We start from the raw sequence: 115343 nt of genomic DNA, 5'->3' as shown, positions 1-115343 counted from the left end.
ATTATTTTCTGAATAGCCTCTATACGGAGTTTGATCATAATCTCTGGAATAACCCGTTTCGGTTGATAAAAGCTTAGTATCAGGATACATTGTACTCCACGTACCCCATGTCGTTTCTGTCAGACTTATAACTTCTAATTTTTCATCTCTCAATTCTCCATTAATGGAAGATGCGGTCATTTGAGACCATAAACTTTCCGTGACTCTATCGTAGGCTATTAAATTGCTATTATATAATAAACCACTGACCCCAAAACTTTTATCGCCTTTCCAACCTATTGCTGTTCCTGTTAGCGGACAGAACGTAATCGTGATGTCTGTATCTTCAACTTTTTGGTTTAACACCTCATGCCAATTCAAAATATTATGGGGATAAGCAAAAGGCTCTCCTTCTTCAATCAATCCAATAACTAGATCATCATTGGCCGGTATTTTTGCTTGGTCGATATTTGGGCCATCATTATTAATTAAATTAAACTTTGGGTTATCAATTGCAGGGATGGCGCCAAAGCCTGTACCTACAAACAAATTAGTAGTAGGAATTGACCATTCTGGATTAGATTTTAAATTCAAACTCACTTCTTGAGCTCCTCTATTATGTAACTCAATACCTGGATAGAAAGCAGCTATTGCAAACCAATAAGATTGGTAGGATAATATTGGTAACAGATATTCTCCTTGGCGTTCACCTTCTACAATTAGACCAAAAACATCATAAAAATTACCTTCTCTATCTTCCATTACTATGGGCAGTCTCCCATTAACAACCTCTAAATCTGGAATATCGCCTGAAGAAAGTTTCTGCTCAAATGACACTATGAAATTTGCAGATGGATTCCCGACAACCACAATATCTTTCCCTCCAATATTATCAAAGATCAATTTACTTGTTACATTCGCAGCAGGTCGTTCCTCTTCAATACTAACCTCTTCTTTACACGATAACACAACCATCAAAAAAACTATGGTCAACAAATAGATATGTAGATTTTTATTCATAATCTCATTTTTAAAAATTAAATCTTCTCTCTCTAGGCTCTTCCTTAGCTCCAATAAACATATTGATTCCAAATCTAAACCGAGCTGAGGTAGTCAATTGGCTGCCATTTAGTTTTCTGAAAACTGGATTTTCATAGGCTAGCATAAATGTTAGGTTATTAGGTAAAAGGATATTTAGACCCAACATATTATATACCCAAATGCCTCCGCTACTTTCAACCAATGCATCGTTAATCCTGTCTTTATTGGTATATTTAATCCTAAACCCAGCCTGTGGAGCCAATAATATGTTATTATTCAAATATATATTATATCCTAAACCCTGATAAAACTGATATTCTGATCCTTGTTGAAAAAATTGTGCTGTTCCCGGTTTTTGATTGTTCAATAAATACTGATAGACCAATAATCCAAAGTAATTTAAATTATCCATGATAATCCTACCATTTTGGTATTGAGCCATCAAGACCCCTCCCCAACCCCCATAACCGGGTTGCAAATCCCATGGCAATAAAATATCAAAATTTTCATCGCGATTTGCATTGTTCCCGGTAGGAAGGACTAATCCTGCACCTATTTGAACATTATGTTTTCCCTGCTGCCAAATGTTGTAATTTGAAGTCAATATTAAATCACCTATTCCTCTGCTTTTGGTTTCCCTGTCAGCATTTATAGTTTTCCTATTTAAATAATGAGTGGAATGATTCAGCATCATTCCAAAAGTTAAATCATTATTTAAAGCCCATGAAACTTGTAGGAAAACCGATGAGTTATAACGGTTATAAGATTCATCATCTAGCACCTCGCTTCCGGAAACGAAATCATTCATTAAATTTCTGTCATAAACCATCTGAACAGATAAACCTGAATCTAAATTTGATAAATTAAGATTATTGGCTAAAGGAGAGCCTCCGGTACAACAATTTTGCCCAATTACGGGGAGGGCTGATAGTAAGAACAAAATAAAAATTAAAGCCTTCATATTGTAATACTAACAATATTCAGGCAAATCGAATGTCAATTTCCTTACATAAGATTGAATTAAAGATGAGAATTCGTTAAGACTTTAAGTATTTTTTGCATTAAACATACCTTAGCATATAGAAAATCAATTCAATTCCTCCTCTGTTTCAGGATTTACAAAAATAAAGCCTCGAGCATCATTTCCTTCGTGAAACCTAACTTCCATTCCAATTATATACATCACATGGCTTTTATCAATATAAACTGGAATGCCCTCTATCTCAAAAATTTTATCTGATTCTTTGGGTTTATCAAAACCCAGCATATAATTCATGCCTGCAGCACTGCAACCTCCTCCGCCTCGAACTCCTACACGCAGTCCATATCCTTCAGGGATATTTTTATTCTGCATGATATTCTTAACTTCATTAACTGCCTCTTCTGAGATTTTAACAGGAACCATAAATATTATTTTTAATTCAAGAACGAATGACATAAAACAAAAGTTTGCTCAATCCCCGTGCTTTTATTTGCTACGAAATTAACTAAATTTGACCATCAACTTCAAAAAACAACTCTATGGAGCCAATTTGGGACTTAATTAAAATCGTTATTCCGGCTGGAATTGTATTATATGCCATGTTTTTGACCATTAAAACGATGCTGCAGAAACAAAATGAAGCAAAAATCATTGAAATAAAAGCCAAAAACAAGGAAATTGTTTTGCCTATCAGGTTACAAGCTTATGAAAGAATGAGCCTTTTCTTAGAAAGAATTTCTCCAGATCAAATCATCAAGCGAGTTCACAAAAATGACATGAATGTAGCAGAGCTTCAATATATGCTACTAAATGAAATTAGAGAAGAATTTAATCACAATTTGTCTCAACAGGTCTACATGAGTGATGAAGCTTGGAAAATAATTAAAAATGCCAAAGAGGAGTTGATTATGGTAGTGAACCAAACTGCTAAAGAATTAGAACCTGAAGCCAAAAGTATCGAATTGGTCAAAAAAATCTATGAAGAATCACTTGAGAAAAAGATTGATAGTATAGAATACGGTCTTAGTTTCCTGAAAAATGAAATTCAACAGGAATTTTGATTTATTGGCTTAAACTCTAATGTTATTATTTTTTCTTAATATCTAATCTTCATTAGTTAACTCCAAGAAAGCATCTATTTTATTATTATCAATGGTTACTGATAAATCGTATAGGGCTATTTTCCAGCCTTCTGGTTTTAAAACCAACACAGCTGTCCCTTTGCATACCCCCATCCAAGTATCCAGTTTTTCATTTATCCAAGCTGTTTTACCATTTTCAGAAAAATAAATATCTCTTTCTGAAGCTGTGAAAGACCAGGCAGATTCTTTTTGAAAATGCTCATCTGCCCATTCAGCCATTTCCTCTCTCGTCCACTTTTCAGTTTTGTCGGTACCTAAATAAATACCATCTTCCGTCATGCTTCCAAAAAACACATCTTCATCGGCTGTAGCCGCAGCTTTGTGCCAATTATCCATAAATTGATTGATGGTTGCAGTGGGAGTCTGAGCTTTTACAGTAAATGGTAGTAAAAGAATGGTTAGAGCAAGGAGCTTCTTCATATACATAGTTGTTGTTAAATTTTATAGACTTATAACTTCACTGTAGCAGCAAAAAAAGGAATCCCAAATGGAATAACATCCGCTATTTCCTGATTATAAAAAAAACCTAAATCATAACTGGCAGTTTCCGTCAGATACCTACCTCCGTAAAAAACAAAGCTTAAGTTATCATCAAATTCAGTAGGAATATAAAAGCCTTCCGATACCACCATCAATTTTTTAGAGATCCTTGCCATACCAGCCAAAGAATAAAATGGATTTAATCTTTCCGCATCACTTATAGCTCCAAAATATACAGTGCCTGTCAAATTCAAATCAGGATCGCCAACGGTAATTCCAGTATTTACAATTGCCCCACCTGCTCCTTCACCGGCTTCCAATGACGTGCCTGCAAATGCATCCAATCCAAATTTGTAATGGACAGATTTGCCCAATTTACTGGTAAACTGAGGATTTACGTATATCACAGGGACTCTTAGAACCAATGCCCAAAGACTTGTACCTACTCCAACTGAAAAATTGTCGGTAATTCCCCTATGGTAGGTCATAGGGTTATTCCGAATATAATTGCCCCCCTTTTCATAATTGAAGGCACTGGTTCCCAGCATATATCGAACAGGATTGATCTGTTGAAGTCGTTCGTCTTTTAGTTCTTCCCCGGACTTGCTTTCATCCAAAGTTTCTACCTTCTTAATTCTTTCAGTTGGTATCCTTACTGTACCAACGCTTTCTGTTTCTATTTCTAGAAAATCTTTATTTTGACTAATGAAAAAGCCTTTATAAATCTCTCCAGTTTTTGTATAAACGACTATTTTAGTTCTAGGATTATTCTGAGCTTTTTCAATTCTCGGATCTTCTATTTGTGCAAGAGAAACAACATTTGTTAAAAATAGTAGTAAAATGGTAAAGGATAGTTTTTCCATAGGAAACAGCAAAAATGGTTCAAATTATTATAAATTTACCTAACGTTTAAATTGTTAAAAGTATTATGAATAATCCACACAAAAGTAGTCAAATAAAAGCAAACAACATTCGTTTATGGGTTGGTATTATTAGTTTAATAGTTGCATGGGGGCTATTTATTTACAAAGGTCTATTGCAAGATTTATATTTGGTATTATTAGGCGCATTCTCGTTATATACACTATTTGTTTACATCTGGAAGCCGGTTAAACAAAACCGGAAATTAAGGGAAGCTGACGATGAGTAAAAGATTAAACCATAAAAATGCTTTTAGAAGAGCCACCCGTGTTTTAGCAGATAAAAGACTGAGCAATAAGCTGCTCATGGAAGTAAAACAGACTTTAACGAGTCGGGCCAAAGCTTCTGAAAAGATTGGACAATTAAGAAATAAAATCTCAACACTTATTCGATTAGTAAAAGCCTATACTAAAGGGAGTTATAAAAACATTTCTTTCAAAAGCATGATTTATACCGTTGGGGTTTTAATCTATTTCATTACCCCCATGGACATTGTGCCTGACTTCATTCCCGTTTCTGGTTTTATTGATGATGCATCATTAATTCTTTGGCTTTACAATCATTTAGGTTACGAATTGCAACAATTCAAGGCTTGGGAGAGTAAGCAAGAAGAAAAGTAAAATTATATGCCTGAAATTAGTACCTCCAAAAAAGTAGAAGCTTTTAAAAAAGCAATTGATTACGCATCTTACAGAAATCTAATAAAATCCCTGCTAGCAGAGAATCAGACAACAGGCGATAATCATTCAGAAGCGATGATAAACTATACTTTTATGAATGATAGGCGTATGGATAGATGGGATAAGAAAATAGATTTGGACGCGGATTTAGTCAACATTATGAAGGGTTTACCTCCTATGAAATGGATGGTCATCACAGAAGCTTGGTGTGGAGATGCTGCACAAAACATTCCCTTTTTGGCTAAATTAGCAAAGGAGAATCAAAATATCGATTTACGATTTATCATGAGAGATGCAAATCTTGAAATCATGGATCAGTATCTTACAAATGGGGCCAGATCAATTCCAATCTTAATTGTAATGGATCAAGATTTTAATGACCTAGCTACATGGGGACCAAGACCAACTCCTGTTCAAAACATGGTAATAGATGCCAAGAAAAAAACAGATTTAGATCAGACGGCATTTATTGAAAGTATCCATAAATGGTATGCAGTAAATAAAAATCAAACTATAGCTGAAGAGTTTAAGGAAATAATTAAAAAAATTCACTAATGGCAAAAACAGCATTAATTGCAGGCGCAACAGGACTTGTCGGTGGGCACTTGCTAGATTTACTTTTAGAAGATGAAAATTATACTGAAGTAAAGGTATTAAGTCGAAGAAGTTTGGGCGGAGATGATGGAAAACTGAAAGAAATCATCATTGAAGATTTCGCTAATCTTGAAAAGGAAGCAAAGCAGTTAAAAGCAGATGATTATTTCTGCTGCTTAGGCACCACTATTAAGAAAGCGGGTAGCAAATCAGCTTTCAAAAAGGTTGATTTTGAATACCCTGTGAGCATAGCAGCAATTGCCAGAGAAAGTAATGCTGACTCTTTTCACCTGATATCTGCAATGGGAGCAGATGCGAAATCGATCATATTTTACAATCAAGTAAAAGGCGAAGTAGAAGAGGCCGTAAAAGCCTTAAAATTAAATAGAGCCTATATTTATAGACCTTCTTTTATAGCTGGAGAAAGAGCAGAAAAAAGAGCAGGTGAAAAAGCGGCCTTATGGTTTGCCGACAAATTTGATTTTATTTTCTCAGGTCCTTTGCAAAAATATGCGGCCGTTCACGCTAAAACAATTGCTAATGCAATGCTAATAACAGCAAAAAACGATACTGATAGCTTTAAAATTATTCCATCTGATCAAATTGAAAAAATAGGTAAGTGATTGCAGTTCTTCAACGTGTTACGGAAGCCTCAGTTAAGATTGGGGAAGAAATTAAAGGTAAAATCAAAGATGGACTAATGATTTTGCTTGGTATTGAAGAGGCCGATAGCGAAGAGGATATTGAATGGCTTAGTCGCAAAATAATAAACATGCGCATTTTCAATGATGAAAATGGTGTGATGAATAGAAGTCTACTCGATGTACATGGAGAAATATTGTTAATTAGTCAGTTTACTTTGCATGCCAGCACTAAAAAAGGAAATAGACCTTCCTACATAAAAGCAGCTAAACCAGATATTGCTATTCCATTGTATGAAAAAATGCTTAGCACTTTAGATATGGAAATTCCAATAAAGATTCAGAGTGGTGAATTTGGTGCTGACATGAAAGTGAGTTTAGTGAATGACGGGCCTGTTACTATCATTTTGGATAGTAAGGATAAAAAGTAAAGTCAGGGGCGATTAAGCCCCAAATTTGTTAATCACCTGGATTGAGTGATTCTTTGCAAGAAACACAACATATTGAAGACCCCTCTGGCCAAGGACAAACCAAAAAATCCATTGGATAATCACCAATCCTCATGATCGTTCCAGCAGCTGCACATCTACTAATTTGCGCACATGGATTTTCTGCTTGTGCATTGACAATTTGATTACCATCAAAGAATAACATCCCACTAAAAAGGGCTGCTACCGTAATTTTAAATAATCTGTTCATAATTTATCTATTTTACCAATTAAAAAAACTTCATTATCAAATTCATATTTAGATTTTGATAAATGAAACAAAATTTCGTCTTTTTCTAAGATTGCAGCAGGAGAAACTAACATATCTGGCAAAATAATGTCCTGATAAAGTTTCCTTCCATCTTCAATTATATGCATGCAATGTTGATAATTTTCTGTAATATATTCTTGTAGGTAAAGTCGATCTCTGTAAAGATTAGGATCATTTTCAAATTCTGTATTATCAATTTCTTTTGTATAATTGATAAAAATTCGATCTTGGAAACAGTTTAAAGATTCTATTTGAGAATCAAAAAGTGTCTTTGTATTATCAAAATCATCTCCATAATTAAAGTTTGACTTTATACTGTAGTGATCGAAATCAAAACTATAACTTTTCTCAAATTGCAGTTCGCTATCATTATCCAAAGAATAATAATATAACTTTTCATCATTTCTATAAGCAGTTATTAGCTGATTATCATTTTTCAAATAATCAAAATAAGACAAGTAGGGCGTATAAAGTTTGGATTCAGTTCTATAATTACTTGTTTGATGAAAACCAATATCTAGTTTATATGAAGAGTCTTGAATATTAATAATAGTCAATAATTTAACAAGATTGTAATGCTCTTTCATTTCAATATTATGACCTGTGGGCGCTGTTAATAATTGAGTGATGATATAATCAGTTTCATTATTCTTAAGCTCAAGTAATTTATTATTTGGATTATATCTCGTATATATCCCTCTTTCAGGGTTAGGAATATGATGATTTTTAGTCCATGTGCTATCAAAATAATAAACGCCACCTTCGGAAATGATAATATATCCATTTTCAGCTTCATTAAAGCCAACTGCATTTATTTTACCACTAACCGAATTTTCCCCTGCAATACGATTATCGAAAGTGCTTTTAATATCTCCATTCCTATCAAATATTAAAATCACTTCTTTATTTCTAGCATAGTCTACGGCAATGAAAAGCTCTACTTTTCTATGAAAATCTGCAATTTTTAGATTTCCTTGATAATCAACTTCGAGTGTATCTGTAATATTAACAGTAGCTTTGGGCAATTCACCATAATCCTTTGATTCCTGTTTAGAATCGCAACCGAAAAATAAAGTGGTGAGTACTAATAAAATCGTATATCGCATAAATACTTAGTTGAAAGCCCAATAATAATAATAATAGGGGTAAAATAATTGAGGGAAAAATTTCAATTTATTTTCTCAACAACAAAGGCAACAAAATCAAGTCCGTAAGCAAAGCAAAAAGCATAGCCAAAGAAAGAAATAATCCCAAATAAAAGGTGGTGGCAAATGATGAAAGTGTAAACAATACAAATCCGCCAATAATTAGTACCGAAGTAATTAGGATAGCCAAACCTGCAGATTTGAAAGTTTTGATGATTCTCCAGATCGGACTTTTTGCTTTTTGCTTTTTATATGCACCCAGAAAATGAATAGTATCGTCAACTGCTATTCCAAATGCAACAACAAAAATAATGGCGGTTGTCAGTTTTAAAGGAACGCCCATAAAACCCATAATTCCTGCAGTGAACAGCAGTGGAATAAAATTAGGAATTAGACTAATCAATAGCATCTTAAATGATTTGAAATAAACTGCCAGCACCATAGCAATCATCAAAACGGCTACTATTAATCCTTTCATTAACTCAATCGAAAGATTTTCATTGCTCTTGTCTATCAAATAAGTTGTGCCGGTTATTCTAGCACTCAATATATTTTCGTCAACTTCTTTATGTATAAAAGCCTTTAAAGCGTGGTTGCGTTTTTGGGTATCATTTGATCCCCATTCCGGAATAAATCCTGCAAACCGAGCATACTGCCTACTCGAATCCACCAATCCTTCGGCAACTCCTCTACTCAAAAGCTGTCTCCTGATCCCTTTTTGCTTTTCAAACGCTTCTTTTTGTGGGACCTTATAAAACTGATTAGCTCCTCCTTTATCAATCTGATTGGCATATTTTACAAGATCTAAGGGCGAGAGTACTTTCTCAATACCAAAAGAATCTCTTAAGTAATGATCAATTTTTATTGCCTCTTTTAAAAAAGCATAATTAAAAACACTAGTATGTTCATCAGCAGGAACAATGGCCATCTCCCAAGGTTTTGATCCTCCAAAAGCCGAATCCAGGTATTGAAAATCATTCCGAACTTGAGAATCTTCAGGCAAATCTTTGAGCAAATACGCATCTGTTTTCAGTTGAAAAAAGCCGTAAACTGAAATTGATATTAGAACAGCATACACTGTGATCACAGTCTTTCTTGCCCTAATAAGCTTTACAGCCCATTTTTTATAGGGCAATCTTATACTTTTTCCTTTGTAATTTCTTCGAATTAAAAGTGGCCCAAATAGAAAGTTGACACCAAAGGCTATCAAAACTCCAATTCCAGCAAAAACGCCTAACTCCTGAATGGGCTGTGTTGGCAATATCAATAAACTAAAAAAACCTAAAGCAGTCGTAATAGAGGTCAATAAAGTTGGAGAAAAAACTTTCTTAATGGAGGATTTTAGTCTTTTAATAAAATCACTTTCTTCATTCTGTCTATAAGCATTAACTAAATGAATGGCATCGGAGGTAGATACAAAGAGGATAATGGGTGGAATCAAAACACTGAGGATACTTAATTCTATTCGTAGCATTGCCATGAAACCAAGCAAGTAAACCAGAGAAGAGACACTCATCAATAAGGGTAATAGCATTATATTGAATGAGCGGTAAATCAGCAAAAGGAGGATAATGGTTACAGCGATTCCTAATCCCAGGAAAATAGTGAAGTCGGACCGTATGTGATCAATAAAGCTCTGCTGAGCCACTAATTTACCCACCATACGATAATTTTCTATATTGGATTGTGCTAGAGATGTTTTTAAAGTTTCAAAGAAAACTAGCTCGTTATTTGGGGTTTTAAAATGCTCGTGATTAATCTGAAAAATCAATGCTCTAGCATCATTGGAGACAAAATTACTGTAAAGTGGATGACTCATAATCCTTGCGCTATCTCGCTTTAGTCTTTTAGCATCTTCACTATGTACTAGTGGGACTGCAGTGATTCCATAAGGCGATTTGATCAAGTGTTTCAATTGAAATATTGACTGTGTTTCCGTTATCCCCTTTATAGAATCCAATTCACTTTGCCAGGCTTGCACTTTCTGTAAGAACTTACTTTCAAATACAGAGGGGCCATTCTCGATTGCTAACAGTAAGTAATCATTATCATAGCCAAATTTATTGACATGATACTCAAAAAATACCTTATCCTCATTATCATCGGCAAAGAACTTCTCAAACTCAAAAGCTACGGATAGTTTTGGGAATTGCGAGACAAAAAACGCTATGCTAATCAACCAAACGGCATATAGCATAAAGCGAAATTCTCGGTCTTTAAAATTGCTGTAAAACTTTTTGGCTAGTTCTTTCAAGGACAAAATAGACTTCTAAAATATAAAGGTAAATAAACGTAGAAAAAGACAACTTTGGATTGCAAGAATTTTACGGTTTTCTATTTTCGACAGTATGTGTAGCTAAAATTCTTCTTGCTTCTAACTTCACTAATGGCTCCTTCCGCATATCCCATATCACTTTTCTAGCCTTTTTTCCAGCATCTTCTAAATCAATTATTGGACTTGGATAATCTTTTCCTAACTCAAAATTCAATTCCTTCTGCTCAATAAAATTCAATTTCCATGGTTCATGAATGAAAGCTATTGGAATGTTTTTTAACTCTGGCACCCACATTTTTATAAAATCACCGTTGGGATCATGCTCTATTGATTGCTTGACAGGATTATACATTCGGATGGTATTAATTCCGGTTACACCAGCTTGCATTTGAAATTGAGGGTAATGGATTCCGGGTTCAAAGTCTAAAAACTGCCTACCTAAATGTAGGGAACCTCTCTTCCAAGGTTGCCATAAATGATAAACTAGAAATGACACCAGCATAGCTCGCATTCTGAAATTGAGATAGCCCGTTTCGGTTACACACCTCATGCAAGCATCTACCAAAGGAAAACCCGTCTCTCCTTTCTCCCATGCTTCATATAAGATGTCATTTTCATTCTGACGAATGCTGTCATATCCTCTATTAATATTTTCACTCTCATATCTCATTTCCATTTCAAATTTCTGTATAAAATGGCAATGCCAGCGTAGTCGAGAGGCGAAATTATTTAAAGCGCTTTTATTTCCCTTTTCCTTTGCACTTCTCATAGATTGATAGACAGATCGCATACTGATATTTCCATAAGCCAAGTAAGGAGACAAGCGACTGCAGGATTTACGAGCTTCAGTGGGCTTACTTATGCTTTTATTGTAAGTTTTATGCCTTTCTTTTAAGAAGCTACTTAAATATTGATATGCTTTAGAACTTCCCCCTGTTTGCACGATCTCTTTTTCCCGGTGAATCCCTAATTCACTTACCTTTTCAATAACTTTTATTCCTCCAAACTCTTGGCTTTCAACTGGTTTTAAAGCCGATAGATCGACTTCCAGAATAGCTTGAGACATAAATTCATACCAAGACTTTGACCAATCTGTCCGATTCTTTCGACCTCTCTGCAAGCCAAACTGCTGAAATTCTAACCATTCTATATTCTTGCTTTTACAAAATGAATTAACAGCCTTATCTCTTTCATAAGTGATTTGAAGTCCAGTTTCTTCATGGGATAATAAATACTTGATTTCATATTTTTCTTGAATAGATTTCAATAAATCAATCACTTCAGAATGTGCTTGAAGCAAGTGTAAACTATATTTCACTAGTTCATTCTGAATTTCTGCTAAGGATTCACTAATGAAATTCCAATGGCGATTACTATAATTGGGAGCAGACAATAAACTGGGTTCCCAGGCATAAAAAATTAGAGTAGGCAAACCGATTTCAGCAGCTTTCTGCAATGGAGCGTGGTCCTCCAACCTTAAATCTCTTTTTAGCCAGACTAGGGTAATCGGTTTTTTCATTTCAAACAGGATTGTAATCAGTTGAACAGAAAACCTGTATAAAGTCCCATTGTTTGAAATGAATTTTTAGCTATAAAAAAAACCGATTCGATGAATTCTCCATCAAATCGGTTTTACTTAAATCTATTTAATTAAAACTATATCACTTTCGTAAAAAGTCTCTTAAGACATACTGTAGAATACCTTTATTCTTATAATATTCTACTTCAATTTTAGAATCTAATCTAGCCAACACCTCAAATTTCACTTCTTTTCCGTCAGACTTTTCTGCTACTGCAGAAAGCTTTTTAGAAGGTGATAAGCCTTTGCTAATTCCGGAAACTGAAATTTTCTCTGAACCATCTAATCCTAAAGACTCGGCAGATTCTCCATCTGAATACTGTAAAGGCAAAACACCCATACCCACTAAATTACTTCGGTGAATACGCTCATAGCTTTCTGCAATGACTGCTTTTATACCCAAGAGATAAGTACCTTTTGCTGCCCAGTCTCTGGAAGATCCACTACCATATTCTTTTCCACCTAAAACCACTAATGGGATATTATCTTCTTTGTATTTCTCAGCGGCATCGAATACTGTCATTTCTTCACCGCTTGGGATATGCTTAGTATAACCCCCTTCTTTTTCTGCCAACTGATTTTTAATTCGGACATTAGCAAAAGTTCCACGAGTCATGATTTCATCATTACCTCTACGAGAACCATAGGAGTTAAAATCTTTCTTTTCTACCCCTCTCCCCTTCAAATATTTACCAGCCGGACTATCTTCTGCAAAAGCACCAGCTGGAGAAATATGGTCTGTGGTTATAGAATCGCCCAATTTTAATAAGACATGCGCCTTTTTAATATCTTCGAAATCTTCAGCCTCTTCGCTGATATCTTTAAAGAATGGTGCTTCCTTAATGTACGTAGACTTATCATCCCATTCATAATCTTCAGATTCGGGCGCTTTCATGCTTCTCCACTGTTCGTTGCCGTCAAAAATCTCACCATAGTTCTTTTTATAAGAATCCGGTGACAGCACTTTTCTCATCACTTCAAATATTTCATCTTGGGATGGCCATAAATCTTTCAAGTACACTGGCTCACCATTAGCATCGTAGCTCAGTGCATCATTGTTTAAGTCAATGTCTACCCTACCTGCGATGGCATAAGCCACTACCAGCATTGGGGACATTAAGAAATTCATTTTCACGTCAGGGTGTACTCTGGCTTCAAAATTTCTATTCCCTGAAAGTACCGAGGAAACCACTAAATCATTTTCTTTTACAGCTTTGGCAATATGCGGTGGTAAAGGACCTGAATTACCAATACAAGAAGTACATCCATATCCCACAACGTGGAATTTCAGTGCTTCTAAGTCATCTAATAATTCGGCTGCTCTTAAATAATCGGTTACCACTTTCGAACCTGGAGCTAAACTGGTTTTGACCCAAGGCTTAACATCAACACCTCTTTGAATAGCTTTTTGTGCTACTAAACCTGCACCTAACATCACGCTTGGATTCGAAGTATTAGTGCAACTTGTAATAGCGGCAATTACAATTGAACCATCACTTAAGCTAAATTCATCATTGTGCGTTTTAATCTTTACCGTTTTCAAGCCGTTGCTATCGCCTTCCTCTATGGCTACGTCATCACCGACCTCAGCAGTTTGTTGTACAGGTTGAGAGCCTCCTTCAGCATACCACCTGCTTACAGGACGTTCGTACATGCCTAGGTATTCTCTTCCGTGTTCTTCCTTCAGCAAGTCTTTGAATTTGTCTTCAAACTCTCGAACCAAAATCTTATCCTGCGGTCTTTTTGGACCAGAAACTGTAGGCTCAACTGTGCTTAAATCCAATTCTAGTACTGTGGAGTAATTAATTTTATCTTCGTTTTCTCTCCAAAGCATATTGGATTTCGCATATTTCTCTACCAAATCAATTTGCTCTTCCGAACGATTGGTTTTCTCCATGTAGGATAAGGTTTGATCATCGATTGGGAAATAGGTAACCGTACAACCAAACTCAGGAGACATATTGGAAATAGTGGCTCTATCCGGAATCGTTAGATTATCCAAGCCAGGACCAAAGACCTCCACAAATTTACCCACTACACCATGATTTCTTAATAAATGGGTGATAGTCAGTACCAAATCTGTTGCAGTGGTCCCTAAAGGCATATCTCCATTCAACCTTAATCCTATTACCTCAGGCATAATAAAGTTAATAGGCTGTCCAAGAATAGCAGCTTCAGCCTCAATTCCGCCAACTCCCCAACCTACAACTCCGATGCCGTTCACCATAGGTGTGTGTGAGTCAGTACCTACCAAAGTATCAGGAAAAACATACCCATCTCTTTCAATGGCACCTTTTGCTAAATATTCTAAATTCACCTGATGGCATATCCCCATGCCGGGAGGCACAACAGAGAAATTATCAAAGGCATTTTGTGCCCACTTCAAGAATTGGTATCGCTCCCCATTTCTCTCATATTCCTTATCCACATTCTTTGCATAGGAATAATTAGTACCGAAATAATCGACCTGGACGGAGTGGTCAATTACCAAATCAACAGGGATTAAAGGATTAATTTTTTTCGGATCTTTTCCTTTTCTTACGGCCTCAGCCCTCAATGAAGCAATATCCACCACTGCAGGCACACCCGTAAAATCTTGCATTAATACTCTAGCTGGTTTGTAAGGAATATCTTTATCAGAAGCCTCAGGCTTCCAATTGAGAAGCGTCTCTACATTCTCCTTTGTTATCGCAAAATCATCAAAATTTCGAACTGCATTTTCCAATAAAATTCTGATTGAAAAAGGCAATTTATCAACATCATGGCCCTGTTTCTGTAATTCTTCCAGACTATAATATTTCAGTTTTCCTTTTTTGCTATCTAGCTCTTTTACAATTTTGTACGGATCTTTATGCATGGTGAAAAGTTTTAGTTTCAGTTAGTTCGTTAAAATAAAAAAAGGAGACCATTTTTATCAATGACCTCCTATATTATACCTCATTTATTCAAAATTGTTACTCTAAGCTGATAACCAGATCATCCTGCTGCACCATATCACCTGCTTTTAAATGAACCTCTTTCACTACTCCTGCTCTCGGTGGCGTAATTGAAGACTCCATTTTCATGGCCTCGATTACGAACAAAGCAGTGTTTTCTGTCACCTCATCACCCGGCTTCACTTTGATGGAGGCCAATTTTCCTTGCAATGGTGCACCTACTTCATTTTCGCTTGAAATTTTTCGATTGGTAACTTTATCTACTTTGGCATTATTATCCTTAATTTTCACCCTTCTAGTTTGCCCGTTCAATTCAAAAGCAACCGTTCTTAATGCCTCCTCATTAGGCTCAGAGATGTAAAGTAATTTGATGATGATCGTTTTACCTTCAGAAATTTCCACCAAGATTTCTTCTCCGTTTTTCATCCCGTAGAAGAACGCTAAAGTTGGGATATATCCCACCTCACCAAATTGCTGCTGATGCTTGTAGAAATCTTCATATACTTTCGGATAAAGCAAATAAGCTAACAAATCTGATTCATCGTCATGACCGTCAAATTTCTTTTTAAAAGCTTCCATTTCCTTACTGAAATCTATCGGTTCCAAATGTTTATTCGGCTTGTCAGTAAATGCCTTTTCCCCTTTTAAAATAATCTTGCTTAATTCTTGAGGAAATCCTCCCACTGGCTGACCTAATTCACCACGGAATAAATCCACAACAGAATCAGGAAAAGAAAGTGTATGACCTTTTTCAAAAATATCATTTGGCGTTAAATTATTGGAGGTCATAAATAGCGCCATATCTCCCACAACTTTAGAAGAAGGCGTTACTTTTACCAAATCTCCAAACATCTTATTGACCAAGGCATAGTTCTTTTTAACGGTCTCAAACTTATCTCCTAAGCCCAATGCATTTGCCTGTGGACGTAAGTTTGAATACTGTCCGCCTGGGATCTCATTATCATAAATCTCAGCAGTTCCTGCTTTCAATCCAGATTCAAAAGGATAATAGAATTCTCTCACATATTCCCAGTAAGTAGAATAATCGTTTAAAGAATTGATATTTAATTTCTGCTCCCGTTCATGACCTTGCATATAGCTGGCTACTGAATTGAAATTGGGTTGTGATGTCAATCCCGACATACTTCCCATCGCCACATCCACCACGTCTACGCCAGCTTCTATTGCTTTCAAGTAAGTAGCAGACTGAACTGATGAAGTATCATGCGTATGTAAATGAATCGGCAAATTGATCTCTGATTTCAATGCTCCGATTAATTCTGCTGCAGCATAAGGTTTTAATAAGCCTGCCATATCTTTTATAGCAATAATATGAGCTCCTTCGCTCTCTAATTGTTTTGCAAAATCTACGTAATAGTCAAGCGTATACTTCTTTTGCTCAGGATCAAGAATATCCCCCGTATAGCAGATGGCTGCCTCAGCGATTGAATTTGTTCTTTCTCTCACGGTCTTGATGCTGACTTTCATCGCTTCTAGCCAGTTCAAAGAATCGAATATTCTAAAAACATCTATTCCTGTTTCTGCGGATTTCTCAATGAATTTCTCAATTAGATTATCGGGATAAGCTTTATAACCAACTGCATTTGACCCTCGAAGCAACATTTGCAAAAGGATATTAGGCATCGCTCTTCTGAACTTTGCTAATCTTTCCCACGGATTCTCATGTAAAAAGCGCATGCAAACATCAAAAGTAGCACCGCCCCAAACTTCCATAGAAAATATCTCAGGATTGTTTTTAGCATAGCCCTCTGCTACTTTCATCATATCAATTCCTCGCATTCTGGTGGCCAATAATGATTGGTGTGCATCTCTGAAAGTGGTATCTGTATAGTGAATCGCTTTTTCATTTTTCAGCCATTCAGCAAACTTCTCTGGGCCCAGTTCAGTCAGGATGTTTTTTGTTCCTTTAGGATAGGTTCCATACTTATCATAATCAGGGACAACTGGATGCCGGAAAGTTTTGTTCTCTTCCTTCACCTTCACATCTGGATGTCCATTAACGCTTACATCCGCTAAAAAACGTAGTGTTTTGGTACCCCTATCAAATTTTTGAGTGATTTTGAATAAGTCAGGATGCTCATCTATAAATTTAACCGTACATTCTCCATTGTAGAAAGTAGGGTGCGAAATCACGTTTTCTAAGAAACCAATATTAGTTTTAACCCCTCTAATCCTAAATTCTCTTAATGCTCTATGCAATCTTTGTGCAGCACCCCTTAAGGTTCTACCATGAGAGGAAACTTTAACCAACATAGAATCAAAGAATGGCGATATATTTACTCCGGCATAAGAACTACCTTCATCTATTCTAATTCCAAATCCACCTGCATTTCGATAAGCTATAATGGTACCATAGTCGGGTTTAAAACCATTTTCTGGATCTTCAGTCGTAATTCTGCACTGAATAGCAAAACCATTGGCTTTTACATCTTCTTGACTTTTGATAAAAATTCTCGGATCGTCTAAAGCATGTCCCTTCGCAATTAATATCTGCGAACGCACTATATCTACTCCTGTAATTTCTTCCGTAATGGTGTGTTCTACCTGAATTCTTGGGTTCACTTCAATAAAGTAGATATTCTCCTCTTTGTCCACCAAAAACTCAACAGTCCCCACATTATTATAATTAACTTGTCGGGTGATGGCTAAAGCATATTCATAAAGTTTATTCCGAGTTTCTTCAGATAAGTTTGCGGAAGGCGCAACTTCCACTACCTTCTGGAATCTTCTCTGAACAGAACAATCACGCTCGAATAAATGGACAATATTTCCATAGTTATCACCCATGATTTGCACCTCAATGTGCTTTGGGTGGTCTATGTATTTCTCAAGAAAAATGGTATCATCTCCGAAGGCATTGCCCGCTTCACTTTTGGAATCGACAAAGGCAGACTTTAGCTGATCTTCATTTTGAACAACTCGCATTCCACGACCACCTCCACCTGCAGCCGCTTTAACCATGATTGGATAACCAATTCTTTTAGCCTCACCAACAGCCGTAGCTGTGTCAACCAAATCGATTTTACTATCCTCTATAATAGGCACATTGGCTTTTACCGCAATATCTTTGGCTCTAACTTTATCACCTAAAGCATTCATGACTTCTGGCTCAGGCCCAACGAAAATGATGCCTTCCTCCTTACATCTTCTAGCTAAGTTCACATTTTCAGAAAGGAACCCATATCCTGGATGAATAGCATCTACTCCCTTGTGTTTCGCCAGACTAATAATTTCTTCTATATCCAAATAAGGTTTTAAAGGATCATCCTCTTTCCCAATTTGATAGGCCTCATCTGATTTATATCTATGCAAAGAATATCGGTCTTCATAGGTGTAAACCGCTACCGTCCGAATTCGAAGTTCCGAAGCAGCACGGAGCACCCGAATAGCAATTTCACCTCTATTCGCTACTAATAATTTATTGATTTCAAAAAGTTTCGTTGTCATATTGATATCTTGTATAGTCTGTAGTTTAGCTTTTTTATTAAGGATGCTGAATTTAAAAAGGGATTCTGAGAAAGGGAAGGAAAACCAGGAGAAATTGGATTTTTAAGTTGAAATAGAAGTTATTTCAGATAAAATATAATTACAATCAGCACGAAGACTTCTGCATTTTCGTATTAGAATAAAAATATTTTAAAAGCTACAAATCTTAGTCCTAAGAAACACATTCAATGCAGAGTTTCCTCCATACTTTCCTATATTTGCCACAAATTACGAACAATGCAAAAATTGAATAATAGATATACCATAACCGCGGCATTACCTTATGCCAATGGACCTTTACATATTGGACATATAGCAGGCGCCTATTTGCCTGCGGATATTTTCGTACGCTATCTTAGGTTGCGTAAAAAAGAAGTGGCCTTCATGTGTGGAAGTGATGAGCACGGTGCTGCTATCACTATTCGCGCTAAAAAAGAAGGCGTCACGCCTAACGCCATTATTGATAAATATCATGAGCTGAATAAAAGCACTTTCGAAAAATTCGGAATTGCTTTTGATATGTATCACCGTACCTCAGATCCTTCTCACCATGAGCTTTCACAGGAATTCTTTATGAACTTATACGAAAAAGGTGAGTTCGTAGAGCGTGAAAGTGAGCAATACTATGATGAAGAATTTAATCAATTTCTGGCTGATCGATACATCACTGGAAAATGCCCTAAATGTGGTAATGAAGGAGCTTACGGTGACCAATGTGAAAAATGCGGAAGTTCTTTAAACCCAACTGATTTGATTAACCCCGTTTCAACCTTGAGCGGAAAAACACCTGTTTTAAGGAAAACTACTCACTGGTTTCTGCCATTAGATAAATATCAGGAATGGATGGAAAAATGGTTGGTTGAAGGCAAAAAGGGCAAGTGGAAATCAAATGTTTATGGTCAATGCAGTTCATGGCTCAACCAAGGATTACAAGCTAGAGCGATGACCCGAGATTTAGACTGGGGCGTTGACGTGCCGCTAAAAGGCGCTGAAGGAAAGAAACTATATGTATGGCTAGATGCCCCAATTGGTTATATTTCTGCTACCAAACAGTGGGCAAAAGATACCGGAAATGATTGGGAGAAATTTTGGAAAAAACAAGCTGATCCAAAAGATGATAGCACATTAATCCATTTTATAGGCAAAGACAATATTGTATTTCATTGTATTATTTTTCCAGTGATTTTGCATGCGCACGGTGATTATATTTTGCCAGAAAATGTGCCCGCAAATGAGTTTTTGAATCTTGAGGGAGATAAATTATCGACCAGCAGGAACTGGGCCGTTTGGTTGCATGAGTACCTCAAAGATTTCCCTGGACAGGAAGATGTATTACGATATGCATTAGCTGCTACTCTCCCTGAAACAAAAGACAGTGAATTCACCTGGAAGGATTTTCAAACTCGCAATAACAGTGAGTTAGTCGCTATTTTCGGTAATTTCATTAACAGAGCCGTTGTGCTGACACATAAGTATTATGATGGAAAAGTGCCAGCAAGAGGAGAATGGTTTGATTATGATCAAGAAATTCTGGATGAATTGAAGGGTTATCCTGAGCTCATAGAAGAAAAGATTGTCAACTATAGATTCCGTGAAGCTTTAGCTGCTATGATGGAGTTTGCGCGCTTAGGAAACAAATATCTGGCAGAAACAGAACCTTGGAAACTACAGAAAGAGAATCCTGAAAGAGTGAAAACCATTATGAATTTGGCTTTACAGATTGCAGCTAATTTAAGCATTGTTTGTGAGCCGTTCTTACCATTCACTGCTACCAAGCTTAGAAATATGCTCAATATTGAGGCTTATGAATGGGATTTGGCAGGAAGTGCAGATTTGTTAGAAGCCGGTCATCAGATCAACAAAGCAGAGTTATTATTTGAAAAAATAGAAGATAAAACAGTGGAAGAACAAGTCAATAAATTAGAAGAAGCCAAGAAAGCAAATGCTGGCGGAAGCCCTGATGTGGAACCTATGAAGGAGGAAATCAAGTTCGATGATTTCTTGAAAATGGATATGCGCGTTGGAACCGTTTTGACTGCTGAAAAAGTTAAAAAATCGAACAAACTTTTAAAACTTACTATCGATACTGGTTTGGACAAACGCACTATTTTGAGTGGCATTGCAAAACACTTCAAAGCAGAAGAAGTGGTAGGAAAGCAAGTAACCGTATTGGTGAACCTAGCGCCTCGACCTATGATGGGTGAAGTATCAGAAGGTATGGTTTTGATGGCAGAAGATTCGGAGGGAAATTTGCAGTTTGTGCAGCCGGGGGATAAAGTGAATCCAGGGAGTACAATTTCGTAAACTCAATAATAAAATATGGTATTAAAGGAATTAGAGAAAAGGATCAAAGCTTATCAGGAAGAGGGTAAAAAATATTTTACCACCTCTTCCTTTCAATCACATAGTTTAGTGCTTCTACATATGCTGAGTAAGATTGATTCTAGTATTCCTGTATACTTTATCAATACTGGTTATCATTTTCCAGACACAGTGGCTTTTCGAGATAAAATCATGAGTGACTTTGGCTTGACTAATTTAGTCGACTTAAAACCTCTCACACCTAAAAACATGCAACGTGATGCTAGTGGAAAAATGTTCTTTACCTCTGATCCTGATTATTGCTGCTATCTCAATAAAACTCAGCCCATGGATGCAGTATTGATGCAAAATGACATTTGGATCAATGGGGTTCGTGCAGATCAAAGCAAAACTCGTTCCGCCATGAAAGTAGAACAAGCAGCTCCACATGGTTCAACGCGACTCCACCCCATGCTAGAATGGAATTCTAAAATGATTCATGATTACCGCAAGGAACATCAATTGCCAGACCACCCTTTAGAAGCACAAGGTTACTTTAGTATCGGCTGTGAGCCTTGCACTCGAAAATTTGATTTGGATATGCAAGAAAGAGAAAGCCGTTGGTACGGGATGAATAAAACTGAATGCGGATTGCATACTGATTTAGCATAACTCCCACTTTTAATGTTGCAACATATAAATATTACAGACGTGATATTTGTTATGTATGCATACTATTTTACTCATTTTCCAATACTATATTTAGCAAACTGTATAGAATTTTTACTTCCTAGTAAAAAGAAAATCGAGTGGAGCTTCTATATGATTTTTCTTATTTTTTGCTTCGTCCAATAAAACTGACTGTTGGTTTAAATTTTTTAATACTTCATAGAATTTGAAAAAGATAGTAGTTTAAAGTTTAATCAAAACATTCCAACTATTTTTAGATTTTAGATGAATCGCTATTCATATATGTTTCTTGTACTTTTTAAAGTAAAAAGCAAATACATATCTTTGGAGCAAGTATTAATTTTGCATTATTATTACTTAAACCTCCAGTTAGGAGTGCTAATACTATGTGGAAACGGAAACTCATCTTTTTAATCACTACTATTTTTGCCATGCAATACCCTATGCTTGGTCAAAAAGCTTTATTTGATTTGAGGGATAAAGATTTAAATTCAGAAATAGTATTACTTCAAGACGAATGGCAATTTGAATACGGTAAATTGCTTAGCGCTGAGGAAATGCAAGGATCAACATCCCCCTTCTATTCAGAAATTCCTCATACTTGGACAGGAATGGAGTTTAAGGATGAAACCCTTCCATCAACAGGTTATGCCACCTATTACGCTCGAATTATTGTAGATGAAAAATTGAACGACTTAGCAATAAATTGTAAAGTAGTAAGTACAAACTATAAGCTATTTATCAACGGTCAAGAGATGGTCGAAGTGGGTAAAGTGGGGGCCTCAGAAGAAACGGCCGATCCCAATTACCGCAGCACCATTATTTCTCTCCCTGAAGATCAGGATACGATAGATCTCGTATTTCACATTTCAAATTTCCATTATCGGAAGGGGGGTATGTCAAGACCAGCAGAAATTGCTAGCAAAAATTTACTTCTCGAAAATAGAGGACAAAATATATCATTATCATTTTTCCTGATCGGATCAATTTTCTTTATGGGTCTTTATCACTTAGGTTCCAACCTATTTCGAACAAGAAACAAAATGAACACCTACTTCGCTTTAGTATGTCTATTCACGATTTTAAGAACCTTAAGTGTTAATGAATATTTACTAATTGAATATTTGAATTTCCCTTGGTGGTTAAGCGTAAGGATTGAATTAACAAGTTTCTATCTGATTCTCGCTTTTACAGTACGCTTCATCTATCACCTATTTCCTGAATACATTCCAAAATTCTTCGCACATATCCCCTATTATATAGGGATATCAGCTGCCATTATCACCCTTTTCACTCCTATTTTATTCAATTCCAATTTAGTCCCTATAATGCAGTTGGTGACGGTTATCACCGGAGTAGGAATACTGTACTTTCTCTTCAAAGCAAGTATAAAAAGAAACCGTGAAGTGCTTGTTGCCTTAGTGGGCTTTATTTTACTTTTCGCAGTGACGGTTCTTGATATATTAATACATCGCTCTCATATTGTCGGTGAAATGATATTTGCACTAGGAATCTTCTTTTATTTATTCAGTCATGTCGTCATATTAGCAAATCGACAAAATCAAACCTATATCAAAAATCAGGATTTGAGTTTGGCCCTCCAACAGTCAAATCAGCGCTTAGAAAAAACGGTTGAAGCAAGAACCAAAGAATTAAATGAACGAAACAAAGAGCTGGAGAAAAATAACCTAGAATTAAAACAAACCCATGATGAAAGAAACGGCTTAATACACGTTTTAGCGCATGACCTAAAATCACCGCTGAACAATAATAAGGGACTAATTCAGTTAATCAAAATGCCTGACAACCTGAATGATCAGCAAAAAGACTATTTAAAAAAGCTAGAGAAATCAAACGAACAAGGTGTTCAATTGATTGAAGATTTATTGCATCTGTATAGGATTGAATCAAAACAATTACCGGAAGTTGAAGCCATCAATATTCAAAATTATTTTAATGATATCATTCAAAAGCATGAAGATACTGCCAGCCTGAAAAAAATTAAAATTGAAAAAGAGATCAGAACAAATCAAACTTACTTCAATACCGATACAGACAAATTGCAGCGCATTATGGATAATCTCATCTCTAATGCTTTAAAATTCTCCTATGAAGATTGTTCGATCTATATTAAAGTTGAAAAAGAAGGGAGCCAACTCAAAATTGAAGTAAGGGATGAAGGAATGGGGATAATGGAGGAAGAACAGGATAAAATCTTCCAGAAATTCCAGAAAATGAGCAATAAACCCACTGCTGGGGAAAGTTCTTCTGGTTTGGGCTTATCCATAGTAAAAACCTTAGTAGAGCAATTAAAAGGTACTATAGAGTTTGAAAGTAAGCCAGGAAAAGGAACTAGTTTTAGGGTGATGCTACCAGTGCTGACACTAAAGTAATTTCTTAGATTTCTTGATTTCTGGAAAAATCTAGAGTAGAAAGTCAGGTTATTGGTAACCATTATATTTTCTTGAAAAAGAAACTATTAAAGTTTAAGTCCCCTTCATTTTTACAACTACCAAGAAAAGCTTAATTTCACCTTCTTGACGTAGGATACCCCATGAAGAAAATATTGATTACTGGAGGAGCCGGCTATATTGGTTCAGCATTGATTGAAAAACTTTTGCCTTTGCAAGAAGTAGAGCAGATCCTGATTTATGATAATTTATCTCGAAATAATTATCACTTCTTTTTAGGAAACAAACTCCCCAATCAAGAAAAAATCAATTTTATTCAAGGCGAATTATTAGACACAAGAAAGCTTAAAAAAGCTTTAAAGGGAATTGATACCGTTATACACTTGGCAGCAAAGGTAACTACACCATTTGCTGATGCCGATCCGCACTATTTTGAGCAGAGCAATCATTGGGGTACAGCAGAATTGGTTTATGCGGTAGAAGATTCGAATGTTGAACATTTTGTATTTGCCAGTAGTGTTTCGGTTTTCGGATCATCAAAGGAAATAATCAATGAAGAACATCAACCCAATCCCAGAACTATTTATGGGATCTCAAAACTTAGAGGAGAAGAGCATGTAGCACGTTTACTAGACAAGCTTAATACACAAATTTTAAGATTGGGTAATGTTTATGGCTATGCCAATGCGGTTCGGTTTGATGCCGTCATTAACCGTTTTATGTTCGATGCTAATTTCAATAAACGTATCGCCATCCATGGAGATGGGAAACAGCACCGCCCGTTTATCCCTATTCAAAAAGTATCAGAGATTTTAAAGCAGGTTGCTATCAAAAATGATATCCCTTCAGGCTTTTACAATCTGGTAGATAAAAATTTAGAAGTGTTGGATATAGTAGATGCACTTAAAGCTATTTATCCAGACCTGGAGTTTACTTTTATCAACCAGCATTTGAAACTGAGAGAACTATTAGTCAATCCTGAGACTACTCTCCAAAAATACATTGATTTTCCTAAGGGCAATTCCAGCTTAAAAGATGATTTATTGCTTTTTAAGGAGCATTTGAGGTTTTGATGGAAGTTAGAAGTCGGAAGCTCGAAGCAACTTCCATTGTCCATCTTCCTTCTATAAATCATTTATTAGTAAATCAAAATATTTGTTAAAGACCTAATCTCCCCTTCGGAGGCTAGGGGGCTTTAATCCTTTGTATCCCGAATAATCGTTTTCAATTTATCCCCAGAGACTTCCTCCACAGTTTCCCATTCTCCATTTTCGTTCAGACGTTGGATCACATATTTTTTAACTCCTTCTTCCCAGCCTTTAAAGGCATTCCACCTCAATTCGTATTTTCTAAACTGAACATCTTTTTGTAAAAGTACCGTATTGCTTTCCTCACTGCTCTCCGTATCAATCGAACAATCATTTATGACTTTAACTTGATAGGTATAAGTATGATTCTCGGTATCACTTTCTTCATCAATATAAAATTGCTCATGTGGTTCTACAGTATCAAAATATTCAAAATCCTCTCCATTCTCACTTCGGTAAATTTCAAATGAAGTAATCCTGCCTCTCCCCTCTTCTGGAATGCTCCATTCGGTGAAAACCTCACCTGTTTCCATCACCGTAGTATTTTTAATTTCGGCCACTTGATTTACGTATATCTCATCGGTGACTTCAAATTCAACATAATTACTAATCGAACGCAAACTGTTCTGCTCAAAAGCTCCAACCCTATATTCATAAAAACCTGGACATAAATCTTCTTGATCCAGAAAACGAAGAGCATTAACTTCTAAAACTGCAATTTCATGCCATTGCTCTTCTCCTTTTAGCTTTCTAAATATTCGCTGATTATCTACTTGAAATCCCTTTGATGAATTCCATTCAATATATCGTTGATTGTTTTCTTGACTTTCACTATGTAAAAACATGGTATTGAAAACAGTTAGATGCTCTTTTTCTAAAGTATCTGCGCAGAAAGAAACCGCTTGAAAAATATATTCATGAGACATTTCTTGCGGTCTGCAACTTTTGTCATCATACATAATTCTTTGATTTACACTTCCCGATAAATCAATTTTTTGCAATAAATGGAAACCAGTTGGACTGTCCCGATACACATTATAATGAGAAATATTATTGAAGCTAAAAGGCTTTAACTCAAATTTGACATTATTATTCTCCACTAAAATTTGATTTAAGTCAGCTTCAATGTGCCTTACGGTGTCTCGTACTAAAATCTGATTTGCATGTGTATAACTTACTGGGCAACCCTTATCATTTTTTACTGTTAAAGTCACATTAAATGTTCCTGTCTTTTCAATTAACACAGTTGGGTCTTTTTCAGTAGAGCTCTGTCCGTCACCGAACTCCCAAAAGTATGATGCTTTTAATAGGTTACTACTTTTGTTAGTCAATCGGACTTCAACAGGATAACATTCCCCTGAAATTTCCATATCAAAATCTACTTTTGGGGTTGGTAGAACTTTTATTCCTTTCATCCTAAAAGTCTGTTCGCATCCTTCTACATTTTCAGCAACTAGTGTAACATCATAAACACCAGCTTTCTCATAGAAATGCTGAGGATTTTGTTCATGTGAAGTATTTCCATCTCCGAAAATCCATGTCCACTTAACAGCACTGCTGGAAACATCAGTGAAATTTGCTGTATTAGGGAGGCAAACTGTCTTTTCTTCAATTTCAAAGGCTGTTTGCGGTCCACTTACATTCACAAATTGTTCTTTTGTTAAGGTGTCCTGACACCCCAACTTATTGGTAATCACTAAACTTACATCAAAGTTTCCAACTGAATTATATAAATGTATAGGATTTGCTACTCTGGAGGTTTGACCATCCCCGAAATCCCAGAAGTAACTTTCTGCTCCATCAGATAAATCCTGAAAGCTTACTTGAACAGGTACACAATTTGACTCTATGGATTCAGCTAATTTAAAATCTGCTTTGTATGGCGTTACTTCAATGTATTGTTGCATCAAGACTGTATCAGCACAGCCACTATTATTTTCAGCAATTAATTGAACATCAAATATTCCAGCACTTTGAAATTGATGCTGGGGATTTCTTTCAGTACTGGAGTTTCCATCTCCAAAATCCCAAAACCAACTCACTGCATCATCACTTTTGGCTGAGAATTCAACGATATCGTCCTGGCAAATCTGCTTCTTGTCTACTTCAAAATTAGCACTGAAAATAAAGTTCATCGGCTTCTTAATGCTAAGCTTACATCCATTTTCATTTGCAACTATTAATTTAACGCTACTTTTAGGTGCTTCAAAATAGATATGGGTAGGGTTTTGATCAGTGGAAGTATTTCCATCACCAAAATCCCATTGCCATGAAGTAGCATTTACACTTTGATCTTGAAAGGATACTGTTACAGGCAAACAGCTTTGATCATATTCAAAACTAAAATCACTAGTCAAGTCATCAATTTGAATAAATTCAGCTTCAGTACTTGTCTTACTGCACTCACCATTTGTGGAAGTAAGCGTCACTGTGTACGAGCCGGGGATGTAGGTGACTTTTGGATTTTCTTCCGTACTTGTTTCACCATTTCCAAAGTCCCAGAACCATTCTACAGCATCTTGCGATTTATTTTGAAACTGTATGGTGGTCTCGCCACAACCACTCCTTTTATTCGCTGTAAATTCTGCAATAGGATTTTTGACAATAATCTGTTGCGGTAAATCAAAAATTGACTCACAGCCTTCGTAATCTGTAGCAATAGCTTTAACCTGATACTCACCTCTTGCATCAAAAACGTAAGGGATATTGAAATTATCAATTAAAACTCCATTTCCCATATCCCATTTTATAGATTTAAAGCCAATAAGCGTATGCTCTATAGTGAATCCGTCTCCTAAGCATAAAGAATTTGGAAAGCTAAATCGATTTTCTTGATTACCTATATATACATTTTTTATTTTAGTAGTTGCGCAGCTGTTCTGACCGCTTGCTGACAGACTTATTGAATACAGCCCTTCCTTTTCTACCCAATATCTGCCGCCATCAGATAATTCTATTGGGAGATTATTCATTTTCCATCTATAATTCTCAAATTCAGTGTTTTCTGGATTTAAGATGATCTCATAACCTTCACAATATTTTTGAAGCTCGTAATCAAAGTCAATTTCTGATTGTTGAATATTGATTGTAATATAATCTTCCACAAACACAAAACTATCTCTTTCAATTTTAGCCCAATATCCTATGGTATATTCACCTATTTCATGGAAAGATTGCTTAAAATCTTGCTTAGAATGAGTTGTTCCATCTTTAAACCTCCACTCAAATTTATCTGCCTCCGGAATGGGATTTACTAAATCTATGGAATATGGAACGTTACAACTTGAAAAGTTAAATTTGCCAATGGGACTATCACTTTCTTGTTGGTCTAAATCACCCTCCAATTCCGGATTCTCACAATTAGTCCAGGGATTCGGAACCATTATCGCTTTTGATTTGGTACATTCTCCTTCGCTTCCTACACTTAAGGTTATCCCTACGTCTCCCAATGAAATAAAGGAAGCATGCAACTCAGACTCAGTACCAATCAGGCTTTCATTATAATACCATCTAGCGGATTGCCAGTCTTCCAAATTGGCGACAACAAGAACGCTAAAAAACCCACATTCTTCCCCTTCAGTAACTTCCATATTTGTCTCTACTTCCAAATCAGGGATTTCAATTATATTGTAATTCTCTATTGTAGTTCTGCAGCCATTCTTATTGTTTGTAGTCAAAGAAACTTTGTAATTTCCTGCTGCACTATAACTATGTATTGGATAACGTTCAATTGACTTTTTTCCATCTCCAAAATCCCACTCCCAAAAATCATATCCCATGTCTCCGCTGAAATGGACTTCAGTGTAAGTGCAAGATTCAATAACTTCAGGTTCTGCTAAATCAATATCATTATCAAAAACAATTAATGGCGTTTCAAATTCATAATCGACCTTACAACCCTTGGCATTTGTATATGAAACGATCGGAAAATAGACTCCAGGATTTTTAAATTCATAATTTACATTTTTACCATCCAATTGTTTTTCTCCAATAGTCCACTTGATATCTGTAGCATTTTCATTCAGTAAGGCTATTTCAGGAGTAAATGGAGCACAGCCTTGCCACTCATTGACCTTTATATTTGTTTCCCTTTTAAATACTTGAACCATGTCTACAAGTTCTGTTTCGATTTGACAACCGCTTTCGTAATGCGTAACAGCTACAATATTATAATCACCAGCTTGGTCAAAAGTGTAATTCAATTCGACACCGTTAATAGTTTCTCCATTTACTTTCCAAGCATAGGCCACAGCACCAGGAGTTCTGTTTGTAGCCACAAAATCAAAAGGCTCACAGCCCATCGTTTGATCGTAGTCAATCTCTACAGCTTCAACCTCCTGAACATTTAAAAGTGCTTCGTCAAAAATAGACACTGAGCATCCAAAATCATTAAAATAAGTTAATTTAACTGCAATGTCGCCAATTTCAGAAAAACCTAAGCTCACTTTTTTGCCTTCATATTGCTTTCCATTAATCTCCCATTCAAATCCAGTATTTGAAGGATGAAGGGCTTTAAGTGTGACCTCTTCACCTAGACAGATAGAGCTCTCGCTCACTTCCATTTTGGGTGACTCAATTTCACCAACATTGATTAAGGAATCCAAACTTATCGTTACGGAACATCCAAATTCATTTATATAAGAAACTTCAACCTTATATGCTCCTACAGTACTATATGAATATTCAACATAGGAGCCATTTTTGACAGTACCATCACCAAAATCCCAACTCACGTGACTAACTTCTTCATCAAACGAAAAAATGATGGGTTCCTTGTCTGAGAGACATTGTACGTAGCTGCTAGCTGAAAATGAATTTTTGTTTACTTCATGGATTTCGATGACATTTTCCATTACTTTGATTTCCTGACATTCACCATCTATTTTTGCGGTTAGAGAAACTGTATACTTTCCAGATGCTTGGTATTGATGACTAGGATTTTCTTCTGTTGATTGATTTCCATCACCAAAAGACCATAAGTAAGAATCAGCATTTGTGGTTAAATTATTAAATAAGATTTCCTCACCTATACAACTCACATGGTTTTCTATGGAAAAGTCCACTAAAGGTCTTTCATTAACAGTGATAAGATTTTGATAATGAACGGTATCGATTATACCTGTATTTAAGGCGAGAACTGCATAAACACCCCATTCCCCTGCTTTTTCAAAAATAAATGTAGGTTTTTTTGCTGTCGAAGACTGTCCATCTTCTGTTTGCCATTCTACTGATTCAACATCATAATTCTCAATTTCGAAAATCACCACTAATGGCAAACATCCAGCATTTTTATCTGCTTTAATCTGACCAAAAGATCGAGAGGTAAAAATAAGCGTGCTGAAAAAAAACAGCAATCCAAGTTTAAAAAATATAGTTTTCATTATGACGATGATTATTTAATGAGAATTACTTTTCCAGACCTATCAACTCCTTGTCCTTCATTACCCCTAGCATAAACTTGATACACATATCCACCAGAAGGTGCTTCATTACCCTTTACTGTTCCATTCCATTTTGTGTTGATATCTGAAGTACTAAAAACAACATCCCCAAATCTATTGTAGATAATCATTTTATATTCCTTTACACCTTTAGCTACGGCTCCAAAACTATCATTCAATCCATCGCCATTGGGTGTAAATGCAGTTGGAAGTTCAATCGAAAATGGCTGAAATAACGTTATCACGTTTGATGCGCTCATAACAGAATCATTAGAGGCGCTTACAGCTAATATACGAAATTTAGTGGGTTTTTTATCTGGATCAACATTACCAAAAGAAGCATTGGCTGCTAAAATAACTGTCGCGATAAGGATAAGAAATGATTTCATGATGAATTCTGATTAAATGATATATCAAAATTCGACATATTAAAGCTCCCATAAATCAGAGGAATTCTAATTTAAAAGAATAAGGGAAGCACCAATCAAATTAAGGATAAGTACTATAAAATATTAGGTATTTTACTTAATTGGGTACGGATTGAGTACTGTTTAAAGTTTTGGTAAAATATCAAAACGTGGGGAGAAGATTTCATCATTCCTTACTTCTACTTCCTTTCTACAACAACTTTCTGCAGAAAAAAATATTAGATAAAATAATTAGAATTTATAACTAATTAAATTCAACATAAAAACCTACTGTATTTCTAACTGGGACACCTTAGTTAATGCAAGTATTGAATAAGTTAAATAAAGATTAAAAATTCATTATTAGAGCCTCAAACAAGGATAAAATATGTTTGAATTAATTGTTAATTTTATTCGAGGCTAACACCCCCACTTTAGCATAAAGCGAAAAAGCGGGTTGGAGGGTAAAATGGCGGGCAGGCGATGGCCATTGTGGGAAGTAGCATCATTTTACCTAAATTTTTTGCATACTTTTTCATCAATGGAAAAAGTATGAAAGTGAAAGGTAGCATTTAAGAAAAGAAGTCTACTCTTTTTTGCTAAAATCAATACACTGGGACATCCAAAAATACAGAAAAAATACCATATGAAATTATAATTTAGAATTTACAACTAATAAAATTCAACAAAAAAACCTTTCTTAAAGTAGTAGACTCTAAAAAAGGTTTCATGCAATCAGTATATTATTCAATAATAAATACTTTATTTCTTTTTCTTATCATATAGTTTCTTGGCACCAAAAGCCGCACCAGCTGCAATTAAATACTCAATACCTGTGATAGGTACAGGATTATCATCTGGCGGATCTGGAGGTCCAGGTTGTGCGCTCAGACCATTGATGCTCAATATAAGTAAAATACCAAAGGTTAATAATTTTAATATATTTTTCATTTCCTTACCCCTATTCATATTCAGCAATGTTGCTTATTGCTTTACAATTCTTTTCGTAACTACTCCTTTATCCGATTCAATTTGTATCAAATAAGTTCCTTTAGAAAATTTAGCCATATCAATTTCAGAATGACTTGCGTTTAAGACGAAACTATCGATAAACTTTCCTGTAATTGTAAAAATAGTAATATCTACAGAATTAATATTATTTAAATCGATAAACATTTTATCTATTACCGGATTTGGATATAATTTCAATGCATTTTCCAATGCTTTATTGGCATTTAAAACTTCCTCATTGAAAGTAAAGGACTCACTTATATTACTGCAATCACCTTTTGAGACTTCAACTTTGTAGTCACCTGATGCATTAGCAACTAGTACTTTTCCAGTTTCGCTATCCATCTGATTTCCGTCCAAATACCACTGATAGCTATCTCCTTCTATTGAACTTTCTAATACATTTCCAGAAACCAATATCCCGGGAACAGTCAAATCAGTAACTTCAATAGTAAAATTGATATCGTTAATCTTGCATCCATTTGCAGGAACTCCTGTAAGCTTATAGGTTGTCGATTCTTTGGGTTCTAAATTAATAATGTTACTTTGTGTCTCACTTATCAACTCATTACCTATATATACCAGATATTTATCAATTTTTACATTTGCCGACATTTCAATTGTAGCACTGCCATTTAAGCAAATATTTTGATTTTCAATACTTTCAATCACAGCATCTTCATACAGCTCAAATTCAACTATTTGCTCTGCATTGATTGACTGACAATACTCCCCTTCAATTAATATATTGTATTGATTGATACCCATTTTTAATTTGGACGAGTCCAAAGTAAATGAAAGTTGACCATCTGTATTTGCTGTGGCACTATGAGCAATTTCTCCATCTCTTACAAGTGAATATTTTTTAGCCTTTTGTGCATTTTCTATTATCACATTTACATTCTGCAGCCCACACACATTTTCTGTAACTATATCCAAATTTGACTGAATACTTTCTTCTACAGTCAAGCTAATCTTTTCAGCAAATTCATATTCAGAACAACTACCAAGATAAGCCATGACAGAGTATTCATTGTTACCAACCTCAACAAATTCTGATGGAATTGTAAAGGATTGGTTGCTTCCATCCCCTATCAACGTATTCACAATTTCATCATTTTTATAGAATTTGTATTCTACATTAGCTTGACTCTTAAAATTAATGCTAGCTTCATTGCTGTTGCATATATCACTAGTTTCAAAAGTCACTGTCCTGTCAATAGATAAATTCTCAACTACTATTTCTAAGACCTGTTCTAAAGTTCCGCTCTGGCAACCGTCTTTATCAGCTGTAATTACAAACTCATTTAATCCATCATTCAAATTCTCTGCTGCTATATATCCATCATATTGACTTCCATTTCCTTGGAAAGTCTGGACAGTTTCTTGGCCATCCATAATATAATAAGTAGCTCCTACTTGGGTATTTACGCTAAATGCGGCTTGTGTTTCTACTTTACAGACAGAAGACCCAACAACTTCATTATCCAGACTCAAGACTTCCTTTATTCTTATTTGTGCACTTCCAACGCGTAGGGTATCACAACCCCCAATAAATGATTTGATTGTGAATTCATTCAATCCATCGGAGAGCTGCTCGCTTTCTATTTCAAAATTTAAATCACCACCATTACCTTCCGCACTGCTGATAACTTCATTATTTTTATACAGCAAATAGTTAGCAAAATCCTCAGTTGACTTTAGCAGAATTTCTCCACTTTGGTTGGGACATATATCTTCAGCTACCGTTTCTACACTTTTCGGTACTTTGGTCTCAAAACTTAATTCAAAACGTTCAGAGCCTTTAGAAGCGATATCTGCAGTAATCTCAAAATCGTAAACACTGCCTTCGTTTATTTCAATAACTTCATCACTAAAATTATCTATTAAATAAATAGATTCGCTCATTTTAATGCTATTCAATTCTTCAAATTTCAAGCTAAACTGACCAGTGGTATTTGACCTCACAAATAAAGGAATTGATTTCCCACATTTATTTTCCTCATTTAAATTAGCCATATGATTTACTTTCAAATCTTCAGCATCAGTGGTTAAAGAAGAAATATTATGCTGATCGTTTCTCAAATTTGAAAAATCAAACCTGGGATCATAAGCATCAGTTGCCTCATTATTAAAAATGATATAACTATCATCCTTACGTTCATTACCCTCAAAAATAATCTTAATTTTCTCTTTGGGATTTTCCTTGAAAAATTCAGGAGTTCCACCTGTATATTTGACACTTTCTTGTGCTGTAACTGTACCTGAAGAAGTAGCTCTTACCCAAAAAGCTTGGCCCATAGCAATATACTGATCCATTCCGGCAGTGCTTCCACCACCACTAGTATAGTATTGATTTCCATCGATTGGATCATACACATAAAATCCGTTTTCAATATTTGCTTTATTCCATCCTGCTGCATCAAAATCGATAGCGGAAGGGAATTGATTGGAGATGAGATTCCATCCATCATCAACACCGCCTTGATCAGTAACATTCCAAGTGGCTTGACCAGTATGAAATTCACCGATAGTATTGGCCGTAACTGTTTCTTGTGCGCTTCTTAAAGAAACAGCATATCCAACACCTAACTGAACTGGCGCAGAATTATTTGTTGTGGGATAGGCGACATATCTGTCATTTATTCCTCCACCTAAGCTTTCATTATAAATATATATAGACGGAGTGCTAGAATTAATCCCAGGACCAGTACTTGCCCCCGTGAAATTACCAGTCACATAAAATTCATTTTGCCAATCTGATATGGTGGTTGCAATTGGTGATCCAATGTAGTGGTAGCTTGAAGCACCTGTACCCCCAGTGATATAACGTTCCACAACAGCATTTCCTTGAATGTTTGCAGTTCCAACATTGGCTACCGCTGCATCTCTCGTAGCGGTTGATTTCAAAGTGAACACTCCAGAATTGGCACTTCCATCTAAATCTATTGCAGGACTGCCAGTAAATGACAATACATTCTCCAAGTCAACATTTCCGTCAATCTCAACAGTAGCAGTATTCACTCCTTCTAAAGTCAGATTATAAAAAGAAGTAAGTGATGAACCTGAAACCGTCACAGGATCCGGATTTGAGAATAGCACTGTACCCAAATTATCATTAAACACGCCATCATTAGTCCAATTATTTTGAACTTCCATGATTCCAGTAGGAGCGGTTAGGGTACCAGCACCATCAATTTCAACATTGTAGAAAGCACGAGTACCACCCCCTAAGAAGGCAGTGGTTCCATCAAAGATAAATCCGCCAGGATCAGTACCAGCAATTAAATCGCCATCAACTCTGAAGTTTCCAGACATCGTAACGACTTGATCACTAGGATCAAAGGAACATGAGGGATCAATATCTAATTCGTTATCTATACTAACACCTACATTATTAAGGGTTAAACCTGTTGTATTCCCTACTCTAATTCCACCTCCAAAAGTAATCTGGTTTGTTCCATTAATAGATTGAGCAGCAGTTCCGGAAAAAATTACTCTTTGGCTCGGAGACCAATTCCCCAAATTCTCTACATTTCCTTCTAGATTTATAGGATTTGTGTTTGGAGATGTATCAAATGTAACATTGCCGGAATTTAATCTCAATAAACCCTGAACTAACAAATTTCCTGCTGCTTGTAAGGTCTTTATTGAAGACCCTCCTTGCGATCTTAATTTCAAATCGCCATATTCTTGCGCACCAACCACCTGGTTTACAGATGCATTATAAATTACAGTTGATGTAGGATCTATTGAAAATGTACCTGTTGGACCTGCAGATTGGTACCACCATCCTTGTGTCTGATTTACTCCATTAAAATTTATTATAAGCGTACTTGCAGCTCCCAAGACAAAATTGGTTGAATTAACATATCCAGAGATCCCCGTTGTAACATCACCTTGAAAATTAACAGCATTAAAACGAGATGTAGGACTACCATCTCCATTAATAGCTCCATTTACAGTTAATATTGCTGAAGAATTTAAATTAAAGCTCGCTGCAACACCTGTGCCTGCAACTATACCAGAAGACTGTATTTCAAATGTTCCTGAATTTAAATCAATCGATGTATTAATTGGTAAAATTTCATTTAATCTCACAGCTTCTGCTCCAACTTGATTAATAAATACCTCTCCAAATACACAATTGGTTGACCAAACCCCCAGAATTGAATTTAGACCGCTAAAACCAGTAATTTTTTCTCCGGTGAAAGTAAAATCTATATTTGAATTGAATATTTGAACAGTAGGTGCTGTAGGAACGAAACTAGGATCCTCAGAAATTATTGCCTCTTGAATTGTTAAAGTAGGTAAGGCTCCTCTTCCCGCAGCAATAGTTAGTTGATCAATAATATTATACCTCACAAATAAGGTATTACAAGTAAAATTACCATTTCTTGCTAAACTAACATTAAAACCATCTATAGCCACATCATCTCCTGATGAAGGCCAGTCGACTCCTTCTGTTCCCGGACTTAAGTTACCCCAGGTAGCTCCATCATTCCAAGAGCCATCTTGCATAGCAATGAAATCCTGAGAAAGACCCATTGAAACAACCCCCACAAAAAACAATATCGAAAGTAAAAATCTCTTCATATTAAATATTTTAAAATCAGCTAATTAAGGATTATTCCTCCAATCCAGCATCATTTACTCTAATCAACAAAAATACAAACATATTTACACAATAGGTAAGCAACCAACTACAATTTCATACATTTAATCGAAAAACTCTTGAAAATTGGCACATCTTAGCCTGATTTCCACAAAGAGACGTACGAATTTACATAATGGTTGGATTTAGAGCGCCCTCACCCCAAGAGGAAAATTGGTTTGCGTTTTAATAGCAGGCTTAGGTTGGAAAGTTTTAGTATTTTCAAGTTTTCAAGTTACCAGCTTGTAACCAGACCTGCGATGCTGACCTTACTTCATGCTTCTAACTTCTAACTCCCTCTCCTTTCCCCTTTCCGCAAATTTTCAGATATTAGCATTTTAAAATTTTCGACTTACAAAACGACTTTTTCATATGAAGCATAAAGCCAATAATCCAGCCCTTAAAAGCTGGGTAGAAGTAGCAAAAAATTCAGATTTCCCTATTCAAAATCTTCCTTATGGGATTTTTTCAACCAAAGATAAATCACCAAGAGCTGGTGTGGCCATTGGAGATTACATTTTGGATTTGACTGAAATCCAGTCCGCTCAATTATTCAATGAATTAAACCTTCCTGAAAGAATTTTTGACAGACCCATTCTCAATGACTTCATGGAATTGGGCAAAGAAGTTACCGTTCCGGTCAGAGAAAGAATCTCTGAACTTTTACAGCATGACAACCGGGAGCTTCAAGGCAATGACCAATTAAAAGAACATGCCTTAATTCCGCAAAAGGAAGCTAGTATGCATTTGCCCATACGAGTAGGCGATTATACTGATTTCTATTCTTCAGAATCTCATGCAACTAATGTGGGTACCATGTTCCGTGACCCGGATAATGCCTTACTACCCAACTGGAAGCATATTCCTGTGGGTTATCACGGTAGGGCTTCTTCTATCGTGATTTCAGGAACACCCTTGCATCGTCCAAAAGGACAAACTATTGCACCTGATGCCAAAAAGCCGGATTTTGGGCCTGCTAAATTGGTAGATTTCGAATTGGAAATGGCTTTCATCACCTGCGGTGGTAATACTCTTGGAGATGCTATCCCGACCAAAGAAGCTGAAAACTATATTTTCGGTTTTACATTGTTTAATGATTGGTCAGCTAGAGATATTCAAAAATGGGAGTATGTTCCGTTAGGCCCGTTCTTAGCCAAGAACTTTGGTTCTTCTATGTCACCATGGATTGTAACGATGGAAGCTTTAGAGCCATTTAGAATTGCAGGACCAAAGCAAGAGCCAGAAGTATTACCATACTTAAAATTCGCAGGAGATTACCATTTTGACATCGACTTGCAAGTGGGTATTCAACCTAAAGATTCCAAAGAAAAGGTAGTCACCAATTCCAACTTCAAGTATATGTATTGGAATGTAGTTCAGCAATTAGCACATCACACAGTTAATGGTTGTAATATCAATACCGGAGATGTTTATGCTTCAGGAACAATCAGCGGAAATGACCCTTCTGCTTATGGTTCCATGTTGGAAATCAGTTGGAGAGGTTCCAAACCAGTCGAAATGCCAGACGGAACAGAAAGAAAATTCATTAATGATCATGATACCGTCATCATGAGAGGACATGGCGAAAAAGATGGGGTAAGAATTGGTTTCGGTGAAGTTCGGACTGAGCTACTTCCAACTAAATAACAGCCAAAGGCTGTGGATTAACCACAAAGGCACAAAGACACGAAGATTATAAAATTACTTCAGCTTTAAATTTCATAAGTTTAATTGTACGAGGATATCCAAGAAAATAACATTCTTCTTTTTGAGATTTAACGTTCCATACTAATATAATTTCTTCATGAAGCTTTGTGTGTCTTCGTGTCTTTGCGGTTAGCAATCTTCAGCTTTAACTGAAAACCTTTTGTTTTCTTTGTTTCCTATTGTGGTTCATTTTCGCTTTTTTATTTCTGATAGCTATAATAAAAAGCCTTTAATTCCTTAATTTTGCAATTAAATGTCATTTTTGAATAAAATTTAATCATATATATATGTCACTGGCAACAAAATACAATCCTTCAGATATAGAAGATAAATGGTACAAACATTGGATGGAGCAGAAGTTTTTTGCTTCAAAACCTGATCCTAAAAAGGAGCCCTATACTGTGGTAATTCCGCCTCCGAATGTAACAGGAGTTTTGCATATGGGGCATATGATGAATAATACCATTCAAGATGTATTAATCCGAAGAGCCAGAATGCAAGGAAAAGAAGCTTGCTGGGTACCAGGAATGGATCATGCATCCATAGCCACAGAAGCAAAAGTAGTAAATATGCTTAAAGAAAAAGGCATCAATAAAAATGACATCACGCGTGATGAATTCATGGAGCATGCCTGGGAGTGGAAAGAAAAATATGGAGGTATAATTCTGCAGCAACTGAAGAAATTAGGCGCTTCTTGTGATTGGGATCGTGAGCGTTTCACTATGGAAGAAGATATGTCCGCTGCCGTGATTGAGGTTTTCGTTGATCTTTATAAAAAAGGCTATATCTATAGAGGAACCCGTATGGTGAACTGGGATCCGGAAGGAAAAACAGCTTTAGCCGATGATGAAGTAAATTTCAAAGAGGTTCAGGGGAAAATGTATCACATCCGTTATAAGATTGAAGGAAGTGATGATTCTTTGATCATTGCCACTACCCGACCTGAAACCATTATGGCGGATGCTGCAATTTGTATTAATCCAAATGACGAGCGCTTCACTCATTTAAAAGGCAAAAAAGCAATCATTCCATTAATTAATAAAGCTATTCCCATTATCGAGGACGATTATGTTGATATGGAATTTGGAACAGGTTGCTTGAAAGTGACGCCCGCTCATGATATTAATGACCACGAAATTGGTTTGCGTCATAACTTAGAGGTAATTGACATCATTGCTGATAATGGAAAGCTCAATGATAAAGCGCAGATCTTAGTTGGGGAAGATCGATTTGTAGCCAGAAAGAAAATTGCAAAACTACTTAAGGAAAAAGAACAATTAGAGAAAGAGGAAGATTATACTAATAATGTTGGGCATTCCGAAAGGACCGATGCGGTTATCGAGCCTAAGCTTTCTACACAGTGGTTTGTAAAGATGGAGGAATTGGTGAAGCCGGCTTATGAAAATGTAATGAACGATAACATTAAGCTGATTCCACCAAAATTCAAAAATACTTATAAGCATTGGATGGAAAATGTAAGGGATTGGTGTATTTCCCGTCAGCTGTGGTGGGGGCAAAGAATCCCAGCTTATTTCATGCCTAATGGTGATTTTGTTGTGGCTCAAAATAATGAGGAAGCATTAGCCTTGGCTAAAGAGAAGAGTGGCGACAATAATTTAAAGGCGGAAGATTTAAAGCAAGACGAAGATGTTTTAGATACTTGGTTTTCTTCTTGGCTATGGCCTATTTCTGTATTTGACGGATTCAAAGATCCTGACAATGAAGAATTTAACTATTACTATCCGACTAATGATTTGGTAACGGGTCCTGATATCTTATTCTTCTGGGTAGCCAGAATGATTATTGCAGGCTATGAATTTAAAGGTCAATTGCCATTCAAAAATGTTTATCTGACTGGTATCGTGAGGGATGATAAAGGTAGAAAAATGTCTAAGCAACTAGGTAATTCTCCTGATGCCTTAGGTTTAATTGATAAGCACGGGGCTGATGGTGTGAGAGTTGGTTTATTGCTTTCTGCTGCTGCCGGAAATGATTTATTATTTGAAGAAAAACTTTGCGAACAAGGATGGAACTTCGGTAACAAAATCTGGAATGCTTACAGGTTAGTAGAAGGACTGGAAGTAAAAGAAAAAGATACGCCAATTGAAGCAATGAAAGCTCGTGACTGGTTTGAAGCTCGCTTTCAAGATGCACTAAAGGAAATCAATGATCATTTTAGTAAGTTCAGAATTTCAGATGCTTTAATGACTACGTATAAATTGATTTGGGATGATTTCTGCGCATATTATCTTGAATTGGTGAAACCCCCTTACGGTGAAGCTATTGATAAGGAAACCTACGAAGCAACTATTGTTTTCTTCGAAGATATCCTCACGATTTTACATCCATTTATGCCATTCTTAACAGAAGAAATTTGGCATCAGATCACAGATAGAGGTGATCAAGATTGCGTGATTGTAAACCATTGGCCAATCGAAAAAAATTATAATACAGCCATCTTACAAGACGCTAAAACAGCCTTTGAATTAGTTTCACAAATCAGGAACATAAGAGCTTCCAAGGGGATATCGCCTAAAGATTCACTTAAGTTGTATGTAAAGACCAAGAGTGAAATGATCTATCAAGAATACATTTCTGTCATTGATAAATTGGCTAATATTGATGAATTGGCTTTTACTACTGAGAAAATTGATCAGGCAGTTAGTTTCTTCATCGGTTCTGATGAGTGTTTCATTCCAATGGAAGGTACAATTGATGTAGAAAAGGAAAAAGAAGAAATCCAAAAAGAGTTGGATTACACCAAAGGCTTTTTGACCAGCGTAAAAAAGAAGTTGGAAAATGAGCGTTTTGTAAGCAACGCCCCGGATCAGGTAGTGGAAATGGAAAAGAAAAAACAATCTGATGCTGAAGCCAAGATTAAGACTTTGGAAGAAAGCTTGAAGAATTTGGGGTAATGCAAAAAGGCCCTAAGGGCTGACATATAAAGATGTGGGAAAGAGCCCAACTTAAAAGATGGATACATTGCCTTGGAAGGAACAAATATTACGCCACTTCGGGGCTATGATAACATTTGTTAGTTGTTAACACAGGGCTTCACCCAGTGTTAAAATATGTCGTCCTTTTAGGACTAAGTATGGAATCATAATTATAATATTATTAAAAAAACAGAAAAAGCACGACTCTCATCGTGCTTTTTGCATTATCAATTAGATAGAGAATATTTTTTATCCCATCTTTTCATCGCCACCCATCAAATAAGCTTTAATATAATCGTTTAGATCTCCATCCAATACGTTTTGAACATCGGTTCTCTCTACTCCTGTTCTAGCATCTTTAATCAATTTGTAAGGATGCAAGACGTAATTTCGAATCTGAGACCCAAAATCAATTTTCTTCTTGCCAGCTTCCACTTCACTTCTTTCGGCATTTTGCTTTTCTACTTCCATCTGGTATAGCTGAGATTTCAACATCTTCATGGCCTCTTCCCTATTTCCTAACTGCGTCCTATTAGCTTGGCATACCACTACAATTCCCGTAGGTTTATGGGTCAATTGCACCTTGGTTTCGACCTTATTCACATTCTGACCACCAGCACCACCAGAGCGAGAGGTATGTAGCTCCACATCATTAGGATGGATATCAATTTCAATGGTATCATCCACAACGGGATAAACATAAACTGACGCAAAAGAGGTATGTCTTCTTCCACCGCTATCAAAAGGTGAAATTCTTACCAAACGATGAACCCCATTCTCCGATTTCAAGAATCCATAGGCCTGTGGTCCATCAAATTCTAAAGTAACAGATTTGACACCTGCCACATCCCCTTCTTGAAAATCTACTTCACGCACTTTGTAACCATTAGATTCACCCCACATGATATACATCCGCATCAGAATCCCAGCCCAGTCATTGCTTTCTGTCCCTCCGGCACCGGGGGTTATCTGTAGCATTGCGGATAACTGATCTTCCTCTGAAGAAAGCATCTTCTTCAATTCCAGCTCCTCGGTTTTGGTTAGTGCTTTCTTGTAAGCTTTGGCTACCTCTTCCTCAGAGGATTCACCCATATCTAGAAATTCGTAATAGGTCTCTACTTCTCCATAATACTCTTCCAGCTCCTCAAAATGCTTAGTCCAGGTTTTTAAGCCTTGAATTACCTTCATGGTCTTTTCCGCTTCATCTGAATCATTCCAGAAATCGGGCTGGGCAGAAACCAATTCTAACTCTTTTACTTCTTCTACTTTTTTATCGTAGTCAAAGATACCCCCGAAGTGCTTCCACTCGGGCCTTTAAATCTTTTAAATCGTCACTAGTCATTAGGACTTTGTTTTATGTTGTTTTAAATTTAAAATTTTGAAACTCACGTAGCTATCATATAGCTTCACTGAAATTAGAAGTTATATTTTTTTGCTCAAGTATTTTCCGTTTTTCTCCTATAATAGAAGTTTTGTTAGCAAACATAAAATATCTCTATAAGCAGATTAAAACCAGCTAAAGCTAGAAGTTTAACCACAAAAGAGACAAAAGAAAACAAAAGTACAGCCACAGGCTATTTTGATTCCATTTAACATCAATAACAATCAAAGAAAATAATTCAATTTTCTCTTAATCTCATTTCACAAAACCACACAGACGTTAAAAAATAACTTTAGTTATTTTGCTTTGTGTTCTTTTGACTCTTTTGTGGTAAGATTTTGCTAACAGTTTTACAGAGTAGCAATCATTTCCAACTAACCACACTATATCTTGTTTTTGCCAACGCTGGCCCCCTATTTTGTCCTCCAGGTGGCTGGTTAGGGACCATAAAAAATGCCGCATAATCGTTCATTATACGGCAAAATCAATATTTTTACTATATACTAAAGCTTAAAAATCCAGTCGAATTTGTCTTCTGCTTCACCTAATTTAATTGCGTCCATTGCTTTCAATACTTTATTAGAAAATTTCCTTTCTTCAATAGCCGGTAAAGTATAATCAACTCCATCGTGACCGATCAAAGCAATATGTGCAATTGTGGCGGCTGTCCCGGCACCAAATGCTTCTTGTAAAGTTCCTTTTTTGGCAGCTTCAATTACTTCATTAACACTAATTCTTCTTTCCTCTACCTTCATCCCCCAGTCTCTGGCTAAGGTCAAAACTGAATCGCGAGTAATTCCTCTTAAAATAGTAGAGCTTGCTTCAGGGGTAATTAAAGTATCATTGATGACGAACATAATGTTCATTGTCCCCGACTCCTCTATATATTTGTGTTCAGTAGCATCAGTCCACACCAATTGGTGATAACCTTGCTTTTGTGCCAATTTAGCTGGATATAAGGACCCTGCATAGTTTCCCGCAGCTTTCGCATAACCAGTACCGCCTTTAGCCGCTCTGGTAAATTCTGTTTCAATTTTCACCTTCACTGGCTCACTATAATAAGCACCAACCGGGCAGGTGATAATCATAAATCTATATTTTTCCGATGGCTTGATTCCGATATAATCATCCATTGCAAAAGCAAAAGGGCGAACATAAAGTGCTGTATTTTCTTTGTTCGGAATCCAGGCGCTATCCAAATTCAATAGTTCAGTCATGGCTTGGATGAAGAGCTCTTCAGGCACCTCCGGGATGCACATTCTTTCAGCCGATTTGTTTAACCTTTTGGCATTGGCCTCAGGTCTGAAAACCACAGCCTCACCTTTACTATTCTTGTAAGCTTTTAATCCTTCAAAAACAGACTGTCCATAGTGAATAACACTAGATGCAGGAGCCATAGAAAGATCTGCATAAGGCACGATTCTTAAATCGCTCCACTGACCATCTTCATAGTCCGCAATGAACATATGGTCAGAATAAACTTTCCCAAAAGGGATATTGTTAAAATCCACCTCATTGATGCGGGAATTCTGAACTTTTTGTATAGAAATATCTAAAGTATCTAACATGATGGTCGGTTTAGTTTAAAATTGCACAAAAGTACAAAATAAAGGGCTCTTTTGCAATTACTTTTTTGGTACCCAGGGCACTTCATTGGCATTCAATTCTTGGGTTAACTTGCGTGAAAGCACAAATAAGTAATCCGACAATCTGTTCAAATAGGTGATTATCAAATCATTGACTTCCTCATGTTCTTTCAAGGCCACCACTCCCCGTTCAGCTCTTCTGCAGACTGTTCGTGCAACATGTGTAAAGGAAACCAGTTGATGCCCTCCTGGCAAAATGAAATTTTTCATAGCTGGTAAGCCATCGTTCATTTCATCTATCACTTTCTCCAATCGCTCCACATCCGATTCTGCAATATCCGGAATAGGAAATTTACTCTCCCCCGGCTCTTTTGCTAATTGCGAACCAATAGTAAACAAGCGATCTTGAATTTCTATGAATAATAAATTTCGCGATACATTTTCTTTATGGTCGCGCAAAACGCCCATCCAAGAATTTAATTCGTCCACATTGCCATAAGCATCAATACGTAAATGTGCTTTGGAAACCCGTGAACCACCCAATAAAGAAGTTTTACCTTTATCTCCGCCTTTGGTATATATTTTCATGTGTATATTGTTTATAATTTACGACCACATGACAACTTTTGATAAAAATTCAACTTCAGCTAGTGTGGTATTCGAAGTAGGATTTTTATTGTTAATTTTATTTTATGTAGTCATTTGTCAATTTGCAAATATAGAAGAAATGCTGGGAAGAAATTAGAGGTTGAGCGTGAGAAGTTGGAGTAGGACCAAAAGATTTCGCATCATCGTTTCTGCTAATAAATTCTGTAATTTATCTTAAAAATGTACTGTAGGGCGACATTTTGCATTCAATACCTTCAAACTCCTTACTTTTCAAGTATAGTCTTATAGGAATTAAGGAATGCATTGCCAATACTTTTGCCACCAAAATTACGCAGAAAGAACCCCAAAAAGCCTGGGGCTGTAATATTACTAATTGTAATATCAAGCTCCACAGTGTCGGCCTTAGCTTCAAAATTTTCCACAAAATGAGAAGTTGTGGTGAGCTTGCTGGTAATATATTCTTCATCGAATTCTATTACTATTCGATTTTCTGATTTTAAAACCGAAAAATTGGTTCTTTTCATAAGCCCTTCGCTCGTTTTTATGCTTACATAGTCATCACCATGTTCAATCAATTCAATGGTTGTCATGCCAGGATATACACTAATGAGATTTTTATAGTGCTCTCCCAAATTTCCGATTGATCTGTTAACATTTTCAATATCACAGGCAATCTTAGTTGATTGCTGAAACCAAATATTATCTCGTGTTTTGTCCATAATAACTCCTATTAATATTAAAACAATGGGTGCTGAAATTAAAAATATTTTCGTTTTCATTGCTCATTCCTTTTAAATGCTTTAAAAAATCGGTTTTCCTGTGACTAGAGAAAAATCTCCATTAGACATCGGATGTGACCACTATCTGTCATCATTTATACTCGACATCAATTTCATCAAAGTAAAACTTAGAAGAATTTGCTGAAGTTTTAAGAGTATAGCGCAGCCCCTTATCAACACTAAAAAACGACAAAAGCTAGTCTTGTAGTTGTCTTGAAGTATCTACATTACTAATATACTGTAATAAAAAAGATTTTTTTATATAAGAAGGTGAAAATTCATGGGTAGACGTTTACAAGCCTTAGAGGAAGATAATAAGAAGATCACACCAGAGGACAAAGCTGTTGAGTAAGTCTAGTTCTGGCCTTTATGCATTTGCTTTTCGTGCTCTCCAAACCAGCTTGGAGCAGGAATTTCATTATCGTGGATATATGTGACTATTGCTTCAATCTGAGGTTGATCCAAGGCGGTCTTTGGCATTAAACCAAATCTTTTAATAGGTCCTTTCATCATCGCTGCATCTTTAGAAGGATTAAAAGCGAAAGAAGTCATTTTCTGTATAAATTCTGCTCTATTAGATGTAGCGCTTTTATATCGTTTTTTTATACCTGCAAGTGGCGGTGCAAGTAATTCGTCATGTGAACTGCTCTTTGGATCATGGCAGACGTAGCAATTTATTGCAAGTAAATTTGATGCTGAGTCAGACGTTATGGAAGAGGAATGGAGAGGCTCTTGATTCAATCCAGCAATACTCTCCTGCTTAGTATTTTGACAAGCAAAAGTAGCCAGCAATGTAAAAAAGAGAACTATCATTCCTGTTAGGCCAATTTTATTTTTTAAACTCATTTTCATATAGATTTTATATTTTTCTTAAACTCAATTGATGATTGCATCATATTCTTCTTGCGTTAAATATTGCGGCTGGTATGTCACTCCTTGATTTGCCAAGTTCTTAACGAACGACCTAAGATGATTTTCAGATCCCTGCATTAAGTTATTATAAACTGCTTCGATATCTTGATTGTCAACAAAAGCCTCTAATGCATTTTTAAGGTCTAGAATATCAATTTCCTCTATTGCAGCGCCTACCTTTAAAGCTTCGATGATACTTTGCTGACCAGTTTGCGTTAAGTCATCATATAATTGCTGGATATCATAATTAAAAAAAACACCTGATTCCTTCCTTGCTGCTGGGTCTTCTAAGTCATATCTGTTGAGCAGCATTAATACAGCATCCATATGGGATTGTTCGCTGGATGAAATATTATCAAATAGTGGTCTTGACCATTTTAGGTAAAGATAGTCGTACACATCCCTGGCTAATTTTTCTTCTTCTCGCATAAATAAAAGCGAAGATTGCTCACTCTCGCTCAGCGGTTCCAGCGGAAAGCCATCAATCATTTGGCTAAACTCGTCATTAACTTGCGGAACAATTTCATCATTTGCAGTATTACACGAAATAATACCTAAGGGTAGAAGAAAAAGGATATAGAAAGATAGCAATCTCATGATTTTTAGCTTTAGTACGTATGTAAGTTAAGACTAATAATATTGAGAAAGGGTAACTCTTGTTACACCTAGGCGAGTTTAAAATCTTTATCAAATACTGCTTAAACAACACTTGACCAAGCAAAACACAGCTAAATCCCTACATTGAATGTGAATTAGCTCCAATCAGAAGAGGATCAGTTAAAACAAGAAGAACACGATTATATCCCTCCCGGAAGAAAATATCAGCCAGACGCCTAAACTAGGAGACCTTCGGCTGGAAAATACATTCTTTACATGCATAAAGTCGGGGGCAATGCCAATTCCTTTCTTAATTCTGCATCAAAATTTTCTTGGGTTAATCCGACATTACCCAAAAGATCCCAAACATCATCGGCTCCACCTAGCAATTCCAGCAGTCCTACTTTTCCATATAAACGATAAGTTCTTTCACATATCAGAGCGCCTATCATATAGGGAATGGAGGTTTCACCCGCAAAGAATCGTTCGAAAGGCTCTAAATGTTGTAAAAAGTCAATCTCAGGATGCTTCTGGACATGACTTCTTAAGTTCGCTTTATGCCACGAATAGCTAAATACTCTACTTCCCCCTACATAGGTCGCCATTCCTTCATCGATTAGTGGAGTACCCGAAAGAACTAGTGCACTACTGTAAAGATGCATTATCTCGTGGGTGTAGTATTCCGAACTATTCCCTGAAAAAACGATGTTAAAGGTAGCAGCTAAACCACCTCCCCCTTCCCTATACATAATCGGGTTGTAATCAAAGCCTTTGATTTGAAACAGTTCCTCAAGGCCGGTGCATGAATAATAAGTGATTGGCATAGGATCGGTATCAAAGAATTCACAAATTTTGCTAATGTCCTCAAGCTGCTTTTCAGCCTCCTCCTCATTGAAATCTCTATCTGGCGAGATAACATATTCTATACTCCCTCTCTGAATTTTTTCCCAGTTCCTGGTAAAGTAAGGAAGTGGATGACTAAACAGTATGCCAGTGTCCGTTTTGTTGGCTACAATATTGAAAATGCTCTTGAGGGTATTTGCATTTGTGGTATCATTATGACCGATGAAAGCCAATTTAAGCAACTTCTTCTTTTCCTGCTCAGTACTGCCAATTTCCATTAAACTCGGCTGATAATAATATAAAGCGCTGTCTTTATGTTCAATTTCGTAAATATCTTGAAAGGGAAACCAAAATGTATCAAAGTCTTCTGCTAACCAATATTCATTCTCCTTGAAGGAATCATTCTTTGTTTCAAGAAACTTCTTCAGGCTGCTAATAATATCTTGATTTAAGGGGATTTCTTGATCAATAGAGGAAGAGATGCTTAATTGAGTGGCCTGTGGATTATCAGTTTTTTCCTCTTGAGTACATGAAAAAATAATTAATAGTAGAAAGATGATTAAGAATTTCTTCATTTTATCCGTTTCTGTTCCTGTCAAATCCAATAATAACCACAAAATACTAAAAAAAGCAAGCGAACAATTTAATTACAGCTAATTGACTTACAGATTAAGCAATCCTAACTTCATTTAAAACACCATTCTTAAACCAACAGCTTGCATATTAGCTACAAATTTCAAGCTATACTTTGGCCTGCTATAGCTGATGCTTTCCAAGGAATTATTATAGATATCAACAGCTTTCTTCATATTTTTTGAGTAGCTAATGGAAAGCGGAATTGCCAATACCATCGCACCTGCTCCAATTGCAGCCAGGTTCCAATTAGGATCGCCACCTGCGATCTGAGACCCAACAGTCCAGCCCATCAGAAAACCACCAGCACAGTTTAGCACTGTAGCCATAACCCTATTCATTTTAGCTTCTTCAAGGAGTACATAAGCGTCAGAAAGCGTGTCCAATTTACTTTCCAATTGTTTTGCACTAAGAGGACGGTCCTCTTGATAAAACTTATAGCTCCCCACTGCTTTTTTATATTCTATTTTTTGAGCATGAATTGAACCTATCAATACAGCTCCTAATATGCAGATTAAAACTAGACTTTTCATCCTTTCAATCATTACTAATCAAAACACATAGATAATAAAATTTAATCCAATAGTTCTAATCTAAGCATCAAGAATTAAAGACTTTTTTTTGGCACTGGCATAAAACTAAGATGTGAAACAAGTTTCAATTTTACAATATCCTATTTTCTATAAGATTATACAAAGCTTAAGCTTGAGATAAACTAAGACTTCCTCACTGCTAATAAAGGAAAAAAGAAAAACACCCCAATCATGGAAAATATCAATCCACCTATAGTGCCCACAGCTAAAGAAAACCAAAAGACTTCATTTTGTCCGCTCATGACAAATGGAATTAAGCCGAAGCAAGTGGAGAATATGGTTAGTAAAATCGGGGCGGCCTTTGTACTTACTGATTTTAGGAAGCCTCTGCTATTTTGAATCTTTCTGTTTTTGAAATCATAGAGAATGTAAATCCCAGCATTTACGGTTAAGCCTCCTAGCATAACAAATGCGGCATATCCTCCTTGATCAAAGTAGAATTCAAACCAACCAAAGGTGAGGAACAAACCAATAAAGGTAAGCGGGATCAATAGCAAAATATAGAAAGGCAGTTTAAAGCTTTCAAATAAAATACTACAAATAAAGAAGATAGCCACTATCAGCAATAACAATAATGAGTACTGCTTTTTGGCAGCATCCGAGCCCCAGCTGTAGGACTGCTTTTCAGCACTATAGCCTAAAGGCTTGATTTGATCATAGGTTGTCAATACCTCCTCTAAGTATTTACTTCCAAAACGAGAAGATCCGTAATACTCAAAGCTCAACACGCGGATATAGCTACGGTTTTCTTTATAAATCGCATTGACGGTACTTTCCAGCTGCAGCTTACTCAAATCTCCTGTAGGAATTCTTTTGCCTGCATAATCCAAACTGTATTGCTCCAAGGCAAACTTATTGAAGTTATCGGCTTGAGCTGATGCCAACACTAGTGGAAATTGCTCTCCACCGATGGGTAAATAGGCAGTAGCTCCATTAGCCGGGGCATGCATACGGATCGCATTGGTGAAATCCGACAAGCTGATATTATAAAAAGCTAGTTCCTTTAAATCAGGACGAATAATATATTCCTTACTTTTCTGGTCACGCCAGCTCATCCTTTCATTGGTATTCACTTCTTGAATTCGAGGATGTTCCAACAGCATCTCAGCTAATTTATCGGCCTGATTTTCCAGTTCAAAATAATTATAGCCTTTTAAAGCCACCCTAAAGGATGGAATTCGATCACCCGAACCAGTAGAGAAGCCCTGCCCTACTCCATAGACGCTCCAATTAACTCCGCTCCAGTTCGTACTTCTGGAAGATAGTTTAGCCTTCAGCTGATATGGAAATGCGGATTTCTCATATTCTTCTTTAAAGATGATTTCGATGCTTCCGTATTGTCCCGAATAAATTTGAGTGGTGAAAATATCAATACCCTCTTGTTTGAGCAGAAAATCCTCAAAATCCTTCATAATGGTATTCATCTGCTCAAGCGTATTCCCATATGGCAATCTACCGGTAATATAAAGACGTGTTTTTTCATTTTGTCGATAGCTGGATCGCTCATAGACATTCCGCACAAAAAGTCTCAAACTACCGCCCAGCCATTTGTCAGAAATCAGACGGATGTCATCCTGATAAATATCGGAACCGATAATTTTATTGTACCACTCATGATCTTCCCATTTGGCGGGGAGCATAAAAACAGGTAAGCCAAATCCCAGCAAAAGCAGAATAAAGAAAGCTTTGCGATATTTTACCGACCAGTGAATGGCATTGGAATATCGATTAAACCAACGCACTTTTCTGCGCAGCTGTTTCATACTATTGCCATGTCGATTCTTATTTTGAGCAGTAAATAGCAAGGTATAAAGCGATGGCGTGAAAAACAAAGCGACCAATAAAGACACACCCAACAAAAGTGCTACCACTTTGGAAAAATCAACCAGATTCATTTTCTGTTCTTCTGGCAATAGGAAAACTAACAACAAAGCGGCTATGGTAGTCAATGAAGCGGCCAAAAGCGCCAAAAACAAATGACGATTTTTGTATTTGTGGATGTGATCGATCATGACAATGGCATTATCTACTATCAAGCCAAAGGAAATCGTCAAACCCGCCAATGAATACAAATGGATTTCAATATCCAAGGCCCAAACGCCAATAATAGCTAAGGACACATTCACAAAAACACCTGCAAAGAGCACTAATAAATATCTCCAATTTCTGTTGATTAGGAAAATGAACAATATCAAAATACCAATAGATAAAATGGATCTTTCGTAGAGTTTGTCCAGTTCTTTTTCCAGATATTCGGTATCGTCATAAACCAAACGGAGTGCCACACCTTCTGCCAAATTATCTTCAATTTGATTTAATCTGGATTTGACTTCTCTGGCCAAATTGATTCGGTTGACGCCCTTACGAACCTCTACCACTAAAGTCACAAAGTTTTCCCCATTGATTCTGTAATAGCTATTGGCTTCCTGCTCCTCTAGATTAATATCCGCTAATTCTTTTAAGCTATAGCTATTGCCTGATTCAGTGTGCGTGATTTTCAACTCTCCTATTTGCTGAATATCCTCAAACCTTTGGTCCAGCACTAAAACATATTTTTCATTGCCGGCACCTTGTGCCAAACCGGGATAACGCAACTGACCGCTTTGTTGTAAAGCCGTTCTTAAATCGCTGGGATTTAACCCGTAGGCTTCCAGTTTATCGGGATGGAAATTAATGCTGATTTGCAGATTATTGGCTCCGTAAACTTGAAGTGCTTCTATTCCTGCAATATTTTGGAGTGGTTTCACAATCGACTCTTGAGTAATTTCCTTTATTCTGTAAGAAGCAAAAGGCCCTCGGATTGTATATCTCAGAATGGTTTTGCTTTCCGTCTCCTGATCTCCCCCACTACTTTGCAGAATGGGATAGCTCACTTTTTCATCCAATTGCGGATAGACTTGTCGGATGAGCGTGGCCACTTCAAAGCGTTTATAGGCTAAATCTGCATTTTTAGAGAAGCGAAGTGTGATATTTCCGCTTCCATAACGAGACTGGGAATTGAGTTCATCCAAATCCCTCAATTGGGAAAGAATGTTTTCCAGCGGTGCTGTAGCCAGTTTCTCCACCTGCGTAGGATCTGCATTACGCACATTAAATTGCAGACTGATCTCAGGCGTCTGATAAGTAGGGTTCAGGTTGACCGACAGTTTGGGAATAAGTGCTAAACCCATTAAACTGACGACTAAAAATGTAATAATTATACGAAATGGGGTCATTAGAGGTAAAGATAGGAATTATTGGGGGATGAGAAAGGGGTAACTATAGATTTAGGTACACATTAATACCAATTTAATGCGATACAATAGTTTGGTACTAAAAAAAGTATAATGATAACCACATTAGATAAGTTAGCCTTCTAAACATATGGCATTATTGCAAAGACTGGTAATCAGAAAAAAGTCAATTGATCTAAATTATAAATTCAAGTAAATCGCTATTCTTCAATTTCTAAGATCTAATCCATAGCTTGTGAGGTATTTAGCCTCAGAATCAGGATTGAATGGAATAGTGGATATTACATGGTCCTGATAATCTAAAAGATTGAAAAAATCTACTTTATCATAATAGATCGTATCAGATTTAAACTTCTTGTAGGCTAAATAAGGATCTGGTTTTCGTTCACCAAAATAGGAACCCGTATTGGTAAAGTACGTAAAAACCAATTCTTTGCTATGCTCATCCACATAAAAATCCATCACCTGATCCTTGATAACTTGTTTCCCTGCTACTAGAACCTTTTCTTTATTAGGAATGACTTTAAAGTCCAACTTCACCTTTTGTTTAAGGGATCCCTGGAAGTCAAATTGATACAGCTGGCTGCTTTCTTTCTTAAGAATATAAAATGCGTTTTTGGTCAATTGATGCCTAATCCCATGATTAGCTAATATAAACCCTGGTATTGCTTGATCATTATCCTTAGTGAAATCACCAAAAGTAGATTTCAATTGCCCACTAAGGTCGAAAATACCCACCAACTCGACTCCTTTGTATCGCTTACTTTTTGTCAATCCCAAATAAAAAATTTGCTGTCCTTCATTCCATTGAAAAAGACTTTCACCCATATCCCCCTCTATTTCGTAACGACCTATTTTTAAGGGAATCTCTTTTATGAACTTCCCTTCTTTATCAAAAACAAGTAAAAGTTTTGACTGGGAAGAAAGCAAAAAAACACGATCACTTCCCACTGAAAACTCATTGATTTTAATGGGCCTTTCAGAAAATTGATATTTAGTACGAGAAGAGTCTTGAAGGTGATAAGCATCTACATGATTCAAATCATTTGCTTTCAAGTAAAGAACATCACCAATTAAAATCTCTTTGATGAAGAAATTGCTTTGCATGAAGATCTCGTCTTTTATCTTCTTAGCATCTTCAAAGCTTACTAAATCTACTGTATTAATTTTTATACTTTCAACAGATGATTTGGACTCAGTAATCTTGCAGGATGAAAAGGTCACTAAAGCAAAGATTAATACATAACGGAATATGATCATATTTTTTTTTATTAGAAGCACCTTACTGAAGACTTCTGGTGCAGTAGAAAAAAAGTAGCTACCCCATGAAACTGAAATCTAAAAATGTGATAATTATACGAAACGGGGTCATTAAGGGTAAAGATAGGAATTAATGGTGATGAGAAAGGGGTAAACTAGAGTTTAAGTTTATCAAAAATATTTAAAATCACTAATCAAAATTACCCAAAGAAAATTGAGCGCTCAACAAAAACTGTCTTGGTCTCATTTGAAATTGGTTAAGCACATAAATATTAGCATCTGCAAATACTGAAATATAGTTTTGATTATTCAATAGATTCCTACATTCGAAGGTTAAGTCAAGGCCTATCTTATTAAAGATGTAATTGTATGATAAATTTAAAAATTGATTAAATCCTGTATACTCTCCTGAAATAAAATTATTATTGACCTGATATTGGCCTCTGAAATATTGACTTTCACTTGCAAACACGTCTAATAAAAGCTCATGCTTTTCTCTTCTTAAAAAATTGGCACTTACTTCATTAAGTTCATTGGAAAAAAAATCTTGTTGAAAAGTATAATCATATTCTATAAAGGAAGTCAGAGAACCTTTTGCTCCTACGCTATAATTAAAATTGCTATTTTCAACATCTGTCATGCTACCGTTCAAAATTCTTGGACTCCGCATTTGCATGGCATTCGAATTAGCAAAAAAAGTAGTCTTAATGGCATTGAAATACTTGCTTATGTCCATGGATACCATTTGTCTGGTTGAATTAATTTCATCTTCCAATGTATTAACAATGGAAGCTCCTTCTACGGAATAATTGTAGCTTTCTTGAATGTTGGAATTCATCAGGCCATATCTGTAGCGAAATGTCCAGAAAAATGCTTTAATAGGATTTCTATACTGAATATTTCCACCAATAGTTTGTGATTGAATTTCTTCCAGAGGCGTTTCAAACCTCAATAAATTACGATAAGATCTTAAAATATACCCACTGTGAATTCTGTTTGCATTGCCAAATTCATTTTTGATTGCTGCATTGAAATTTGCTTTCCAAAAGTTGTTGAATTCGTAGTGCGCATTGAATTCAGGCTCGAGATTTAAACGAGTAAAATTGTTTTCTTGAGTAGCTAAACCATTGCCTTTAATCCAGAAGTTCCTGTAAAACAAAGGGAGGTTAAAAGTCAGAATCCACTTTTTATATGCATATTCTGTCTTAATATTTAAATAAGGAGAAAGATTAATTAAGCTCAAATCATTTGATCTTAAGGAATCTGAAGACTCTTCACTTTCATTCTCCGCATTAATTTCTGAATTTAAGTCCTCTGATGATAGGTTAAATCCCATCTCAGGATTCACTAATAATCGTCCGAACTTTTTTGACATGCTCATTTTATTTTTTGTATCCAAAATATCTTTATTCAGATGCTGGATAGCTATTGGAGCATTCCCAATTACATTCGAGAAAACCGCAGGATTGACACTGAGTAATTCACTATTTTTGATATAATTAGAACTGGATTTAAAAGTAATCAAAGAATTAAAAACCTTTTTAATTGCTAAAATATCATTCCGAATCCATAAATGAGACTGATCTAAATCCTGATTAAAATCTGACTGATTGGTAAGATTAAGTGAACCAAATTTATTATCTACAGTAGAATTAATGGAAATGCTCTGTTTGTAATAGCTACTACTTATATTTTTCTCTAAAAATAGTGCCCCCTTTATAACATTTGAATTAAACTCATTTCTCTTATTCTCTGATAACTGAATGCTATCATTGGGTGTAAATATTTGGGTTTCTGTACTGCCATTTAGTACTTTCACTGCATCCAAGTAATTAATATTGCCTTTTATCTCCCATTTTTCATTGACTTTTCTCAAATAATTAATACTTCCCAAGTGCGATTGATTATCTAACCAAAATTTTTCATTAAATGGAGGTTGGTTAATAGATTGAACTTCCAGGAGATAATCTTTTCGTCCAAAATTTAAACTAGAAGATCGAAAGGATTGCAGTTCTCTTTCTAGATTATTACCAGTATTGTTTGATTGAAAAGAAGCTATCACTTGTTGTTTCCTATTAAATAACATCGGACTGACGTTGGCTCCCCATAAAGCCGGACTTAAACCTCCGCCCAATTTCCCACTCCCGGTTAGTGTGACATTTTTATTGAGCTTAATATTTAATGAAGTTTTATTAGAAAAAACCAAACTATCATAAATTCTAATCGGTTGATGGTTTTCCAATATTTGAACATCGCTTACTGCATCTGCCGGTAAATTATTATTGGCTAAATTATATCTACCTTCTAATAGGTCAAGTCCATCAATATAATATTTTTCGATAGGCTCTCCCATATAGCTTACACGACCATCACCATCCACTGATATGCCCGGTAATTTTCGCAATACATCGGCTATCACTCTATCCTGCTGGCTTTTAAATGCATTGACAGAATAATTGATGGTATCTCCAAAATCAATAATGGGAGGTGCTTTTAATTTCACCTCATCTAACTCCACCACATCCTCTATCATTTCAAAGTTAATCTCCCTTGAAGCGTCCACAAAGATTGACTTTTTGGACTTTTTATACCCGATATAAGAAACTTCTAATGTTACACTATCTGCCAAGTCAATGGGAATTTGATAATTGCCATCCTTATCGGTTATACCAAAATCTATAATTTTGGCGCTGTTCATATTTTTCAATAAAACAGATGCCCCTATGAGCAATTCTCCTCTTTCATTTTCAACTTTACCAAAAATTTTGAATTGTGCATAAGCATTGGTTAAACCAATACTGAAAAAAACTATTATGGTAAAAAATATTCTCATTCCAGCTCAATAGGATTATTGGCTGAAGACTTCTTTGGTTTTCCACTCATTTGAGAAAAGAGTCTTTTGGCCATGGCTTCGGAATTGGCTTCATAATTTTTCGTCATTTGCTTGTATTCTTGCTGGGTAAGTAATTGATAATCCTCATTTAGCAGATTTCTCTTAATTTCATAATTTCCTTTTTCCAAACCGACCAGATCAAACTTATAATGCTCTTGGGTATCATAAACAGATATAATAAGTCCCGGCAAACCATAGAATTTATAAGGGCCGTCACTAATAGCTATTTCCAGATCAAACCATGCTATATAATCTCTACCTGCATAAGATGCGGTAGCTTTTTGACATTGATAGCCATTGATCTTTTTAGTTTGATTGCCAATAGTCCAATCCATCAAATTTAGTGGCTGATAATATTTATATAGTCTAGCCATCATTTCTGTTAAAAGTTCCATCTTAGACTCTTGATAGATTTTATTCACTTTTAAATGAGTTTTTACTCGTGGTGCTGCCAAAGCATTTTGAACTACCTCTTCAGTGGTCATATTTCCTTTCTGAATTTCCAGAAAGGAAGTATCATTAAGCGCATTATTATAACTTAAGAATTGAGACATTTCATTATTGAAATATAATAAAAATGTCTCCGACTCTATATTTTTGTCATTTGTGGAATCTGGTTGATAGATGAGCTCATAAGTGGCTTTAAAGCTAGTTTGAGCCAGAGGTGTCATATTTTGAGCTAGGAACGATACAGTAATGAAGAGAAAGCAAACTTTCATACTTTAAAGTCTTAATTTGGTTGAATATTCCAATATAATAAATACTTACTAAAATAGGACTAATCATTATTCTATTCCAGCTCAATAGGATTATTGGCTGAAGACTTCTTTGGTTTTCCACTCATTTGAGAAAAGAGTCTTTTGGCCATGGCTTCGGAATTGGCTTCATAATTTTTCGTCATTTGCTTGTATTCTTGCTGGGTAAGTAATTGATAATCCTCATTTAGCAGATTTCTCTTAATTTCATAATTTCCTTTTTCCAAACCGACCAGATCAAACTTATAATGCTCTTTGGTATCGTAGACAGATATAATGAGTCCCGGCAAACCATAGAATTTATAAGGGCCGTCACTAATAGCTATTTCCGGATCAAACCATGCTATATAATCCCTACCTGCATAATATGCGGTAGCTTTTTGACATTGATAGCCATTTATCTTTTTTGTTTGATTACCAATCGTCCATTTCATTAGATTAAGTGGCTGATAGTATCTGTAGAGATTTGTCATCATCTCCTGAAGAATTTCCATTTTGGACTCCCCATAGACCTTATTAACCTTCAATTTAGTCTTTGTCCTGGGTGCTTCAAGTGTTCTCTGAACTAATTCTTCATTACTCATCTTACCTTCATGAATCTCTAAAAATAATGAATCTCTTACAGCATTATTATGGCTTAAGAATTGAGACATTTCATTGTTGGCATATAACAAAAACATCTCTGATTCCTTGTTTTTACTATTAGTAGAATCTGGTTGATGGATAAGCTCATAAGTAGCTTTAAAGCTAGATTGTGCGATAACTTCAGAGGAAAAACCTGAAAGGAAAATCAATTTAAGTATTAAGTAGGTATGTTTCATTTTAAATAAGGTGAAATTGTTAAAGTAATAAAACAAGCTAGTGAAACTCACTAGCCTGTTAAGGTTTATATTAATTCAGCTTTTTTTCTCGACCACCTTCACAAAAATAATTATGTGCCCATTCAATGTTTCTCACAAGGTTTGCTTGATTCTCTCCACAGACAGGTCCTTCAACACCACAAGATAAAGTAACATAAGCACAGGTTGTTCTCATTTCCTCAGCAGGTTTAATATCAGAATTTGCCATGGAAGAAATAGAGGTTAATATAAGACCTCCTACCAAACTGAAAAATAACTTTTTCATAATATATAAATTTTAAGGTTAAAAATAAATTAAACACCAACCCTAAATACTAAATCATGAAAAAAACCTTTCTTGAACAACCAAAGGCCTAATAAGGTGGGACAAGTCAAATTTCTTCACTCTGCAGGTTTTGCTCGAAACAGCTTTTGCTAGCGGGTGCTGTTTAGAATCAGTTACTACATTTTATAGTAATACTGAGTTGATATTGTAAATCAAAAAAAAAAAACGAAAAAGCAAAACTTATTACATTAGTTTTTGTCACAAACTAAAAGCTTATTTAAATAATTATACTTCTATGAAAATATTACAATTTCGGTCTGATCCCTAGAAATAAATCTTAATTCTTTCATCTAATAACAATTAGAGGAGTTTTAGCGAGCATATATGACTATTTTAGTTAATTCAACCTAATTATATAGTAGGTTTAAATATTCAAATAATGGCTCTATTTGTACATATGATTTCTTATTAAAAACCCGCATATAAAAACAAGGAGATAAACTAATAGCAGAAAACATTTCATTTAGTTTAAACCAATTTTCTTTGATTATAAACTAGCAATATAGTAGCTTTAAGTTTGAACCAAAATCAATATGTCAAAAAACTTATTCTTTCTACTTATCCCCTTTTTTTATTTCGCCTGTAATAGCGAAGAAAAAATAGATGAAAAAACGGCTACCGAAAACGTAAAAAACGCACCTCCCAATACCATGGTAAAGGTAGATACAGCCATATATACCCCTTTCTATTTGTTAATTGAAAGTGCTGGTAAAGTGAAAGCGCATAAGGATGTCACAATTTTAGCTGAAACAAACGGCACTATTCTAGAAGCCAATATAAAATCAGGTCAAAAAGTAAGTGAGCGAGAAGTTTTAGTTCGTCTAAAGCCTGAAGAAGCACAATTACAATTGCAATCGGCCGAAATTAAGTATGAAAAAGCCAAACTAGAATTTGAAAATAGCCTTATCGGTTTCCCAAAATTATTGGCTCAAGATAATCCTGAGCAGGACAGTCTGTATCAAAAACTAAAAATAGGGAGCGGCCTGCAAGAAAGCAGCATTCAACTTAAAGAAGCTCAATTGGCACTTCAGAAAACAGTGATTAGAGCCCCATTTTCCGGCACTTTGTATGATGTCCAAGCCTTCAAAGGTAAAAGTGTGAAAGCTGGGGATGAATTATTCGCTGAATTTAACCACCGCCTTTTAGTGGAAGTCAATTTATTGGAATCGGAAGCTTTAAACCTTAAAGAAGCTATGCCTGCAGCAATTCGAAATCCGGCAATGGATGAAAGTTTTACAGGCGAGGTTTACAGCATCAACCCTAAAGTAGATGAAAACGGTTTGGTGCAAACGCAGATCCTCTTAAAAGGAGAACATGCCCTTTGGCCGGGAATGAACGTAGAAGTAGAGATTAGAATACCGAAAGGCGAACGATTGCAAGTGCCGAAAGGCAGCTTGGTATTGCGTTCTGGAAAGCCGGTTGTTTTCTCAGTGGAAAAGGATTTGGCAAAATGGAATTATGTGGAATTCGGATATGATAATGGCAAAATGGTAGAAATCACGGATGGCATAAAAGCCGGAACGGTGGTGATTACCAATAACAACTTGCAGTTGGCACATGATGCCCCGATCAGCATTCAAAATTCGGATAAATAATGACCCGCTATTTCATCCAAAGGCCTATAGCCGTCATCATGACTTTCGTTGCGCTTATTGGATTAAGCGTGTTGGCATGGCTCAATAGACCTGTTTCTCTTTTACCCGATATTGATGTACCTGAAATGGCCATCAGAGTCGATTATGCCAATGCCTCTCCCGAAGCTATAGAAAATAACATTCTCAAGCCCATGCGGGAATCTTTGGCTACCATGCAGGGTTTGTCTGATTTACAATCTACAGCATCAAATGAAAATGGCTTGCTTCGCCTACGGTTTAACTATGGGCAGCGAATGGATTTGGCTTTTGTGGAAGTCAATGAGAAAATTGACCGACTGACGGATCAATTTCCTGCTGATATGTCCCGACCAAGGGTGATAAGAGTGAATTACACCGATATCCCGATAGCCAAAGTTCAGTTGATTCCGAAAGATGAAGCCAATATGGTAGAAAGCTCACGACTGGCAGAAAATGTCATAAAAAAGCGAATTGAGCAAATTGAAGGAATTTCTTTGGTTGATTTAAACGGAACTGTAGATGAACAAATCAAAATCATTCCCGATCTCAAAGCTTTAGAAAGAGCAGGATTAGAAATAGAAGCCATTGCTCAAGCCATTCAATCGGCTAATCAAGAATTGGGCGGAGTAGAAGTAAAAGATGGGCAATACCAGTACTATATGCGCATGGCCGGCAGATTAAATAATGCGGAAGATATTGCGTCTATTCCTGTCAGAATCAATGAGGATAAATATATTCCTATTCGCCAATTGGCAGAAGTAAAAACCGCAGAGGAGAAGGTCAGCGGATTTCATTTCTTCAATCAAAATAGAGGCATTGTGATGAACATTCACAAGCAACCACAAGCAGTGATGACAGAATTAATGCCGGAAATTGAAAAATCCATCGTTCAATTTAGGAAGGACTACCCAACTCTAGAGATTGCGATCACGCAAGATCAATCCATTTTCTTAAAAGCGGGTATCAATAATTTGCAAGGTAGTTTATTATTCGGAGGGCTATTTGCTTTTGCAGTACTCTTCCTTTTTATGGGTTCTTTTCGCTTGCCTGTGATTATGGGAATTAGCTTACCATTGTCACTGATTTTATCCTTTCTGTTTTTTGAAATATTTGGATTGAGTATCAATATCATTTCTTTAAGTGGATTAGCACTAGGGCTGGGAATGCTAATTGACAATGCCATTATCGTATTGGAAAACATCAGCCGAAAACGCATGGAAGGCCTCAACCTTTTGGATGCTTGTGTGGCAGGGGTTGGAGAAGTTCGAGGCGCATTGATCAGTTCGGTATTGACCACTTTAGCCGTTTTTGTTCCTTTGATTTTCTTAAGTGGCGTAAGTGGTGTTCTGTTCTTTGATCAAGCCGTATCTGTAGGCATTATTTTGACGGTTTCTTTAGGCGTTTCCTTTGTTTTGCTCCCCCTACTCTATCGTTTATTCTTTGAAAAGAAAAAGGATTTTAAGAAGGAGGACAGCCGATTTTTTAAAAGTATTATTCGTGGATTTGAGAAATCACATCACTGGTCGTTCCGAAATAAGCCCTTAAGCTTTATCCTTATTTTCTTGATTATTCCATTGGGGCTGTGGTCTTTGTGGAGTTTGGAACAAAAAGGCTTGCCCGACATCACCAGAACGGATGCTGTAGTAAAAATCAATTGGAATGAACCGATAGATGTTCTAGAAAATGCTAGCAGAACGAAAGAGATACTACAATCACTCGATTCTCAATTCCAATTTAGTGAAACTGATGCTGGTATTCCGGAATACTTATTAAGCTTAGAAAATGCCGAGCTGCAGGAAAGTCTAATCTATTTGCAATTTAAAAATGAGGATATCAAAAACGAGACCCTAGATGTTTTGGGCAATCGTGTAAAGCAATCCTATTCTAAAGCGTCTTTTGAAACAGCGAATGCTAAAAATGCTTTTGATATGCTCTTTGCGAGTGATGAACCCTATTTCAGGGTGCAGTGGCAAGATCCTGGCTTGAAAAATGCTGATCCAGAAAGTATCAAGCCAACTTTGGAAAGTTTCCCAACTGATGATTTTCAATTAGGTCCTTCATTAGAGGAAGAAAGTAGTATGATTTTGACCATCAAACAACCCAAACTATTGCAATACGGCATTAGGCCAGAGCAAATTATCAGTCAATTGGAAAGGGTCTTGGGCAATTATAAAATTTCAGAATTGAAGCAATTTGCCATTATTACGCCTGTGGTTTTGGAAACCGACCAAAAAGCTTTTGAAGATTTGTTGAAAACGGCCAAAGTTCGTAACAGCGAAGGCAGAAGTTATGCTTTGCGCAATTTTGTAGAATATGAGTGGGGCAACAGATTGAAAAAGATTACGGCAGATGTCTCGGGTACTTATTTCTCAGTTAACTTAACAGAAGATGTTGTGCAAACTAATCAGGAAGAATTGGTCTCCAATATCGACCAGTGGGCTAGCCAAAACAGTTTGATTCAGAAAATATCAGGAAGGTATTTTTCAGACCAAGAAAATTTGAAAGAACTAGCTTTTATATTGTTGATTTCGGTAGTCTTATTGTATTTCATTCTATCAGCTCAGTTTGAAAGCTTTTGGCAACCCTTAATTGTGATTTTTACTTTGCCTTTCGGGATTATGGGGGCAATGATTGTGCTTTGGCTAGGCGGAAGCAGTATCAATATCATGTCTGCCATAGGGATGGTGGTGATGCTCGGAATTATGGTGAATGATGCAATTTTGAAAGTAGATACCATGAATCGCAACATCAAAAATTTAGAAAAGAAGGATAAAGAAAGCATCTATGAAGCTATATTTTCGGCTGGTAAAATCAGACTGAAGCCGATTCTAATGACTTCAATTACTACCCTTTTGGCCTTGAGTCCGGTTTTGCTCTCAGGTGGTTTGGGAGCAGAATTACAAAAGCCCCTTGTCCTGGCTGTAATGGGCGGTTTGACTATAGGGACATTTACAGCTTTGTATTTTGTGCCTTTGGTGTACTATCAAGTGCGGAGATTCTTAGATGACTAAGTTTTTACGTGATTAGGTAAATAGGTGTTAAAGAGGCTATGAAAAAGTAAAAAGTTGGTAGCTGGAAGTTAGGTCAGTACTGAAAGTCAGGTTTTGAAAAAAAAATTCAAACCTAAAAAAAGCAATTAGGAAAAGTGTTTCTTACTATTCTATTCCAATAGAATAAACAGCGGTTTTCCTTGACTCCTTAATTTTAAATATATCGTATACCTTACCATTATGAATTTTTGAAGATGAAGAAATAGATTTTAATTTTTCATTTTTAATTATTTCTAAATTTCCATCATACCTAATTTTAAATATTTTACTATCGTTATCTTTACCATATGGTGTACAAATCAAATAGACTTGATCTGAGAAAATATCCTTTTCTAAATTAAAAGTAAATGATCTAAATAAACCTGACTTTTGAATATCAAATTCTGCAAGATTAACTTCCTGAATCCTCCCACTATTATCCAAATGAGATAAAACCCCATTTTGATTATCCAATATATATAGTAAACCTTTATCTTCTAAAACTTCAAATTGGAGAAATGGATATACTGAACTAAATATCATCATATCAGTATCATATGAGATTTCATATAATGTATCAGGCTCTGATAAGCTGTAATCCAATAGGTATTGATATTGAATTTTTTTAACTCTATCAAATTCAGTCACAGCCCCAAAATCTTTGCTCTTTGTTTTATAGTAAGAATCTTGTTTATAATATGTATCATAGCCCTCCCCTATTTGTATAAAAGGCCGTCTATTAATTTTGAAAGGATATCTTCTTCTATTTATTTTATATTTATCCATATCTATTTCAAAATACAACTTATCGCAGGGACCAAAAACTTTTTGGTTACCGGAATTAAAAAAATAAGGAAAAGCCACTCTCAATTTATCTACTTTTGCTATCCTCTTATCTTTCTGAACTAAGTGTTCCTTGTTTAATAAAATTAAATGATATTCACCATCCACGATTGTTGAAATTATCAAGCCACTACGGCTAATGTCAAAATCCACAATTCTCACTTGATCCGTACTGTAAACCAACTGCCATCCTTCTCTCACTAAAACTTGAGTATCTTCATCGCTTATTGATTTAACGGAGATAGTTTGAGTAAAAGCTAAATCTGATGATAAAAAGGTTATTAATAAGGCTAAAAGTGAATATCCTCTCAAAATAAATTATTTCGTTAACTTCATTGTTACAATCTCTCTTTTCTCTTCCATGAAATATTTTTTCAGAAAGCTGATTGAATCATTGTATACATAAGGCATCATGTAATTATTTCCATTCATTATTTCTCCAAATTCCAATACTTTTTCAGATAAATTTATCTTATAAATAAAATGTCTTATTTTATTATCATTGATATGATTTATAGTATGGAAATATAATATCTCTTGATTGGAATCTTTTTCAATTCCTAGTCCAATTTTCGCATCATTCCCCCAATGACCTGGGTTAATTGAATAATTAAATTCAGGCAATTCGATATTAACTGAATCAATTAAATTCCCATTATAATCATATTTATATAATTCTTGTCCCATGGGAAAAGTAACATATATAAATCCATCTTTAACAACATACATATAATGTGGGTTGAATGGCAGGCTAGGTTCTGTGACATAATTAGACTGAGGAAATTTACCAAATGTCTTAAGCAACTGACCAGATTCGCCAAATAAATGAAAAAGGTGCTGCTCTTCCATTATTTCATCCAATCCCTTATCTAGATTTTGTTGATAATAACCTAAATCACTAAGTACATTAATTGCAGTCGGTATTATAAAGCTTCCATTTTCCAATACTTCAAACCGATGAGTATCCGAATGAATCGATTGTTCTGAAAAATCATCAAGAGCAATTGCAGAGACCGAATCACTATTTTTTTTTACTTTAGCAATGGTGAATTGATGTAGATATAAAACATATTGAATCGAGTCATTTTCTGTTACTGAAGTCGGAAAAAAGGGAGTTTCAATATAGGTGTCTCTACTAATTACATCAATGGAATCTGATGAAAGATTATATATTAATTGTTTTTGACCATGTTTATCATAAAAAAAGACTTTATTTCTGTTATTATGATATTGAAAAGTAAGGTCTCTAAACTTCACGTTCGATGAGTCTAAGTTTTTAGTTGAAATAATCTGATAACCTATATCGCTACTAATCCGAAAATCCCCAAGTAATGACTCATTACTTCTGTGCTCCTGACTATTACAACTAAAGGTTAAAATCAAAAAAGGAATACTGCTAAAATTAACAATACCCCTTATAAACTTATCAAGTTTCATATACTATCGAGTGTAAGTTAAATAGCCTGCTTGACAATTGCAGCCGAAAATATCCCTCAACCAACCACAAGAATCACAAGAGCTATATGCGGATGAACCAACATAGCTCCCATCAGCAGCAAAATAATGCGCATGTTGAATAGTTCCACTTTTTTCCCCAGCCTCGGCTGAAAAAGCAATAGTCATAAGAGCAATAGTTGCTAATAGAATAAATGGTTTTAATAATTTTTTCATAATAGTTTATTTTTGTTGAAGCACAATAATAATAATAATAATAGCAAAAAATTACACAGCTGATATTTTGCTACTGATATAACTTTCACTTGAAATGCATAAACATTGAAAGTATAACACAAAAAACCTTTAGTACAAACAGTAATGGGCGGTTTGACTATTGGTACTTTTACGGCTTTGTATTTTGTGCCTTTGGTGTATTTTAAGTTAGCCCCCTAACCCCCAAAGGGGGAATCAAGCGTCATGATCTATTAGGTCATTACAGAAGGTCACAGACCGAAAATTATTATCAATAAAAATGGTAATCTGCGAATCATTGCTATCACCTACCGACAAGGCTCAACTATTCCTAAGCGCTTCAATCAATTCCTCTTTCTTCATTTTTGAACGCCCCTCGATCCCCACTTTTTGGGCTTGGTCTTGCAACTCTTCCACTGTCCATTCTTCATAGGGAGGAGCTTGCCCACCCTTTTTACCTGAATCTGAAGTATTGGCAATTCTGGCTGCTTTTTCCTTGCTCATCCCCTTATCTCGAAGGGCTTCATATTGTTCTTCATTTTTGATCGATGACATATCATTTTTAGGCATAATCATTCTAGTTTTATAAGTATAAACTTCCTCGATCGATTGAAGTTACATTTTTTACTAAGGTTCGCGCTCAGATCGGCCGCATCAATGCTGTAATTTGTAACTGCTTTTCGCTCCCCAAAAAGCCAAAACAATATTGAAAAAAGCTATACTCTTACCGCAAAAAAACGTTAATTACACTATAAACCTACTAAAAAATGGCATTCATCGACTACTATAAAATATTAGGACTTCCGAAGACTGCAACGGAAAAAGAAATTAAAAGTGCGTACAGAAAACTAGCTCGAAAGTATCACCCAGATGTTAATCCTGACAACAAGGAAGCGGAAAAGAAATTTAAAGAGGTTAACGAGGCAAATGAAGTCTTAAGCAATGCTGAAAACCGTAAGAAGTATGATAAATACGGTAAAGATTGGAAACATGGTGAGGAGCAAGAAAGGGCTCAGAGACAATATAGCAGTCGATCACAGCAGCAAGCTGGCTCTCAAGGATTTTCCGGTGGAGATTTTTCAGATTTTTTCGAATCTATGTTTGGGGGTGGCGCCTCACACTCAGGATTTGGGGGCACCCCTAAATTCAAAGGAAATGATTTCAATGCCGAACTACATTTGAATTTAACAGATGTTTATACCACACAAAAGCAGATTCTTACAGTTAATGGAAATAAAATACGCTTAACGATTCCTGCCGGGGTTGAAAATGGCCAATCAATTAAAATCAAAGGCAAAGGTGGCCCTGGAATCAATGCCGGTCCAAACGGTGATTTGTACTTGAAATTTGTGATCAATAATGACACTAATTTCAAAAGAGAAGGACAGAATTTGTATAAAGATGTAGAAGTGGATTTATATACCACCATTTTAGGAGGAGAAATTACAGTTGATACTTTTGATAGCAAGGTTAAACTGAAAGTTAAGCCAGAGACCAAAAATCTGTCTAAAGTTAAACTAAAAGGAAAAGGCTTTCCAGTTTATAAAAGTGAAGGGAAGTTCGGTGATTTAATCATCACCTATCATATTAAAATCCCAACCAATTTAAGTAAGAAAGAGATTGAGCTATTTAAAGAACTACAAAAACTTCATAAAAAATGAATGAGCATAATTTAATATCGACAGAAACACTCTGTACTCATTACAATATTGAAATATCTTTTATAGATGCGTTGAATACTATGGATCTTATTCAAGTTGAAATCATTGAGCATAATCAATATATCCATCAAGAACAATTAGGAATATTGGAAAAAATAATAAGGCTCCATTACGAACTAAATGTAAATCTTGAAGGCATTGATATTGTATTTAATTTGCTAGATAAAGAAAGGGAGTTGAAAAACGAATTAAACAATCTTAGAAACAGACTAAGACTTTATGAAAATGAGTAAAGCATATTGCTGACAAATAACATCTCAACAACTGGAATTTAATACCTCCTTTGCACTCTCATTTGAGAAATATTCTTAAATTGATGGTATGTCTGAAGGCAGTACTAAATAAGGCATATTAAAAGCTGCTACTTGATTGAAGCTGACGTAAGCAGCATTTCAGAACTGAAAAATTGAAGCCAAAACTATGAAGGAAAAAGAAGAAACCCTTGATACCTATTTAGACAACCACTATATCCACAGAAGCAATTGGTTGAGAGCTGCGGTGCTAGGAGCAAATGATGGTATTCTGTCAACTGCCAGCCTTGCAATTGGAGTGGCCGCAGCTAGCGATCTTAGAGATCCAATAGTACTTGCTACGCTTGCAGGATTAGTGGCAGGTGCTCTATCGATGGCAGCTGGTGAGTATGTATCTGTTAGCTCTCAAACTGATGTTGAAAAAGCAGATATCCAAAGAGAAAAGGAAGAATTAGAAGAAATGCCGGATATTGAATTACAAAGGTTAGCTGAGATTTATGAAAAAAGGGGGCTAAAACAAGAAACGGCTTTAATTGTAGCTAAAGAATTGACGGCACACGATGCTCTGGGAGCCCATGTTCGGGATGAACTTGGCATTAATGAAATAAGTCAAGCAAAACCAATTCAAGCGGCATTGGCTTCCGGGGCCGCCTTTACTTTTGGTGGTATGTTACCTCTTGTCGTGACACTTTTTTTGCCCTTAAAAGCAATGGAATATTCGCTTTATGGGTCTGCTCTGTTTTTCTTGATTCTTTTAGGAGGGCTAGCTGCTAGGACAGGAGGATCGAACGTAATAAAAGCTATTTTAAGGATCACATTTTGGGGGACTATAGCGATGGGATTAACTGCCGCAGTAGGATATTTTTTTGGAGTCAATATTTTATAAATATAAAAACACACAATTATGAACGATGCACATTTTCATTTAATAGTAAATCATTTACCCATTATTATTCCAATTATAGGGGTAATACTTATGATTTCAGGCTTTATATTTAAAGCTGAAATTTTGAAGAGGGCAGGGTACCTTTTCTTCATTTTAGCTGCAATAACTGCATTTTTCGCTATGTCAAGTGGAGAAGAAGCCGAAGAGATAGTAGAAGAATTGCAAGGTATAGAGCATAGATTTATTGAAGCGCATGAAGAAAATGCAGAAACGTTCGCTACATTACTCTATATTCTTGGAGGCATTGCTCTAGTGGGAATTTGGGCAAATCTGAAAAACAAATCCTATTCCAAGTTCATTAGTTTTATCACCATAGCTTTTACATTTCTGGTCCTTTTCTATGCTCAGAAAACAGGTACCACAGGAGGAGAAATCAGACATTCTGAAATAAGAACTGAAGCTTCTCTGGAAAGTAAATAAGTCATTTTTAGTTTCCACTACTTAATACTATCTAAATCACTAAAAATGGGCAAAAATACTTTAAAAGCTCCTTCAAACAACACCCCTATAATCCCCTCGAGGGGATAGTCTCACAGATTGTATTAAGCAGAAAACAACAAGCTATGTGACTGCTTTGCTAAAATATTAAACATGAAGAACTGCGAGGGAAGTTGTGCAGCAGTTTTGCTAAGATTTTTTTTTAGGTTTAAAATCAATAGATCCCTCCCTGCGAAGGAATAAAGTACGAATTGGATTGGGCGGATTTCGGTATTTTATTTAGCATCTGCCTCCAAATACTCCTCTCCTGTCATAATCGGTTCTAAATTTTCCAGTTCTTCCATAGTAAAGATTCGTGAGCGAATCATGAACCGAATGCCCATCGGGATTTCCAGTGAGAAGCTAGAACCTCTGCCTTCTGTTACATCTAAGGTAAGATGGGTATGCTTCCAATATTCAAACTGATCTTTACTCATGAAAAAATCACAACCATATACTTGCCCAAGCCAGACATCTCCTCCTCCTACTTTAAAATCTCCTTTTTCAAAGCACATGGGTGAAGAGCCATCACAACATCCACCACTTTGGTGAAACATTAAATCGCCAAATCTATCTCTTAATTCATCTATTGTTTCTATCGCTCTGTCGCTTATTGTTACTCTTTCCATAATTATTGGGTTTTAGGTATTAGCTTATAAGTATTATGACTGCTCTTTCCAAGAAACACCCCTATAGTCCCCTCAAGGGGACAGTCTCACAGATTAATTTTAGCAGGAAACAAAAAAGTTATGGGCTGCAAATAAGTTTCCCTATTGGCAACCCACAACTTATTACTATGAACTATTTCCTAAAAGAAACCTAATTTATTCTTATCATAAGAAATCAACATATTCTTGGTTTGTCTGTAGTGATCCAACATCATTTTGTGATTCTCTCTACCGAAACCTGATTTCTTGTATCCTCCGAATGGCGCATGAGCAGGATATGCATGATAGTTATTCACCCAAACTCGACCTGCTTTTACCGCTCTTGGCACTTGATACAGCTCATGAGCATCTCTACTCCATAATCCCGCACCTAATCCGTACATGGTGTCATTGGCTATTTCAATTGCTTCTTCCACTGTTTTGAAGGTGCAGACTGAAGTCACAGGACCAAAAATTTCTTCCTGGAAAACGCGCATTTTATTATGGCCTTTGAAGATGGTAGGTTGGATATAATAGCCGTTTTCTAGGCCAGAATTCAATCCTGCTTTTTCACCTCCACATAGTACTTCTGCACCTTCTTGCTTCCCAATATCCAAATAGGAAAGAATTTTCTCAAATTGATCATTGGATGCTTGAGCGCCCATCATGGTATCTTCAGCCAAGGGATGTCCCATTTTAATAGCTTTTGTACGTTCCACTACTCTTTTCAAGAATTCATCAGCTATGTCCTCATGGACTAATATTCTTGACGGACAAGTACAAACTTCCCCTTGATTTAAGGCAAACATTACGGCTCCTTCTATACATTTATCCAAGAATTCATCGTCCTTATCCATTACAGATTTCATAAAGATGTTTGGAGATTTCCCACCCAATTCCATTGTAACCGGAATTAGATTTTCAGAAGCATATTGCATGATCAAACGACCTGTTGTGGTTTCACCTGTAAAGGCTACTTTTGATATTCTATCAGATTGAGCCAATGGCTTTCCTGCTTCAGGTCCAAAACCTGTCACCACATTCAATACCCCAGCTGGCACCACATCCTGAATCAATTCCATCAATACCATTAAAGAAGTGGGCGTTTGTTCTGCTGGTTTTACCACCGTACAGCATCCTGCCGCTAAAGCAGGCGCTATCTTCCAAGTCGCCATTAATAAAGGGAAATTCCAGGGAATAATTTGACCCACTACTCCTAGTGGCTCTTGCAAATTAATACTGACCGTATGCTCATCATGCTCGGAAATTGAACTTTCATCCGCCCTAATGGCACCTGCAAAATACCTAAAGTGATCTACGCAAAGTGGTAAATCTGCTGCTCTACATTCTCTCAGTGCTTTTCCATTATCAATGGTTTCTACTCTTGCCAACATCTCTAAATTCTCTTCTATTATATCGGCAATTTTTAAGAGCACATTAGCTCTAGCTGCAGCAGAAGTTTTGGACCAAGTGGCAAATGCTTTGTGCGCTGCATCTACTGCCTTGTTAACATCCTCCTTTGTTCCTCTGGCTGCTTTGGTAAAAGCTTTGCCATCAACTGGACTGATATTATCAAAATATTCTCCATCTGCAGGTTTTACCCATTCTCCACCAATGAAGTGGTCGTACTGCGCCTTAAAGGTAGGACGATCTACCGTTTTTTGAGTTTTTTCTAACGTTTCCATAGCTTTTTGTTTTATTTCTAATTAAATGTAATTTCATACTTTTAATTCTTTAAAATTTTGTTAAGAGTATGAATCATTTTGCTTTCCATCTGATTTTTAGAATATCATAAAATTCACTAAATTGTAGAGCTGTATTACTTTAATTTCAAATGAGAACTGATAGGATTGTTTATTCCTGATTCTGGTCGGTGACACACCGACCAGCGTAGAATCCATGGTTGATGGCACACCAACCATTTTAAACCTAAATCCGACATTTCTTTATAGAAAAAACGATATGAACAAAGCCATTCGCCCATACCAAGTCCCTTTAGGAAATGAGAATTCCCTTTTTACTTTAGTAGAGAACCGTACTGCATATACCTACGATAGTTGTGAATTGAATGTATTCGAAACCCATCAGCAAGCAAAAGATGTTAAATTAGTCTTCAACGATTTTGTATTCACGTCCATGCTTAGAGGTAAAAAAGTAATGCATTTAGAAAATAAAGAAGCTTTTGATTATCTGCCAGGTGAATCCGTTATTGTGGGCCCAAATGAGGTGATGGAAATAGATTTCCCAGAAGCCAAGGTAGGACAACCCACTCAATGCATCGCCCTAGCTATTTCTCAACAACTTATTGATTTTACTTTGGACATGTTGAATGAAAAACATCCGAAAGTGCTGCAAAAAGAGCAATGGCAAATAGACCCTAGTATCCATCATATCATCAATAATCAGGAGTTGATTAATACGGTGGATAGAATCATAAAAATTTCCAGGACAGAGGATAGCACGACCAAAGATTTATATGTGGATTTGGCCATGAAAGAAATGATTATTCGCTTGATGCAAACGCAGGCGCGTCATGTCTTCACTTCAGCTCCTAAAGCATTAGCAACTCATCATCCTTTGGCTTATGCTATCCATATTATTCAAAATAAAATCAATCAGAAAATAGATTTTGATCGCTTGGCTAATGCAGCCTGCATGAGTAGAGCAACTTTTTTCAAAAAGTTTAAAGAAGCCTTTGGCATTACTCCCGGTCAGTATGTACTGTCTGAAAGAATAAAATTGGCAAAAAAATGGCTAAAAAAACCAGATTGTAGTATAACGCAAGCTTGTTTTAACTCAGGTTTTGAAAACCTATCTCATTTTACCAGTGCTTTTAAAAAAGAAGAGGGGGTTTCTCCTTCTGCATTTAAAAAAAACAATGGGGCTGGCTCAATTTTGAATTAGAATAATTTAATCGCGAGTTGGAAACTCCTTATTTTAAGAATTTTCTTTATAAACGAGGAATAGCTGCTTTTGGACGCCAACTAAAATATTGAAATAAAAGCGAATATCGAATTTGAACAATTCTCTGTATCTCATCAGCATTCCAACCGTAATAAGGAAGAAACAAAAACATTAATTTGGAAGACTACAACAGAATACTCGATGATATCTTACACACGGTAAATTCCGTTCAGACCCCCGGAAAAGTGGCTTCCTACATCCCTGAATTGGCTAAAATTGATCCGTATAAGTTTGGTGTTTCCCTTCAATTCGTCAATGGTGAAACCTATAATGCAGGGGATTATCAAGAAAGGTTCTCTATTCAGAGTATTTCCAAAGTCTTTACCCTCAGCATGGCCATTCAATGTATTGGCGATAAAGTCTGGGATAGAGTGGATGTTGAGCCATCAGGTGATCCTTTCAACTCTCTAGTTCAATTAGAGCATGAAGAAGGGATTCCCAGAAATCCGTTTATTAATTCTGGGGCAATCGTGATTTGCGATATTTTATTGTCTGAACTGGAAGACCCCAAAGCAGAATATTTAAAATTTATCCATGACCTTCAGGGGACAGATAAAATTCAATATAATGAAGCCGTTTTTCAGTCTGAGAAAAGCATGGGCTATCGAAATGTAGCTATGGCCAACTTCATTAAAAGCTTTAAAAACATTCACAATAATCCAGAAGATGTTTTAGATTTTTACTTTTATACATGCTCAATTGATATGAATTGTGTGGAATTGGCATGGTGTTTCCAGCTATTTGCTCAGCACGGAAAATGCGCACCGGATGGCACTCTATTCTTAGAACGAAATCAAATTAAAAGAATCAATGCACTGATGCTTACCTGCGGTTTCTATGATGAATCCGGTGAATTTGCTTTTAGAGTAGGGCTTCCTGGAAAAAGTGGTGTTGGCGGTGGAATTGCAGCAGTTTACCCTGGTGAATTTAGCATTGCGGTCTGGAGTCCGAAGTTGAATGAGAAAGGAAATTCGGCCAAAGGTATGCATGCCTTGGAGTTGTTTACAACTCATACGGAAATGTCTATATTTTAATCTAAACATATAAAATCAAGTATTTATCTTTGCTAAGAACGAATAATTTCAATTTCCAATGACTTATCTTATTGAATTATAAAGACAAAAATTAATAGTAACTGAATAACAAAAAAAGCAGGTGATAGCTTTCAATAGTATTGATTTATTTGACAGAAAAATTTAAATGCGTTATGTTTACAAAAGTTACTAACCTAAAATTTTATTATTTTTTCATGTCAAATAAGTTGGTCATAGTTCTTTCATTAATACTTCTTCATATTTCATTTAATCTAATAGGGCAAAATGACTTTTTACCCGGATACATTGTAAAAAACAATAAGGATACCATAAATGGATATATTGAAAGCAAAACTGATGCTGAATTAATACATTCTATTAATTTCAAGAAAGATTTTTCCGAGGTTGATTTTAAGACATTTGAAAGTTCAGAGCTTTCAGCATTCAGATTTGATAATGGACGGAATTTCAAAAGATTTAAAATAGCAGACGGTACGCAAGATTCTTCATATGTTTTTGCCAAAAAAAAACTAGGTGGAAAAATTGATATGTGGATATTGAGGGAAAAACGAATTAATCCTGATTTTTTACTTAGAAACAATGAAAATCTGAAATTTGCACATATTAAGAAAGATGAAGAACAAATTATTAAAGAAAAAGGAAAAAACTATTCATTTGATAAAGCTAAATATTTCGGTGCGATAAATTTCTTGTTAGATGGAAACATACCAAATGGTTTAAAAAAAATAAGATACTCTGAAAGAAAAATTTCCAAAGTGATATCAAAATATAATTCGTATTTCGATTATTATTATCCTCCCTTTCAATATGAAGAAAACTTAAAATTTCTTTATGATATATCAATTGGTGCCCCAGTAAGAAATTTTTCTGGCCAAAGCCAATTTAGAGCATCAATTTTGAGAAGGAAGATGAAGATTGAACGTACTAATAAATTTTCATTTTTAGTAGGTTTAACATATAGAGCTATCATCAGAGAAAAAAAGCCTGTTAGAAATAGGAATGTGGTTGCCTATGAAAAAGATAACCATATCTTCAATATTATTCCATTTGGAGTGCACTATCAAGGCAAGACAAGACTGATAATACCTTATGTATATGCTGGTATAGGATTGTGTATATATGGATCATCTTCAATAATTGTTGATGAATTTGAGGAAATTGGAAAGCGTATGAATTATTTTTTCTTTCCGAAAGTAACTATAGGAACTGGATTTAAAGTTAAAATAAAGAACAGATATATATTCACAGAAATAAATCCAGCACTTATGGGATCGACATTTTCTATCGGACTAAGTATTTAAATATCTTAGTTCGATCAAAATGTGGAAAGCAAAACCAAATAAAAAATTAATTTACCCAAATGATCTAAATTATTTGATTTTTATTTTAACTTATTGAACTTTATTCAACCGAAAACTCAAAATAACTGCCAGAACCAACAAGCTCATAAAAAAGATAATTTGGGCTGGAAGTCCGAACAATTCAGCTATTACGCCAAAGCCAGCTGCCACTAAGGTGAACAACCCAATAAAAGTATTGGCTACTGAAACATAGGTAGCCCTATTGCCATCAGGAGCATAATCTACCAAATAAGTCTTTCGGCTTAATCTGGCTCCACTGTAGGCGATACCATTAATAAAAAAAACAGGCAAAAAAGCATAAAACCCTAGATTCCAATCAGTAGCAAAATAAAACATTAAGGCAAAAATTCCTCCACCGATCGCAATCATGGAAGAAATACGCATTAGACGAGTTGAGGATTGATCCGCTATTTTACCCCAAATTGGACTGCTCAATACATTTGCTAATCCATTTACTATAATCAAATATCCTATCAAACTCCAGTCAGGATTGCCTATATCTTTGGCAACCAAAACATAGAAGGGCTGCAATAGTGGAACCGCCATTAACAGCGCTCGAGTAAAAAGAAAATTTCTGAAATTCGTTTCTTCTTTTATCAGTTTTATTCCAGCTTTAACTTCTTGCAAGGGATTTCTACCTCCATCAGTAGCTCCTTTTTCTTCTTGAATCATGAAAAACAGAATAGAAGCTATAAGCCACAAGGCAGCAGCAAACAGAAACATGAACCCATAAATGGATTTATCAGCTTCTTCTTGTATGAAAAACACTAAAACTACCCCAGCAATCAGACTTAGTATTCCGCCAAAAGTAGAACGATAGCTCAGCATTTGTCCGCGGGTATTTTTCGGAATAGTTTTACCGATCACATCTTTATAGGCTACAGAAGCCACACCACTTGCTACACTAAAAACCGCTAAAAGCACTAGCATTGCCATCGGAAAGGTTTTCTCATCACCAAAGAAAATGTGACCAGCCGCAGCCAACCAGCAAAACCCTTGCACCAAGGCACTGATTGCCCAGAAATTCTTTCTGATTGAAAATGACCTTATCTTACCAGAAACAGCCAATTGAGGTAATAATGAACCTGCATCTTTTATAGGAACCAAGGCACCTATCATAGCAGAAGAAGCACCAAAAAAATCCATGATCCAAGCTAAAGTTAGGTTTGGGCTAATAATTTTTTCTGCCAGTTTTGTTAATGTTCCATTGGCTATATTGAGCGTAAAGTTCTTTGGAACATTTGTGCAGGCTTCCTCAGGAATAGCTTTGCAAGCCCTTGGTTCATCTTCTTCTATTAAAAAATCGTAAAATTGTTCCTTTAATTTAGTCATGAATATTTAAGACTTAACTTTGCAATAAATAAAAATAAGAATAATGAGGGTAATAGGTGAATTTCCAAACAACTTTTGTAAAATCAGTTTGTTCCAATGGAATGAAAAATATTTAGTGAAATTTGAATTAGGTTTATATGAACAAACCTTCAAAATTGACGAATATGAAGTGGCAGATGTAGCAGCACTGAAAAGCCTAATTTCTGAAGACTTTATTAAAAAAGTGATGCAACGTTTTGATGAAATGCACGCTGATTGGGGAGAAGTTGCTTTGAGCTAATCAATCCTCCTCTTCGGCTTACTTAAGCTGATTTTATTGAATCCATTCACTAGCACTATGGTTCCCCCTATTCCAATAGCCCCTCCGGTATATAGCAGTGCTTCTCCTAATTCAGGGTTTGTACCTAGCAATTGACCACCGATAATGGTTACTGTATAACCAAGAGTGGCTACAAAAATTCCTGTTTTCAATGTCTTTTTAGCATCTGACAATTGAAGCTGTATTTGATTCACATCACTTTTAATCGTAAATATTTCTCTTTTGATGGAATCTAATTCTTGTTTAGAAAACTCTTGTGCTTGAATAAAACTAAGATTTAAAAAAGTAAAAGCACATAGTATTATTATGTATTTCATCATGATTAAAAAATTATTGATTTATCCAATCTTTAAACTGTCCTACTCTTTCTCTCGCCACTATTAAATCCAGATCATCAGAAGATTTAACATGTAGTTTTAGTCTACCATTGTGATAAGTCTTCATCTCCACCAAAGCTGCTAAATTAACGATTATTGAGCGGTTGATTCTATAAAACTGAGATGGATCTAATATATTCTTCTCCAATTCATCTAAACTAAAATTGATGATGTATTTTTTGGTGGTTCCAATCTCCTTCAAATAAACGATTTTATCTTCTGCATAGAAATAAGCAATTTCATGAATATCCTTAAAAAGCATTTTACTACCCACTTTGGTCAAGAATCTTTGCTTATAGTTTCTAACTGATAACTGTTTGATGACAGATTGAATAACATTGCTTTCAAGTTCCAGTTTTTCCTCTCTTAGGCAAAGTTGTTCGTATTTTTCGAATGCTTGCAGCAATCGAGATTCCTGTAGAGGTTTGAGCACATAATCAATGCAATAATGATTAAATGATTCCAGAGCATGCTGATCGTAAGCTGTCAAGAAGATAATTGGGATTTGTAAATGCTCATTTTCAAAGATTTTAAAGCATTCACCATCCGCCAAATGAATATCGCAGATTAGCAAATCAATATCAGAACAATTCTGAAGTAAATTTTTGGCTTCAGCTATACTTTGAGCCTTGCCAGAAATTACCCATTCAGGTCTTGTTTTTTGGATAATTTGCACTACCCGTTGCTGTGCTAATGGCTCATCTTCAAAAATTAACAGATTCATTGTAGTTCTATTAAAGGAATAATGACCTCAAATCTATCTTGGCCGTGATTTATTTCAATCGACTCCCCTAAAAACTTATATCGCTCCGAAATGTTTTGCAATCCGATGCCCATTGAATCTACATCTTGTGTTTTTGCCTGTACAGTATTGCTAATTTTCAATTTATTATTTTCCTGTTTAATCTGTACTTTAACAGGTTTTTCGATGGTAAAATAATTATGCTTTACTACATTTTCTATCAAGAGTTGCAATACTACAGGAGGAATGTACAATTTACTATCTCCCTCATCAATTTTGATATTAACTAATAGAGAATCTTTAAATCTAATCTCCAAGAGTGATATATAATCATATAAAAACGAGATTTCTTCTTCTAGACTTACTAACTCTTCATTTATGTTTTGAGATATGTGACGATATATTGAAGATAGTTTTTGTAGAAAGAGATCTGCTTTTTTTAAATCATTATGCATTAAAGTAGACAGCGCATTTAAATTATTAAATAGAAAATGTGGATTTAATTGATGATTTAATCTCTCATATTGGCTTCCTAGATTCATACTTTTCAACTTCTCTGTTTCGAGTTCTTTTTCTTTATATTTCCTGTTAAAGAAAAAAATAGCATTTAATGTATTCAGAAATAAATTTACTCTGAATGTAAAGGCAAAAGTCAGCAAGAAGTTTTGTCTAGTTAAAGTAAAAGGATCACCTAATAACAATTCAGTTAATTCAACGGAAACTAAGCTTATTAGGACGACTGATATGATGCTGGCTACAAATTGTTTCAGAAGTGGGTGTATTTGCAACCAATATTGCAATAAGTATTTTTGAATTAACAAATTAGAAATCCAAACTGCTGAAGTCAAAGCGAGAATCGTCCAGAATAGATAATTATAAGGCAAGCCAGCTTGAAAAAGCCTATCTCCTTCCAACACAATTATATTAAGGAATGAATATATTGCTAAAAACGCAATAAATAGAAATTTGTACTTGTGTTGAAACATGTCTAGTAATTATAAAAATATAATATAATACTATGTGATTTTATTAAATCATGGATGTAATTTAAAAAAGATGGGAAGCGAATCCCATCTTTTTTTGTATTTAAAACTAAGTAATGCATTCTTATTAATTATAGAGTAGGTAACAAAACACCATCTATAACATGTACCACTCCATTTTCAATTGCTACGTTTGCAGTGGTTACATTGTAAGTATTATCATTCACATCAGTAACAGTAACGCCATTATCTGATACATTTACCGTTAAATCTTCACCTTGAAGGGTAGTAAAAGTATCTCCATCTGATAAATCGTGTGAAAAAGCAACGGCTGGCACAACATGGAAAGTCAAAACATCTGCTACCGCTTCAGCACCTAATTTTGCAATTAATCCGTCTAAGTCATCGACTTCCTGAGCAGCTAGTAATGCAGTGAAGGCCTCATTTGTTGGGGCAAAAACTGTTACAGCCTCAGCATTGGCCACATCGTCATTTAATTCAGCAGCTACTAAAGCGTCAATTAAAGTAGTTAGACCTGCACTCGTTGCTGCATCTACTACATTTGGTAATGTTATTTCCGGTAATAATACTCCATCAATTACATGTACAACACCATTATCAATAGCCACATCAGCAACCGTCACATTAAATGTATTGCCAGCTGCATCAGTCACAGATACCGCAGCACCTGTCTTGGTTACTGTTAACTCTTGTTCCGCTAATGTAATAAAAGTTTGCGCACCTTCGGCTAAGTCTGCTGCAAAAGCTACAGCCGGCACAACATGAAACCCTAAAACAGCTTCCAAGTTATCTACTCCCCCAAGTTCAGTTACCAAATCAGTTAAGTTATTCACGCCATACGCTTCTAAAGCATCTCCAAATGCATCGTTAGTAGGAGCAAAAACAGTGATTGCATCTGCTGCCAACAAATCGTCAGCTAACCCATCAACTGCGCCAACAGCATCTAATAGTGTGGTTAAACCCGCATCGGTTGCTGCATCAACTAGGTTAGGATTTGGCAATTCTGGTAGTAATACTCCATCAATTACATGAACTACACCATTTTCAATTGCTACATCTGCAGTGACTACATTAAATGTATTTCCAGCAGCATCTGTGACCGTTACTTCCGTACCTGTTCTTGTTACTGTCAATTCTTGTTCTGCTAAAGTAGTAAATGTTTGAGCTCCTTCATCTAAATCTTCTGCAAAAGCTACAGCAGGTACCACATGGAAACCTAATACAGTTTCTAAGTTGTCAATACCACCTAAAGCCTCTACTAATTCGTTTAAATCAGCGGCATCAAATGCTTCTAAAGCAGCTCCAAATGCATCGTTAGTGGGTGCAAAAACAGTTATTTCATTAGCAGCCAATAAATTATCTGCCAATCCATCAACCGCTCCAACCGCGTCTAATAATGTGGTTAATCCAGCGCTAGTTGCGGCATCAACTAGATTAGGTAACTCTTCTTCTGGAAGTTCAGGTAATAATACACCATCAATAACATGAACTACACCGTTCTCGATTTCAACATCTGCAGTGACAACATTTACCGTATTATCGCTTGCATCCGTTACAGTGACATTTCCCCCGCTTAGTGTGACTGTAATATCTTGTCCTGAAAGCGTAGTAAAAGACTGCTCTCCTTCATCTAAATCGGTAGAAAAAGCAACAGCTGGCACTACATGGAAACCCAAAACAATCTCTAAGTTGCCAAGGCCACCAATTGCTTCCACTAATTCATTTAAATTATTTGCACCAAAAGCCTCTAAGGCGTCAGAAAATGCCGCATTAGATGGTGCGAAAACAGTAATCGCTTGAGCATCTAGTAATGTTTGATCCAATCCATCTATCGCTCCAACAGCGTCTAATAAAGTTGTTAAACCCGCACTCTGTGCCGCTTCTACCAAAGTAGGAGCTGGCTCCATGTTTTCATCATCCATTTCATCTTCATCATCGCAAGCTATTGCAACAAAAGTCAACGGAATTAATAATAGTAATCTCCATAAATTTTTCATAGTTGTTAATTTTTTGTTTGATGTAACAACATAGAAAAGAAATTAAGGTCATTAAATTGTAGATGAAATGTAGATTAAAAGAGATGAATTGTAGTCTTTTCAGGTTGAGCTGAAAATAAAAATCCACAATTTGTACTTAACAAATTGTGGATTCCAATTGACAGATAAAGCTTATATCAATTTATAGTCACACTACCTGTCATTCTAGCGTGAACAGTGCATACATAGTTATTAAGCTCGTCTGCTAATTCCTCAGTCAGCGTAAAATCAAAGCTTGTAGCGTCCGATTTGAAGTCAACGTCTACATCAGTTTCAAAACTTCCTTCGATATCATTCATGCTAAGTAAAATATTATCCTCACTATCTCTTAATGCTAATGGATGCGAACTTGCACCGGAAACAGTCAATTGATATCGTGTTCCAACTGTCAATTGCCAAGTACTGTTATCCTCGTTCAACGGGCTCACCTCTTCATTTCCAGAAATTCCTGATACAAAATACGCTGCTGCACCAGAATTTTCTACCGTCATTGCAACAATATTAACAGAATTATCATCATCATTTTCGCTATCGTTATCATCCATCATATCATCAACATCCTCTTCGCAGGAAAATAAAATAACCATAAATGGTAAAAGGAATAATAGACTTCTTAAATTTTTCATAGTAGAAACAGTTTTAAATTTATTTAACATTAACTGCCCTAACTATGGTATGTTTAAATATATAAAGGAGCATCCCATTTAATCTGCTAATTTAATAAAGCCCTCAGCATAATTTTCACCAATTAAATCGGCTTCATTGTTAAATTGAAAATCACTTAGCTGTTCGAAATCAATAGTATTAGGATTTTGAAAAGCCTCCAGAAGGTCTAGTTCAAAATTTAATTCTGCGCCCGATGCATTCACGACAAGTGGGGTTTGAAAAGTAAATGACTGAGGTTTGAAATTGTTTTCCGTTCCAATATGTACCACAACACCTCTCCTGTTTCCTGCATTATCTTCAAACTCGCCATCCATTCTAATGAATTTATAACCTGTAGTCCAATTCCACGCCATATTATTGCTCGGATCTAAATTTCCACTTGTAGACTCAGAAAGATTTGTATCTTCTCTGATCCCTATATTAAAATTTATTGCGGCATATTCGTCTTGCTTAACGAAAGGTAAGCTGAAAGTGAATTTATTTCCTTCTTTAGGTTCGATCAGATGATAACTAGGTGTGAAAGCGGTAATTGAACCTTCTGTATCTACTAATTGAATTTCAGTTATGTAGGTTCTCCATAAACGAAGTGAAAACTCATTCCCTGCAGCATTTTGATATACAGTATTATATTGGAAATCTTCACTTCCTGCTTTATGAAAGAAATTGAATTCTAGTGGTCCTCCTTCAATTGTTTCATCTGTACAGGACAAAGAAATTACAGCTAGCAAGGCAAATAATAGTTTAGAAATTTTCATTTTTAAATGGGTTTGGGTTAGAGAATTGAGTGTTAGTTATAAATTCTTCGTCAGTCAACATATGCAAGAAGGCCAAAATATCTTCTTTTTCTTGTTCAGTAAGAAACAACTGAGGCCTTTCTCCTGCAGCTTGACTTTCATTACTACCTTCTATAATTAAGATATCCAAAGTACTGCTTTGGTGAATTCCGTTATCATAATGTTCTATCACCTCATCCAAAGTTTCAAATCTTCCATCATGCATGTAGGGGGCAGTTAAAGCGATATTTCTAAGACTTGGCGTTTTAAATCTTCCCTTGTCAGCAGGAACACCCGTGACCGCCATCAATCCTTCATCCATATTTTCATCATTGTCCAAGCCATTGTTATGAAAGCCTTGAAATCCGTCAATTGCGCCAGAAGTCAAGGGCCCTAAATGACAGTCTCCGCAATTACCTCCTCTCAATTGGCCAGGAATGGGATGTGTAAAGAATAATTGCTCTCCTCTCCGTTCGGACGCAGTGGGTTCATATTCTCCTCTTAAGTATTGATCATATTTAGAATTAGAGGAAATTAGTGCTCTTTGAAATTGAGCCAAAGCTTTTCCAATTAATTCTTCAGTAATTTCATCCGTATCAAAAGCTTCTTGAAATAATCGATTATAGCCATCATCTTCCAATTTTCGGATGGCATTATCAAAATTCTCGTGCATTTCGATGGGATTTCTTATCGGCTCAGTGGATTGCGCTTCCACTGTTTTCATTTTGCCATTCCAAGTAAACTTTTCAGCCCAGAGCAAATTTACTAATGACATACTGCTCACCTCTCCACTTTGCCCATCTATTCCAAGACTAAAAGCTTTTCCATCTGTAAATGCTTTGTTTTGCTGATGACAACTGGCACAGGACATACTATTATCACCAGATAATTTCTTTTCATAAAACAACATTCTGCCCAATTCAAATCCTTTTGCAGTAGTGGGATTATCTTCTGGAATTCTCTCATTGAAACTTCCAAAATAAGTAGGTGCCTTCAATTCAAAATTTTCCTGGGGAATAATATCCTTTTTAGGATTACATCCAAGAGTGATAAAAATAAAAAGAAGCAATGAAATTCGCATTTATGAACTAATTAAACCTAACTATCAAATATTGTCATTCATTATTAACAAACGTAATTTATATGAAGAAAAGTTTATGTATTGAAAAAAAATATTTGTTTATCCACCCGAAACATAAACCATTGATATAAAAATTAGGGCTGATTCAGTATTTTATTTTTAAATTCAAAAAAAATTAAAATCATGAAAATCTTTCAAACGCTTCTACTGATCATTATAATTTCAACTTCTGTCTTCGGCCAAGTTCAAAAACCCCAGGATTTTTTATCAAATGACTTTCATAAAGAGAGAAGAGATATATTAAGAAATAAAATGCCTGAAAACTCAGTAGCTGTGTTTTTTTCAAATCCGATTCGAAACCGAGCTAATGATGTGAATTTCAAATATCACCAAGACCCAAATTTTTACTATTTGACAGGGCACAGGCAACCTCATGCATTACTTATGATATTTTCGGAAGAGCAAGAGATCAATGACCAATCGATGAATGAAATCATTTTTGTGAGAGGTAGAAATGCCTTGGCTGAATTATATGATGGGGGTAGGGTAAGCACAGCTGAGGCAGTGAAAGATTTACAATTAGAGGTTGCATTTGAAACACCGAACTTTGAATCTTTTCCTATTGATTTTTCCAAATTTGACCAAGTATTATTTTATGATTTCCAGGACGATGTGAGACAAACTCGAGAGAAGGGAGATTTATATGATTTGATTGCACAATTTAAGCAAAAGGTTAATTATCCGGATGACAGTAATTTGGATATTACTCCAGAACCCCAAGAGAATAATCTGAATACCAGATTATTGGATGAGTTATTACGTCCAATGCGTGGAATTAAGACAGCAGAAGAACTTGACTTATTAAGGAAAGCTGTAAAAATTTCCGCACTAGGACAAGCAGAGGTAATGCGAGCTATGGAACCTGGTATGTCTGAATTAGAAGTACAAGGCATGCATGAATTTATCTATAAGAAATACAAAGCAGAATATGAAGGCTATCCGAGTATAGTCGGTGCAGGGCACAATGGCTGCGTTCTCCATTACATTGATAACTATAAGCCTGAAATTGAAGACGGAGAATTGATATTGATGGATTTAGGTGCTGAGTATCACGGCTACACCGCAGACGTGACTAGAACAATTCCTGTAAATGGAAAATTCACTAAAGAACAAAAGGCCATTTACGATTTAGTTTATAAAGCACAAGAGGCAGGAGCATCAATTGCCAAAGCAGGAGTACCTTTTTCAGCCGTATTTGACACCACCCTAGCCATTATAAATGAAGGCTTATTGGATTTGGGAATCGTAGAAAGCCTAAATGAAGAAGATCTGATTGACCCAGCTACAGGAAGACATCGTTACTATCCGCACGGATGTTGTCATCATATTGGATTGGATGTGCATGATTTAGGGGAATATGGAACGCTTGAAGCAAATATGGTAATTACCATAGAACCCGGAATTTATATTCCCGAAGGTAGCCCTTGTGATAAAAAATGGTGGGACATACCCGTTAGAATTGAAGATGATTACCTAATTAAAAAAGACGGGGTGGAATTATTATCAAATGATGCTCCTAGAAAAAGTGAGGAAATTGAGAAACTGATGAAGGAAAAAAGTGCGTTTGGTAAGTTGAATTTGCCGACTTTGGAGGAAGAGTAAATCAGTACGATTTCTATTTTTGAGTGAAAGGCACTATTTAATGTATAATAATCAAATTATATATAATAAATCTATACAGCGCCTCATATAATCCATGGCCTAATATCAGTAAATCTAATTGGTATTATTAAAATAATTGAAATACTAAAGTCTTAATTAATTACTTTTTAATTAAAACAATATATATTATTTTGCGCCACTTTTCTATGAAGAATTTGTAGTAAAACTACTATTTCTTCAACAAAAGACACATTTCACATTTTTAAAAAAAACTTCATGTTTAAAAGATTATCCATTATTATTTTCAGTCTAGTAATTTTAAGTTCATGTGAGGGAGAGGATGAAAACATTCCAGAAATTAATGCAAATTTTACCGCCTCCAAACTCACAATTTTTGAAGGTGAATTTGTAACATTCACCGACCAATCAACCAACAACCCTTCTTCATGGGAATGGGATTTTGGAAGTGAGAACATTGAATCTTCCACCTTACAAAACCCTACTGTATTATTTGAAGAATCTGGAATTTATAATATAAGTTTAACGGCTTCAAATGAAAACAGCTCTGACAGAGAAGTGAAATCAGAATTTATTGCAGTTGTTAAGTCTGTAAAAGCATCATTCGAAAGTAGCGACTCCATTGTTAATCAAGGAAATGAAATTACTTTTACCGATACTTCAGAGGGTTCCCCTATCGCTTGGGAATGGGATTTCGAAGGAGGCTCCCCCTCTTCCTCTCTAGAACCAAATCCTGTAGTTAAATATAATATTCCAGGTGTATATGAGGCTACTTTAAAGGTAACATCAGAACAAGAGCCAGAAGGTAATATTAGTAAAAAGGAAATTATTGTACTGCCAACAAGTGGTTTAATTGCTTATTATCCTTTCGATGGTGATGCAGAAGATTATAGTGGTAATGAATTTCATGGATTTTTAAATAATGGAGCATCCGCATTTGAAGACCGCAACCAACAATCAGGTAAGGCCTATCAATTTGATGGGGTAAATGATAATATTGTTACCTCTACGGAAATAGATGAAAACTTAAGTAGTGGAGCCAGTTTTGCCGCCTGGATTTATATATCTAAAGTGGGCAGTACTGCAAGAATTCTTTCAAATTATAACGGAACAGGCGTAGAAGGCGCTTGTAATGAAAGAATAGGTTTTGTATTTGGTATTACTGAAGATCAAAGACTTAATATATTTTATGCCACTGACGGTAATAAATTTGATGGTAGGGTAACGGATACAGGTATTTTAGAAGCGAATAAATGGTATCATGTAGTGGGTACTTGGAACGGAAATTTCAGTCCTTCTAGTTTTAAATTGTATGCCAATGGAATACAGCGAGATATCTCAAATTTAGAAAGTGGTTTTTCTAACTGTGGAAGCTATTTGGAATCAACAAATCCATTTCACATTGGAATTGGTGAGTGTTCAACTGGACCATGCGCGCCTTTTAATGGTGCAATTGATGAAGTAAGGATATACAACAGAACGCTTAGTCTTGAAGAAATAAACGCTTTATCTAAAAGTTAAATAGAGCTTATTAGTAATCTACACAAGGAAAGAACATATCTATTTGATATTCATTATCAAATATGAAATTCATTATTAGGTTCTATATAAAATAATAAAAAAAGAAAAGCCGGGTCACTACTCCCGGCTTTCTAACCTAAACCAAAACTACTCACTATGAAAAACTAAAAACTAAACTTTATCAACCACTAATTTATAATTAGGGTCTTCTATTACATTAACATCAATAATCTTATCAGCATTTTCTAAAAGTCTCTTACAATCAGGACTCAAATGCTTCAAATGGATTTTCTTCCCTACCTTCAGGTATCTTTCTGTAATCTTATTCAAGGCCTCAATCGCTGACATGTCAACCACCCGGCTTTCTTGGAAATCAATAACAACCTCTTCAGGATCGTCATTCACGTCAAATTTTTCATTAAAAGCAGCGACAGAACCAAAAAACAATGGCCCATAAATCTCATAATACTTTACGCCATTTTCGTCTACTCTTTTTCTAGCTCTAATTCTTTTGGCATTATCCCATGCAAAAACTAATGCTGCTATGATGACTCCCACTATTACAGCTAAAGCTAGATTATGCAATACTATCGTCACTAAAGTTACCAATACCATGACTAAGATGTCTGACTTTGGCATCTTATTGAGTGTCTTTAAACTTGCCCACTCAAAGGTTCCAATTGCCACCATAATCATAAGACCCGTCAGAGCAGCCATAGGAACCAATTCAATATAAGAAGATCCAAACATGATGAAAACCAATAACATCACAGCTGCTACTATTCCTGATAATCGTGCACGAGCTCCGTTTGAAATATTTATCAAACTCTGGCCTAACATTGCACATCCACCCATGCCTGAAAACAGACCAGAAAGGATATTGGCAGTTCCTTGGGCAACTGCTTCCTTATTACCTCTTCCTCTGCTTTCCGTTATTTCATCAATAATGTTGAGCGTTAATAGACTTTCAATTAAACCCACTGCAGCCATAATAGCGGAGTAGGGCAGAATAATCATGAACGTTTCCCAAGTCAGAGGAATTGCAGGGAAATGAAATGGAGGAAATCCACCTTTAATTGAAGCCACGTCTCCGACTGTCTTTGTATCGATACCAAAGTAAACTACCACACCAAATACTACTAGGATAGCAACTAAAGAAGAAGGGACCGCTTTAGTAATCTTAGGTAAGCCCCAAACTATGAGCATAGTACCGAAAACCAATGCCAATAAAATATAAAGTTGTTCACCTGTTAACCAATTCCCAGCATCATCTTTGAATTGAGCTAGCTGAGAGGTGAAAATGATTACCGCAAGCCCATTAACAAAACCGAAAATTACTGGATGCGGAACTAAACGCATAAATTTTCCGAGCTTGAATATTCCAGCAAGTATTTGAATAATTCCTGACAGTATAACAGCTGCCAAAACATATTCTACACCAAATTTTATCGATAATGAAACAACTACTACGGCTATGGCACCTGTTGCACCAGAGATCATACCAGGTCTTCCTCCTAAAATAGCAGTTACCAGTCCCATCACAAAAGCAGCATACAAGCCAGTTAAGGGAGAAAGTTTAGCCACAAATGCAAAGGCCACAGCTTCTGGGATTAAAGCCATTGCAACCGTAATTCCAGATAAAACCTCAGTTTTGTAATCTACTTTTTGAGAAAGGTCAAATAATTTAAAATATTGTTTCATGCACTCATATTTGGCTAAGTAATTAACAATTTGTACAGCCGTTCTCTCAATGAGCGCGCAAAGGTAAGTTTTTATTTTTTAAAATTTAAATGATGTATTAAAATATTTATTCAATTCACTTTTAATACGGATGTGATAATCGGAGAGGATTAGAAAGCCTTAACCCTCTCATGCCGATAAAACATAGGTGAGTCTGAAATCTACCTCCCAGACTCTCAAACTATTGCATCAAACTTTATCTAAAGCCTGCTCAATATCCCAAATCAAATCTTTTGCATCCTCCACTCCTACTGATATTCTTACTAGTTTAGAAGTAATCGAGATTTTATTTCTTAACTCCTCATCTACATCTGAATGGGTCATCGTAGCAGGATGCTCTGCTAATGATTCAGTACTCCCTAAGCTGACAGCCAACTTTATCAATTTCGTGCTATTTAAGAATTTAAAGGCCTCTTTTTCTCCACCTTTAACATCAAAAGCGACCATGGCTCCATTCGAACTACATTGCTTTTTAAATATTTCGTACTGACGACCGTCTTCTGGCTTAAGATTCCCTAAATAATATACTTTTTCAACTTTGGGATGATCGTTCAAAAAGTGTGCTACTTGCTCTGCGTTAGCTGCCTGCTTTTCCATTCGGATTTTCAGGGTCTCCAAACTTCTCATAAGTAACCAACCTGTATGCGGTCCCGCCATATTTCCCATAAAAGTTCTAAACCCTTTCACTCGCTTAATCAGTTCGGCTGAACCCAGACATGCACCAGCTACTAAATCACTATGTCCGCCAATATACTTTGTAGCCGAATAGATTACTAAATCAGCACCTAACTGTAATGGATGCTGCCATACTGGCCCCATATAGGTATTATCAACTCCTATATAAATCGGCTCGTCCTCTTTTTCTAAGACTGTAGCAATTTCTCTAAACATTCCGATATCCACTAAGGCATTGGTAGGATTTGCAGGTGTCTCCAGATAAATAAAGCGCACCTTATCTCTCAAGCCACTTTCTTCTAACTCTTTCATCACTTCTTCCTTATCTTGATAAGGATTAACCCCAACAGCTTTTATACCCCATTTTGGAAGCACATGATTAATAAAATGATCAGTTCCACCATAAACTGGTACGGAATGCAAGAGCACATCACCAGGATTTAAGAATTCCATCAACATGCTACTAATAGCTCCCATTCCACTTTCAAAAATAGCAGCATCTTCTGCTTTATCCCACAAACAGAGTCGATCTTCCGTAATTTGAAGGTTTGGATTGTTTAATCGGCTATAAATCAAGCCTAATTCTTCCTCATCAGTCTTTTCCCTTTTTCCGTAAGCAACTTCAAAAAAAGCTTTACCATCTTCCGCTTTTTTAAAAGCAAAAGTTGACGTCTGAAAAATTGGACATTTAATGGCTCCTTCTGATAATTCTGGCTTATAGCCAAAGGACATCATTTGACTTTCTGGTGAAAAAGAATGCTCGCTCATAATTTCTATCATTTTTTATAAAATTAGAAAATAATTCTTGAATTGTATATATTGAAGAAAATAAATCTATATTCAAGTTTAATATAGAATTTATAACTTTTAAAAGCCTTATTAAAACGTACCAATGGAAAATAATTCTATTATCAGATTAGACAAGATCGATATACAAATCATAAAGCTATTACAAAAGAATGCACGAATAACAAACAAAGAGTTAGCTGCTCAGCTTGATTTAACCATAACACCAGTTTATGAAAGGGTAAAAAGATTGGAAAAAACAGGTGTTATTGGTCAGTATGTTGCACTGATTGATGCCGACAAAACAGGTAAAGGATTAATGGCATTATGCATGTTAAGATTGGAAAAACATACAAAAGACAAGCTAGCTCAATTTGAGGCACATGTCGAAAAAATTCCCGAGGTTACCGAATGTTATCACTTGGCTGGGCAATACGATTATCACCTGAAGATCTTGGTAAAAGACATGAATGCATTTCAGGATTTTATTGTGAATAAACTTTCCACTAATGAGAACTTGGCCAATATCCAAAGTTCTTTTGTAATGAAGAAAATTACGGATACCACAGCTGTGCCTTTGGGGTGATTGTAATTTAGAGATGCTGCGAGCTGTTAAACAACCTCCTTGATACTTTGTTTGTAAATTATGCGATATCTATATCTTTTCATATCTCTAATGATATTCATGAGTTGCACTCAAGCACAAAATACAAGATTGGATGATTTTCAATGGGAAAATAGACTGTTGATTATCTACACAAGAGATGTGAAGTCTTCACAATTAGATAATCAACTTGCAGAAATAATAAGAAACAACGAGGGCTACAATGTCCGTGACTTGAAAGTGATTCTCCTAAGAGATAGACAAGTTAAAGTATGGAATTCAGAAAAAGATAATGCACTTAATTTTGATCAGACCATGAAGGAATTAAATATTGATCAGAGCATACTTTATTACAACTTACTGATTGGAAAAGATGGAGGGGTAAAATTGAGGAGCATCTCTCCTATCACAAATAAGAAACTATTCGAAACTATTGATGCCATGCCTATGAGGCAAAGAGAAATGCGTATTGGGAATTAACATAGAAATCCTGTCAAGTTGTAGAAACCTGACAGGATTAAACTTCATCACTAATACTACTTCAATCGTTCTTTAATATCCAATTTATGCTTACGAGCAGTATCTTTGGCAATATCATAGCCTGCGTCAGCATGACGGATAACACCCATTCCGGGGTCATTATGCAAGACTCTTTTTAGTCTATTCTCAGCTTCATCTGTTCCATCTGCTACAATCACCATTCCGGCATGTATGGAATAACCCATACCCACTCCGCCTCCATGATGCAATGATACCCAGCTAGCACCACCAGCAGTATTGACCATGGCATTTAATAATGGCCAATCTGCAACGGCATCAGATCCATCTAACATTGCTTCGGTCTCTCTATTAGGCGAAGCTACCGAACCCGTATCCAGATGATCTCTACCTATTACAATTGGTGCTTTCACTTTTCCTTCTTTCACTAATTTATTGAAAGCTAATCCTGCTTTCTCTCTTTCTCCTTGTCCTAGCCAGCAAATTCTTGAAGGCAAGCCCTGAAAAGCAATTCGCTCTTGCGCCATATCCATCCAACGCATTAAAGATTCGTTTTCAGGAAACAATTCTTTTATCACTCTATCGGTCTCCGCTATATCAGCAGGATCACCAGAAAGTGCGGCCCAACGGAAAGGACCTTTACCTTCGCAAAATAATGGACGGATATAAGCAGGAACAAATCCAGGGAAATCAAATGCATTTTTCAAGCCTTTTTCCTGAGCCCTAGCCCGCAAATTATTCCCGTAATCAAATGTAACCGCTCCTGATTTTTGTAATTCCAGCATCAATTCCACATGTCTGTACATGGATTCGTAAGATAACTCCTCGTATCGATCAGGATTTTCTTCTCGTAAAACATTGGATTCTTCCAAGCTAATTTGATGCGGCACATAGCCAATCAGGGGGTCATGAGCTGAGGTTTGATCAGTTAACACATCAGGAATAATATTTCTTTCTTTCAATCTTTCCAGAAGATGCACAGCATTACAAGGCACTCCTATGGATACTCTTTCCTTGTTCTCTTTAGCTTCCAAAGCACGGTCAATTGCCTTATCCATATCCTGGATTGATTCGTCCAGATATTTAGTGGATAATCTTTTATCAATTCTCCATTGCTCTACTTCTGCTACCAAACAAACACCATCATTCATGGTAACAGCTAGTGGTTGAGCACCTCCCATTCCACCTAATCCTGCCGTTACTGTCAAAGTGCCTTTCAAACTTCCGTTAAAATCTTTATTGGCTATAGCTGAGAATGTTTCATAAGTACCTTGAACAATTCCTTGTGAACCAATGTAAATCCAGCTGCCAGCCGTCATTTGACCATACATCATCAGACCCTTCTTCTCAAGCTCGTCAAAATGCCTCCAGTTTGCCCAGTTCGGTACTAACTGTGAATTGGAAATCAATACCTTTGGAGCATCTTTATGAGTAGGCAGAATTCCAACCGGTTTACCGGACTGTACCACCAATGTTTCGTCCTCTTCTAAATCCTTTAAGGCTTTAATGATTAAATCGAGAGATTCGAAATTTCGGGCCGCCTTACCCCTTCCACCATATACAATTAAATCTTCTGGTCTTTCGGCTACTTCTGGATCGAGATTATTAAGCAACATTCGAAGTGCGGCCTCTTGTACCCAGCCTTTACAATTCAATTGGCTTCCGGTTGGTGTTTTGTAAGTTTCAGGATTATATTTTTGAGTCGTTTCCATAGCTTATAGTTCTGTTCAATATTTCTGAATGTGAAATAGCTATAAATTCAACAAAAAGGCAAATTAGAAATGAATGTATTTAATGTAATCCTAGGATTGGGCTTGATTTTCTTTTTGAAAGAATGGTTTACCAACCCTACCGATATGCTGAATTAATTCTTTAGATGTGATTCCCTGGTAATTTGATAAATCCAAAGTGTAAGGGGAATTCAGCTCATCTATTTCCCAGAATATATGATTTTTAATAGATTCAGTTAGCTGCTCACCCTTTAAAACCATATCAATATCTGAGCCTTCTCTGTAGTTTCCTTTTGCCCTGGAACCATATATTAGAGCTTCCTCCACCTCTGGATGATTTTGGAGGATTTTTGTAATTTTCTCAATTAAGCTATTGGGCAAACCAAAACTCATAATAGTGATTTTACTTTAGTTTGGAAGTCAATAAATAATGAAAAATACTGATTGATGATTTTATCATATTCCACCTTTAATATATTTTCATTATAAGTATGAACAGTATTATTACGACTTTCAATCATTTCCATCCATTTCTGCCCATCTGATATCAAACCAATTCTAAATGCTTCACGAGTGGCGGAACGGGAACCTGTCACATTTTGGATACCCTCATATAAAAGGTAATCCTTTAAAACTTTCCAGGCTAATTCGTGAGTGAATTCAAATCTTTGCACTATCCCTTCCTTAATAATATTAATTGGGTCAGCACCATTATTCTCAATACCTTCTTGAAGTTGAGATAAAGCTTTTTCAAAATTTGAAAACCTTTGTTTCCACCTAATATCTTCCTTCATCAATTAAATTTTAATCTAATTTAAAAAAATTAAGACAACATATCCATATCCACCTCTAATTCCACATAAGCCTTCTCGCACAAAGCTCCAATTGGTGGTTGTTGTTTATTGACACGAACCAATACTTTAATAGCAGATTCATTTTCTTTTAGGATCTTCTTCCCGATATGAAAAGCAAGTGTTTCCAATAATTTGAGCGGTTTTTCCATCACTTCAGCCGTGGTTTTATAGAGGGTTTCGTAATTTAAAGTGCTCTCCAAATTATCATCCATTTGATCGAATTCGGTTTCTACTACCAAATCAACAGTATAATGATTTCCTAATTTATTCTCTTCTACATAATAGCCGTGATAGCTGTAAAAAGCCATTCCGGAGAGTGCTACTTTTCCCTTCATAAATGTCTATTGAAATTTTTAATCAGCAGTAATTTCATCAAAAAAGGAAGTATCTTCTCCCCCATCTTCCTTTTTTTCTTTAGTTTCTTTCTTAACGGGCTCTTCTTTCTTTGCTGTTTTCTCTACATTTGGAGCCTTTGCTTCTTCTTGGGATATTGGCTTAGACTTAATCTCTTCCAATTCATACTCATCGGCATTTTGGATTTTCTTGACTGCTTTCCTAGCTCTTTTGAGGTGCGTTTCAATATCCACATGTTGCATGCGGTCTTCGATCTTCTTCACCTTATCATTCAAGCCGTTACTTAAATTTTTAAGCTCTTCGGCCACATTATCCCTGTGATTTTCTAATTGTTTGAATCCTTCTGCCACTTCCTTAAGCTCGTCTTCCATTTCTTCCAAAATGGTTTGCGCTTTATTATTAGCGTCCTCTACTATAGATTTAGCTTTATCCTGAGCAACAGACAATAATTTATCTGCTTTCATTTGCGTCTCCTTCAAATGTAATTCTGCTGTTCTGTTGGCTTGGCTCACCACATTGGCTCCTGTATCTTCTGCTGTTTTCAAAGTCTTGTAAAGTGAACTTTCCACTTGACGAAGTTTTTCAACTTCTTTTTCGGCACCCTCAAGTTTCAGTTTTAACTCCTTTTGCAAATCCATCTCACGCTCCCATTCCTGTGAAAGAGAAGCTAAAAATGCTTTGACATCATCCTTATCATAGCCCCTAAAGCCTTTTTCGAATTCTTTTTGTCTTATTTCTAAAGGAGTAATCTTCATAATTTTACATGTTGATATTTTGAATAACGCATTTGACTAGGATTTGTCTTAATGCTAAGAAAAGTATTTCACTTTTTCAAGATATAAATATACAGCCTTATTTTTATTTATTCATTTGTATGTCCCAAATTGACAAAGTATGATCATCACTTGCGCTTACTAACCGATCTTGATAATCAGTCCAAAGTAATTTATTCACGGAGGTGGCATGACCTGCGTGCCTCGCTTTATCAATTACTTTCAACAGTCTGAATGTTTGCGCATCCCAAATTTTAATGCTTTTGTCCATACTACAAGTTGCAAAATATTTTCCGTCTGGTCTGAAACTGATATTATTAATTGCGTACATATGAGCCACTATGGATTCCAATAAAATATAATCCCCCTTCACATCCCAGATTTTCAAATGGGCATCACGACCTGAACTCAACAATATATTTCCATCAAATGAATATTGTAGGGTAAAAACTGAATTATCATGTGCTTTGATCTCTTTTTTCAAACGCCAATCTGAAGTAGAAAGTATTTTAATAGAATTGTCACTGAAACCAATTGCAATTTCATTTCCATCAGGATGAACTGCTATAGTTCTTGCACTTTTACTACTTAATCTCAATTTGGCAATTGTACTAAGGTCATTTAAATCAGATAAAACCAGTTGTCCGTCTTCACAAGCAGTTAAAATAATTTTGTCGACTACTTTTATGTCAAAAATAGCACCATCCGTTATTTTTGATGATTTGAGCTCTTGTTTTTCCATCACATCAACCAAATGAATTCCTTCATAATTCTGCCCAACAATCAACTGATTGCTATCTTCTAAATAATGGAGCGCATATATTGAGTTCTTAACTTTAGCCACCATAGTTCCCAATTCAGGATCTTTTAAATCCCATAGCGCCACAATCCCATCACCTCCAGCAGAAAAAAAGAGATGGTTCTTGCTTGCAGGCTCTACCACATACAAGCAATCTTTGTGTCCCGTTAGGGTTTGAATTTTTTCTACATTAATTTTAGGCATATTGTAAAGTTACGAGATGGCATTAGAATACATAAGGCAAATCAACGATAATATTCATTTGGCTGTTTGGAAAATCGAAGAGGATTTAGAGTTTTACCTCAAAAATGTCCAGCTCAGCCTCATTGATGAAAAAATACTGTTAGAAACCACGCATCCAGAAAAGAAATTGGAGTTTATGGCAGGCAGGATGTTGTGCAAAACTGTTTTACATCAACTGGATATTTCTGACCTGCCTATATTCAGAAATGAATATGGAAAACCACAAATACCTAATTCAGAATATGACATTTCACTTTCTCATACTGAAAATTACATTGCACTTAGTATTGGAAATAAGCTGGATGTGGGTATAGATATTGAAAAACCTAAAGCCAAAATGGTCAAAATTGCTCCAAGGCTTTACACTCCTCAGGAAATGGAATATTGCCAAGACAATTTGGTTTACTATTCTAAAATGTGGTCAGCCAAGGAAGTCCTATACAAGCTGTTTATGAAAAGAGAATTAGATTTCAGGGAGCACTTGAATTGCAAACCAGAAAATAAGGAATGGACTTTGATGAGGGGGACGATCAAAAAAGATGGATTCAATAAAAGCTATAAGCTGGCCTTTTTTGAGTTAAAGGAGTATTTTATTTGTTTGAATCTGACTTAAAGCCCTAAAGCATCAAAGTCAATCCCACCAGAAACTTCAATTAGCAGTTCTTTTACCTCTTCTGATTTGTGATGTTCACCTAGTTTATCATAAGCCATAATGAGATTACGCAATACTCTTTTAACTATATCTTCATTAGAACAAGGTTGATAATAGGTTGCTTTTGGAGTCAGATTTAGGTTAGACAAATAATTATCAATGTCCTTGTTTGAAAAAATTAAGCCTCTGTTAAAGGCATTAACATAGAATTGGACTTCCTCGCTTTTATAAGTTATGATAAATAGGTTGGGTAAATTGACTCCATAGATAGGTAATCCTAGTTTTTCAGCAACCAACATGTAAACCACTGATAGTGAAATAGGATTTCCCTTTTTACTTTCCAAAACAGATTTTAAGAAAGAATTATTAGGAGAATGAAAATTCTTGGTATTGGCCCTAAACTTCAATTTGTTAAATAAGGCCCCATTGATGATCTTAATTTGATCATATGGATGTAGGTCTTCCTTCAACTCGACCCAAATATCATAGTAGATCTGCTCTATTTCTTTATTCAATTCATTAAGCTCTGTATCAGGATACTGATACAGCGAAATCAACCACATCCCTTCCAGCAAACTCTCACCTCCGTTATCTTTCCATTCACGAATTCGATCCTTCAATCTAGAAAACTGAAGGGTATGGATCATATCTTCAATTTTGCTTTGGATATTGGGATCAAAACTGTTTTCCCATTGCTCCTCAAGAAATGGAATAATATCACTACCCAAGGACATGATTTTTCCTTCTACATGACGATTTACTTCCTCATCATCATCTTCCAACAGTGAAACTAATGCCTTAAATTCTTTTTTATCCAATTCCAACTTTAAATGATTTAGGTTTGAATAACTCCTACATTAAACTGCTTTTCAATAGGTGAGTGGTCAGCTGCTTCTATTCCCATCGAAATTACTTTTCGTGTTTCTAGTGGATCAATAATTCCATCTACCCATAATCTTGAAGCTGCATAATAAGGAGATAGTTCCTCATTATATTTATCAGTTATGTCTTTCAACATTTTTTCCTTGTCTTCTTCGGAAATCTCTTCACCTTTTGCTTTCAAAGTAGCTACTTTTATTTGCAATAATGTTTTCGCTGCAGCAGCTCCACTCATTACTGCAATCTGAGCAGTTGGCCACGCATAAATCAGTCTTGGATCATATGCCTTTCCGCACATGGCGTAATTTCCTGCCCCGTAGGAATTACCAATAACAATTGTAAATTTCGGCACAACAGAATTAGCCATGGCATTCACCATTTTTGCCCCATCCTTTATTATGCCACCGTGCTCAGACTTGCTGCCAATCATAAAACCACTAACATCCTGAAGGAATACTAACGGTATCTTACGTTGATTACAGTTCATAATGAAACGAGCCGATTTATCTGCAGAATCAGAGTAAATCACTCCACCCATCTGCATTTCTCCTTTTTTAGTTTTCACCACCTTTCTCTGGTTGGCTACTATTCCAACAGCCCAACCATCAATTCTGGCAGTGCCACAAATTATTGACTGTCCATATAATTCTTTGTACTCATCGAATTCAGAATTATCGACTAACCGTTCGATAATATCTCTGGTATCGTAGGGTTTTACTCTATCATTTGGGAGTAAACCGTAAATTTCCTTTTCATCTTTTGCTGGAGCTTTTGGTTTTTCACGATTAAATCCAGCCTTTTCGAAGCTTCCAATTTTATTGAATATTCTGCGGATATCATTTAAACAATCCTGGTCGGTCTCATGCTTATTATCAGTAACCCCTGAAATCTCACAATGTGTACTTGCCCCACCTAAGGTCTCATTATCGATGTCCTCGCCTATAGCTGCTTTCACTAAGTAGGAACCAGCTAAAAATATTGAGCCCGTTTTATTAACAATCATTGCTTCATCGGCCATAATAGGCAGATAGGCACCACCAGCAACACAACTTCCCATGATTGCTGCTACTTGGATAATTCCCATTGAAGTCATTTTTGCATTATTTCTAAATTGTCTACCAAAATGTTCTTTATCAGGAAAGATCTCATTTTGCATGGGTAAAAAAACGCCCGCACTATCTACTAAATAAATGACAGGTAATCTATTTTCCATGGCCACTTCCTGTGCACGTAAATTCTTTTTGGCAGTCATTGGGAACCAAGCTCCAGCTTTAACGGTCGCATCATTGGCAACAATCATCACCTGACGGCCTTCTACATACCCAATTCCTGTCACAACTCCTGCTGACGGACAACCTCCTACATCTTTGTACATACCATCTGCCGCGAAAGCTCCGATTTCCAAAAACTCTGTTTCATCATCACAAAGATAGGCTATGCGTTCTCTAGCAGTAAGTTTCCCTTTTTCGTGTTGCGAGGCAATCTTTTTTTCGCCACCTCCTAAATATACTTTTTCTAGCTTGTGTTTTAGTTTATCTACCTCCTGCTTATTGAGGTCTTCGTTTTTATTAAATGCGATATCCATTGAGTCGTTTCCTGGTATATTTAATAATTAATTGAGTGCTTCCGTTACTTCTTTTTGTCTCCTTTATCTTTTCTACCAAAAAGAGAAAAGTGAACATATTTTTTTGGTTGATCTTTCATATCAATTAATAAAGCATCAAGATCCACCAATGTTTGATTTAGATTCAAATATAATGAATCATCGTTCAATAACTTATCCACAGTACCTTCACCATCTTGCATAGAAGCTACGGTATTATTGATTGTAATTAAAGTTGTATCTAATCTATTGACCACTCTAGCTAATTCTAGAGCATTAACTGAGTCTGCAATCCCATTCGTTTTCTTCAATAATGCTTTCAGACCGCTTTTTTCATCGGCAAGGGTGGCTGATATTTTCTTAAAATCATCAATTAAAGCGGTAATGGTAGCTTGCTTTTCTGATATCTTCGCTAAATTCTGAGTGGTTTGCTCCACATTGAGCATTATATTTTGAATAGCATCCTCATTTTTATCAATATTAGCCAAAATATGATTGAGATGTTGTCCAACTGAATCTAAAGTTTTCAGAACAGGATATGCCTGTTCTTGGATTTGTTCTGTTAATGCAGGTTCGATATCTCCAATAACTTCACTTCCTTCTGGCAATGCTTCAGTTACTTTGTTTCTGATTAAAACAATTGTCTGCGAACCTAGAATATCAGAAGCCAATAGCGCCACTGATTCGTCACCTAAAGTAATATCTTCCCTAACTTCGAAATATACCTTTAGCTTATTCTCCTGGTCTTGTAAAATTTCAATTTTGCTAACCCTTCCCACTGAGAGTCCACTGAGCAATACAGGATTTGATGCCGTAAGGCCATCAACTTGTTCGTAAACGGCATAATACTCGTTGGAAGGATTGAAAAAATCAATTCCTTTCAGAAAATTAAAACCAAAATAAAATATTACAATTGCTGTGATTGCTAATACCGCAACCTTAATTTCTTTAGCTATTTTCAATTTATATAGTTTTTTTAGTTCATTGATTCAATTTCGACTTTGTAATCTCGAATGGCTCTAAAGATTCCAGATGCTATATACGTTTGACCGAGATCATCGTTCAAATATCTCTCCTCTTGTGAATTACTTAGAAATCCAGTCTCAATTAAAACACTAGGCATAGAGCTCTTAAACAAAACTACAAATCCTGCTTGCTTTACACCTCGACTATGACGACCAACTCGTTTATCAAACTGGTATTCAACTTTTTCAGCCAAATTCAAACTATTAGCTAAATAGGCATTTTGATATAAAGAAAAAAGAATATGCGATGCTGGATCATTAGGATCGAAGCCTTCATATTTTTCTTCATAATTTTCTTCCATCAAAATTACAGCATTTTCTCTCTTCGCCACATTTAAGTTAGTCTCCGACTTGTGTAATCCCATTATCCAAGTCTCTGTACCATGCACTTTTGTACTATATTCCACCGCATTGCAGTGAATAGAAACAAAGAGGTCGGCACCATTTTTGTTTGCAATGTTCGAGCGTTCATCAAGTTCAACAAAATTATCATCAGTTCTAGTATAAATGACTTCAACATCAGGCAAGTACTCTTTAATAATCTCACCTAATTCCAAAGCAATATCTAAAGCTATGTCTTTTTCCTTTGACATTACGCCTCGAGTTCCACTATCTTTGCCGCCATGTCCAGCATCAATCACAACCTTATCAACTTTGTATGAAGGTTTGTTAAGATTTGTGAAGGAGCCAAGGACCATCAACAGTGTAAGAATAGAAAGGATGGTAATATTTTTCACAATCTTTCGGTTGTTAAATTTGAATAGTATAATTTTACACAAAGATTGCAAAAATTCATCAAATCGGAAAAATCCACGGAACAATTTGAGGCGGTATATTTTAAGTTTATTCATATTTGTTGTACCCTTTATTGGTTACGCGCAAGAAGTTGATTCTGTAAATCAGAAATCTGACTCTTTGCTTGAGAGTTCTATCAAAATTGATTCCACAAAATCTATTGAAGATTCCACTATTAATATTTTAACGGATTCCATCACTAATAATGTTCGAACTGATTCTGTTAAGAAAAAGAAAAAAGGAGATATTGCAACAACTGTCAATTACACTGCCAAAGACTCTTTAAACTTTAACTTGAAAACTCAAGATATTATTATGTATAAAGAGGCTCATGTTGATTATGGGGATATAGAACTTGACGCTGATAAGATAAAAGTAAATTATAATACCAAAATTCTTGACGCCAGCGGTTTAAAGGACACTGCTGATAATATTACAGGCAAACCTATTTTTACAGATAAAGGTCAAGTTTATCAGACGGATCAGATTACTTATAATTTCGATACTAAAAAAGCGATAATCAAAGGAGTGGTCACCCAACAGGGAGAAGCCTTCATGCACTCAAACTGGACAAAAAAGAATGAAAAGGATGAAATGTTCAGTGATCATGCCTTGTATACTACCTGTAATTTAGACCATCCCCATTTCGGAATATCTGCAAATAAATTAAAACTTATTCCTGGGGATAAGATATTGGCAGGGCCATTTAATTTAGAAATTACAGAGATCCCAACTCCATTATTATTTCCCTTCGGAATGTTTCCAATGCCAAACAATAAAACTTCCGGTATTTTATTCCCAACTTATGGAGAAGAAAACAGAAGAGGGTTTTTCTTGAGAGATGGAGGTTATTATTGGGCTATAAATCAATATGCTGACATGGCACTTCGAGGTGAAATATACTCCAAAGGTAGTTATGGACTTTCGGTGGCTTCTAACTACAAAAAAAGATATAGTTATAATGGCAATCTAAACATTAGATTTAATCAACAACAAATAGGCGAGACAGAAGCGGATTCTGCTGTCTCCCGAGATTTTTGGGTTCAGTGGTCGCATAGGCCAGAATCAAAAGGCACAGGACGTTTTTCTGCCTCGGTAAACGGTGGTACATCCACTTTTAATCAAAATAACCCTTCTACCAACTTTCAACAACAAGTTACGGCTAACTTCAATTCAAATATTTCATATTCAAATGTAATTCAAGGAACACCATTCAATTATGCTATTAGTGCAAGGCATGATCAAGACATTAGAACGAATGAAATCAACTTACTATTACCAGAAGTAGCTCTAAACATGAATCGCCAATACCCTTTTAAAGCCGTAAATGTGGATGGCTTGAATTGGCTCCAGAAAATGAATTACTCTTACAACTTTACTTCGACAAACAGAATTACTAATAATATAGGTATGATTGGTCCAGAAGCTACAGAAGACAGTATCGCAGATTTCAGCCGGGAAAATCTCCCATACTTATTAGAGAGAGCAAATAATGGGGGTCGACATAGAGTTCCCGTTTCTACTTCATTTAACTTATTCAAATTTATTACCGCCAGCCCTAATTTCAATTATGATGAAGTGTGGTATTTACGAGAGTTGAATCATAGATATAGCGACTCATTAAATACAGTTGTTATAGACACTGTAAATACTTTTAGTAGAGCATCATCTTATAACGCAGGTATCGGCTTCACTACCCGGCTCTACGGAACGATTTACCCAAAGAAAGGACCAGTTAAGGCGGTAAGACATATAATGACTCCTTCAGTTAATTTAAATTGGAGACCCGATTTTGGTGAAGAGCAATATGGAATATATAAGGAGGTTCAAACAGACTCATTAGGAAATACAAGAGTATATTCAAAATATGAAGGCTTTGTATACGGAAGTCCAGGAAGAGGAAAGTCGGGAACTATTGGAATTTCTTTAGCCAATACAATTGAAATGAAAGTAAAAAAAGAAAGTGATACTTCAGACATGCCCAAAAAAGTTAAAATCTTTGACAACCTTTCATTCGCTACTAGTTATAATGTCATCGCTGATTCATTTAGATTAGCTCCTATCTCCATAAACGCTCGGACAAATCTATTTAATGGGAAGTTAGACGTCAATTTACAAACTGGGATTGATCCTTATGTGATGGTTTTAGACAGTATCAACGTTAGAGAAAATGGAACTAAACAAGTATTTCAAAGGAAAATTGACCAGTATGCCTGGGAAGCGGGCAAAGGAATAGGGCGATTGACAACTGCAAACATCGCTTTATCCACTAATCTAAACCCTGCTGGTAAAAAAAGTGATGATGAAAACAGAAATAATCTAGAAGATCAAGCGCGGCAAGCAGGTGCTACAGAAGATCAAATTCAGGCATTGGCCAATAACCCTGATATGTATGTGGATTTCGAAGTACCATGGAATTTGAGAGTCCGATACAACATCAGGTGGAGCAAGCAAGGCTTTGAGGAGGCAAATATCCAGCAAACCATGAATTTTAGTGGGGATGTAAATTTTACCGAAAACTGGAAAGTTGGATTTAACTCAGGATATGACTTTGAACAACAAGAATTCACACAAACATCTATCAATATCTTTAGAAATCTTCATTGCTGGCAAATCAATGCCAATTGGGTTCCTTTTGGCAGATTCCAGTCTTTCAGTGTTGATATTGGAGTGAAAGCCTCTATTCTCCAAGATTTAAAATTGAACAGAAGAAGAAGTTGGTGGGATAATTAAATACGAGTTCTTAAATTAAAAGGTCTTAGTTTTCAATGGCTTGCAGGTGGTAATTCAATAGATTCTCGGTACATCTGTCCAAGATATCATATACATTTTGGAAACCTTCCTCTCCACCATAATATGGATCAGGTACATCAATGCCCTGCAAATTGATTTCAGTCTCATAATCACGCATAAGCTGAACTTTTTGTAGATGCTCCTCAGAAGTTGCAAATCCAATAATCTTCATTTTATTGGCATTGTCCATTACCAAAATATGATCAAAGCGATTAAAGTCTGAAGCATCAAACTGCCTTGCACGGTGTTTCAATTCTAAACCATTTTCCTGAGCATTTTCACGTGTTCTTTCATCAGGCAACTCACCAATATGATAATCCGCTGTTCCGCATGAATCAATTTTAAATTGTTCTTCATTGTCCATATTTGATATTTTACTTAACATCAAACCTTCAGCCAGTGGTGATCTGCAAATGTTCCCCAAGCACACGAAAAGTATTTTTTTCATTTTTGCAAAATAGTTTTAAAACCCAAATTAATAAAAGCTGAGAACAATATGAATCTTTTATGAAGAAAAGCCTGTCTTGATTCATAAAAAATTCTTCTAAGTAGCGCTTTTTTGTCCCGTTTATCTTGAATCATATCAAATGCTTTATAACAGATTTTCAAAGTCGAAGCCAATTGTTTATTGTTACTTTGGTATTGTTGGTGAGACATCGAGCTAGATAAAACCCTTTTCTCCACCAATATTTTGTCGGTGTAACTGAATAGGTGCTGTCTTGAAAGTCTGAGCATAATATCAAAATCCTCATAAGCTAAATCTTCATCATATCCACCAAGCTCTTTCAAAAAAGAAGACCTGTACATCATGCTTGGAGAACAAATAAAATATCTTTGTAAAATCTGATAAAATAAATTGCCCTCTGGCACTGGAATAGTAGAATGGTTCTTCTTATCTACCGGATAATGAGTTTTAATATACTCTCCTTCCTCATTTATGTAGTTTGCATTTGTAAAATTAACGGCAATATTTCGATCTCTTTCCAGATTTTGCAGTCCTTCTCCCACCCTATCCTCCAATAAACGATCATCAGCCGCCAAATCAATAATATAATCGGCATTAACTAGTTCCAATGCCTTATTAAAAGCCTTACAATTACCAATATTTTCTCGCAAGAAGATTGATTTGATATTTCTATTTGGATGATGATCAATAAAAGATTTTATTCTTTGTACACTGTCATCGCTTGAAGCATCATCCACAATAATAAGTTCTGCAGAATAAGTTTGCTCTAAAACTGATTGCATCGCTTCCTGTACATATTTTTCATGATTATAGCACAAACAAATTACAGCTACCTTACCCTTCATTTCTTAAACTTTTTATTCCTACAATCGCCACAACTACAAAAAAGCAACTAAACCGTAGGATGTGAGCATAAACCAAAATATCTATACCTATTGATGAATTTAAAACTATTATTGCTACAAATATAAGCGCACTTAATATTTCAGTAAAAACATATGATTTGACCCTAACAGTAGCAATTAAATAAACAGAAAATGGAAAGGATAGAAATGCGAATAAATCTCCAAAAATCTGAAATTGAAACAAGTGTACCGCCTCTGCATACTGTGCGTCATAAAATACTTCCAGAATAAGCTCATCAAATTGAAAAACCAAGAACAGAAATATCAAGGAAAGTAAAAAATACGGCAAATAGTACCTCTTCAAAATGCTTAAATCCAAGTTTCTTCTTGCTATTAGTTTGGAGATCATTGGGTAAAAGCTCAAAAATAGAAAACTAATCAATAACCCACGATATGCTTCAGAAATTCTCACAACGGATTGCCATAAACCTGTTTGAACAGTCCCAAACTCTTGAATGGCAAATTCCCTGATAAAATAATCAACCCATTTACTACTTAACCACACAGTGATTGCCATAATTAGGAATTGACCAAAATGTTGTTTTAATTTTTTATCAATTCTAAAATTAAATTTCAGATAGGGATAAATCGGGTAAATCAGAACTAACGAAAAAAGCGACTGAATTAATAGCCATAAAATCAAGAATTGATGAAGGTTTAGCTCAAAGAAAACAAGCACTCCAAAAAATGTTAACCATTGAACCAAAATGATTGATGCATAAACACTTAATTTTTGCTGAATAACATATACAGCAGAAACTATCAAGCCAAAGCAAAAAAGTAGAATGGAAGGAATAATTGTTAGCCATTCTTGAAGACTGAATAAGAAAAGGCTTTGTCTGAACTGATGACGAATCAATAAAAAAATGCCAGTCACAAAGGTTAATAGAACTAAAATGATAATGGCTGATCCAATGACGTGCTTCTTTTGGAAATTCTGTTTTGGAAATGCATTTATCAGCCCATTTCCAGCTGCATCTTGAATAGGTTGAGTAAATAAAGCTAGGAAATTTTGAAAGTGGCTAAACAGGGTTGTTCCAGCTGGTCCATATAAAACAGCTACAGCTTTCTGTGCACCAAAGCCTACCACGGTCCGGATTAATAAAAGCATTCCACTCCAAAAGCTATGATGATATATCTGCCAAAACCTCAACAATGCAAAGTATATTTTCTGTAAAATTCACCCCCAATATAAGACTTATATCGAGCTAAATTTTTGTTAATATTTCCATCTGGAAGCATAGAAGTTCCCATCTCAATTATGGAGAAACCATTCTGTTGTGCCCAATTATATACAGAATTCCACAATAAAAGTGAAGGCTCCTTCAAATTTGATGATGGATCAATTATTAATGAATATACATAAAGCGTCATATCATTTACCTTCAAAAAGAATACGTTCCCAACCAAAATGCTATCTATTTCTATTTTTAAAGCATGATAAACATCAGGGAATTGCAATTTTGCCTTTGACATGTTTTCTACACTTATTAAGTTTTGATGAGATTTTTTTGCTCTCCAATTCAAATTCTCTTGATATTCATCAGCCCAATTATCTATATCTACATTTGAGACTCTATATTGATTAGCAGATAATAAAGATTTCAATTTTCGTTTCTTTCGCTCTTGCCTAATGTGCTCTACAAATGACTTGTCAGATACTGTAAGCCTACTGGCAAGATCTACTTTTTTGATCTTAAGCGAAGGCATCAAAAAGAAGTGATCAGTGGAAAGAGTATCTGATTGCAAAGTAAACTCGATTGAGCAATTATACTTCTCTTTACAGTAGCTGAAAACATTTTCACAAACCAGACTTATATCGACTTCACTTGCAAAGTAGGGAGTAAAAAAAGGGGCGTTAAATGGTGTACTCAATTTTTGCTTTTGTTTGTAAAAACACCAAAAAGCAACAATCTGACCCTTATCATCATAGACCGTAATGGGAAGGATCTTCTCCAAAGCCAAATGTAACAACCAATAACTTTTCTGAGCAAAAACAGAAAACTTCAATACTTCTTCCTCACTTTTGGAGGGAAAATGCTCTGAAATTTGATAGTTTTGCCTCATGGGGTAAAAATACTTTTTAAAGTGCAATAAATGATAAGTTTGAAGTTTAATTGCCTAAAATCCTCTAATTTGAACTTTCTCTTATAAAATTTCTAAGTATAAATGAAGGACTATTTCTACACAATTTCTAAAGGTGGCGAAGGATTCTATAAAGAAAAAGGTAGTAAATTCATAGGGCTAGCCTTTAGAGTGCATAATGAAGATGAAGTTAAAGAAAAATTAGAGGAGGTCAAGAAGCAGTTTCATGATGCTCGCCATCATTGCTATGCTTATTTTTTATCAAAAGACAAGCTGAGAGCAAATGATGATGGGGAACCCAACCATTCCGCTGGAGATCCCATTTTAGGTCAAATAAAATCAAAAAACCTAACGCAAGTCCTAGTAGTGGTAGTCCGTTACTTTGGTGGGACAAAACTTGGTGTCTCTGGCCTAATAAATGCATATAAAACAGCAGCATTTGAGTCTTTGGAGGCTTCAAAACTATTAAAAGTTACCATTGAAGCTATCTACGAAATTCAATATGGATACGAAATTACAAATGAGGTAATGAAATTAATAGCTGATTTTGCAGCTGATATTAAAAATCAAGAATTCACAGAAAACTGTAATGCCACATTGGGTATTAAACAATCATTACAGGAGAAATTTGAAGAAGAAGCTAGTAAAATTGATGGCCTAAAGCTCGATATAAATAATGCACTTCAAGACGATTGAATTCAATATTTCACTCCAATCTTTTTATATATAAAATGCATCAACCAGGCAGGTCCGATTAGTAAAAACTGTAAATCTTTCAGAAATGAAGGCTTTTTACCTTCAATTTTATGACCCCAAAATTGACCTACCCATGCCAAGAAAAACACTAGCAATGCTATTGCCCACAGAGGCAAAAAATCTAGCTGATCCGCCCAGCGTGCAACTGCTATACATAAAACAGCAAATAGCACCATACCAAATGAGAGGGGGATTGACAAACTGATATAATAAATAAGCACGATCCCTAAAACAACTACTGCCCAATTATTAAAGTAACCAACACCGAATGCATAGGTTAACATATCATTTGGTATACTATAGAGCAAAGCTACAACACTCCAAAATATTAAAGGCACACAAATCCAATGAACTTTCTTATTAGTTGCATTTTTATGGCTCGCCCCATATTCCTCTAATAATGTATCTATTTTTCTCATGTATCTAAAGTAGAAAATTTTAATTTATGAATCAATTAGTAATGTTCTAAGAATTAGAATTTTTACATAAAACGAATCAAAACAATAGCATTTTAAAAAAAGCTTATTACATTTGCTTTCTCATGAACAAAATCACATTACATATCTTAAATTGGCAAAATGCTTCCCAGGCATTTCATGCAGTTCATGTATTCCATCATTCCTCTTTGTAAGAGGAAAAAAATCAATATATCGCCATAAGCAGGTGTCTGCACATTATATTTATTTAAGGAGAATCGTTAAACATTTCCTTAGAAAATCTCTTAGTTAAATACTATTTTTATATCTCAAAATTTAAATATGAATACATTAAAAATTGCTATACAAAAGTCAGGTCGATTAAGCGAAGACTCACTAAAACTAATTAAAGAATGTGGAATTAAATTCAGCAATGGAAAAGGTAAACTTAAAGCAGTTGCTGATAATTTCCCAATCGAGTTTTTATTTTTAAGAGATGACGATATTCCAGGTTATGTTGAAGACGGAGTAGCTGATTTAGGAATTGTGGGGGAAAACGTATTAGTTGAATACAACAATGATGTCAAAATAGTCAAAAAGTTAGGATTTTCTAAATGCAGACTATCAATTGGTGTAGATAGAAACTGGGATTATAAAAATATTAAGGATTTAGATGGGAAAAGCATCGCTACATCCTACCCTAAAATCTTAAGTAATTTCTTAAAAGAAAACAATATTAATGCAGAAATTCATGAAATCAGCGGTTCAGTGGAGATTGCTCCAAGTATAGGCTTAGCTGATGCTGTTTGCGATATTGTTAGTTCTGGTAGCACTTTGTTAAGTAATGGTTTAAAAGAAGCCGATGTAATTATGCGTTCAGAGGCCGTCTTAGTTTCAAACAACAATTTATCTGATGGGCAGAAAGACATTTTGAATCAACTGCTATTCAGAATGGAGTCTGTTCAAGCTGGTAAAAACAACAAATACATTTTATTGAATGCTCCAAATGAATCGATTGATGAAATTATTGATTTATTACCGGGGATGAAAAGCCCAACGGTTTTACCTTTAGCAATGGAAGGATGGAGTTCATTACATTCTGTTGTAAAAGAAGATGATTTTTGGGAAGTAATAGAAAAACTGAAAGGAGCGGGCGCTCAAGGAATATTAGTAGCTCCTATAGAGAAGATGATTGTATAGTGATCCACCTTTGAAATAAAATCTGGCAGGTTTAGTTAAGATTTATTGAGGAATCTATTTGATAAAAGAAAATATGAAAGATTACACATACCCGAAAAGAGATAGCTGGGAACATCTACTGAAAAGACCAACAGAATCTCTTTCTGATATAAGAAAAATAGTTCAACCTATTATGGATGCGGTTCAAAGCAATGGAGACGATGCTTTAAAAGCCTACACAAAAAAGTTTGACGGGATCGAATTGGATAATTTTCTGGTGAATGATCATGAGATAAAATCAGCTTCATCAGCTGTTTCAGATAAATTAAAGGAGGCTATCAAAGTGGCCCATGATAATATTTTTCAATTTCATGAGGCACAAGTAACCGTTCCACTCAAAATTGAAACCATGCCAGGTGTATTGTGTGAACGAAAATCAGTAGCCATCCCTAAGGTAGGTTTGTACATTCCTGGTGGAACGGCTCCACTTTTCAGCACAGTTTTAATGTTGGCCATACCCGCGAAAATTGCTGGTTGTAAAGAAATAGTATTATGTACACCACCTAATAAAGAAGGGGAAATTCATCCTGCAATTTTATATGCTGCTGAAGTTGCTGGAATTACAAAAATATTTAAAGTGGGTGGAGCACAAGCAATTGCTGCTTTTGCTTATGGCACAGAAAGCATTCCGAAGGTGGATAAAATATTTGGCCCTGGTAATCAATATGTAACTGCCGCTAAGCAACTGGCAAGTTTGGAAGCAGTTGCAATAGACATGCCAGCAGGACCGTCAGAAGTATTAGTCTATGCAGATAAAGGTGCGGATCCAGGCTTTGTAGCCGCTGATCTACTATCGCAAGCAGAACACGGAGTTGATAGTCAAGTAATTTTTGTCACCACCTATCCGGAAATGTTAAATGCGTTGCAAAAAGAAATATACCATCAGCTAAGTGAATTGCCTCGCTGGGAAATTGCTGACAGATGCTTGCAAAATAGTGCCGTCATCATTTTAAAGTCTGAAGCTGAATGTATTGATTTAATAAATTTATATGCTCCTGAGCACTTGATTTTATTAGCTGAAAATGCGAGGGAAATAGCCGGTCAAATTGAAAATGCTGGCTCCATATTTTTAGGATACTATACTCCTGAATCTGCTGGTGATTATGCATCAGGGACTAATCATACTTTACCAACAAATGGTGCTGCACGAGCTTATAGTGGAGTTTCTTTGGATAGTTTTGTTAAGAATATCACCTATCAGGAAATAACACCCGAAGGCTTGCGGTCCTTGGGCCCGCATGTAGAAGAGATGGCGGAAGCCGAATCCTTAAGAGCACATAAAAACGCAGTGACTGTCAGACTAAATAGTTTAAAGAATAAATAACTTGCAAAAATGAGCAATAATATAAATTGGGAGGACTTAGTACTTCCACATATTCTAAAATTGCAGGCATACTCTTCAGCAAGAGATGAATTTTCCGGTGATGCTAAGGTGTTTTTAGACGCCAATGAAAATCCGTTTGATGAGGAGCAACAAAACTGGAACCGCTACCCCGATCCATTACAAAAGAAAATAAAAACCAGATTATCTGACTTAAAAGGAATCCCCGCTGAAAATATATTCTTAGGTAATGGAAGTGATGAGGCAATAGATTTACTTTTTAGAATTTTCTGCAAAAGTGAAGAATCCAACATAGTCACCTGCCCTCCTACTTATGGAATGTATAAAGTATCTTCATCCATCCATAATGTTGAAAATATAGAAGTTCAATTAACTGAAGATTTTCAATTAGATGTGAAAGCGATTATAGACAAGGCCACTCAGCAAAGCAAAATGCTTTTTATCTGTTCTCCGAATAATCCAACGGGAAATAGCTTGAGGAAAGATGACATTCAGTATTTATTAGAGAATTTTAATGGAATTGTAGTCATTGATGAGGCTTATATTGATTTTTCAGCTCAAGACTCATGGATACATGCGTTATCAGAGTATCCAAATTTGGTAGTTCTACAAACTTTAAGCAAAGCATGGGGCTTAGCTTCAGCCAGATTGGGAATGGCATTTGCAAATCAAGATTTAATTAAGATACTTAACAAAGTTAAACCCCCATATAATATTAGTGGCCCTAGTCAAAAACTGGTAGCAGAATCACTTTCAAAGAAGCAAATATTTGACAATCAAGTAAAAGCGATTATAGCAGAAAGAGATGACCTATTTCTCAAGCTGCAAGATATAGCGGGGGTTAAGAAGGTTTATCCGACTGATGCAAATTTTATTTTAGTAGAAATAAATGATGCAAAAGAAATCTATCAAAACCTTCTTAAAAACGGCATTGTGGTCAGAGATCGTTCCAATGTTTCACTATGTAATGACTGCTTGAGAATAACGGTCGGAACTAAGGAAGAGAATGAGGCTATTATTAGGGGTCTGGAAGGGATAACTTCAGGTGACAAGCTGAATTACTAAATTTTATCCAGCAAATACTTCAACTTTAGCAGGGCTGCGATACTAATACTATCAGTAATTTTACCGTCCATTACCATTTGAAAAGCTTCTGATATTGGAAGCTTTCTAATTTTTAAATCTTCGGTTTCCTCAAAGTCCGTTTCTCCCTGTTTTAACTCCTTAGCTAAATATACAACTCCTCTCTCGTCAGAAACAGAATTGCTGGTATGAATCCTCAATAATTCCTCCCAGCTTGCAGCGAATAACCCGGTTTCTTCTCTCAGTTCACGTTTGGCTGCATCAAGCTCCCTTTCGCCAATAGGGCACCCCCCTTCTGGGATTTCCCAGCTATATTCATCCAATGGATATCTATATTGACCAACCAACCATGTATTTCCATCATCATCTACTGGAACAATACCAACTGCCACATTCTTAAAATGTACTTTTCCATATATCCCCATACCGCCACCAGGATTGATCACATCATGTTCTTCAACTTTAATCCATGGGTTTTCATATTGAATTTTAGATTTTAATAACTTCCAGGGATTTATCGGCATCTTATGAAATATTTAAAATAAAAAAAGGTAAAATTATATTTAATTATCGTAGAAAATTCACAAGTAATCGAAAAATAAATGAAGTATTTTAATATATTGATCAAAATTCGCCTATTAATGTACAATTTGTATCAATAATTAAACTATTGAAGGAAAAGATTTCAAATATTGCACAGGTAAAGTTTTTACTAATCATAGTTATTTCTAGCGCTTTGCTGTCAAAAGTTTATTGTCAGGGAATGCTGGAAGACTCTTCTCGGTACTATACTTCTATTGCTAAAAAGAATTGGCATAATGATATTCAAAAAGCTCATAAAGCCGCTCAAAATGCCTATCGACTAATATCAAACATAGAAGACTCCACACTTAAGGCAGACTCTTACGCTCAATATGGGATTTCATTTTACACAAATCAAGAATATGACAGTGCTATAAAATATTATCAAAAAGCAATAAATCTTGCAAGCAAGGAAGAGGCTAATAATTACCGTTTTATATCGTATTTATGTTCTGCTTACGAGAAAAAAGGACATTACAAACATATTTTTGACATAATAGAAAATGAAATTCTCGCCAATGATAACAACAATTCAGAATACTTCAATTTACTATTGATCAAATTATCAGCGGCTTTGAAAATTGGATTAACTGAAGAGGCAGTGTTGACCTTGAAAATTCTTGAAGACGTAATACCACAATTAGATACTATAAATACTTACAATAAGTATATTAGCTTGAAGGCGAAATATTATCAAACAATAGCGTCCTTTCAGAACTCAGATTCGATATTTTTAAGGTTAATTGAGCATTATGACTCTACTAACAATAAGATGGATAAGGCTGAGACCTTTATGCAACTGGCCCTAAATGCAATGGAAGTAAGTAGGTATCAACAAAGCTCACAATATTTGATTCAATCTGAAGCTATATATGATAGTCTGAACTACGGATTTGGAAAAGCTAATATTGATTTGTACACAGGAACTTTACTATCTTGGATGCAACGTTATAATGAAGCAAGTAACTACATCTTCAAAGCTCTTAAAGTCTTCGAAGAAAATAATAATGTAAATGAAATTCAAATAGCCTACTATGAATTAGGATGGATTTTCTACTCTTTGAATTTAGAGAATAGAGCAGAAAGCTACTTATTCAAGGCACTAGAAATAGCAGAAACTATTCAAAATTTTAGTTATTTAGGTAGAAGTCATAATGCGCTTGGTTCTTTATACACTGATCTAGAAAAGTACGACTCAGCTATCCTGCATTTTGATTCAGCTATTTATTTCCAAAAAATCACAAAAAATATAAAAGAATTATCGGCAGCAAAATTTAATAAAGCTGTGGTTTTGGAAAAAATTGGTAAAGATGACCAAGCACTTAAGATATACAAAGAAACTTATAAAATAGATGTAGACTTAAATAATTATGCAGGATTAATTGAGGGAGAATGGATTTTAGGGGAATACTATATGAAAATCCAAAAACTAGACTCTGCCAAATTTTATTTTGATTTAGGGGAAAAACATGCAAATGAATTGGGAGAGAAGTACTTTCTGCTAAAAATATATCAAGCCCAAGCAAAACTCAATTCCAAACAGGAAATCTACAAACTTTCGGCAGATTATTTACAAAAAGCGTTAAAAACACAGAAAGAGTTGGCACAAGAAAACAAAACGCTAGAATTGGCCACATTGGAAACCACTTACAACCTAAAAAGCAAAGACAAAGAACTGGCTTTGCTAAATCTACAAAAAGAGAATAACGAGCAAACGATTGCACTAAATCAAAAAACCATAGCATCTCAACGAAATACTTTAATCGTTTTAGTAATCGGAATTGCTGTTTTATTGATTCTTAGTTACATCATTTTCAGATACCTTAAAGTAAGAACTAAAACTAATCAACAGCTGAGAGAATTAAATTATGAGATTCAGGAAAAGCAGGAGGAAATTATGGCTCAATCTGAAGAATTAAAAGAAGCCAATGATCATGTGAACGAACTAAATGAATTTCTCGAAAAGAAGGTCAAAGACAGAACCAATGCCTTAGAAAATGCTCTTTCCGAATTAGATCACTTTTTCTATAGAGCTTCGCACGATTTTAGAGGACCTCTTACAACTCTGATGGGCTTGGTTGGGATTTCAAAAAGATACGATTTACCTACCGAAGCTACGATCCTATTCAATAAAGTAAATATTACTGTGAAAAAATTGGATAGTATGGTTAAAAAGCTCCAGGCAGTTAGTTTCTTAGGTGATTTTGAAAATTTGAAATCACCCCAAACAATGGAAATAGAAAATGAAATTAATCGAATCGTTAATGAAGTGATTAAGAACAAATCCTACGATGGAGTCGATTATAATTATGAAATAGAACTTAATTCTTCTATATCCGAAATCACTTTTTATCCTGTAATTCTTGAAATCTGTTTAAGTAATTTAATTGAAAACAGTTTAGTTTTTAATCATTCAAAAAATATAGTAATTAATATTAAAGTGGAATCTTATGAAGATCAACTTATTCTTTCCGTAAAGGACAATGGAACAGGAATATCAAACGAGCAACAGGCTAATATTTTCGATATGTTTAAAAGAAATTCTCCTACGTCCACAGGCAATGGTCTAGGACTGTATATTGTCAAAAAAGCAATAGAGATCCTTGACGGCAAAATCCAACTAGAAAGTGACACAAGGACAGGGAGTACTTTCATATTGATATTTCCCTTGACAGGAATAATGCAAAGCACTTCAAATAATTACAACAAAGTATATACATCCCTTTAAATTAATCTTCTATAGTCTAGATATTAATAATCTGAACTTTCAATTTATACTTTTTTCATTTTCATTTTCATTCATTTAATGTACACTAAATTAATCCTGATTATGCCTATATATCCCGCAATAAATATCTATTTTTAGAATTGATTTAATCAGAATTCTTACAAAATGATAGAATTAGCAAGCATATTAGTTTTAGGGGTTTTCGCACAATGGTTAGCATGGAAAATAAAGCAACCGGCAATTCT

The 115343-nt window shown here is 35.7% G+C and carries 95 protein-coding genes (2 of these 95 cut by a window edge); 34 read left to right on the top strand and 61 right to left on the bottom strand.

What is annotated here, in order from left to right:
- From AAC601_RS11675 to AAC601_RS11665, 3 genes are all read right to left on the bottom strand, one after another.
- A protein-coding gene (locus tag AAC601_RS11675) for a DUF3179 domain-containing (seleno)protein (protein WP_303269787.1) crosses the window boundary here: on the bottom strand, positions 1-999 show its 5' portion. It extends 117 nt beyond the left edge of the window; the window shows 999 of its 1116 coding nt (coding positions 1-999); the start codon lies at positions 997-999; the stop codon falls past the left edge of the window.
- 10 nt (positions 1000-1009) lie between these two features.
- Positions 1010-1981 (bottom strand): hypothetical protein, encoded by a 972-nt coding sequence (locus tag AAC601_RS11670; RefSeq protein ID WP_303269788.1) that lies wholly within the window; start codon positions 1979-1981, stop codon positions 1010-1012.
- 126 nt (positions 1982-2107) lie between these two features.
- Positions 2108-2458: an iron-sulfur cluster assembly accessory protein gene (locus tag AAC601_RS11665; protein WP_340153358.1), complete on the bottom strand. Its 351-nt coding sequence runs from the start codon at positions 2456-2458 to the stop codon at positions 2108-2110.
- A gap of 83 nt (positions 2459-2541) precedes the next feature.
- Here AAC601_RS11665 and AAC601_RS11660 point away from each other — a divergent pair, with 83 nt between their 5' ends.
- Entirely contained in the window at positions 2542-3063 is a 522-nt protein-coding gene (locus tag AAC601_RS11660; protein ID WP_303269792.1) for a hypothetical protein, read from the top strand.
- A 42-nt stretch (positions 3064-3105) separates the two neighbouring features.
- Here AAC601_RS11660 and AAC601_RS11655 read toward each other — a convergent pair whose 3' ends face one another.
- Positions 3106-3564 (bottom strand): nuclear transport factor 2 family protein, encoded by a 459-nt coding sequence (locus AAC601_RS11655; RefSeq protein ID WP_303269794.1) that lies wholly within the window; start codon positions 3562-3564, stop codon positions 3106-3108.
- Between the two features lie 29 nt (positions 3565-3593).
- On the bottom strand, positions 3594-4487 hold the full coding sequence (locus AAC601_RS11650; RefSeq protein WP_340153357.1) for a hypothetical protein: 894 nt from the start codon (positions 4485-4487) through the stop codon (positions 3594-3596).
- Positions 4488-4552: 65 nt separating this feature from the next.
- Here AAC601_RS11650 and AAC601_RS11645 point away from each other — a divergent pair, with 65 nt between their 5' ends.
- From AAC601_RS11645 to dtd, 5 genes are read left to right on the top strand one after another with little or no spacing between them, the layout of a single operon-like run.
- Entirely contained in the window at positions 4553-4774 is a 222-nt protein-coding gene (locus tag AAC601_RS11645) for a hypothetical protein (RefSeq protein ID WP_340153356.1), read from the top strand.
- Complete coding sequence (locus AAC601_RS11640; RefSeq protein WP_340153355.1) at positions 4767-5165, top strand: YkvA family protein; 399 nt, start codon at positions 4767-4769, stop codon at positions 5163-5165. Before AAC601_RS11645 ends, AAC601_RS11640 begins: the two co-directional genes overlap by 8 nt.
- Before the next feature lie 6 nt (positions 5166-5171).
- Positions 5172-5780 carry a thioredoxin family protein gene (locus AAC601_RS11635; protein ID WP_340153354.1) on the top strand — a complete coding sequence of 203 codons (609 nt, stop codon included), beginning with the start codon at positions 5172-5174 and terminating at the stop codon, positions 5778-5780.
- A complete protein-coding gene (locus AAC601_RS11630; protein ID WP_340153353.1) occupies positions 5780-6442 on the top strand; it encodes an NAD-dependent epimerase/dehydratase family protein in 663 nt (220 codons plus the stop codon). The genes AAC601_RS11635 and AAC601_RS11630 overlap by 1 nt, the downstream gene beginning before the upstream one ends.
- Positions 6439-6891, top strand: a complete 453-nt coding sequence (gene dtd, locus AAC601_RS11625; RefSeq protein ID WP_340153352.1) for a D-aminoacyl-tRNA deacylase — start codon at positions 6439-6441, stop codon at positions 6889-6891. The genes AAC601_RS11630 and dtd overlap by 4 nt, the downstream gene beginning before the upstream one ends.
- Before the next feature lie 28 nt (positions 6892-6919).
- Here the strand turns inward: dtd and AAC601_RS11620 are convergent, their stop codons facing one another.
- The 6 genes from AAC601_RS11620 to AAC601_RS11595 form a co-directional block, all read right to left on the bottom strand.
- Positions 6920-7159 (bottom strand): hypothetical protein, encoded by a 240-nt coding sequence (locus AAC601_RS11620; protein ID WP_340153351.1) that lies wholly within the window; start codon positions 7157-7159, stop codon positions 6920-6922.
- Positions 7156-8325, bottom strand: coding sequence for a hypothetical protein (locus tag AAC601_RS11615; protein WP_340153350.1), 1170 nt, complete (start codon positions 8323-8325; stop codon positions 7156-7158). Before AAC601_RS11615 ends, AAC601_RS11620 begins: the two co-directional genes overlap by 4 nt.
- 67 nt (positions 8326-8392) lie before the next feature.
- Positions 8393-10618, bottom strand: coding sequence for an MMPL family transporter (locus tag AAC601_RS11610; protein WP_340153349.1), 2226 nt, complete (start codon positions 10616-10618; stop codon positions 8393-8395).
- 70 nt (positions 10619-10688) lie between these two features.
- Positions 10689-12158, bottom strand: coding sequence for a deoxyribodipyrimidine photo-lyase (locus tag AAC601_RS11605; protein ID WP_303269810.1), 1470 nt, complete (start codon positions 12156-12158; stop codon positions 10689-10691).
- Between the two features lie 142 nt (positions 12159-12300).
- A complete protein-coding gene (gene acnA / locus AAC601_RS11600) occupies positions 12301-15075 on the bottom strand; it encodes an aconitate hydratase AcnA (protein WP_303269811.1) in 2775 nt (924 codons plus the stop codon).
- Positions 15076-15172: 97 nt separating this feature from the next.
- The gene (locus AAC601_RS11595) at positions 15173-18622 is read right to left on the bottom strand and encodes a pyruvate carboxylase (protein WP_303269812.1); all 3450 of its coding nucleotides are present in this window, start codon (positions 18620-18622) and stop codon (positions 15173-15175) included.
- Positions 18623-18898: 276 nt separating this feature from the next.
- Here AAC601_RS11595 and metG point away from each other — a divergent pair, with 276 nt between their 5' ends.
- The 4 genes from metG to AAC601_RS11575 all read left to right on the top strand — a co-directional run bounded on the left by metG (position 18899) and on the right by AAC601_RS11575 (position 25136).
- Positions 18899-20965 carry a methionine--tRNA ligase gene (gene metG / locus AAC601_RS11590; RefSeq protein WP_303269814.1) on the top strand — a complete coding sequence of 689 codons (2067 nt, stop codon included), beginning with the start codon at positions 18899-18901 and terminating at the stop codon, positions 20963-20965.
- Between the two features lie 15 nt (positions 20966-20980).
- A complete protein-coding gene (locus AAC601_RS11585) occupies positions 20981-21634 on the top strand; it encodes a phosphoadenylyl-sulfate reductase (RefSeq protein ID WP_303269816.1) in 654 nt (217 codons plus the stop codon).
- Positions 21635-22038: 404 nt separating this feature from the next.
- Positions 22039-24045 (top strand): sensor histidine kinase, encoded by a 2007-nt coding sequence (locus AAC601_RS11580; RefSeq protein WP_303269817.1) that lies wholly within the window; start codon positions 22039-22041, stop codon positions 24043-24045.
- Positions 24046-24206: 161 nt separating this feature from the next.
- Positions 24207-25136 carry an NAD-dependent epimerase/dehydratase gene (locus AAC601_RS11575; RefSeq protein WP_340153348.1) on the top strand — a complete coding sequence of 310 codons (930 nt, stop codon included), beginning with the start codon at positions 24207-24209 and terminating at the stop codon, positions 25134-25136.
- A 122-nt stretch (positions 25137-25258) separates the two neighbouring features.
- Here the strand turns inward: AAC601_RS11575 and AAC601_RS11570 are convergent, their stop codons facing one another.
- From AAC601_RS11570 to AAC601_RS11555, 4 genes are all read right to left on the bottom strand, one after another.
- On the bottom strand, positions 25259-30532 hold the full coding sequence (locus tag AAC601_RS11570; protein WP_340153347.1) for a PKD domain-containing protein: 5274 nt from the start codon (positions 30530-30532) through the stop codon (positions 25259-25261).
- Between the two features lie 11 nt (positions 30533-30543).
- A complete protein-coding gene (locus AAC601_RS11565) occupies positions 30544-30981 on the bottom strand; it encodes a gliding motility-associated C-terminal domain-containing protein (protein ID WP_340153346.1) in 438 nt (145 codons plus the stop codon).
- 780 nt (positions 30982-31761) lie between these two features.
- Positions 31762-31950 carry a hypothetical protein gene (locus AAC601_RS11560; RefSeq protein ID WP_340153345.1) on the bottom strand — a complete coding sequence of 63 codons (189 nt, stop codon included), beginning with the start codon at positions 31948-31950 and terminating at the stop codon, positions 31762-31764.
- A gap of 33 nt (positions 31951-31983) precedes the next feature.
- Complete coding sequence (locus AAC601_RS11555) at positions 31984-36606, bottom strand: T9SS type A sorting domain-containing protein (protein WP_340153344.1); 4623 nt, start codon at positions 36604-36606, stop codon at positions 31984-31986.
- 430 nt (positions 36607-37036) lie between these two features.
- Here AAC601_RS11555 and fahA point away from each other — a divergent pair, with 430 nt between their 5' ends.
- Positions 37037-38311, top strand: coding sequence for a fumarylacetoacetase (fahA, locus tag AAC601_RS11550; protein WP_340153343.1), 1275 nt, complete (start codon positions 37037-37039; stop codon positions 38309-38311).
- A gap of 347 nt (positions 38312-38658) precedes the next feature.
- Complete coding sequence (locus AAC601_RS11545; RefSeq protein ID WP_340153342.1) at positions 38659-41286, top strand: valine--tRNA ligase; 2628 nt, start codon at positions 38659-38661, stop codon at positions 41284-41286.
- A 270-nt stretch (positions 41287-41556) separates the two neighbouring features.
- On the opposite strand, the gene prfB is transcribed toward AAC601_RS11545, so the two are convergent.
- From prfB to AAC601_RS11475, 14 genes are all read right to left on the bottom strand, one after another.
- A protein-coding gene (gene prfB / locus AAC601_RS11540) for a peptide chain release factor 2 (RefSeq protein ID WP_303269826.1) occupies positions 41557-42649 on the bottom strand; the annotation gives its coding sequence in 2 pieces (ribosomal slippage) (positions 41557-42588 and positions 42590-42649; 1092 coding nt in all).
- A gap of 542 nt (positions 42650-43191) precedes the next feature.
- Positions 43192-44256, bottom strand: coding sequence for a branched-chain amino acid aminotransferase (locus tag AAC601_RS11535; RefSeq protein WP_303269827.1), 1065 nt, complete (start codon positions 44254-44256; stop codon positions 43192-43194).
- Between the two features lie 57 nt (positions 44257-44313).
- Entirely contained in the window at positions 44314-44862 is a 549-nt protein-coding gene (locus AAC601_RS11530) for a cob(I)yrinic acid a,c-diamide adenosyltransferase (RefSeq protein WP_303269828.1), read from the bottom strand.
- A 284-nt stretch (positions 44863-45146) separates the two neighbouring features.
- Entirely contained in the window at positions 45147-45662 is a 516-nt protein-coding gene (locus AAC601_RS11525; protein WP_303269829.1) for a hypothetical protein, read from the bottom strand.
- A 354-nt stretch (positions 45663-46016) separates the two neighbouring features.
- On the bottom strand, positions 46017-46508 hold the full coding sequence (locus tag AAC601_RS11520) for a c-type cytochrome (RefSeq protein WP_303269830.1): 492 nt from the start codon (positions 46506-46508) through the stop codon (positions 46017-46019).
- Positions 46509-46538: 30 nt separating this feature from the next.
- Positions 46539-47171: a DUF2202 domain-containing protein gene (locus tag AAC601_RS11515; protein ID WP_303269831.1), complete on the bottom strand. Its 633-nt coding sequence runs from the start codon at positions 47169-47171 to the stop codon at positions 46539-46541.
- Between the two features lie 272 nt (positions 47172-47443).
- Positions 47444-48589 (bottom strand): hypothetical protein, encoded by a 1146-nt coding sequence (locus tag AAC601_RS11510; protein WP_303269832.1) that lies wholly within the window; start codon positions 48587-48589, stop codon positions 47444-47446.
- Between the two features lie 114 nt (positions 48590-48703).
- On the bottom strand, positions 48704-49180 hold the full coding sequence (locus tag AAC601_RS11505; protein WP_303269833.1) for a hypothetical protein: 477 nt from the start codon (positions 49178-49180) through the stop codon (positions 48704-48706).
- 182 nt (positions 49181-49362) lie between these two features.
- Entirely contained in the window at positions 49363-52455 is a 3093-nt protein-coding gene (locus tag AAC601_RS11500; protein ID WP_340153341.1) for an efflux RND transporter permease subunit, read from the bottom strand.
- 225 nt (positions 52456-52680) lie between these two features.
- The gene (locus AAC601_RS11495) at positions 52681-53733 is read right to left on the bottom strand and encodes a hypothetical protein (RefSeq protein ID WP_340153340.1); all 1053 of its coding nucleotides are present in this window, start codon (positions 53731-53733) and stop codon (positions 52681-52683) included.
- Positions 53734-53923: 190 nt separating this feature from the next.
- The gene (locus tag AAC601_RS11490) at positions 53924-56566 is read right to left on the bottom strand and encodes a carboxypeptidase-like regulatory domain-containing protein (protein WP_340153339.1); all 2643 of its coding nucleotides are present in this window, start codon (positions 56564-56566) and stop codon (positions 53924-53926) included.
- Positions 56563-57345, bottom strand: coding sequence for a GLPGLI family protein (locus tag AAC601_RS11485; RefSeq protein ID WP_303269836.1), 783 nt, complete (start codon positions 57343-57345; stop codon positions 56563-56565). The genes AAC601_RS11490 and AAC601_RS11485 overlap by 4 nt, the downstream gene beginning before the upstream one ends.
- Before the next feature lie 71 nt (positions 57346-57416).
- Positions 57417-58202, bottom strand: a complete 786-nt coding sequence (locus AAC601_RS11480; protein WP_340153338.1) for a GLPGLI family protein — start codon at positions 58200-58202, stop codon at positions 57417-57419.
- A 70-nt stretch (positions 58203-58272) separates the two neighbouring features.
- Entirely contained in the window at positions 58273-58506 is a 234-nt protein-coding gene (locus tag AAC601_RS11475; protein WP_303269838.1) for a hypothetical protein, read from the bottom strand.
- A gap of 593 nt (positions 58507-59099) precedes the next feature.
- Here AAC601_RS11475 and AAC601_RS11470 point away from each other — a divergent pair.
- Both AAC601_RS11470 and AAC601_RS11465 read left to right on the top strand, forming a co-directional pair.
- Positions 59100-60161 (top strand): efflux RND transporter periplasmic adaptor subunit, encoded by a 1062-nt coding sequence (locus AAC601_RS11470; RefSeq protein WP_340153337.1) that lies wholly within the window; start codon positions 59100-59102, stop codon positions 60159-60161.
- The gene (locus AAC601_RS11465; protein ID WP_340153336.1) at positions 60161-63190 is read left to right on the top strand and encodes an efflux RND transporter permease subunit; all 3030 of its coding nucleotides are present in this window, start codon (positions 60161-60163) and stop codon (positions 63188-63190) included. The genes AAC601_RS11470 and AAC601_RS11465 overlap by 1 nt, the downstream gene beginning before the upstream one ends.
- Before the next feature lie 144 nt (positions 63191-63334).
- Here the strand turns inward: AAC601_RS11465 and AAC601_RS11460 are convergent, their stop codons facing one another.
- The 4 genes from AAC601_RS11460 to AAC601_RS11445 form a co-directional block, all read right to left on the bottom strand.
- The gene (locus tag AAC601_RS11460) at positions 63335-64363 is read right to left on the bottom strand and encodes a hypothetical protein (protein ID WP_340153335.1); all 1029 of its coding nucleotides are present in this window, start codon (positions 64361-64363) and stop codon (positions 63335-63337) included.
- Positions 64364-64369: 6 nt separating this feature from the next.
- Positions 64370-65488: a hypothetical protein gene (locus AAC601_RS11455; protein ID WP_340153334.1), complete on the bottom strand. Its 1119-nt coding sequence runs from the start codon at positions 65486-65488 to the stop codon at positions 64370-64372.
- A gap of 3 nt (positions 65489-65491) precedes the next feature.
- Positions 65492-65722 (bottom strand): hypothetical protein, encoded by a 231-nt coding sequence (locus AAC601_RS11450; RefSeq protein WP_303269843.1) that lies wholly within the window; start codon positions 65720-65722, stop codon positions 65492-65494.
- 339 nt (positions 65723-66061) lie between these two features.
- A complete protein-coding gene (locus AAC601_RS11445; RefSeq protein WP_340153333.1) occupies positions 66062-66310 on the bottom strand; it encodes a Rho termination factor N-terminal domain-containing protein in 249 nt (82 codons plus the stop codon).
- 197 nt (positions 66311-66507) lie between these two features.
- Here AAC601_RS11445 and AAC601_RS11440 point away from each other — a divergent pair, with 197 nt between their 5' ends.
- The 4 genes from AAC601_RS11440 (at position 66508) to AAC601_RS11425 (ending at position 69078) form a co-directional block, all read left to right on the top strand.
- A complete protein-coding gene (locus AAC601_RS11440) occupies positions 66508-67401 on the top strand; it encodes a J domain-containing protein (RefSeq protein ID WP_340153332.1) in 894 nt (297 codons plus the stop codon).
- Positions 67398-67694, top strand: a complete 297-nt coding sequence (locus AAC601_RS11435) for a chaperone modulator CbpM (protein WP_340153331.1) — start codon at positions 67398-67400, stop codon at positions 67692-67694. Before AAC601_RS11440 ends, AAC601_RS11435 begins: the two co-directional genes overlap by 4 nt.
- Positions 67695-67881: 187 nt before the next feature.
- Complete coding sequence (locus tag AAC601_RS11430) at positions 67882-68598, top strand: VIT family protein (protein ID WP_340153330.1); 717 nt, start codon at positions 67882-67884, stop codon at positions 68596-68598.
- A gap of 18 nt (positions 68599-68616) precedes the next feature.
- A complete protein-coding gene (locus tag AAC601_RS11425; protein ID WP_340153329.1) occupies positions 68617-69078 on the top strand; it encodes a hypothetical protein in 462 nt (153 codons plus the stop codon).
- Positions 69079-69371: 293 nt separating this feature from the next.
- Here the strand turns inward: AAC601_RS11425 and AAC601_RS11420 are convergent, their stop codons facing one another.
- Positions 69372-69764: a DUF779 domain-containing protein gene (locus AAC601_RS11420; RefSeq protein ID WP_303269849.1), complete on the bottom strand. Its 393-nt coding sequence runs from the start codon at positions 69762-69764 to the stop codon at positions 69372-69374.
- 179 nt (positions 69765-69943) lie between these two features.
- Positions 69944-71467, bottom strand: a complete 1524-nt coding sequence (locus AAC601_RS11415) for an aldehyde dehydrogenase family protein (RefSeq protein WP_340153328.1) — start codon at positions 71465-71467, stop codon at positions 69944-69946.
- A gap of 277 nt (positions 71468-71744) precedes the next feature.
- On the opposite strand from AAC601_RS11415, the gene AAC601_RS11410 reads away from it, so the two are divergent.
- From AAC601_RS11410 to AAC601_RS11400, 3 genes are all read left to right on the top strand, one after another.
- Positions 71745-72686, top strand: coding sequence for an AraC family transcriptional regulator (locus AAC601_RS11410; RefSeq protein WP_303269851.1), 942 nt, complete (start codon positions 71745-71747; stop codon positions 72684-72686).
- A 176-nt stretch (positions 72687-72862) separates the two neighbouring features.
- Positions 72863-73780 carry a glutaminase gene (locus AAC601_RS11405; RefSeq protein ID WP_340153327.1) on the top strand — a complete coding sequence of 306 codons (918 nt, stop codon included), beginning with the start codon at positions 72863-72865 and terminating at the stop codon, positions 73778-73780.
- 149 nt (positions 73781-73929) lie between these two features.
- Positions 73930-75102 (top strand): hypothetical protein, encoded by a 1173-nt coding sequence (locus AAC601_RS11400; RefSeq protein ID WP_303269853.1) that lies wholly within the window; start codon positions 73930-73932, stop codon positions 75100-75102.
- A gap of 90 nt (positions 75103-75192) precedes the next feature.
- On the opposite strand, the gene AAC601_RS11395 is transcribed toward AAC601_RS11400, so the two are convergent.
- Complete coding sequence (locus AAC601_RS11395) at positions 75193-76494, bottom strand: MFS transporter (RefSeq protein WP_340153326.1); 1302 nt, start codon at positions 76492-76494, stop codon at positions 75193-75195.
- Between the two features lie 43 nt (positions 76495-76537).
- On the opposite strand from AAC601_RS11395, the gene AAC601_RS11390 reads away from it, so the two are divergent.
- Positions 76538-76774 (top strand): hypothetical protein, encoded by a 237-nt coding sequence (locus AAC601_RS11390; protein ID WP_303269855.1) that lies wholly within the window; start codon positions 76538-76540, stop codon positions 76772-76774.
- Here the strand turns inward: AAC601_RS11390 and AAC601_RS11385 are convergent.
- The 7 genes from AAC601_RS11385 to AAC601_RS11355 all read right to left on the bottom strand — a co-directional run bounded on the left by AAC601_RS11385 (position 76771) and on the right by AAC601_RS11355 (position 83492).
- Complete coding sequence (locus tag AAC601_RS11385) at positions 76771-77133, bottom strand: hypothetical protein (RefSeq protein WP_303269856.1); 363 nt, start codon at positions 77131-77133, stop codon at positions 76771-76773. The two genes, AAC601_RS11390 and AAC601_RS11385, sit on opposite strands and share 4 nt — an antisense overlap.
- A gap of 10 nt (positions 77134-77143) precedes the next feature.
- Complete coding sequence (locus tag AAC601_RS11380) at positions 77144-77914, bottom strand: LytTR family DNA-binding domain-containing protein (RefSeq protein WP_340153325.1); 771 nt, start codon at positions 77912-77914, stop codon at positions 77144-77146.
- The gene (locus AAC601_RS11375; protein WP_303269858.1) at positions 77911-78918 is read right to left on the bottom strand and encodes a histidine kinase; all 1008 of its coding nucleotides are present in this window, start codon (positions 78916-78918) and stop codon (positions 77911-77913) included. Before AAC601_RS11375 ends, AAC601_RS11380 begins: the two co-directional genes overlap by 4 nt.
- A gap of 128 nt (positions 78919-79046) precedes the next feature.
- The gene (locus AAC601_RS11370) at positions 79047-80933 is read right to left on the bottom strand and encodes a fasciclin domain-containing protein (RefSeq protein WP_303269859.1); all 1887 of its coding nucleotides are present in this window, start codon (positions 80931-80933) and stop codon (positions 79047-79049) included.
- Positions 80934-81109: 176 nt separating this feature from the next.
- Positions 81110-81598 carry a hypothetical protein gene (locus AAC601_RS11365; RefSeq protein ID WP_303269860.1) on the bottom strand — a complete coding sequence of 163 codons (489 nt, stop codon included), beginning with the start codon at positions 81596-81598 and terminating at the stop codon, positions 81110-81112.
- A 78-nt stretch (positions 81599-81676) separates the two neighbouring features.
- Positions 81677-82393 (bottom strand): MbnP family protein, encoded by a 717-nt coding sequence (locus tag AAC601_RS11360; RefSeq protein ID WP_340153324.1) that lies wholly within the window; start codon positions 82391-82393, stop codon positions 81677-81679.
- Positions 82380-83492 carry a cytochrome c peroxidase gene (locus tag AAC601_RS11355; RefSeq protein ID WP_303269862.1) on the bottom strand — a complete coding sequence of 371 codons (1113 nt, stop codon included), beginning with the start codon at positions 83490-83492 and terminating at the stop codon, positions 82380-82382. The genes AAC601_RS11360 and AAC601_RS11355 overlap by 14 nt, the downstream gene beginning before the upstream one ends.
- A gap of 183 nt (positions 83493-83675) precedes the next feature.
- Here AAC601_RS11355 and AAC601_RS11350 point away from each other — a divergent pair, with 183 nt between their 5' ends.
- Positions 83676-85154, top strand: coding sequence for an aminopeptidase P family protein (locus tag AAC601_RS11350; RefSeq protein ID WP_303269863.1), 1479 nt, complete (start codon positions 83676-83678; stop codon positions 85152-85154).
- 276 nt (positions 85155-85430) lie between these two features.
- Positions 85431-86693 carry a LamG-like jellyroll fold domain-containing protein gene (locus AAC601_RS11345; RefSeq protein WP_340153323.1) on the top strand — a complete coding sequence of 421 codons (1263 nt, stop codon included), beginning with the start codon at positions 85431-85433 and terminating at the stop codon, positions 86691-86693.
- A 171-nt stretch (positions 86694-86864) separates the two neighbouring features.
- Here the strand turns inward: AAC601_RS11345 and AAC601_RS11340 are convergent, their stop codons facing one another.
- Both AAC601_RS11340 and AAC601_RS11335 read right to left on the bottom strand, forming a co-directional pair.
- Positions 86865-88394 carry a SulP family inorganic anion transporter gene (locus AAC601_RS11340; protein WP_303269866.1) on the bottom strand — a complete coding sequence of 510 codons (1530 nt, stop codon included), beginning with the start codon at positions 88392-88394 and terminating at the stop codon, positions 86865-86867.
- Positions 88395-88622: 228 nt separating this feature from the next.
- Complete coding sequence (locus tag AAC601_RS11335; RefSeq protein ID WP_340153322.1) at positions 88623-89876, bottom strand: cystathionine gamma-synthase family protein; 1254 nt, start codon at positions 89874-89876, stop codon at positions 88623-88625.
- A gap of 124 nt (positions 89877-90000) precedes the next feature.
- Here AAC601_RS11335 and AAC601_RS11330 point away from each other — a divergent pair, with 124 nt between their 5' ends.
- Complete coding sequence (locus tag AAC601_RS11330; protein ID WP_303269868.1) at positions 90001-90480, top strand: Lrp/AsnC family transcriptional regulator; 480 nt, start codon at positions 90001-90003, stop codon at positions 90478-90480.
- Between the two features lie 99 nt (positions 90481-90579).
- Positions 90580-90978, top strand: coding sequence for a DUF4174 domain-containing protein (locus tag AAC601_RS11325; RefSeq protein WP_340153321.1), 399 nt, complete (start codon positions 90580-90582; stop codon positions 90976-90978).
- Positions 90979-91034: 56 nt separating this feature from the next.
- Here AAC601_RS11325 and hutU read toward each other — a convergent pair whose 3' ends face one another.
- The 6 genes from hutU to AAC601_RS11295 all read right to left on the bottom strand — a co-directional run bounded on the left by hutU (position 91035) and on the right by AAC601_RS11295 (position 95710).
- The gene (gene hutU / locus AAC601_RS11320; RefSeq protein ID WP_340153320.1) at positions 91035-92708 is read right to left on the bottom strand and encodes a urocanate hydratase; all 1674 of its coding nucleotides are present in this window, start codon (positions 92706-92708) and stop codon (positions 91035-91037) included.
- A 90-nt stretch (positions 92709-92798) separates the two neighbouring features.
- Positions 92799-93119: a nucleotidyltransferase domain-containing protein gene (locus AAC601_RS11315; protein ID WP_340153319.1), complete on the bottom strand. Its 321-nt coding sequence runs from the start codon at positions 93117-93119 to the stop codon at positions 92799-92801.
- Positions 93116-93520, bottom strand: a complete 405-nt coding sequence (locus AAC601_RS11310) for a nucleotidyltransferase substrate binding protein (RefSeq protein WP_303269872.1) — start codon at positions 93518-93520, stop codon at positions 93116-93118. The genes AAC601_RS11315 and AAC601_RS11310 overlap by 4 nt, the downstream gene beginning before the upstream one ends.
- A gap of 29 nt (positions 93521-93549) precedes the next feature.
- Positions 93550-93915 carry a dihydroneopterin aldolase gene (gene folB / locus AAC601_RS11305; protein WP_303269873.1) on the bottom strand — a complete coding sequence of 122 codons (366 nt, stop codon included), beginning with the start codon at positions 93913-93915 and terminating at the stop codon, positions 93550-93552.
- Between the two features lie 18 nt (positions 93916-93933).
- Entirely contained in the window at positions 93934-94689 is a 756-nt protein-coding gene (locus AAC601_RS11300; protein WP_303269874.1) for a DivIVA domain-containing protein, read from the bottom strand.
- 103 nt (positions 94690-94792) lie between these two features.
- A complete protein-coding gene (locus tag AAC601_RS11295) occupies positions 94793-95710 on the bottom strand; it encodes a WD40 repeat domain-containing protein (protein WP_340153318.1) in 918 nt (305 codons plus the stop codon).
- A gap of 16 nt (positions 95711-95726) precedes the next feature.
- On the opposite strand from AAC601_RS11295, the gene AAC601_RS11290 reads away from it, so the two are divergent.
- On the top strand, positions 95727-96362 hold the full coding sequence (locus AAC601_RS11290) for a 4'-phosphopantetheinyl transferase superfamily protein (RefSeq protein ID WP_340153317.1): 636 nt from the start codon (positions 95727-95729) through the stop codon (positions 96360-96362).
- Here AAC601_RS11290 and AAC601_RS11285 read toward each other — a convergent pair.
- The 4 genes from AAC601_RS11285 to AAC601_RS11270 are packed head-to-tail and all read right to left on the bottom strand — an operon-like array spanning position 96359 to position 100606.
- Positions 96359-97225, bottom strand: coding sequence for a transglutaminase-like domain-containing protein (locus AAC601_RS11285; protein ID WP_303269877.1), 867 nt, complete (start codon positions 97223-97225; stop codon positions 96359-96361). The two genes, AAC601_RS11290 and AAC601_RS11285, sit on opposite strands and share 4 nt — an antisense overlap.
- Positions 97226-97236: 11 nt before the next feature.
- Positions 97237-98865, bottom strand: a complete 1629-nt coding sequence (locus AAC601_RS11280; protein WP_340153316.1) for an acyl-CoA carboxylase subunit beta — start codon at positions 98863-98865, stop codon at positions 97237-97239.
- Between the two features lie 44 nt (positions 98866-98909).
- Positions 98910-99845: an MlaD family protein gene (locus AAC601_RS11275; RefSeq protein WP_340153315.1), complete on the bottom strand. Its 936-nt coding sequence runs from the start codon at positions 99843-99845 to the stop codon at positions 98910-98912.
- A 14-nt stretch (positions 99846-99859) separates the two neighbouring features.
- Entirely contained in the window at positions 99860-100606 is a 747-nt protein-coding gene (locus tag AAC601_RS11270) for an N-acetylmuramoyl-L-alanine amidase (protein ID WP_303272120.1), read from the bottom strand.
- A 124-nt stretch (positions 100607-100730) separates the two neighbouring features.
- Between AAC601_RS11270 and AAC601_RS11265 the strand changes: the two genes are divergently transcribed.
- Positions 100731-103436, top strand: a complete 2706-nt coding sequence (locus AAC601_RS11265) for a putative LPS assembly protein LptD (RefSeq protein ID WP_303269880.1) — start codon at positions 100731-100733, stop codon at positions 103434-103436.
- Between the two features lie 25 nt (positions 103437-103461).
- Here AAC601_RS11265 and AAC601_RS11260 read toward each other — a convergent pair whose 3' ends face one another.
- Genes AAC601_RS11260 through AAC601_RS11245 form a run of 4 tightly spaced genes read right to left on the bottom strand, consistent with a single transcriptional unit; the run spans position 103462 to position 106934 of the window.
- Complete coding sequence (locus AAC601_RS11260) at positions 103462-103944, bottom strand: low molecular weight protein-tyrosine-phosphatase (RefSeq protein ID WP_303269881.1); 483 nt, start codon at positions 103942-103944, stop codon at positions 103462-103464.
- Complete coding sequence (locus tag AAC601_RS11255) at positions 103941-104807, bottom strand: glycosyltransferase (RefSeq protein ID WP_340153314.1); 867 nt, start codon at positions 104805-104807, stop codon at positions 103941-103943. The genes AAC601_RS11260 and AAC601_RS11255 overlap by 4 nt, the downstream gene beginning before the upstream one ends.
- Positions 104797-105978, bottom strand: coding sequence for a hypothetical protein (locus AAC601_RS11250; protein WP_340153313.1), 1182 nt, complete (start codon positions 105976-105978; stop codon positions 104797-104799). The genes AAC601_RS11255 and AAC601_RS11250 overlap by 11 nt, the downstream gene beginning before the upstream one ends.
- A gap of 38 nt (positions 105979-106016) precedes the next feature.
- Positions 106017-106934 (bottom strand): hypothetical protein, encoded by a 918-nt coding sequence (locus AAC601_RS11245; RefSeq protein WP_340153312.1) that lies wholly within the window; start codon positions 106932-106934, stop codon positions 106017-106019.
- Positions 106935-107036: 102 nt separating this feature from the next.
- Here AAC601_RS11245 and AAC601_RS11240 point away from each other — a divergent pair, with 102 nt between their 5' ends.
- A complete protein-coding gene (locus AAC601_RS11240; protein WP_340153311.1) occupies positions 107037-107648 on the top strand; it encodes a YigZ family protein in 612 nt (203 codons plus the stop codon).
- 2 nt (positions 107649-107650) lie between these two features.
- On the opposite strand, the gene AAC601_RS11235 is transcribed toward AAC601_RS11240, so the two are convergent.
- The gene (locus tag AAC601_RS11235; protein ID WP_303269886.1) at positions 107651-108127 is read right to left on the bottom strand and encodes an Mpo1-like protein; all 477 of its coding nucleotides are present in this window, start codon (positions 108125-108127) and stop codon (positions 107651-107653) included.
- Positions 108128-108466: 339 nt separating this feature from the next.
- Here AAC601_RS11235 and hisG point away from each other — a divergent pair, with 339 nt between their 5' ends.
- The 3 genes from hisG (at position 108467) to hisC (ending at position 111770) form a co-directional block, all read left to right on the top strand.
- On the top strand, positions 108467-109324 hold the full coding sequence (gene hisG / locus AAC601_RS11230; RefSeq protein WP_303269887.1) for an ATP phosphoribosyltransferase: 858 nt from the start codon (positions 108467-108469) through the stop codon (positions 109322-109324).
- Positions 109325-109397: 73 nt separating this feature from the next.
- Positions 109398-110687 (top strand): histidinol dehydrogenase, encoded by a 1290-nt coding sequence (gene hisD, locus AAC601_RS11225; protein ID WP_340153310.1) that lies wholly within the window; start codon positions 109398-109400, stop codon positions 110685-110687.
- A 9-nt stretch (positions 110688-110696) separates the two neighbouring features.
- Positions 110697-111770 carry a histidinol-phosphate transaminase gene (hisC, locus tag AAC601_RS11220; RefSeq protein WP_303269889.1) on the top strand — a complete coding sequence of 358 codons (1074 nt, stop codon included), beginning with the start codon at positions 110697-110699 and terminating at the stop codon, positions 111768-111770.
- Here the strand turns inward: hisC and AAC601_RS11215 are convergent.
- Positions 111767-112312 carry an NUDIX hydrolase gene (locus AAC601_RS11215; RefSeq protein ID WP_303269890.1) on the bottom strand — a complete coding sequence of 182 codons (546 nt, stop codon included), beginning with the start codon at positions 112310-112312 and terminating at the stop codon, positions 111767-111769. The two genes, hisC and AAC601_RS11215, sit on opposite strands and share 4 nt — an antisense overlap.
- Positions 112313-112458: 146 nt before the next feature.
- On the opposite strand from AAC601_RS11215, the gene AAC601_RS11210 reads away from it, so the two are divergent.
- Positions 112459-115098: a HAMP domain-containing sensor histidine kinase gene (locus AAC601_RS11210; protein ID WP_303269891.1), complete on the top strand. Its 2640-nt coding sequence runs from the start codon at positions 112459-112461 to the stop codon at positions 115096-115098.
- 165 nt (positions 115099-115263) lie between these two features.
- A protein-coding gene (locus tag AAC601_RS11205) for a sodium:proton antiporter (protein ID WP_303269892.1) crosses the window boundary here: on the top strand, positions 115264-115343 show its start. 1756 nt of this gene lie beyond the right edge of the window; 80 of the gene's 1836 nt are visible here — the first part of the coding sequence; the start codon lies at positions 115264-115266; its stop codon lies off the right edge, out of view.

The sequence above is a fragment of the uncultured Marivirga sp. genome, from assembly GCF_963974845.1.
Taxonomy (GTDB): domain Bacteria; phylum Bacteroidota; class Bacteroidia; order Cytophagales; family Cyclobacteriaceae; genus Marivirga; species Marivirga harenae.
This window is presented reverse-complemented; position numbering and strand designations above follow the sequence as displayed.

What these genes read in the sequence shown, in the direction of transcription:
- AAC601_RS11505 (WP_303269833.1), bottom strand. Translation starts at nt 49,180, where the DNA reads ATGAAAAGTCTAGTTTTAATCTGCATATTAGGAGCTGTATTGATAGGT.
- AAC601_RS11300 (WP_303269874.1), bottom strand. Translation starts at nt 94,689, where the DNA reads ATGAAGATTACTCCTTTAGAAATAAGACAAAAAGAATTCGAAAAAGGC.
- AAC601_RS11295 (WP_340153318.1), bottom strand. Translation starts at nt 95,710, where the DNA reads ATGCCTAAAATTAATGTAGAAAAAATTCAAACCCTAACGGGACACAAA.
- hisG (WP_303269887.1), top strand. Translation starts at nt 108,467, where the DNA reads ATGAATACATTAAAAATTGCTATACAAAAGTCAGGTCGATTAAGCGAA.
- AAC601_RS11665 (WP_340153358.1), bottom strand. Translation starts at nt 2,458, where the DNA reads ATGTCATTCGTTCTTGAATTAAAAATAATATTTATGGTTCCTGTTAAA.
- AAC601_RS11360 (WP_340153324.1), bottom strand. Translation starts at nt 82,393, where the DNA reads ATGAAAATTTCTAAACTATTATTTGCCTTGCTAGCTGTAATTTCTTTG.
- AAC601_RS11495 (WP_340153340.1), bottom strand. Translation starts at nt 53,733, where the DNA reads ATGATCATATTCCGTTATGTATTAATCTTTGCTTTAGTGACCTTTTCA.
- AAC601_RS11670 (WP_303269788.1), bottom strand. Translation starts at nt 1,981, where the DNA reads ATGAAGGCTTTAATTTTTATTTTGTTCTTACTATCAGCCCTCCCCGTA.
- AAC601_RS11380 (WP_340153325.1), bottom strand. Translation starts at nt 77,914, where the DNA reads ATGAATCTGTTAATTTTTGAAGATGAGCCATTAGCACAGCAACGGGTA.
- hisD (WP_340153310.1), top strand. Translation starts at nt 109,398, where the DNA reads ATGAAAGATTACACATACCCGAAAAGAGATAGCTGGGAACATCTACTG.
- AAC601_RS11605 (WP_303269810.1), bottom strand. Translation starts at nt 12,158, where the DNA reads ATGAAAAAACCGATTACCCTAGTCTGGCTAAAAAGAGATTTAAGGTTG.
- folB (WP_303269873.1), bottom strand. Translation starts at nt 93,915, where the DNA reads ATGAAGGGAAAAGTAGCACTCTCCGGAATGGCTTTTTACAGCTATCAC.
- AAC601_RS11595 (WP_303269812.1), bottom strand. Translation starts at nt 18,622, where the DNA reads ATGACAACGAAACTTTTTGAAATCAATAAATTATTAGTAGCGAATAGA.
- AAC601_RS11440 (WP_340153332.1), top strand. Translation starts at nt 66,508, where the DNA reads ATGGCATTCATCGACTACTATAAAATATTAGGACTTCCGAAGACTGCA.
- AAC601_RS11245 (WP_340153312.1), bottom strand. Translation starts at nt 106,934, where the DNA reads ATGAGGCAAAACTATCAAATTTCAGAGCATTTTCCCTCCAAAAGTGAG.
- AAC601_RS11240 (WP_340153311.1), top strand. Translation starts at nt 107,037, where the DNA reads ATGAAGGACTATTTCTACACAATTTCTAAAGGTGGCGAAGGATTCTAT.
- AAC601_RS11470 (WP_340153337.1), top strand. Translation starts at nt 59,100, where the DNA reads ATGTCAAAAAACTTATTCTTTCTACTTATCCCCTTTTTTTATTTCGCC.
- AAC601_RS11325 (WP_340153321.1), top strand. Translation starts at nt 90,580, where the DNA reads ATGAGTTGCACTCAAGCACAAAATACAAGATTGGATGATTTTCAATGG.
- AAC601_RS11280 (WP_340153316.1), bottom strand. Translation starts at nt 98,865, where the DNA reads ATGGATATCGCATTTAATAAAAACGAAGACCTCAATAAGCAGGAGGTA.
- AAC601_RS11340 (WP_303269866.1), bottom strand. Translation starts at nt 88,394, where the DNA reads ATGAAACAATATTTTAAATTATTTGACCTTTCTCAAAAAGTAGATTAC.
- AAC601_RS11315 (WP_340153319.1), bottom strand. Translation starts at nt 93,119, where the DNA reads ATGAGTTTTGGTTTGCCCAATAGCTTAATTGAGAAAATTACAAAAATC.
- AAC601_RS11330 (WP_303269868.1), top strand. Translation starts at nt 90,001, where the DNA reads ATGGAAAATAATTCTATTATCAGATTAGACAAGATCGATATACAAATC.
- AAC601_RS11375 (WP_303269858.1), bottom strand. Translation starts at nt 78,918, where the DNA reads ATGTTTCAACACAAGTACAAATTTCTATTTATTGCGTTTTTAGCAATA.
- AAC601_RS11510 (WP_303269832.1), bottom strand. Translation starts at nt 48,589, where the DNA reads ATGAAGAAATTCTTAATCATCTTTCTACTATTAATTATTTTTTCATGT.
- AAC601_RS11455 (WP_340153334.1), bottom strand. Translation starts at nt 65,488, where the DNA reads ATGAAACTTGATAAGTTTATAAGGGGTATTGTTAATTTTAGCAGTATT.
- AAC601_RS11390 (WP_303269855.1), top strand. Translation starts at nt 76,538, where the DNA reads ATGAGGGTAATAGGTGAATTTCCAAACAACTTTTGTAAAATCAGTTTG.
- AAC601_RS11260 (WP_303269881.1), bottom strand. Translation starts at nt 103,944, where the DNA reads ATGAAAAAAATACTTTTCGTGTGCTTGGGGAACATTTGCAGATCACCA.
- AAC601_RS11235 (WP_303269886.1), bottom strand. Translation starts at nt 108,127, where the DNA reads ATGAGAAAAATAGATACATTATTAGAGGAATATGGGGCGAGCCATAAA.
- AAC601_RS11580 (WP_303269817.1), top strand. Translation starts at nt 22,039, where the DNA reads ATGTGGAAACGGAAACTCATCTTTTTAATCACTACTATTTTTGCCATG.
- AAC601_RS11420 (WP_303269849.1), bottom strand. Translation starts at nt 69,764, where the DNA reads ATGGAAAGAGTAACAATAAGCGACAGAGCGATAGAAACAATAGATGAA.
- acnA (WP_303269811.1), bottom strand. Translation starts at nt 15,075, where the DNA reads ATGCATAAAGATCCGTACAAAATTGTAAAAGAGCTAGATAGCAAAAAA.
- AAC601_RS11255 (WP_340153314.1), bottom strand. Translation starts at nt 104,807, where the DNA reads ATGAAGGGTAAGGTAGCTGTAATTTGTTTGTGCTATAATCATGAAAAA.
- AAC601_RS11475 (WP_303269838.1), bottom strand. Translation starts at nt 58,506, where the DNA reads ATGAAAAAGTTATTTTTCAGTTTGGTAGGAGGTCTTATATTAACCTCT.
- AAC601_RS11535 (WP_303269827.1), bottom strand. Translation starts at nt 44,256, where the DNA reads ATGTTAGATACTTTAGATATTTCTATACAAAAAGTTCAGAATTCCCGC.
- AAC601_RS11635 (WP_340153354.1), top strand. Translation starts at nt 5,172, where the DNA reads ATGCCTGAAATTAGTACCTCCAAAAAAGTAGAAGCTTTTAAAAAAGCA.
- AAC601_RS11410 (WP_303269851.1), top strand. Translation starts at nt 71,745, where the DNA reads ATGAACAAAGCCATTCGCCCATACCAAGTCCCTTTAGGAAATGAGAAT.
- AAC601_RS11560 (WP_340153345.1), bottom strand. Translation starts at nt 31,950, where the DNA reads ATGAAAAATATATTAAAATTATTAACCTTTGGTATTTTACTTATATTG.
- AAC601_RS11620 (WP_340153351.1), bottom strand. Translation starts at nt 7,159, where the DNA reads ATGAACAGATTATTTAAAATTACGGTAGCAGCCCTTTTTAGTGGGATG.
- AAC601_RS11385 (WP_303269856.1), bottom strand. Translation starts at nt 77,133, where the DNA reads ATGATGAAATACATAATAATACTATGTGCTTTTACTTTTTTAAATCTT.
- AAC601_RS11490 (WP_340153339.1), bottom strand. Translation starts at nt 56,566, where the DNA reads ATGAGAATATTTTTTACCATAATAGTTTTTTTCAGTATTGGTTTAACC.
- AAC601_RS11525 (WP_303269829.1), bottom strand. Translation starts at nt 45,662, where the DNA reads ATGAAAACGAAAATATTTTTAATTTCAGCACCCATTGTTTTAATATTA.
- AAC601_RS11645 (WP_340153356.1), top strand. Translation starts at nt 4,553, where the DNA reads ATGAATAATCCACACAAAAGTAGTCAAATAAAAGCAAACAACATTCGT.
- AAC601_RS11395 (WP_340153326.1), bottom strand. Translation starts at nt 76,494, where the DNA reads ATGACTAAATTAAAGGAACAATTTTACGATTTTTTAATAGAAGAAGAT.
- AAC601_RS11630 (WP_340153353.1), top strand. Translation starts at nt 5,780, where the DNA reads ATGGCAAAAACAGCATTAATTGCAGGCGCAACAGGACTTGTCGGTGGG.
- AAC601_RS11485 (WP_303269836.1), bottom strand. Translation starts at nt 57,345, where the DNA reads ATGAAAGTTTGCTTTCTCTTCATTACTGTATCGTTCCTAGCTCAAAAT.
- AAC601_RS11565 (WP_340153346.1), bottom strand. Translation starts at nt 30,981, where the DNA reads ATGAAATCATTTCTTATCCTTATCGCGACAGTTATTTTAGCAGCCAAT.
- hisC (WP_303269889.1), top strand. Translation starts at nt 110,697, where the DNA reads ATGAGCAATAATATAAATTGGGAGGACTTAGTACTTCCACATATTCTA.
- AAC601_RS11520 (WP_303269830.1), bottom strand. Translation starts at nt 46,508, where the DNA reads ATGAGTTTAAAAAATAAAATTGGCCTAACAGGAATGATAGTTCTCTTT.
- AAC601_RS11575 (WP_340153348.1), top strand. Translation starts at nt 24,207, where the DNA reads ATGAAGAAAATATTGATTACTGGAGGAGCCGGCTATATTGGTTCAGCA.
- AAC601_RS11250 (WP_340153313.1), bottom strand. Translation starts at nt 105,978, where the DNA reads ATGCTTTTATTAATCCGGACCGTGGTAGGCTTTGGTGCACAGAAAGCT.
- AAC601_RS11660 (WP_303269792.1), top strand. Translation starts at nt 2,542, where the DNA reads ATGGAGCCAATTTGGGACTTAATTAAAATCGTTATTCCGGCTGGAATT.
- AAC601_RS11355 (WP_303269862.1), bottom strand. Translation starts at nt 83,492, where the DNA reads ATGCGAATTTCATTGCTTCTTTTTATTTTTATCACTCTTGGATGTAAT.
- AAC601_RS11365 (WP_303269860.1), bottom strand. Translation starts at nt 81,598, where the DNA reads ATGAAAAATTTAAGAAGTCTATTATTCCTTTTACCATTTATGGTTATT.
- hutU (WP_340153320.1), bottom strand. Translation starts at nt 92,708, where the DNA reads ATGGAAACGACTCAAAAATATAATCCTGAAACTTACAAAACACCAACC.
- AAC601_RS11335 (WP_340153322.1), bottom strand. Translation starts at nt 89,876, where the DNA reads ATGAGCGAGCATTCTTTTTCACCAGAAAGTCAAATGATGTCCTTTGGC.
- AAC601_RS11350 (WP_303269863.1), top strand. Translation starts at nt 83,676, where the DNA reads ATGAAAATCTTTCAAACGCTTCTACTGATCATTATAATTTCAACTTCT.
- AAC601_RS11500 (WP_340153341.1), bottom strand. Translation starts at nt 52,455, where the DNA reads ATGACCCCATTTCGTATAATTATTACATTTTTAGTCGTCAGTTTAATG.
- metG (WP_303269814.1), top strand. Translation starts at nt 18,899, where the DNA reads ATGCAAAAATTGAATAATAGATATACCATAACCGCGGCATTACCTTAT.
- AAC601_RS11450 (WP_303269843.1), bottom strand. Translation starts at nt 65,722, where the DNA reads ATGAAAAAATTATTAAAACCATTTATTCTATTAGCAACTATTGCTCTT.
- AAC601_RS11370 (WP_303269859.1), bottom strand. Translation starts at nt 80,933, where the DNA reads ATGAAAAATTTATGGAGATTACTATTATTAATTCCGTTGACTTTTGTT.
- AAC601_RS11585 (WP_303269816.1), top strand. Translation starts at nt 20,981, where the DNA reads ATGGTATTAAAGGAATTAGAGAAAAGGATCAAAGCTTATCAGGAAGAG.
- AAC601_RS11290 (WP_340153317.1), top strand. Translation starts at nt 95,727, where the DNA reads ATGGCATTAGAATACATAAGGCAAATCAACGATAATATTCATTTGGCT.
- AAC601_RS11655 (WP_303269794.1), bottom strand. Translation starts at nt 3,564, where the DNA reads ATGAAGAAGCTCCTTGCTCTAACCATTCTTTTACTACCATTTACTGTA.
- AAC601_RS11415 (WP_340153328.1), bottom strand. Translation starts at nt 71,467, where the DNA reads ATGGAAACGTTAGAAAAAACTCAAAAAACGGTAGATCGTCCTACCTTT.
- AAC601_RS11425 (WP_340153329.1), top strand. Translation starts at nt 68,617, where the DNA reads ATGAACGATGCACATTTTCATTTAATAGTAAATCATTTACCCATTATT.
- AAC601_RS11270 (WP_303272120.1), bottom strand. Translation starts at nt 100,606, where the DNA reads ATGGTCCTTGGCTCCTTCACAAATCTTAACAAACCTTCATACAAAGTT.
- AAC601_RS11640 (WP_340153355.1), top strand. Translation starts at nt 4,767, where the DNA reads ATGAGTAAAAGATTAAACCATAAAAATGCTTTTAGAAGAGCCACCCGT.
- AAC601_RS11615 (WP_340153350.1), bottom strand. Translation starts at nt 8,325, where the DNA reads ATGCGATATACGATTTTATTAGTACTCACCACTTTATTTTTCGGTTGC.
- fahA (WP_340153343.1), top strand. Translation starts at nt 37,037, where the DNA reads ATGAAGCATAAAGCCAATAATCCAGCCCTTAAAAGCTGGGTAGAAGTA.
- AAC601_RS11545 (WP_340153342.1), top strand. Translation starts at nt 38,659, where the DNA reads ATGTCACTGGCAACAAAATACAATCCTTCAGATATAGAAGATAAATGG.
- AAC601_RS11465 (WP_340153336.1), top strand. Translation starts at nt 60,161, where the DNA reads ATGACCCGCTATTTCATCCAAAGGCCTATAGCCGTCATCATGACTTTC.
- AAC601_RS11310 (WP_303269872.1), bottom strand. Translation starts at nt 93,520, where the DNA reads ATGAAGGAAGATATTAGGTGGAAACAAAGGTTTTCAAATTTTGAAAAA.
- AAC601_RS11445 (WP_340153333.1), bottom strand. Translation starts at nt 66,310, where the DNA reads ATGCCTAAAAATGATATGTCATCGATCAAAAATGAAGAACAATATGAA.
- AAC601_RS11215 (WP_303269890.1), bottom strand. Translation starts at nt 112,312, where the DNA reads ATGCCGATAAATCCCTGGAAGTTATTAAAATCTAAAATTCAATATGAA.
- AAC601_RS11570 (WP_340153347.1), bottom strand. Translation starts at nt 30,532, where the DNA reads ATGAAAACTATATTTTTTAAACTTGGATTGCTGTTTTTTTTCAGCACG.
- AAC601_RS11430 (WP_340153330.1), top strand. Translation starts at nt 67,882, where the DNA reads ATGAAGGAAAAAGAAGAAACCCTTGATACCTATTTAGACAACCACTAT.
- AAC601_RS11480 (WP_340153338.1), bottom strand. Translation starts at nt 58,202, where the DNA reads ATGAAACATACCTACTTAATACTTAAATTGATTTTCCTTTCAGGTTTT.
- AAC601_RS11530 (WP_303269828.1), bottom strand. Translation starts at nt 44,862, where the DNA reads ATGAAAATATATACCAAAGGCGGAGATAAAGGTAAAACTTCTTTATTG.
- AAC601_RS11435 (WP_340153331.1), top strand. Translation starts at nt 67,398, where the DNA reads ATGAATGAGCATAATTTAATATCGACAGAAACACTCTGTACTCATTAC.
- AAC601_RS11555 (WP_340153344.1), bottom strand. Translation starts at nt 36,606, where the DNA reads ATGAAGAGATTTTTACTTTCGATATTGTTTTTTGTGGGGGTTGTTTCA.
- AAC601_RS11650 (WP_340153357.1), bottom strand. Translation starts at nt 4,487, where the DNA reads ATGGAAAAACTATCCTTTACCATTTTACTACTATTTTTAACAAATGTT.
- AAC601_RS11345 (WP_340153323.1), top strand. Translation starts at nt 85,431, where the DNA reads ATGTTTAAAAGATTATCCATTATTATTTTCAGTCTAGTAATTTTAAGT.
- AAC601_RS11515 (WP_303269831.1), bottom strand. Translation starts at nt 47,171, where the DNA reads ATGAGATTGCTATCTTTCTATATCCTTTTTCTTCTACCCTTAGGTATT.